99 protein-coding genes, 1 tRNA gene and 1 pseudogene are annotated in these 114,546 nt (G+C 71.3%); 51 read left to right on the top strand and 50 right to left on the bottom strand.

What is annotated here, in order from left to right:
- Positions 1-56 precede the first annotated feature (56 nt).
- Complete coding sequence (locus tag ABZ098_RS40365) at positions 57-1,640, bottom strand: FadD7 family fatty acid--CoA ligase (protein ID WP_356599205.1); 1,584 nt, start codon at positions 1,638-1,640, stop codon at positions 57-59.
- A 255-nt stretch (positions 1,641-1,895) separates the two neighbouring features.
- Between ABZ098_RS40365 and oxc the strand changes: the two genes are divergently transcribed.
- Complete coding sequence (oxc, locus tag ABZ098_RS40360; protein WP_356599203.1) at positions 1,896-3,644, top strand: oxalyl-CoA decarboxylase; 1,749 nt, start codon at positions 1,896-1,898, stop codon at positions 3,642-3,644.
- A gap of 56 nt (positions 3,645-3,700) precedes the next feature.
- Positions 3,701-4,957 carry a formyl-CoA transferase gene (gene frc, locus ABZ098_RS40355; protein WP_356599201.1) on the top strand — a complete coding sequence of 419 codons (1,257 nt, stop codon included), beginning with the start codon at positions 3,701-3,703 and terminating at the stop codon, positions 4,955-4,957.
- A gap of 60 nt (positions 4,958-5,017) precedes the next feature.
- On the opposite strand, the gene ABZ098_RS40350 is transcribed toward frc, so the two are convergent.
- Positions 5,018-5,452 carry a PAS domain S-box protein gene (locus tag ABZ098_RS40350; protein ID WP_356599200.1) on the bottom strand — a complete coding sequence of 145 codons (435 nt, stop codon included), beginning with the start codon at positions 5,450-5,452 and terminating at the stop codon, positions 5,018-5,020.
- 159 nt (positions 5,453-5,611) lie between these two features.
- Here ABZ098_RS40350 and ABZ098_RS40345 point away from each other — a divergent pair.
- Positions 5,612-5,696 (top strand) — tRNA-Leu (locus ABZ098_RS40345).
- Positions 5,697-5,761: 65 nt separating this feature from the next.
- Positions 5,762-6,595 (top strand): DUF429 domain-containing protein, encoded by an 834-nt coding sequence (locus ABZ098_RS40340; RefSeq protein ID WP_356599199.1) that lies wholly within the window; start codon positions 5,762-5,764, stop codon positions 6,593-6,595.
- Between the two features lie 27 nt (positions 6,596-6,622).
- Here the strand turns inward: ABZ098_RS40340 and ABZ098_RS40335 are convergent, their stop codons facing one another.
- Both ABZ098_RS40335 and ABZ098_RS40330 read right to left on the bottom strand, forming a co-directional pair.
- Complete coding sequence (locus ABZ098_RS40335; RefSeq protein WP_356599198.1) at positions 6,623-9,274, bottom strand: hypothetical protein; 2,652 nt, start codon at positions 9,272-9,274, stop codon at positions 6,623-6,625.
- Positions 9,271-10,722: a hypothetical protein gene (locus ABZ098_RS40330; protein WP_356599196.1), complete on the bottom strand. Its 1,452-nt coding sequence runs from the start codon at positions 10,720-10,722 to the stop codon at positions 9,271-9,273. Before ABZ098_RS40330 ends, ABZ098_RS40335 begins: the two co-directional genes overlap by 4 nt.
- A gap of 257 nt (positions 10,723-10,979) precedes the next feature.
- Between ABZ098_RS40330 and ABZ098_RS40325 the strand changes: the two genes are divergently transcribed.
- Positions 10,980-12,080, top strand: coding sequence for a serine hydrolase domain-containing protein (locus tag ABZ098_RS40325; protein WP_356599194.1), 1,101 nt, complete (start codon positions 10,980-10,982; stop codon positions 12,078-12,080).
- 338 nt (positions 12,081-12,418) lie between these two features.
- On the top strand, positions 12,419-14,458 hold the full coding sequence (fusA, locus tag ABZ098_RS40320; protein WP_356599192.1) for an elongation factor G: 2,040 nt from the start codon (positions 12,419-12,421) through the stop codon (positions 14,456-14,458).
- A gap of 55 nt (positions 14,459-14,513) precedes the next feature.
- Here fusA and ABZ098_RS40315 read toward each other — a convergent pair whose 3' ends face one another.
- Complete coding sequence (locus ABZ098_RS40315; RefSeq protein WP_356599190.1) at positions 14,514-14,906, bottom strand: SCO5389 family protein; 393 nt, start codon at positions 14,904-14,906, stop codon at positions 14,514-14,516.
- Positions 14,907-14,952: 46 nt separating this feature from the next.
- Positions 14,953-15,912, bottom strand: coding sequence for an ATP-binding protein (locus tag ABZ098_RS40310; RefSeq protein WP_356599188.1), 960 nt, complete (start codon positions 15,910-15,912; stop codon positions 14,953-14,955).
- Positions 15,913-16,029: 117 nt separating this feature from the next.
- Between ABZ098_RS40310 and ABZ098_RS40305 the strand changes: the two genes are divergently transcribed.
- From ABZ098_RS40305 to ABZ098_RS40285, 5 genes are all read left to right on the top strand, one after another.
- Complete coding sequence (locus tag ABZ098_RS40305) at positions 16,030-16,566, top strand: GNAT family N-acetyltransferase (protein WP_356599186.1); 537 nt, start codon at positions 16,030-16,032, stop codon at positions 16,564-16,566.
- Between the two features lie 5 nt (positions 16,567-16,571).
- Positions 16,572-18,056 carry an ABC transporter substrate-binding protein gene (locus tag ABZ098_RS40300; protein ID WP_356599231.1) on the top strand — a complete coding sequence of 495 codons (1,485 nt, stop codon included), beginning with the start codon at positions 16,572-16,574 and terminating at the stop codon, positions 18,054-18,056.
- Between the two features lie 3 nt (positions 18,057-18,059).
- Positions 18,060-19,877 (top strand): ABC transporter permease subunit, encoded by a 1,818-nt coding sequence (locus ABZ098_RS40295; RefSeq protein ID WP_356599184.1) that lies wholly within the window; start codon positions 18,060-18,062, stop codon positions 19,875-19,877.
- A complete protein-coding gene (locus ABZ098_RS40290; protein ID WP_356599182.1) occupies positions 19,874-21,091 on the top strand; it encodes an MFS transporter in 1,218 nt (405 codons plus the stop codon). The genes ABZ098_RS40295 and ABZ098_RS40290 overlap by 4 nt, the downstream gene beginning before the upstream one ends.
- Before the next feature lie 170 nt (positions 21,092-21,261).
- The gene (locus tag ABZ098_RS40285; protein ID WP_356599180.1) at positions 21,262-21,711 is read left to right on the top strand and encodes a GNAT family N-acetyltransferase; all 450 of its coding nucleotides are present in this window, start codon (positions 21,262-21,264) and stop codon (positions 21,709-21,711) included.
- 821 nt (positions 21,712-22,532) lie between these two features.
- Here ABZ098_RS40285 and ABZ098_RS40280 read toward each other — a convergent pair.
- A complete protein-coding gene (locus ABZ098_RS40280; protein WP_356599178.1) occupies positions 22,533-23,321 on the bottom strand; it encodes a CDP-alcohol phosphatidyltransferase family protein in 789 nt (262 codons plus the stop codon).
- 121 nt (positions 23,322-23,442) lie between these two features.
- Here ABZ098_RS40280 and ABZ098_RS40275 point away from each other — a divergent pair, with 121 nt between their 5' ends.
- The 5 genes and pseudogenes from ABZ098_RS40275 to ABZ098_RS40255 form a co-directional block, all read left to right on the top strand.
- Complete coding sequence (locus ABZ098_RS40275; RefSeq protein WP_356599176.1) at positions 23,443-24,423, top strand: zinc-binding alcohol dehydrogenase; 981 nt, start codon at positions 23,443-23,445, stop codon at positions 24,421-24,423.
- Between the two features lie 116 nt (positions 24,424-24,539).
- Positions 24,540-24,938 (top strand): 6-carboxytetrahydropterin synthase, encoded by a 399-nt coding sequence (locus tag ABZ098_RS40270; RefSeq protein ID WP_356599174.1) that lies wholly within the window; start codon positions 24,540-24,542, stop codon positions 24,936-24,938.
- Positions 24,935-26,128 carry a glycosyltransferase family 4 protein gene (locus ABZ098_RS40265; RefSeq protein ID WP_356599172.1) on the top strand — a complete coding sequence of 398 codons (1,194 nt, stop codon included), beginning with the start codon at positions 24,935-24,937 and terminating at the stop codon, positions 26,126-26,128. Before ABZ098_RS40270 ends, ABZ098_RS40265 begins: the two co-directional genes overlap by 4 nt.
- The gene (locus tag ABZ098_RS40260; protein ID WP_356599170.1) at positions 26,125-27,132 is read left to right on the top strand and encodes a class I SAM-dependent methyltransferase; all 1,008 of its coding nucleotides are present in this window, start codon (positions 26,125-26,127) and stop codon (positions 27,130-27,132) included. The genes ABZ098_RS40265 and ABZ098_RS40260 overlap by 4 nt, the downstream gene beginning before the upstream one ends.
- Positions 27,129-28,262: pseudogene (locus ABZ098_RS40255) on the top strand (lysylphosphatidylglycerol synthase transmembrane domain-containing protein); the annotation flags it as partial. The gene ABZ098_RS40260 and the pseudogene ABZ098_RS40255, both read left to right, overlap by 4 nt.
- Before the next feature lie 113 nt (positions 28,263-28,375).
- On the opposite strand, the gene ABZ098_RS40250 reads toward ABZ098_RS40255, so the two are convergent.
- Positions 28,376-29,155 (bottom strand): creatininase family protein, encoded by a 780-nt coding sequence (locus tag ABZ098_RS40250; RefSeq protein WP_356599168.1) that lies wholly within the window; start codon positions 29,153-29,155, stop codon positions 28,376-28,378.
- A 38-nt stretch (positions 29,156-29,193) separates the two neighbouring features.
- Here ABZ098_RS40250 and ribA point away from each other — a divergent pair, with 38 nt between their 5' ends.
- Genes ribA through ABZ098_RS40225 form a run of 5 tightly spaced genes read left to right on the top strand, consistent with a single transcriptional unit; the run spans position 29,194 to position 34,222 of the window.
- Positions 29,194-29,853 (top strand): GTP cyclohydrolase II, encoded by a 660-nt coding sequence (gene ribA / locus ABZ098_RS40245; RefSeq protein ID WP_356599166.1) that lies wholly within the window; start codon positions 29,194-29,196, stop codon positions 29,851-29,853.
- 44 nt (positions 29,854-29,897) lie between these two features.
- Positions 29,898-30,869 (top strand): ornithine cyclodeaminase family protein, encoded by a 972-nt coding sequence (locus tag ABZ098_RS40240; RefSeq protein WP_356599164.1) that lies wholly within the window; start codon positions 29,898-29,900, stop codon positions 30,867-30,869.
- A complete protein-coding gene (locus ABZ098_RS40235; RefSeq protein ID WP_356599162.1) occupies positions 30,866-32,014 on the top strand; it encodes an FAD-binding oxidoreductase in 1,149 nt (382 codons plus the stop codon). The genes ABZ098_RS40240 and ABZ098_RS40235 overlap by 4 nt, the downstream gene beginning before the upstream one ends.
- Entirely contained in the window at positions 32,011-33,075 is a 1,065-nt protein-coding gene (locus tag ABZ098_RS40230; RefSeq protein ID WP_356599159.1) for a saccharopine dehydrogenase, read from the top strand. The genes ABZ098_RS40235 and ABZ098_RS40230 overlap by 4 nt, the downstream gene beginning before the upstream one ends.
- On the top strand, positions 33,068-34,222 hold the full coding sequence (locus ABZ098_RS40225; protein WP_356599157.1) for a saccharopine dehydrogenase family protein: 1,155 nt from the start codon (positions 33,068-33,070) through the stop codon (positions 34,220-34,222). Before ABZ098_RS40230 ends, ABZ098_RS40225 begins: the two co-directional genes overlap by 8 nt.
- A 15-nt stretch (positions 34,223-34,237) precedes the next feature.
- Here ABZ098_RS40225 and ABZ098_RS40220 read toward each other — a convergent pair whose 3' ends face one another.
- Complete coding sequence (locus tag ABZ098_RS40220; RefSeq protein ID WP_356599155.1) at positions 34,238-35,464, bottom strand: serine hydrolase domain-containing protein; 1,227 nt, start codon at positions 35,462-35,464, stop codon at positions 34,238-34,240.
- 158 nt (positions 35,465-35,622) lie between these two features.
- On the opposite strand from ABZ098_RS40220, the gene ABZ098_RS40215 reads away from it, so the two are divergent.
- Both ABZ098_RS40215 and ABZ098_RS40210 read left to right on the top strand, forming a co-directional pair.
- Positions 35,623-36,072: a PPOX class F420-dependent oxidoreductase gene (locus ABZ098_RS40215; RefSeq protein WP_356599153.1), complete on the top strand. Its 450-nt coding sequence runs from the start codon at positions 35,623-35,625 to the stop codon at positions 36,070-36,072.
- 684 nt (positions 36,073-36,756) lie between these two features.
- Positions 36,757-37,167 carry a VOC family protein gene (locus ABZ098_RS40210; protein WP_356599151.1) on the top strand — a complete coding sequence of 137 codons (411 nt, stop codon included), beginning with the start codon at positions 36,757-36,759 and terminating at the stop codon, positions 37,165-37,167.
- A 24-nt stretch (positions 37,168-37,191) separates the two neighbouring features.
- Here the strand turns inward: ABZ098_RS40210 and ABZ098_RS40205 are convergent, their stop codons facing one another.
- Positions 37,192-38,532 carry an MFS transporter gene (locus ABZ098_RS40205; protein ID WP_356599149.1) on the bottom strand — a complete coding sequence of 447 codons (1,341 nt, stop codon included), beginning with the start codon at positions 38,530-38,532 and terminating at the stop codon, positions 37,192-37,194.
- Between the two features lie 124 nt (positions 38,533-38,656).
- Positions 38,657-39,322 carry a TetR/AcrR family transcriptional regulator gene (locus tag ABZ098_RS40200; RefSeq protein WP_356599147.1) on the bottom strand — a complete coding sequence of 222 codons (666 nt, stop codon included), beginning with the start codon at positions 39,320-39,322 and terminating at the stop codon, positions 38,657-38,659.
- Between the two features lie 129 nt (positions 39,323-39,451).
- Between ABZ098_RS40200 and ABZ098_RS40195 the strand changes: the two genes are divergently transcribed.
- Entirely contained in the window at positions 39,452-40,327 is an 876-nt protein-coding gene (locus ABZ098_RS40195) for a shikimate dehydrogenase (RefSeq protein ID WP_356599145.1), read from the top strand.
- Positions 40,328-40,334: 7 nt separating this feature from the next.
- Here the strand turns inward: ABZ098_RS40195 and ABZ098_RS40190 are convergent, their stop codons facing one another.
- The 8 genes from ABZ098_RS40190 to tkt form a co-directional block, all read right to left on the bottom strand.
- Positions 40,335-41,798 (bottom strand): membrane-associated oxidoreductase, encoded by a 1,464-nt coding sequence (locus tag ABZ098_RS40190; RefSeq protein WP_356599143.1) that lies wholly within the window; start codon positions 41,796-41,798, stop codon positions 40,335-40,337.
- A gap of 99 nt (positions 41,799-41,897) precedes the next feature.
- Positions 41,898-42,485, bottom strand: a complete 588-nt coding sequence (locus tag ABZ098_RS40185) for a histidine phosphatase family protein (RefSeq protein WP_356599141.1) — start codon at positions 42,483-42,485, stop codon at positions 41,898-41,900.
- Positions 42,486-42,492: 7 nt separating this feature from the next.
- Positions 42,493-43,371 (bottom strand): phosphogluconate dehydrogenase (NAD(+)-dependent, decarboxylating), encoded by an 879-nt coding sequence (gnd, locus tag ABZ098_RS40180; protein ID WP_356599139.1) that lies wholly within the window; start codon positions 43,369-43,371, stop codon positions 42,493-42,495.
- Position 43,372: 1 nt separating this feature from the next.
- Positions 43,373-45,025 (bottom strand): glucose-6-phosphate isomerase, encoded by a 1,653-nt coding sequence (pgi, locus tag ABZ098_RS40175; RefSeq protein ID WP_356599137.1) that lies wholly within the window; start codon positions 45,023-45,025, stop codon positions 43,373-43,375.
- On the bottom strand, positions 45,018-45,953 hold the full coding sequence (gene opcA, locus ABZ098_RS40170; RefSeq protein WP_356599135.1) for a glucose-6-phosphate dehydrogenase assembly protein OpcA: 936 nt from the start codon (positions 45,951-45,953) through the stop codon (positions 45,018-45,020). Before opcA ends, pgi begins: the two co-directional genes overlap by 8 nt.
- Positions 45,950-47,485 (bottom strand): glucose-6-phosphate dehydrogenase, encoded by a 1,536-nt coding sequence (gene zwf / locus ABZ098_RS40165; protein ID WP_356599133.1) that lies wholly within the window; start codon positions 47,483-47,485, stop codon positions 45,950-45,952. The genes opcA and zwf overlap by 4 nt, the downstream gene beginning before the upstream one ends.
- Entirely contained in the window at positions 47,482-48,627 is a 1,146-nt protein-coding gene (gene tal / locus ABZ098_RS40160; protein WP_356599131.1) for a transaldolase, read from the bottom strand. The genes zwf and tal overlap by 4 nt, the downstream gene beginning before the upstream one ends.
- Positions 48,628-48,646: 19 nt before the next feature.
- The gene (tkt, locus tag ABZ098_RS40155) at positions 48,647-50,722 is read right to left on the bottom strand and encodes a transketolase (protein ID WP_356599129.1); all 2,076 of its coding nucleotides are present in this window, start codon (positions 50,720-50,722) and stop codon (positions 48,647-48,649) included.
- A 146-nt stretch (positions 50,723-50,868) separates the two neighbouring features.
- Here tkt and ABZ098_RS40150 point away from each other — a divergent pair, with 146 nt between their 5' ends.
- Positions 50,869-51,783 carry an AraC family transcriptional regulator gene (locus tag ABZ098_RS40150; RefSeq protein WP_356599127.1) on the top strand — a complete coding sequence of 305 codons (915 nt, stop codon included), beginning with the start codon at positions 50,869-50,871 and terminating at the stop codon, positions 51,781-51,783.
- Between the two features lie 28 nt (positions 51,784-51,811).
- Complete coding sequence (locus ABZ098_RS40145; protein WP_356599125.1) at positions 51,812-52,198, top strand: VOC family protein; 387 nt, start codon at positions 51,812-51,814, stop codon at positions 52,196-52,198.
- A 48-nt stretch (positions 52,199-52,246) separates the two neighbouring features.
- Here ABZ098_RS40145 and ABZ098_RS40140 read toward each other — a convergent pair whose 3' ends face one another.
- Positions 52,247-53,638 (bottom strand): glycoside hydrolase family 16 protein, encoded by a 1,392-nt coding sequence (locus ABZ098_RS40140; protein ID WP_356599123.1) that lies wholly within the window; start codon positions 53,636-53,638, stop codon positions 52,247-52,249.
- Between the two features lie 768 nt (positions 53,639-54,406).
- A complete protein-coding gene (locus tag ABZ098_RS40135; RefSeq protein ID WP_356599121.1) occupies positions 54,407-55,216 on the bottom strand; it encodes an SDR family oxidoreductase in 810 nt (269 codons plus the stop codon).
- Between the two features lie 63 nt (positions 55,217-55,279).
- Here ABZ098_RS40135 and ABZ098_RS40130 point away from each other — a divergent pair, with 63 nt between their 5' ends.
- Positions 55,280-56,065: a helix-turn-helix transcriptional regulator gene (locus tag ABZ098_RS40130; protein ID WP_356599119.1), complete on the top strand. Its 786-nt coding sequence runs from the start codon at positions 55,280-55,282 to the stop codon at positions 56,063-56,065.
- Positions 56,066-56,236: 171 nt separating this feature from the next.
- On the opposite strand, the gene ABZ098_RS40125 is transcribed toward ABZ098_RS40130, so the two are convergent.
- A complete protein-coding gene (locus ABZ098_RS40125) occupies positions 56,237-58,339 on the bottom strand; it encodes an MMPL family transporter (protein WP_356599117.1) in 2,103 nt (700 codons plus the stop codon).
- A gap of 199 nt (positions 58,340-58,538) precedes the next feature.
- On the opposite strand from ABZ098_RS40125, the gene ABZ098_RS40120 reads away from it, so the two are divergent.
- Positions 58,539-58,946 carry a VOC family protein gene (locus tag ABZ098_RS40120; protein WP_356599115.1) on the top strand — a complete coding sequence of 136 codons (408 nt, stop codon included), beginning with the start codon at positions 58,539-58,541 and terminating at the stop codon, positions 58,944-58,946.
- A 9-nt stretch (positions 58,947-58,955) separates the two neighbouring features.
- On the opposite strand, the gene ABZ098_RS40115 is transcribed toward ABZ098_RS40120, so the two are convergent.
- From ABZ098_RS40115 to ABZ098_RS40100, 4 genes are all read right to left on the bottom strand, one after another.
- Positions 58,956-59,624: a response regulator transcription factor gene (locus ABZ098_RS40115; RefSeq protein ID WP_356599113.1), complete on the bottom strand. Its 669-nt coding sequence runs from the start codon at positions 59,622-59,624 to the stop codon at positions 58,956-58,958.
- Positions 59,621-60,817, bottom strand: a complete 1,197-nt coding sequence (locus tag ABZ098_RS40110; protein WP_356599111.1) for a histidine kinase — start codon at positions 60,815-60,817, stop codon at positions 59,621-59,623. The genes ABZ098_RS40115 and ABZ098_RS40110 overlap by 4 nt, the downstream gene beginning before the upstream one ends.
- Positions 60,818-61,020: 203 nt before the next feature.
- A complete protein-coding gene (locus ABZ098_RS40105; RefSeq protein WP_356599109.1) occupies positions 61,021-61,842 on the bottom strand; it encodes an IclR family transcriptional regulator in 822 nt (273 codons plus the stop codon).
- A complete protein-coding gene (locus ABZ098_RS40100) occupies positions 61,839-62,258 on the bottom strand; it encodes a MarR family transcriptional regulator (RefSeq protein WP_356599107.1) in 420 nt (139 codons plus the stop codon). Before ABZ098_RS40100 ends, ABZ098_RS40105 begins: the two co-directional genes overlap by 4 nt.
- A gap of 218 nt (positions 62,259-62,476) precedes the next feature.
- On the opposite strand from ABZ098_RS40100, the gene ABZ098_RS40095 reads away from it, so the two are divergent.
- From ABZ098_RS40095 to ABZ098_RS40080, 4 genes are read left to right on the top strand one after another with little or no spacing between them, the layout of a single operon-like run.
- Positions 62,477-63,394: an SDR family oxidoreductase gene (locus tag ABZ098_RS40095; protein ID WP_356599105.1), complete on the top strand. Its 918-nt coding sequence runs from the start codon at positions 62,477-62,479 to the stop codon at positions 63,392-63,394.
- Entirely contained in the window at positions 63,394-64,269 is an 876-nt protein-coding gene (locus ABZ098_RS40090; protein WP_356599103.1) for an amidohydrolase family protein, read from the top strand. The genes ABZ098_RS40095 and ABZ098_RS40090 overlap by 1 nt, the downstream gene beginning before the upstream one ends.
- A gap of 10 nt (positions 64,270-64,279) precedes the next feature.
- Positions 64,280-65,782: a long-chain fatty acid--CoA ligase gene (locus ABZ098_RS40085; RefSeq protein ID WP_356599101.1), complete on the top strand. Its 1,503-nt coding sequence runs from the start codon at positions 64,280-64,282 to the stop codon at positions 65,780-65,782.
- Positions 65,783-65,790: 8 nt separating this feature from the next.
- A complete protein-coding gene (locus ABZ098_RS40080; RefSeq protein ID WP_123764195.1) occupies positions 65,791-66,246 on the top strand; it encodes a MaoC family dehydratase in 456 nt (151 codons plus the stop codon).
- 77 nt (positions 66,247-66,323) lie between these two features.
- Here ABZ098_RS40080 and ABZ098_RS40075 read toward each other — a convergent pair whose 3' ends face one another.
- From ABZ098_RS40075 to ABZ098_RS40030, 10 genes are all read right to left on the bottom strand, one after another.
- Positions 66,324-67,994 (bottom strand): histidinol-phosphatase, encoded by a 1,671-nt coding sequence (locus ABZ098_RS40075; RefSeq protein WP_356599099.1) that lies wholly within the window; start codon positions 67,992-67,994, stop codon positions 66,324-66,326.
- An 11-nt stretch (positions 67,995-68,005) separates the two neighbouring features.
- Positions 68,006-69,829 (bottom strand): LamG-like jellyroll fold domain-containing protein, encoded by a 1,824-nt coding sequence (locus ABZ098_RS40070; protein WP_356599097.1) that lies wholly within the window; start codon positions 69,827-69,829, stop codon positions 68,006-68,008.
- Between the two features lie 37 nt (positions 69,830-69,866).
- The gene (locus tag ABZ098_RS40065; protein ID WP_356599095.1) at positions 69,867-72,815 is read right to left on the bottom strand and encodes a glycoside hydrolase family 2 TIM barrel-domain containing protein; all 2,949 of its coding nucleotides are present in this window, start codon (positions 72,813-72,815) and stop codon (positions 69,867-69,869) included.
- Positions 72,812-73,750, bottom strand: a complete 939-nt coding sequence (locus ABZ098_RS40060) for an alkaline phosphatase family protein (RefSeq protein WP_356599093.1) — start codon at positions 73,748-73,750, stop codon at positions 72,812-72,814. The genes ABZ098_RS40065 and ABZ098_RS40060 overlap by 4 nt, the downstream gene beginning before the upstream one ends.
- Positions 73,747-73,944: a hypothetical protein gene (locus ABZ098_RS40055; RefSeq protein ID WP_356599091.1), complete on the bottom strand. Its 198-nt coding sequence runs from the start codon at positions 73,942-73,944 to the stop codon at positions 73,747-73,749. The genes ABZ098_RS40060 and ABZ098_RS40055 overlap by 4 nt, the downstream gene beginning before the upstream one ends.
- On the bottom strand, positions 73,941-74,138 hold the full coding sequence (locus ABZ098_RS40050) for a hypothetical protein (RefSeq protein ID WP_356599089.1): 198 nt from the start codon (positions 74,136-74,138) through the stop codon (positions 73,941-73,943). The genes ABZ098_RS40055 and ABZ098_RS40050 overlap by 4 nt, the downstream gene beginning before the upstream one ends.
- A gap of 206 nt (positions 74,139-74,344) precedes the next feature.
- Positions 74,345-75,214 (bottom strand): carbohydrate ABC transporter permease, encoded by an 870-nt coding sequence (locus ABZ098_RS40045; protein WP_356599087.1) that lies wholly within the window; start codon positions 75,212-75,214, stop codon positions 74,345-74,347.
- A complete protein-coding gene (locus tag ABZ098_RS40040; RefSeq protein ID WP_356599229.1) occupies positions 75,211-76,185 on the bottom strand; it encodes a sugar ABC transporter permease in 975 nt (324 codons plus the stop codon). The genes ABZ098_RS40045 and ABZ098_RS40040 overlap by 4 nt, the downstream gene beginning before the upstream one ends.
- A 34-nt stretch (positions 76,186-76,219) precedes the next feature.
- Positions 76,220-77,494: an extracellular solute-binding protein gene (locus tag ABZ098_RS40035; RefSeq protein WP_356599085.1), complete on the bottom strand. Its 1,275-nt coding sequence runs from the start codon at positions 77,492-77,494 to the stop codon at positions 76,220-76,222.
- A 66-nt stretch (positions 77,495-77,560) separates the two neighbouring features.
- Positions 77,561-78,577 carry a carbohydrate kinase family protein gene (locus ABZ098_RS40030; protein WP_356599083.1) on the bottom strand — a complete coding sequence of 339 codons (1,017 nt, stop codon included), beginning with the start codon at positions 78,575-78,577 and terminating at the stop codon, positions 77,561-77,563.
- Positions 78,578-78,705: 128 nt separating this feature from the next.
- On the opposite strand from ABZ098_RS40030, the gene ABZ098_RS40025 reads away from it, so the two are divergent.
- The 4 genes from ABZ098_RS40025 (at position 78,706) to ABZ098_RS40010 (ending at position 85,182) form a co-directional block, all read left to right on the top strand.
- Positions 78,706-79,470: a DeoR/GlpR family DNA-binding transcription regulator gene (locus ABZ098_RS40025; RefSeq protein ID WP_356599081.1), complete on the top strand. Its 765-nt coding sequence runs from the start codon at positions 78,706-78,708 to the stop codon at positions 79,468-79,470.
- Positions 79,467-80,804, top strand: coding sequence for a 6-phospho-beta-glucosidase (locus ABZ098_RS40020; protein WP_356599079.1), 1,338 nt, complete (start codon positions 79,467-79,469; stop codon positions 80,802-80,804). Before ABZ098_RS40025 ends, ABZ098_RS40020 begins: the two co-directional genes overlap by 4 nt.
- A gap of 76 nt (positions 80,805-80,880) precedes the next feature.
- Positions 80,881-83,928, top strand: coding sequence for a glycoside hydrolase family 38 C-terminal domain-containing protein (locus ABZ098_RS40015; RefSeq protein ID WP_356599077.1), 3,048 nt, complete (start codon positions 80,881-80,883; stop codon positions 83,926-83,928).
- Between the two features lie 3 nt (positions 83,929-83,931).
- Positions 83,932-85,182, top strand: a complete 1,251-nt coding sequence (locus tag ABZ098_RS40010; protein WP_356599075.1) for an alpha-L-fucosidase — start codon at positions 83,932-83,934, stop codon at positions 85,180-85,182.
- A 58-nt stretch (positions 85,183-85,240) separates the two neighbouring features.
- On the opposite strand, the gene ABZ098_RS40005 is transcribed toward ABZ098_RS40010, so the two are convergent.
- Together ABZ098_RS40005 and ABZ098_RS40000 are read right to left on the bottom strand one after the other, a co-directional pair.
- Positions 85,241-86,920: a carbohydrate binding domain-containing protein gene (locus tag ABZ098_RS40005; protein WP_356599073.1), complete on the bottom strand. Its 1,680-nt coding sequence runs from the start codon at positions 86,918-86,920 to the stop codon at positions 85,241-85,243.
- Positions 86,921-87,079: 159 nt separating this feature from the next.
- Positions 87,080-88,201 carry an ATP-grasp domain-containing protein gene (locus tag ABZ098_RS40000; RefSeq protein WP_356599071.1) on the bottom strand — a complete coding sequence of 374 codons (1,122 nt, stop codon included), beginning with the start codon at positions 88,199-88,201 and terminating at the stop codon, positions 87,080-87,082.
- A gap of 274 nt (positions 88,202-88,475) precedes the next feature.
- Between ABZ098_RS40000 and ABZ098_RS39995 the strand changes: the two genes are divergently transcribed.
- Together ABZ098_RS39995 and ABZ098_RS39990 are read left to right on the top strand one after the other, a co-directional pair.
- On the top strand, positions 88,476-89,336 hold the full coding sequence (locus ABZ098_RS39995; RefSeq protein ID WP_356599069.1) for a metallophosphoesterase: 861 nt from the start codon (positions 88,476-88,478) through the stop codon (positions 89,334-89,336).
- Complete coding sequence (locus tag ABZ098_RS39990; RefSeq protein ID WP_356599067.1) at positions 89,333-90,043, top strand: 4'-phosphopantetheinyl transferase superfamily protein; 711 nt, start codon at positions 89,333-89,335, stop codon at positions 90,041-90,043. Before ABZ098_RS39995 ends, ABZ098_RS39990 begins: the two co-directional genes overlap by 4 nt.
- 40 nt (positions 90,044-90,083) lie before the next feature.
- Here the strand turns inward: ABZ098_RS39990 and ABZ098_RS39985 are convergent, their stop codons facing one another.
- From ABZ098_RS39985 to ABZ098_RS39975, 3 genes are all read right to left on the bottom strand, one after another.
- A complete protein-coding gene (locus ABZ098_RS39985) occupies positions 90,084-90,323 on the bottom strand; it encodes a hypothetical protein (protein WP_356599065.1) in 240 nt (79 codons plus the stop codon).
- A 236-nt stretch (positions 90,324-90,559) separates the two neighbouring features.
- On the bottom strand, positions 90,560-91,090 hold the full coding sequence (locus ABZ098_RS39980) for a toxin-antitoxin system, toxin component (protein WP_356599227.1): 531 nt from the start codon (positions 91,088-91,090) through the stop codon (positions 90,560-90,562).
- A 31-nt stretch (positions 91,091-91,121) separates the two neighbouring features.
- Positions 91,122-91,778: a helix-turn-helix transcriptional regulator gene (locus tag ABZ098_RS39975; RefSeq protein WP_356599063.1), complete on the bottom strand. Its 657-nt coding sequence runs from the start codon at positions 91,776-91,778 to the stop codon at positions 91,122-91,124.
- A gap of 225 nt (positions 91,779-92,003) precedes the next feature.
- Here ABZ098_RS39975 and ABZ098_RS39970 point away from each other — a divergent pair, with 225 nt between their 5' ends.
- The 7 genes from ABZ098_RS39970 to ABZ098_RS39940 all read left to right on the top strand — a co-directional run bounded on the left by ABZ098_RS39970 (position 92,004) and on the right by ABZ098_RS39940 (position 100,871).
- Entirely contained in the window at positions 92,004-92,654 is a 651-nt protein-coding gene (locus ABZ098_RS39970; protein WP_356599061.1) for a hypothetical protein, read from the top strand.
- 133 nt (positions 92,655-92,787) lie between these two features.
- Complete coding sequence (locus ABZ098_RS39965) at positions 92,788-93,783, top strand: LacI family DNA-binding transcriptional regulator (protein WP_356599059.1); 996 nt, start codon at positions 92,788-92,790, stop codon at positions 93,781-93,783.
- Between the two features lie 121 nt (positions 93,784-93,904).
- On the top strand, positions 93,905-95,251 hold the full coding sequence (locus ABZ098_RS39960; protein ID WP_356599057.1) for a sugar ABC transporter substrate-binding protein: 1,347 nt from the start codon (positions 93,905-93,907) through the stop codon (positions 95,249-95,251).
- A gap of 5 nt (positions 95,252-95,256) precedes the next feature.
- Positions 95,257-96,213 carry a sugar ABC transporter permease gene (locus ABZ098_RS39955; RefSeq protein ID WP_356599055.1) on the top strand — a complete coding sequence of 319 codons (957 nt, stop codon included), beginning with the start codon at positions 95,257-95,259 and terminating at the stop codon, positions 96,211-96,213.
- Complete coding sequence (locus tag ABZ098_RS39950; RefSeq protein WP_356599053.1) at positions 96,210-97,070, top strand: carbohydrate ABC transporter permease; 861 nt, start codon at positions 96,210-96,212, stop codon at positions 97,068-97,070. Before ABZ098_RS39955 ends, ABZ098_RS39950 begins: the two co-directional genes overlap by 4 nt.
- 27 nt (positions 97,071-97,097) lie before the next feature.
- Complete coding sequence (locus tag ABZ098_RS39945; protein ID WP_356599051.1) at positions 97,098-98,678, top strand: alpha-amylase family glycosyl hydrolase; 1,581 nt, start codon at positions 97,098-97,100, stop codon at positions 98,676-98,678.
- 33 nt (positions 98,679-98,711) lie between these two features.
- Positions 98,712-100,871, top strand: a complete 2,160-nt coding sequence (locus ABZ098_RS39940) for a discoidin domain-containing protein (protein WP_356599049.1) — start codon at positions 98,712-98,714, stop codon at positions 100,869-100,871.
- On the opposite strand, the gene ABZ098_RS39935 is transcribed toward ABZ098_RS39940, so the two are convergent.
- The 4 genes from ABZ098_RS39935 to ABZ098_RS39920 are packed head-to-tail and all read right to left on the bottom strand — an operon-like array spanning position 100,840 to position 104,208.
- Positions 100,840-101,664 carry an ABC transporter ATP-binding protein gene (locus ABZ098_RS39935; RefSeq protein WP_356599046.1) on the bottom strand — a complete coding sequence of 275 codons (825 nt, stop codon included), beginning with the start codon at positions 101,662-101,664 and terminating at the stop codon, positions 100,840-100,842. The genes ABZ098_RS39940 and ABZ098_RS39935 overlap by 32 nt on opposite strands.
- A 26-nt stretch (positions 101,665-101,690) precedes the next feature.
- Positions 101,691-102,470, bottom strand: a complete 780-nt coding sequence (locus tag ABZ098_RS39930) for an ABC transporter permease subunit (protein ID WP_356599044.1) — start codon at positions 102,468-102,470, stop codon at positions 101,691-101,693.
- Positions 102,467-103,240, bottom strand: a complete 774-nt coding sequence (locus tag ABZ098_RS39925; protein WP_356599042.1) for an ABC transporter permease — start codon at positions 103,238-103,240, stop codon at positions 102,467-102,469. Before ABZ098_RS39925 ends, ABZ098_RS39930 begins: the two co-directional genes overlap by 4 nt.
- Positions 103,237-104,208, bottom strand: coding sequence for an ABC transporter substrate-binding protein (locus tag ABZ098_RS39920; protein WP_356599040.1), 972 nt, complete (start codon positions 104,206-104,208; stop codon positions 103,237-103,239). Before ABZ098_RS39920 ends, ABZ098_RS39925 begins: the two co-directional genes overlap by 4 nt.
- Positions 104,209-104,370: 162 nt before the next feature.
- Here ABZ098_RS39920 and ABZ098_RS39915 point away from each other — a divergent pair, with 162 nt between their 5' ends.
- The gene (locus ABZ098_RS39915) at positions 104,371-105,225 is read left to right on the top strand and encodes an IclR family transcriptional regulator C-terminal domain-containing protein (RefSeq protein WP_356599038.1); all 855 of its coding nucleotides are present in this window, start codon (positions 104,371-104,373) and stop codon (positions 105,223-105,225) included.
- Here ABZ098_RS39915 and ABZ098_RS39910 read toward each other — a convergent pair.
- The 3 genes from ABZ098_RS39910 to ABZ098_RS39900 are packed head-to-tail and all read right to left on the bottom strand — an operon-like array spanning position 105,140 to position 107,348.
- Positions 105,140-106,078 (bottom strand): PDR/VanB family oxidoreductase, encoded by a 939-nt coding sequence (locus ABZ098_RS39910; protein ID WP_356599036.1) that lies wholly within the window; start codon positions 106,076-106,078, stop codon positions 105,140-105,142. The two genes, ABZ098_RS39915 and ABZ098_RS39910, sit on opposite strands and share 86 nt — an antisense overlap.
- Positions 106,075-106,278: a hypothetical protein gene (locus ABZ098_RS39905; protein ID WP_356599034.1), complete on the bottom strand. Its 204-nt coding sequence runs from the start codon at positions 106,276-106,278 to the stop codon at positions 106,075-106,077. Before ABZ098_RS39905 ends, ABZ098_RS39910 begins: the two co-directional genes overlap by 4 nt.
- Complete coding sequence (locus ABZ098_RS39900) at positions 106,275-107,348, bottom strand: aromatic ring-hydroxylating dioxygenase subunit alpha (RefSeq protein ID WP_356599032.1); 1,074 nt, start codon at positions 107,346-107,348, stop codon at positions 106,275-106,277. Before ABZ098_RS39900 ends, ABZ098_RS39905 begins: the two co-directional genes overlap by 4 nt.
- A 174-nt stretch (positions 107,349-107,522) precedes the next feature.
- Between ABZ098_RS39900 and ABZ098_RS39895 the strand changes: the two genes are divergently transcribed.
- From ABZ098_RS39895 to ABZ098_RS39880, 4 genes are all read left to right on the top strand, one after another.
- Complete coding sequence (locus ABZ098_RS39895) at positions 107,523-108,068, top strand: hypothetical protein (RefSeq protein ID WP_356599030.1); 546 nt, start codon at positions 107,523-107,525, stop codon at positions 108,066-108,068.
- Entirely contained in the window at positions 108,065-108,673 is a 609-nt protein-coding gene (locus tag ABZ098_RS39890) for a nucleoside deaminase (RefSeq protein ID WP_356599028.1), read from the top strand. Before ABZ098_RS39895 ends, ABZ098_RS39890 begins: the two co-directional genes overlap by 4 nt.
- 169 nt (positions 108,674-108,842) lie before the next feature.
- On the top strand, positions 108,843-110,897 hold the full coding sequence (locus ABZ098_RS39885; protein WP_356599026.1) for a phosphocholine-specific phospholipase C: 2,055 nt from the start codon (positions 108,843-108,845) through the stop codon (positions 110,895-110,897).
- Positions 110,898-110,959: 62 nt separating this feature from the next.
- A complete protein-coding gene (locus ABZ098_RS39880) occupies positions 110,960-111,817 on the top strand; it encodes a phospholipid scramblase-related protein (RefSeq protein ID WP_356599024.1) in 858 nt (285 codons plus the stop codon).
- 6 nt (positions 111,818-111,823) lie between these two features.
- Here the strand turns inward: ABZ098_RS39880 and ABZ098_RS39875 are convergent, their stop codons facing one another.
- A complete protein-coding gene (locus ABZ098_RS39875) occupies positions 111,824-112,771 on the bottom strand; it encodes a hypothetical protein (protein ID WP_356599022.1) in 948 nt (315 codons plus the stop codon).
- A complete protein-coding gene (locus tag ABZ098_RS39870) occupies positions 112,768-113,571 on the bottom strand; it encodes a phosphatase PAP2 family protein (RefSeq protein WP_356599020.1) in 804 nt (267 codons plus the stop codon). Before ABZ098_RS39870 ends, ABZ098_RS39875 begins: the two co-directional genes overlap by 4 nt.
- A 232-nt stretch (positions 113,572-113,803) precedes the next feature.
- Between ABZ098_RS39870 and ABZ098_RS39865 the strand changes: the two genes are divergently transcribed.
- Positions 113,804-114,418 carry a TetR/AcrR family transcriptional regulator C-terminal ligand-binding domain-containing protein gene (locus tag ABZ098_RS39865; RefSeq protein ID WP_356599018.1) on the top strand — a complete coding sequence of 205 codons (615 nt, stop codon included), beginning with the start codon at positions 113,804-113,806 and terminating at the stop codon, positions 114,416-114,418.
- Positions 114,419-114,546: the final 128 nt, after the last annotated feature.

Here is a 114,546-nt window from a genome sequence, read left to right as displayed (position 1 = left end):
ACCGGCCGACGCGAGCGGCGCGAAGTGGGCGCAGGCGACGGCCGCACCGCGCTTTGTCAGGGCGCGTACCGCGCCTGTACCGCCTTCCGGTCCAGGCCCCCCTTCGCGGTGTACGGCAGGGCGGGGACCAGTTCGAGTCGGTCCGGGATCTCGAAGGGGGCCAGGTGGTCGTGGCAGTAGCGGAGGATCTCCTCGCGGTCGACGGCGTCGCCCTCGCGGAGCACCACGGCGGCCCCGACCCGCTGCCCGTACACCGTGTCGGGGACCGCGAACACGGCCGCCTCCGCGACCCCGGGGCACCCGGCGAGGATGTCCTCGACATGTTCGGGTGAGATCTTCTCCCCGCCCCGGTTGATGAGGTTCTTGATCCGTCCGGTCAGGGTCAGGTACCCGTCCTCGTCCAGCGCGCCCAGATCACCGGTGTGCAGCCACCCGTCGACGAAGGTCCGCGCCGACTCCTCGCCGTCGGAGAGATAACCCCGGGCGACCGTGGGCCCCTGCACCCACACCTCGCCCTCCACACCCGCCGGGCAGGAACGCCCGCCCCGGTCCACGACCCGCACCTCGACGCCCGTGGGTCGGCCCACCGACCCCTGCCGGAGCGCTCCCCGCTGCGGCAGCGGTTCGCTGGTCGCCTGGTGCGAGGACTCCGTCATCCCGTACGCGGACAGCAGCGGCGCGCCGAACGTCCGCTCCAGGGCCCGCTGAGTCGCCGTGTTGAGGGGCGCGCTGCAACTGCGGACGAACTTCAACGGCGGGGCCTGCGGTCCCGGGTACTCCCGCTCCGACCGGTCCAGAAGGATCTCGTGGATGGCCGGCACCGCCGTGAACCACGTGGCGTCCACGGCCCGCATGTCGTCCCAGAACGTGCCCGCCGAGAACCGCCCCCGCTCGGGCAGCAGCACACAGCCCCCGCTGGCCAGTGAGGACAACAGAGCCGCGAACAGCCCGTGGCCGTGGAAGAACGGCATCACCGCCACCGTGGCGTCACCGGGACCCAACTCGTAGGTGGCGCAGATGTTCCGGACGGATGCGGCCACGTTGGCATGGGTCAGTGGAACCATCTTCGCCCGGGCGGTGGTGCCGGCGGTGAACAGCACGAGTGCGTCCCGCTCGGACAACTCGCCTGCGCCGCCTCGGACTTGGACCGTCTCGCAGACACCGGGTTCGAACTCCACCGCAGCCGTCCCCGCCCGCGAGACGTCCACGCGCAGCGGCCACGCGGGCACCGGGAGCGCGTCCGCACCGGAGGCCGACGCGTCTAGGAGGACCGCCCGCGCCCCCAACGCCACGAGCCGCGCGGACAGTTGTGTCCCGGGCAGCGCGGGATCCAGGGGAGCCGTGACCAGGCCGGCCCGCGCCGCACCGAGCAACCCGACGACGAACTCCGCCGTGTTGGCGCAGATGAGGCCGACCGCGTCTCCACGGTCCAGCCCCGCCGCGCGGAGCCGGACGGCCACGTCGTCGGCCAGGGCCAAGAGGACCCCGTACGACAGCGGTAGCCGCTCACCGGTCACCACCAGGGCCCGGGCGTCGGGGCGTTCACGTACCTGGCGGTCGAGGAGGTCGACGAGGCCCGAGACCTCCGCGGGCCGGTACCGGTTCGCGTCACGCACGGATGCCGCGGCCGGAACGGCCATGACCCCACCCCCTCGCACAGATCCGAACGGAACATCCTCTGCGAGCGTGCGGTGGCACCCGGGGGACGTCCAATACCCGCTGGCGAACGGCCGATAGCAAGCGTCTATCAAGGGAGTTGCCGGGCCTGTGACCAGGCCTCGATAGACGCCGTTTATCGGCTGGTCGCCGATGGGTCTTGGACGCGGGCGAGCGCGCTGCCGATGGTGAGAGGAGTAGCCGCTCCGGCAGGACCTGCCCAAGGAGGACCTCGGACCATGACCGCTCCCTCGCCCCTGGAGACCGCGGCAGCAGCCGACGTTCCGACCGAGCTCACCGACGGGTACCACCTGGTCGTCGACGCGCTCAGGATGAACGACGTCGACACCATCTACGGGGTGGTCGGCATCCCGATCACCGACCTGGCCCGTCTCGCCCAGGCGCAGGGCATCCGCTACATCGGCTTCCGCCACGAGAGCAACGCCGGACACGCGGCCGCCATCGCCGGCTACCTCAACAAGAAGCCCGGCGTGGCCCTCACGGTCTCGGCCCCCGGTTTCCTCAACGGCCTGGTCGCCCTCGCGAACGCGACCACCAACTGCTTCCCCATGGTCCAGATCTCCGGCTCCAGCGAACGTCACCTCGTCGACCTCAAGCAGGGCGACTACGAGGAGATGGACCAACTCGCCGCCGCGCAGCCCTTCGTGAAGGCCGCCTACCGGGTCAGCCGCGTGGAGGACATCGGCCGCGGCATCGCCCGGGCCCTGCGCACCGCGATCTCCGGGCGCCCCGGCGGTGTCTACCTCGACATCCCCGCCGCGGTGCTCGGCGCCATCATGCCCAAGGCGGAGGGGGACCGGACGCTGAGCCGTCTCGTCGACCCCGCGCCGCGCCAGCTCCCGGCGCCGGAGGCCGTGGACCGCGCGATCGAGCTGCTGGCCTGCGCCGAGCGCCCGCTGATCGTGCTCGGCAAGGGCGCCGCGTACGCCCAGGCGGACGACAAGGTACGGCAGTTCGTGGAGTCGACCGGCATCCCCTACGTACCGATGTCGATGGCCAAGGGCCTGCTGCCCGACAACCACCCGCAGTCGGCCGCCACCGCCCGTTCCCTGGCCCTGAAGAAGGCCGACGTCGTCATGCTGATCGGCGCGCGCCTCAACTGGCTTCTGGGCCACGGCCAGACGGGGTGGAACCCCGACGCCAAGTTCGTCCAGATCGACATCGACCCCAAGGAGATGGACAGCAACCAGCCCATCGCCGCGCCGCTAGTCGGTGACATCGAGTCGGTGCTCGACGCGCTCGCCGAACGCACCAAACCCGGCCAGATCCAGGCCCCTTCGGCCTGGCGCGAGGAACTCGGGGCGCGCTCGGCGCAGAACGTCGCCAAGATGGCCGAGCGGCTGAAGGCCGACCCGCACCCCATGCAGTTCATGGGCGCCCTGAAAGCCGTGCGCGACGTCGTGCACCAGCACCCGGAGACGTACCTCGTCAACGAGGGCGCCAACGCCCTGGACATCGCGCGCAACGTCATCGACATGCACGTCCCGCGCCACCGCCTCGACAGCGGGACCTGGGGTGTCATGGGGATCGGCATGGGCTACGCCATCGCCGCGGCCGTCGAGAGCGGCGCGCCGGTCGTGGCCGTCGAGGGCGACAGCGCCTTCGGGTTCAGCGGCATCGAGATCGAGACGATCTGCCGCTACAAGCTGCCCGTCGTCACCGTGATCATGAACAACGGCGGTGTCTACCGCGGCGACGACACCAACCCGTACGACGACGCCCCCTCGCCGACGACCCTCATGTCGGCCGCCCGTCACGACCTGCTGATCGAGGCGTTCGGCGGCAAGGGCTACCGGGCCACCACGCCCGCCGAGGTTACCGCCGCCCTCACCGAGGCCCTCGCCTCCGGCGGCCCGGCGCTCATCGACTGCGTGATCGACCCCTCGGCCGGCACCGAGAGCGGCCACATCTCGCACCTGAACCCCAAGGGCATCACCGTCGGCAACATCACGCCGGCGAAGAAGTGACCGCCCAGACCTCCTGGGCCACCTCGACCGCGCAACTTCACGAAAAGGAAGCACACATGAGTGAAAAGCCGCTCGCCGGAATCAAGGTGATCGACTTCACCGGGGTCCAGGCCGGCCCCGCCTGCACGCAGATGCTCGCCTGGTTCGGCGCCGACGTCCTGAAGGTGGAGCGCCCCAACGGCGGTGACGTGACGCGCCGTCAGCTCAGGGACATCGAGGACCTGGACGCGCTCTACTTCACCATGCTCAACAGCAACAAGCGCTCCCTCGCCATCAACACCAAGACCGCCGAGGGCAAGGAGGTCCTGGAGAAGCTCATCAAGGACGCCGACGTCCTGGTGGAGAACTTCGCGCCCGGCGCCCTGGACCGCATGGGCTTCACCTGGGAGCGCATCCAGGAGCTCAACCCGCGCCTGATCTTCGGCTCGGTCAAGGGCTTCAACGACCAGTCGTCCTGGAACGACCTCAAGGTCTACGAGAACGTCGCCCAGTGCGCGGGCGGCGCCGCCTCCACCACCGGCTTCTGGGACGGCCCGCCCACCATCTCCGGCGCGGCCATCGGCGACACCAACACCGGGATGCACCTGGCGATCGGCATCCTCACCGCGATCATCGACCGGGGGAAGACCGGCCGGGGCCAGAAGGTCTCCGTCTCCATGCAGGACGCCGTGCTCAACCTCTGCCGCGTCAAGCTGCGCGACCAGCAGCGCCTGGAGCGGGTCGGCTACCTGGAGGAGTACCCGCAGTACCCGAACGGCGAGTTCACCGACGTGGTGCCGCGCGGCGGCAACGCGGGCGGCGGCGGCCAGCCCGGCTGGGTCCTCAAGTGCAAGGGTTGGGAGACCGACCCGAACGCGTACATCTACTTCACCGTCCAGGAGCAGAACTGGAAGCGCACCGCCGAGGTGATCGGCCACCCCGAGTGGGCCGAGGACCCGGAGTACGCCACCGCGCGCGCCCGCCAGTCGCACATCTTCGAGATCTTCGAGGAGATCGAGAAGTGGCTCGCGGACAAGACGAAGTACGAGGCGGTGGACATCCTGCGGGAGTGGGAGGTGCCCTGCGCCCCGGTGATGAGCATGAAGGAGATCGCCTACGACGAGGACCTGCGCAAGAGCGGCACGGTCGTCGAGGTCGAGCAGAAGGGCCGCGGCACGTATCTGACCGTCGGCAGCCCGGTGAAGTTCTCCTCCTTCAAGCCGGAGGTCGTCGGCGCCCCGCTGCTGGGCGAGCACAGCTCCGAGGTCCTGGTCGAGCTGGGCTACGACGAGGAGACGATCGGCCGGCTGAAGGAGAGCGGGGTCATCGTCTGAGCGGAACGCTGAAGGGGCCGTGACCTCGAAGGTCACGGCCCCTTCACCATGCAGCAGCGATCAGGCCGACGCCTGGGCAGCCTCGGCCCGGCGCCGCATCAGCTCCCGCTCCCGCTCGCGCCGCGCGGTGACGTCCCGGATGACCGCGCCGCAGTAGGGGCTGCCGTCGGGGCCCGACAGCAGCACCACGCTGAACTCGATGGACAGCTTGCGTCCGTCCGCCGCCAACGCGGGCACGTTCAGCAGATCGGCGTCCCCGTATTTGCTGGACCCCCGCTCCATGGCCGCGTCGAAGCCTTCCTGGTGCCGCTTGCGGTGCCTCTCGGGAATGATGACGTCCAGGCTCCGCCCGGCCACGTCGGCCGCCGCGAACCCGAAGATGCGCTCCGCCCCCCGGTTCCAGTAGCGGATCAGCCCTTCCCTGTCGATGATCACTACGCCGTCGGGTGCCTGGTCTGCCATCCCCAGCACCACCGCGGAATCCAGATCTTCCATGTCGCCTCCGAGCAGGGGCCGTTTGGAGCCAACAGTATACAGAATACTGTCGTCACGGACTCTCCCCGAAGGGATATGCAGGTGAAGGGCGCTCCGAAAGCTTGGTATTGTTGTCCATGTCGCCGCGGGGAACAGCCCCGTCAAGGCGGCAGACACCTGGTCCGGGTGGCGGAATGGCAGACGCGCTAGCTTGAGGTGCTAGTGCCCTTTATCGGGCGTGGGGGTTCAAGTCCCCCCTCGGACACTGACGAAGACCCCCGCTGAGCGGGGGTCTTTCGCGTGTCAGGACTGCTCTGGTACCACCGGTGCATGGGAATGCGACGGTTCATCGGCGTCGACCTCGCCTGGGCGCGGACCGGCACACGGATCGGGCCCAACGAGACCGGCGTCGCGGTCATCGACGAGGCCGGCACGGTGATCGACTGCGGCTGGACCCGTGGTGTCGAGGAGACCGTCGCGTGGATGGCCGAGGCGGCCGTCGAGGGATCGACGCTGGCCTTCGTCGACGCGCCCCTCGTCGTCGACAACCCCGCGGGCCAGCGACCCTGCGAGCGGGAGGTGGGCCGCCGGTACGGCCGCTGGAAGGTCAGCGCGAACAGCACCAACCAGAACTCCCGCCACCAGGCCGGAGTCCTGCTGCGCGCACGCCTCCAGGAATCCGGCTGGGCCTACCACGACGGCCTCGACGGCCCACCGACCGACGGGCTCGTCCTGTCCGAGTGCTATCCGTACACGACTCTGGTCGGCGCCGCCGAGTTCGGCTACGACCTGGAGCGGCCCCGGTACAAGCGCCCGGGGCGCAGGCCCCCGCAGGGATGGCGGCTGACGCGGGCGCAGGTGTGCGACGCGCTGATCGCCCGCCTCGCGGGCCTGGCCGAGGCCGACCCGCCGCTGCTGCCGGCGTCACACCCGGTTTCCCGGCGACTCATGACCGAGCCTTCACCCGAGCGGGACGCCCCCTACAAACATCGCGAAGACCTCATCGACGCGCTGCTCTGCGCGTGGACCGCCGCTCTGTGGTCCCGGCACGGTCTGGCACGCTGCCAGGTTCTCGGCGAAGCGGTTCCCGGCCGGCCCGGATCGGCTCCCACGATCATCGCGCCCACCCGGCCCGAACAGCGCGGCACACCGGTGGCCCGGTGAGCGGGGCCCGGACCCGGCGGGCGCCGTTCAGCTCCCGTCCGAGTACAGGCGGCGCACCAGTTCGGGGTAGGGGATCCCCACCTCGCCGAGGATCGTCCTGAGGGCTTCGGGCGGACCGTTGCGCAGCGGGGCCGGGGCGCCGACACGACCCGGAACCGCGGAAAGATCACCAGTGGCGAACCGTGACTCCGGAGTGGCCGGGGGACGTATCTCGTAGGTGCGCCAGACGCGCGCCGGGGAGTGCAGCAGCACCAGGCAGGGCTTCGCCCACGCGACGAACGTCCAACGGTCCCGGCCCCGGGCCCGGACGAGCACCGCGTCGGAGGTGTGCCGCCCGAGCCGGTCGGCGACTCTCGCGACGACCGGTACCGGATTGCCGAAGGAGCCCTCGATCTCCCAGAGCCCGTCCTCGTACCCGGCCGACCAGCCCGCCGCGGAGAACTCCGCGGTCACCTCGGCATAGGGGTCGGCCTCCTGGGCGAGGCCGATGAGCTGCTCCACCTCGCTCCAGGACGCGACACGGGCCAGGGCCTGCCGCGGCGAGATCATCAGGTCCCGCGCCCGGTCCGGCTCGGCTCTCGCGACCACGGCCTTGCTCCGCCGCCAGGCGTGGGCGGCCCGTACGTCGTGCTCACCGCCGCCGGTGAACACGGCGTCCTGGCTGAGCAGCGTCATCACCACGGCCGTGACCGCTTCCAGCCGGCGCCGGGACTCGGGCGGCGCCTGCTCGTCCGCGACGGCCGCCGCACCCTCCGGAGTCAGGGCGGTGAGAAGGTCGCCGAGTCCGGTGCGCCAACTGTCGTCGTCCTCGTCCCAGACACCTGCGGCCAGCAGTTGGACGTACAGACTCGCCACGAGCAGCCGCACCGGCAGTGCGCACACGGCCTGGGGCCGGGGATCGGCCAGCGTTCTCAGCCAGCGCCGGACCCAGGTGCGGCAGAGGGCTCGCTGCTCCGGCGCCACGTACGGTGCGAGGTCCTCGTCCGTGGGTTCCTGGTCGTCCGTGTCGTCCTCGTACGCCTCGTCGTCATCCGTACCGGAGACCGCCGACAGGATCCACGGTGACGTGGGTGCCTGCGGAAGGTCGAACTGCGAGGTGCCGAATGCCAGGTCCGTCAGTCGGTCCCCGAGCATCCTGCGACAGTCCGCGAGGTAGGCGTCCCAGCGGTCGACCTCGCTGACGGCACCGACCGCGACAGGACCGGACGTCGTGCTGGTCGCGGCGCTCACCCGGGGCGGGGAGCTCGCGGCGGTGAGTTCCCGCAGGCGCAGCAGGTCGGCCTCGAAGCGCCGTGCGGTACGTTCGTCCGAGAAGAGGGCCTGTGCCGTGTAGTCGTACTTCAGTGTGATCCCGCTGTCGGCGTCGCCACGGCGTGCGCAGTGCACCGGGCTGTAGACGAAGACGACGGCGGATTCGGCGGTGTCACCGTCAGGCCGGACACAGGTGGCGCGCACCGCCGCACCGGGCATCTCCGGAAGCGGGAACGACCAGGTCCGCCGCCCGGTGGGGACGTCGCCGAGCTCGGTCCAGGAACCCGGCGAGCCGTCCGGTGAGCTGCTGATCGTGACGGGCGTCGGGCGCCCCCGGTCCAGGGCGACGTGCAGACCGTCGCTGTCCACCTTGGCCCCGAGCAGGACCAATGTGCGGGCGGCGGCGGTGAAGGGCCGGACGGTGCGGCCCGTCAGGCCGGCGAGGGGAGTGACGCGTCCCTCGTCGGGGAGCAGCGACGAGGGCTCGGTGGCGAGTACGGCCAGTTCGCAGTTGCCGGTGTCCCGCGTGCTGGTGCACAGGGCGGCTCGGGTGAGGTTGGGGCTGCCGGTCAGCGCGTACCGGCGATCGCCTTGCCGCCACTGGATGAACTTGCCGTGGCGCATGCGGGTTTCGTCGAGCAGTCGTATCTGCGCGGACGTGTCCTTGAGGGCCGCCTTCACCGTTTCGGCGTCGTAGCTCGACCAACGGGGCTGAAGTCCCAGGAGCGTACGGCGCGGTGCGAGGTGTTCGACCAGCAGGCGCAGGGCCTGGCCGGAGGGGTCGACGAACGGGGCGTAGGCGTGCAGCTCGTCCACGGGGCCGGGTGTCAGTTGCTCCAGCAGACCGCGGTGGAGGTTGTGCAGCAGTCGGGGCCCGGCCTCCGAGTCCCCGGGCGGGGCGTTGACATGGCGCTCCGTCAGGATGGCCGCGATCTCCCGGAGATGGGCCGCGGACCAGGGCGCGAGGTCCACGACGGCGGGCAGTTCGTCCAGCCAGTCGGCGAGATCGGCGAGGACCGGGTGGGAGGCGCCCTGCTCCGTCTCGACCACGGTCCACAGCTCGTCGTTGGCGCCCCAACCGGACAGGGTGGGATTGCCCGAGCCGACGGCGACCCGGCAGGCGTCCTCGCCGAGCAACAGCGCGACTTTGGGATGGAACGCGCCGTGACAGGTGGCGGGGCCGTGGAGGTAGCTTCGGCCGGCCATGCGTACGTCGACCGGGTCGTGGAGGCCTTGGGCTGCGTCACTGATCACCGCGGTGCGGGCGCCGAGAGCGCGCGCCACGGGGATCGCGACCTTCTCCAGGAACGGAAGATCGACGGTGAACCCCATGAAGAGCGCCTCGTGCAGGGGCCTGCCGCCGCGTTCGAGCCAGTCGTGCAGCAGTGTGACCGGGGAGGCGAAACGGGTGTGCCGGGCCACGCTCACGAGCTCAACTCCAGGATCGTCCGGCCGGCGGCGGTGACGGCGTGACAGTCGTCCCGGACGGTGAACAGGTCCAACTGGCTTCCGAAGGAGCCGAGTTGGGGGATGCGTGTACCGATGTCGGAGTCTCCTTCGTCACCGGTCTTGAAGTACCTCTCGTCCCGCAGATGCAGACGGGAGAAGATCTTCAGTCCGCCGGTCGCCGGGTCGGGGCGCAGTTTGGCGAGCGCGACCCGGCGGGACTGGGCGAGCATGTCGTCCACCAGGCGGGCGGCCAGGTCGCTCACGGGCCGGTCGAGGTGGTCGACGACGAGGCCGTCGACCCAGGTCGGGTCGAGGAACTCGGCCGCACGCCGTCGCCGCCCCAGGAAAACGGCCCGTACGTCGCCGGGCAGATGGCCCTCCCGGGACCGGAGCGCGCCGACCAGCAACAGGAGCACAGCGGTCATCGGCGTGTCACCGCCCTGCTCCAGGACCTGCCGTTCGGCCGGCAGCAGGTGACCCGCGGTGTCCTTGAGCGGCGGCAGGTCGTCCAGCGTCCGCCGCAGCGTCCGGTCGGGGGCCTGCTGTGCCAGCCAGCCGCGAAGCTCCTCGGCGGACCGGTCGGCCTCGCCGTCCTTGGACCCGATCTCCGCCACCAGTGCCGCCCACAGCCTGCGCCAGGCGCCGACGGAGTAGTGCCGCAGCAGCAGTCCCCGCCAGCCCGCGGCCTCCGGGATCGAGGCCAGCACCGGGTCGCCGGTCAGGGTCTCGCCGAACGCCACCGCTGAACGCAGCGTCTCCTGGAAGCCCTCACCGTCGTGGCCGTGGAGCTCGATCGCCCGGCCGAGGGTGCGCAGCGTCGCACGGCGGGTGAGGTCGGACGCCTCCCAGTCCTCCGGGACGTGCACGCCTGAGGCGGCGGTCGCGGTGATCAGCCGGGTCAGCCATTCCCGTTCGGCGGCGAGCGGCACTCCGAGGGCGGCCTGCCCGGCTCTTTCCAACGCGGGCGAGGGGACGACGTCCCGTTCCGCCAGTGACAGCAGCGGGGCGAAGGCCTCACCGACGGCGGGCGGGCACGGGTGGCGGCCGGGCCTGAGCGCCGCCTGCCTGAGCTCCACGGTGCCGAGGACCACGGCAGATCCGCCGTACTGGTCCCAGAAGCCCCAGCGGCGGGGCGAGTACGACTGGCTCAGGTCCTCCTCGCCCACCGCTCGCGCGAGTTCCAGGTCCTCCCCGCAGAAGCGACGTACCCGATCGACCCCGTGGGCCGACCACTCCGGTTCGGCCGACGCGTCCGCGCACTGAAGCGCGGCCAGCAGCACCTCGCAGCGGCGAACCAGCCCGCGGCACGCGGTGGTGTCGAGGTCCCGCCGCTCGGCATGGGCGGCGATCGCCGCGTACAGGGAGTGGTACCGGAGGTACCGGGTCACCGTGGACACCCCGGGCACCAGGCGGTCCACCGCTCGCATCACCGGCCCTTCGACTGCCAGCGGATACCGTCCGGATCGTACTCCCAGCCCCTGGACCGCCCATGCCGGTCCTTGAACGTCGACCGTCACTCAGCCACCTCCGCCCGCGACCCACCGCGCCCGCGCTGCAACGGGGCTCCCCCAATGATCCACTCAAGGCCCGTCCGCCGTACGGGAAACGGCGAGCGCGACGCTCATTTACCCGTAAGCCGTAATTCGGTTGACCTCGGCCCGGTGCCGCGGGCTCAATACCCGTCATGGCCGACATCCAGGGCACGTACGACGACCTGTTCTCCGCCGTCCCCAACAAGCTGGCGGCGCTGCTGGACGAGGGGGACGTCGGCGGCTCGGTGGCCGTCCTCGTGGACGGTGAACCGGTGGTGGACGTCTGGGGCGGTTTCGCCGACGCCGACCGGACGATCCCGTGGGAGCGGGACACGATCACCAACGTCTTTTCCACGACCAAGACGATGACGGCGCTGTGCGCCCTGATCCTCGCCGACCGCGGCGATCTCGACCTAGACGCCCCGGTCGCCCGGTACTGGCCGGAGTTCGCCGCCGCCGGCAAGGAGAAGGTGCTGGTACGGCACCTGTTGTCGCACACCGCGGGGCTGCCCCACTGGGAAGGCCCGGTCGACGAGCTCTACGACTGGCCGGCCGCCACCACCCGGCTCGCCGCCCAGCCGCTGCTCTGGGAACCCGGCACCGCGGCCGGCTACCACTCCCTCACCCAGGGATTCCTGGTCGGCGAGGTCCTGCGCCGGATCACCGGCCGCACGGTCGGCGAGTTCCTGGCCCAGGAGGTCACCGGACCCCTCGGCGCCGACTTCCACATCGGACTGCCCGCCGAGCACGACCACCGCGTCGCCCGCACCCTCCCGCCGCCCGGCCGGGACGAGGACTACACCGCGAGCGCCCCGGGCAACGACGCGACACCCGCCACCGGGACCGCGACGCGTGTCCGGGACGGCAACAGCGTGGCGTGGCGACGCGCCCAGATCCCCGCCGCCAGTGGCTTCGGCAACGCCCGTTCCATCGCGCTCGTCCAGTCCGCGCTCGCCTGCGGCGGCACCGTGCGGGGCGTACGGCTGCTGTCGGCGGCGGGCGCCGCGCGGGCCCGGGAGGAGCAGTTCAGCGGTGAGGACCGCGTGATCGGCATGACCCAGCGCTACGGCCTGGGCTACGGCCTCTTCGGCACCACCTTCGGCTGGGGCGGCTGGGGCGGATCCCTCGTCATGATCGACCCCGACACCCGCATGGCGGTGGCGTACGCGACCAACCAGATGCGTGAACCCGCCGAGGACACCCGGGGGTTGGACCTCGTCATGTCCGCCTACGACGGACTCCAGGGCCTCTAGACCGACTCCCGGACCCGAAGGGGCGGGGCACGGAAAAAATCCTGTGCCCCGCCCCTTCCCTTGTCCCTACACTCACCACGCAGCCCATGAAGAGGACGACGAGTGAGAGGGGTACGGCCGTGTGCGTGCGCAGCGCTGTCGCCGTTCCCCGGACGTCGTACGACGTGATCCTCGTGTCCTCGACCCTCCGGTGCCCGCTGCGCGGCCGGCACCGGACGCCCGCGACGACCGCCTGACACAGCAAACTCCGTCACGACACACCTATGTGACGTGCCGTCATGTCGTCGTACGGGTCATCGCGCAGCCCTGTCATCACACCACCCGAAAGGCCATGGGCCGTGCGCACCATCCACCACCCCGACCCGCTCGCCGTCGTCCGCAACCTCGGCATCCTCGCCCACGTCGACGCCGGCAAGACCACCGTCACCGAGCGGATCCTGTTCGCCACCGGGACCACGCACAAGCGCGGTGAGGTCCACGACGGCACCACCGTCACCGACTTCGACCCGCAGGAGCGGGACCGCGGGATCACCATCTTCGCCGCTGCCGTGAGCTGCGCGTGGGACGGACACCGCCTCAACCTGATCGACACCCCGGGACACGTCGACTTCGCCGACGAGGTGGAGCGCTCGCTGCGGGTGCTCGACGGAGCTGTCGCGGTGTTCGACGCGGTCGCGGGCGTGGAGCCGCAGAGCGAGTCGGTGTGGCGGCAGGCCGACCGGCACGGTGTGCCGAGGATCGCGTTCGTCAACAAGATGGACCGCGCGGGCGCCGACCTGGACGCGGCCGTGGAGTCGATCCGGCGACGGCTGCATCCGGCCCCGCTGGTGGTGCAGTTGCCCATCGGCAGCGAGGACGGCTTCAGCGGAGTCGTCGACCTGGTGCGGATGCGTGCGCTGACCTGGGCGGACGGTGACACGGCCGAGGAAGGCTCGGTGCCGGACGGGCTGCGCGAGGAGGCGCTCAGGCGTCGCCGCACGCTCGAGGAGGCCGTCGCCGAACGGCATCCGGCCGCTCTGGAGGAGTTCTGCGACCGGGAGACCCTCTCCGCCGGCACCCTCACCGCCGCCCTGCGCGACCTCACCCGCAGCGGCGACGGTGTGGTCGTCCTGTGCGGCTCGGCCTACCGCAACCGCGGCGTCGAACCGCTGCTGGACGCTGTCGTGGCGTACCTGCCGTCACCGCTCGACGTGCCCGCCGTATGCGGCGAGAACGGCGAGGAACGGCCCTGCGACCCGGCGGCCCCCTTCGCGGCGCTGGCGTTCAAGGTGAACGCCACTGCCACGGGACGGCTGACGTACGTACGCGTGTACTCGGGGACGATCGAGAAGGGAGCCACCGTGTGGGACGCGGGTGCGCGGCGCACCGAGCGCGTCGGACGGATCCTGCGGGTCCAGGCCGACCGGCACGCCCCGTTGGAACGGGCGGTCGCCGGTGACATCGTCGCCGTCGTCGGGCTGAAGGCGGCCCGAGCGGGCTCGACCCTGTGCGCGCCGGACGCCCCGCTCGTGCTCGAACCGCCCGGTGCCGCCGAGCCGGTCGTGTCGGTGGCGGTCGAGCCCCGACGGGCCGTCGACACCGACCGGTTGGCCACGGCGCTCGCCCGGCTGGCCGAGGAGGATCCCTCGCTCGTCGTCCGCACGGACGCCGAGACGGGGCAGACCCTGCTGTCCGGCATGGGTGAACTGCATCTGGAGGTGGCGGTGGAGAAAGTACGGCGTGAGCACGGCCTGACGCTCAACGTCGGCCGTCCGAAGGTGAGTTACCGGGAGACGGTCGGGCGCGGGGTGTCCGGGCTGGTCCACCGGCACGTCAAACAGGACGGCGGGGCAGGGCAGTTCGCGCACGTCGTCCTCGATGTCGAACCCGCCGAAGCTGGCTTCGAGTTCCGTTCCACGGTGGTCGGCGGGCGCGTCCCGCAGGAGTACGTCCGCGCGGTCGAGGCCGGCTGCCGGGACGCCCTGGCCGAGGGGCCTCTCGGCGGGCACCCGGTGACGGGATTGCGCGTCACGCTGACCGACGGGTCGACCCATGTGAAGGACTCCTCGGACACGGCGTTCCGTACAGCGGGCCGGTTCGGCCTCCGTGAGGCGCTGCGCGCCTGCGCGATGGTGCTCCTGGAACCCGTCGTCGAGGTCACGGTCACCGTGCCCGAGGACGCCGTCGGCGCGGTCCTCGGCGACCTCGCGGCCCGCCGCGGCCGGGTCTCGGGCTCGGCCACGCGGGGCGGCTCGGCCGTCGTCACGGCGACCGTGCCCCTGGCCGAACTCTTCGGCTACGCCACGAGGTTGCGCAGCCGCACCCAGGGCCGGGGCACCTTCACGGCCCGGCCTACGGGGTACGCGCCGGCTCCGGCCGAGGCGGCGGTCCGGAGGTAGCGACCGTGTGGCCCTCCCGTGTCCGGGGAGGGCCACACGGTCCACCGGGGCCGGCTCAGCAGTCCCGGAACTCCGGCGACTGGTTCAGTACCTGCGAGCGCACCGAGGTGAAGCGGGCGTACGTCTCGCCGTCGACCGACTCCGGGCGGAAGGCGGCCACGCGGTGGCAGTTCTGGAAGGCCAGGGCCACGCCGAAGTGGCGTTCCAGGCTGCCGCGGATGGCGTCGCTGGCGAGGGCGCGCAGCAGCTGACCGCGTTCCTTCTCCGACGGGGGAGGGGTCTGGTTGTCGGTGAACTCGGCCTGGCCGTCGCGCAGTTCGGTGGCGAGGGTGGCGATCAGGTCGTAGGCGTAGGGGAGGGACGTGCGGACCGTGTCCACGAAGTCCTCCTCGCGGATGTCGCCCTGTTCGGCTTCGGCGAGGAGCTTCGGGGAGACGTCGAGAGACATGTGAGGGGGGTTCCTGTCCTGTTGTCGTGAGCTGGGAGGAGGTGGGTCAGTGGAGGGAGGCCGGGCCCGGGACGAAGTCCGGGTCCACCTGGTCCGCCAGGTCGAGGCCGGTCGCCTCGTTCGCCCACGAGCGGGCGTTGCGGAGGTGGAAGTCGACCGCGTGGCGGTGGAGCGTCGGCCAGTCGCGGGGGTGGGCGTCGACCGTCTCGCGCAGGATCGACAGGGCGTGCCGGTTGTGGGGTTCCAGCGACTCCGGGCCGCCCTCGGCGCGGCCCTGTTCGGCCGCCCGCACCCAGGGTGACTGGACCAGGTGGGTCAACAGGTCGTCGCCGACGTGCTCCTTGAGGAAGAGCAGGTCGTCCTCGCCGGTCACCTTGTTGCCGATCACGGCGATCCGGATCCCGAACTCCCGTGCGTGGTCCCGGTACTGGCGGTAGACGGAGACGCCCTTGCGGGTGGGTTCGGCCACCAGGAAGGTCACGTCGAAGCGGGTGAACAGGCCCGAGGCGAACGCGTCCGCGCCGGCGGTCATGTCGACGACGACGTACTCGCCGGGACCGTCGACCAGGTGGTTGAGGTACAGCTCCACCCCGCCCAGCTTGGAGTGGTAGCAGGCCACGCCGAGATCGCTCTCGTCGAACTCGCCCGTCACCATCAGCGGGACGTCACCCACCCGCCGGACGTGTCTGGCGTGCAGTTCGTCATCGCCCAGCAGCCGCAGCAGGCGCGAGCCGCGACCCGGCGGCGTGGTCTTGATCATCGCCTCGCGGGAGGCGATCCGCGGATTGGTGCCGCGCAGGAAGTCCTTGATGTCGGCCACGTGCGCGCCCAACGGCGGGGCGCCCAGGGCTTCGTCGCCGTCGTGGCCCAGCGCCTCGGCGAGATGCTGGTTGATGTCGCCGTCCACGGCCAGCACTGGTGCGCCGGAACGGGCCAGATGGCGGGAGAAGAGCGCCGACAGGGTGGTCTTGCCGCTGCCGCCCTTGCCGACGAAGGCGATGCGCACTACCGCTCCATCTTTTTGAAAATGGATGTCATGTCGGTAGGTTCTATGGCGTGCGTTAGATCACTGTCAAATCGCCCCCGCGATCACCTCGGAATCCTTAATGCATATGATGTGCAAGTGCGTAACTACAGCATCAGGACGGCGAGCCCGGACGACCTCGAAGGTGCGCGAGCCGTGATGCTCGACACCGTCTACCGCGACTTCGGAACCGGGTACGTGCCCCGCTGGCACGCCGACATCATCGACCCGGCCGCCGCCTATCTCGTCCCGGCCCGCCACACCCTCCTCGTCGCCCTCGACCCGGACGACCAGGCCGTCGTGGCGACCGCCGCCCTCGACTCCCGCGGCCCCGCCCACCCGCCGAACCCACGCGAGCTGGCCGAGCGCTACCCCAGCGGCGAGACCGCCCAACTGCGGCGGATCTACGTCCGCCCCGAGCACCGCAGGCGCGGCCTCGCCCGCCGCATGGTCGACCGGTTGCTCGCCTTCGCGGCCGCCGACGGCGGCTACCGCTCCGTGTATCTGCACACCGACCCGGCGGTCCCGGGCGCCGAACCCTTCTGGCGCTCCATCGCCAAGGTCGTGCACGACGAGCGCGAGACCCCCGGCGGCGCGAGCAACGTCGTCCACTTCGAGATACCGATGGGACGGTGACCGTGATGCGCCGCCGGCACGCCCTCGGCTCCCTCCTGCTCGCCCCGCTGCTCACCGCCTGCTTCGCCTCCCAGGGCGGCGACTCCGCAGATGACGCGGGCGACGGCGCCCGCCTCCGTGTCGCCCTCGCCTTCCCGCCCGCCGAGAACCTCTCGCCGTACGGCGCCGACGCCACCCTCCTCAGCCGCCTCGGCGTCAGCGAGGGCCTGACAGCGCTCGACGCCAACGGCGCCGCCGCCCCCGCGCTCGCCCGGTCCTGGCGCCGCGAGAACGACCGCACCTGGCTGTTCACCCTGCGCGAGGCCACCTTCCAGGACGGCTCCGAGGTCACCCCGGCCGCGGTCGCCGCCGCCCTCACCCACGCCACAAAGGCCAGGCCCGCCCCGGCCGCCCTCGCCGGCGTCACCCTCACGGCCAAGGCGGCGGACGGCGCCGTACGCATCACCACGAGGACCGCCGACCCCGTCCTGCCGCTGCGGCTGTCCAGCCCGAGCCTCGCCGTGTTCGCCGCGAAGGCCTACGGCAAGGACGGCGGCGTCGATCCGGTCGGCACCGCCTCCGGCCCCTTCGAGCTGACCGAGGTCACCGGCTCCACCTCCGCCGCCCTCGACCGCTTCGACGACTACTGGGGCGGCCGCGCCCAGGCCTCCGGCGTCGACGCCCGCTTCATCGCCGACGGCACCGCCCGCGCCAACGTCGTGCGCACCGGCCAGGTCGACATCGCCGAGGCGATCCCCGTGGCCCAGGCCGCCACCCTGGACAAGGCCACCCTTGAGGAGGCCGCCACCACCCGCACCACCAGCCTCCAACTCAACACCAGGTCCGGGCCGTTCAAGGACCCGAAGCTGCGCGCCGCCGCCCGTGAGGCCATCGACGGCTCCGCCGTGGTCAAGGGCGTCTTCGAGGGGTACGCCGATCCCGGCGCCGGCCTCTACGGACCGGCCGTGACCTGGGCGGAGGGCAAGCGCGTACCGCCCACCGGGCGCGCGACCGCCGCCGACCCGCACGGCACCTCCGTCACCCTCGCCACCTATGACAACCGGCCCGAACTCCCCGAGGCGGCCCAGGTCCTCCAACAGCAGCTCCAGAAGGCCGGGTTCAAGGTCACGCTGGTGGTGCGCGAGTACTCGCGGCTCGAAAGCGACGCGCTCGCGGGGAAGTTCGACGCGTTCATCGGCGCCCGCAACAGCCTCGTCGACACCGGCGACCCCGTCGGCGTCCTCGCGAGCGACTACACCTGCGACGGCGGCTACAACCTCGCCCGGCTGTGCGACCGGAAGGTCGACCGGGCGGTCGCCGAGGCCGACGCCGTGGCCGACACCGGCGAACGGCAGGACGCGGCCATGCGCGCCGAAGCGGCGATCCTCGGCACCGACGCCGTCGTCCCACTGGCCCACCAGGAGATCATCGTCGGCGTCGCCACCGACGTCCGGGGCGTGCTGCTCGACCCGTACGAACGAACCCTCGTCGGCCCCGGAACGCGACGCTGATCCATGCGGCACCGAGTGGCCACCCTGCTGTGGCGTGTCCTGCTCGCGGCGGCCCTGGTCTGCGGGATCGGCCTGCTGCCGTGGCTGTCGCGCACCGACCCCGCCCTCACCGTGCTCAAGGCGCGGTCCGCCGACCGCGACCCGACACCGCGGGTACTGGCCGACATCCGGGCCCAACTGGACCTGGACCAGGGCCCCCTGCACCTGCTCGGCGAATGGCTCGGCGGGCTGCCCCGCGGGGACGCCGGGCGCTCGTGGCTGAACGGCACGCAGGTCACCCCGACCGTCGTCCAGGCACTCGGGGTGTCCCTGCTGCTGGTGACGGCGGCCCTCGTGGTCGCCGCCGCCACCGCCGCCCTGGTGTGCGCCCGCACCCTGTGGCTCGGCGCGCACCGGCGCCTGGACGGGCGACGGGCCGGCGGCGGCACCTCGGCGATGCTCGCCGCGCTGCCCGAGTTCCTCACCGCCTCCGTGCTCGCCACCGTCGTCGGCGTACAACTCGGCTGGCTGCCCGCCCTCGGCTGGTACGGGCCCCGGTGGACCGTCCTGCCCGCCCTCGCCCTCGGCCTGCCCGCCGGGGCCGTGCTCGGACGCCTCCTCGACGACCTGCTGCCCGGCGCCTTCACCGAACCCTGGGCGCTCGCCGCGGACGCCCGCGGACTGCCGGGCCGTACCGTCGCCGCCCAGGCCGTCCGCCGCTGCGTACCCGCACTGCTGCCCAACCTGGCCCTGTTCGTCGTCGGCCTCACCGCCGGATCGGTCGCCGTGGAGCAGATCTACGACATCCCGGGCCTCGGCCGCACCACCCTCCAGGCCGCCCTCGCCCAGGACCTGCCCGTACTCCAGGCCGGCACCCTCGCCCTCCTGCTCCTCGCGGTCACCGCCACCGGCCTCGCGGCACTCGCCGTCCGCCTCCTGGCCGGCCCGGCCCTGCGGGACGGCGCCCTGGACTCCCTGCACCGCCCGCGACGGTCCACCCGCAGCACCCTGCCTCTGCTGTACGGGGGTCTCCTGACCGCTGTCGTGGCGCTCGGCCTGTTCCGCGACCCGCTCACCCTGGACACCGGAGCGCGTCTCCAACCCCCGTCCTGGGCCCACCCGTTCGGCACCGACGCGCTCGGCCGGGATCTGCTCGCCCGGGTCGGCCACGGAGCCCTCGACACCCTGCTCGCCGCCCTCGCCATCAGCGTCACCGCACTGGTGGCCGGTGTCCTGCTCGGGCTGCTGCCCCGGCTGTCCGGGCCGCTCGTCGACACCGTCAACGCCGTACCGCCGGTGCTCGCCGCACTGCTCGTGACCGCCGTCGCCGGGAGCGGCCCCGCCACCCCCGCGCTCGCCGTGGCCGCCGTCTCCTGGGCGGCACTCGCCGCGCACACCTCCTCGCTGCTCCGGCAGGAACACGCCACCCCGCACCTGACGGCCACCCGCGCCCTGGGCGCGAGCCGCTGGTACCTCCTGCGCCACGAACTGCTGCCCGCGATCCTGCCGCCCGTCACCCGGCACGCCCTGCTGCGCCTGCCCGGCGTCGCGCTCGCCCTCGCCTCCCTCGGCTTCCTCGGCCTCGGCGCCCAGCCGCCCTCGCCGGAGTGGGGCCTGCTCCTCGCCGAGAACCAGCCCTACGCCGAACGCGCCCCCTGGGCCGTCCTCGCCCCCGCCGCCGCCCTCGCCCTGCTGGGCGCGCTCGCCGTGAGCGCGGCGGGCGGGGTGCGGTGGCCGCGACGGCGCCCTCGTCCTCGTCCTCGTTCTCGTCCTGGTTCGACCACGAAAGGAACCGAACAATGCGTGCCCGCCAGAGAGTTGGTGGAGGCCGAGGCCGGATGACGTCGACGCCGGTCGATGCGCCCCGGACCGCCCCCGCCCCGCTCTCGCCGCTGCTGCGGCTGCTGATCGTCACCCAACTCGCCTTCAACGTCGGCTTCTTCGCGGTACTGCCCTTCCTGTCCGAACACCTGGGGCAGACCGTCGGGATGGCGGGATGGCTGGTCGGATTCGTGCTGGGGCTCAGGACCTTCAGCCAGCAAGGGCTGTTCGTGGTGGGGGGCGCGCTCGCCGACCGGTACGGGATCCGACCGGTCGTCCTCGCCGGATGCGTGCTGCGGGTCGCCGGATTCGTCTGGCTCGGGTACGCGGGGGAGACCTGGTCGGTGATCGGGGCCGTCCTGCTGATCGGGTTCGCGGCTGCGCTGTTCTCGCCGGCGGTGGAGTCCGAGGTCGCCCGTCAGGCCGTCGTCCACGAGGAAGAGGGCGGTCAACGCACCCGCGTGCTCGCGCTGTTCACGGTCGCCGGGCAGGCCGGCGCCTTCGTGGGGCCGCTGCTCGGCGCGCTGCTGCTGTCGGTGGACTTCCGGACGGTGTGTCTGGCGGGCGCCGGGATCTTCGTGATCGTCCTCGCCGGGCACGCGTGGATGCTGCCGCAGCGCATCCCGGGACGGCAACGGGTGCGACTGGAAGGGGGATTGGGGGCGCTGGTCCGCAACCGCCGCTTCCTCGCCCTGTGCTGCGCCTACGGCGCCTACCTGCTCGCCTACAACCAGCTCTACCTCGCCCTCCCCGACGAGGTGGAGCGCGCGACCGGTTCGCAGTCGGCGCTGGCCTGGCTGTTCGCCCTGTCCTCGCTGCTGGTGGTGACCGCCCAGCTCCCCGTCACCCGCTGGGCCGGCTCCAGGCTGACGCTGCGCCGGTCGATGGCGGCCGGACTGCTGCTGATCGGCGCCGGGTTCGCGGTCGTCGCGGTGTCCCGTCCCGCCGACTGGAGCGGTACGGCGGGTCTGTTGCCCTCGGCCGGGTTCGTCGTGCTGCTCACGTTCGGGCAGATGCTCGTCGCGCCGGTGGCCCGGGCCTGGGTCCCCGACCTCGCGGAACCGGGCCGACTCGGCCTCTACACCGGGGCGCTGTCCTCGGTCTCCGGCCTGATCGTCCTGATCGGCAGCTCCGTCACCGGCTCCCTCCTGGAGGGTGGCCTGCCGGCCGCGGTGCCGTGGCTGGTGCTGGCTGCGGTGCCGGTCGCTGCGGTGGGGTTGTTGCCCCGGCGGTAGGAAACGGGCGCTTCGGACGTCGGTCCTGCGGGCAGGGGTGGCGCGTCGGAGAGTGCAGGTGCTCCGGGGTCCCCTCACCCACCCGCCCCGTGATCCGCCGAACGGCTCACGCGCCCCGGCGGATCGGATCTGCCGTAGGACTGCGACGCCGCGGCGATAGGGTCCACCCCATGGAGACTCAGGACATCCGGGTGGAGATCGCCCGGGAGGCGGACCAGGAGCTCGTCGACGCCTTCGCGCGGATGCTGCCGCAGTTGTCCTCGACTGCCGAGGCCCTCGACCTTGCCGCGCTCGACCGCATCCTGGCCTGTGACGCCAACACGATGCTGATCGCCAGGTCTGCGTCCGGTGCGGTCGTGGGCACCCTGACCCTCGTGATGTTCCCCGCGCCCGCGGGGCTGCGGGCCCGTATCGAGGACGTGATCGTCGACCACGCGGCACGCGGCCAGGGCATCGCGGGACTGCTGATCAGGGAGGCCATCCGGCTCGCCCGGGAGGCCGGAGCCCGTACCGTCGACCTGACCTCCCGCCCGGACCGGGCGGCCGCCAACCGGCTGTACGAACGGCAGGGGTTCCGACAGCGGGAGTCGACGGTGTACCGGGTACCGCTGAAGGGCTGAGCGCCTCAGGAGGTGACCTGTGGCCCAGTTCTCGGTCGGGCGACGCGGCGCCGGGCTCCGCCGCGGGAGTTCCTGGTCGTGGTCTGGTCTGCCCGCTGCCTGGCGTGTCGGTGTCAGGACCGGCTCGGGAAGTGCCCGGACGGGTGTTGAGGTGTGGCACGGGCGAAGGGCTGAGCGCCCCTCAAGAGTGATCGGCTTCGGTGTGAGTGTCGGGATCCGCTGCGGGAGTCCTTGGTCGTGGTCCGGTCCGCCGGGTGCCTGGCGTGGCGGTGTCGGGACCCGGCTCGGGAAGTGCCCGGCCGGGTGTTGAGGTGCGGCACGGGCCGGTGAAGGGCTGAGCGCCCCTCAAGAGGTGATCGGCTTCGGTGCGGGTGCCGGGATCCTCTGCGGGGGAGTTCCTGGTCGCGGCCCGGTCCGCCGGGTGCCTGGCGTGGCGGTGTCGGGACCCGGGTGGGGAAGTTCTCGGCCGGGGGTTGAGGCGCGGCGCGTCCGGTGTCTGCGGTGTCGGCGTCGGGATTCGCTGGGGGAGTTCCTGGTCGGGCCTTGATGCGCGGCGCGTCCGGTGAAGGGCTGAGCGTCTCTCAGGGGGCGATCGGCTTCGGGGGCCGGGGTGGGGGTTCCCGGTCCCGATCCTGTGCGCCTGGTGTCTGCGGTGCCGGTGTCAGGGCCAGTCCCGAGAGTCCTCGGCCGGGTGTTGAGGTGCGGCGCGCGCCGGTGAAGGGCGGCGACTCGTGGTGCCGGTGGCGGGCCGCCTTCTGGTGCTCCCCGATCGAGGTCCAGCCCGTCCCCGTGCCTGCGCGGGCGCCAGGAGCCACGTCCCGTCAGGCCCTCGACGCCACGACCTGCGGTGCGGTCGCCGGCACCAGGTCCAGCAGTTCCTCCACGGCCGCCTGGTCCGCCCGGTGGGTGCGCCACAGCCACAGGATGTCCCGGCCGAACGACCAGACCAGCGTGGCGAGGGCCAGGGCGACGACCCCGAAGGTCGCCAGGTGGGGCAGGTAGCCGGACGCGGCCACCAGCAGCAGGATCCCCTGGAGCGCGGCCACCGTCTTGCGGGCCATGCTCGGCGGCAGCGGGGCGTTGAGCCAGTTCCAGACGCGGGCCGCGGCGACGAAGCCGTAGCGCATGGCGCCGATCAGGAGGACCCACGGGCCCTGGGACATCGACACGTACACGCTCAGCACCAGGATCAGGAACGCGTCGACCTCCATGTCGAACCGCGCTCCCAGCGGCGTCGAGGTGCCCGTCGCGCGGGCCACCTTGCCGTCGACGCCGTCGAGGATCAGGGCCACCGCCGTGAGGCCGACGAAGAGGGTCACCGGCGGGGAGTCCTGGAAGGAGTCGGCGACCAGCGCCGTCACTCCGCCGACCAGGGTGGCCCGGCCGAGGGTGACCCGGTTGGCCGGGCCGAAGGACCGCGGCCGGGTGCGGTGCAGCGCCCTGGAGAGCACGGCCCAGGTGGCGACGGCGAAGGCGAGACCGGTCAGCCAGCCCGCCGGCCCCATGCCGATCGCCGTGCCGAGCAGGGCCAGCAACAGGATCTGAACGCCCGCTCCGACAGCGGTCTCCTGCTGGACCAGCCTTGCTTCGTAAGTGTTGTTCAGGGCCACCGCACATTCCTCCGGCCAGATGACAGAGTCGATCAAGGCCGCGTACTGTGCGCGGCCTGTGCACATCTCGGTACGTGAACCAGGTACGTGCACGGCTCGCCGATCGTTCAGGAGGTTCTCGATGAAGCCCGCCGCACGCGCGTTCTGGCTCCGCTCCCCGGGGGAGGGCGAGGTACGGGAGGCCCCGCTTCCGGCCCCCGGCGAGGACGAGGTGCTGGTCCGCTCGCTGTACTCGGGAGTCAGTCGGGGCACGGAGACACTCGTGTTCCGTGGTCAGGTCCCCGAGAGCCAGTACGCGGCCATGCGGGCACCGTTCCAGGAGGGCGACTTCCCGGGACCCGTGAAGTACGGCTACCTCAGCGTGGGGCTGGTGGAGGAGGGGCCCGCCGCGCTGAAGGGCAGGACCGTCTTCTGTCTGTACCCGCATCAGACGCGGTACGTAGTGCCCGCGAGCGCCGTGACGGTCGTACCGGACGACGTGCCCGCCCGACGGGCCGTCCTGGCCGGCACGGTCGAGACCGCGGTGAACGCCCTCTGGGACGCGGCCCCCCTGATCGGCGACCGGATCGCGGTGGTCGGCGGGGGCATGGTCGGCAGCTCGGTAGCCGCGCTCCTCGCCCGCTTTCCCGGTGTACGGGTCCAGTTGGTGGACGCCGACCCCGCCCGCGCCGCGACCGCCGAGGCCCTCGGCGTCGGGTTCGCGTCCCCCGCGGACGCCCTCGGCGACTGCGACCTCGTCGTCCACGCCAGCGCCACCGAACAGGGCCTGGCCCGCTCGCTGGAACTCCTCGGCGCCGAGGGCACGGTCGTCGAGCTGAGCTGGTACGGCGACCGCCGCGTCAGCCTGCCGCTCGGCGAGGCCTTCCACTCCCGTCGGCTGACGGTCCGCAGCAGCCAGGTCGGCACCGTCTCGCCGGCCCGCGCCAACCGCGGCTACGGCGACCGGCTCGCCCTCGCGCTGAAACTGCTCGCCGATCCGGCGCTCGACGCCCTCATCACCGGGGAAAGCGCGTTCGAAGATCTGCCGGAGGTGATGCCCAGGCTGGCCAGTGGGGAAATTCCGGCCCTCTGTCACCTCGTGAGGTACGGCAAGAGCGCCTGACCTGAGAAAAGAGTGAGAGACGGCTGAACACGGGGAAGCGGAGAGCCGTACTACACGGCATCCCCCGGCAGGGATCAGCCGGGGGACCAGACGCGCCGCACCTGGAGGGTCGTCCGTTGTTCAGCATCACCGTCCGCGATCACATCATGATCGCCCACAGCTTCCGCGGCGAGGTCTTCGGGCCCGCGCAGCGTCTGCACGGAGCGACGTTCCTGGTGGACGCCACGTTCCGGCGCCAAGAGCTGGACGACGACAACATCGTCGTCGACATCGGACTGGCCACCCAGGAACTCGGTGCCGTCGTCAGCGAGTTGAACTACCGCAATCTCGACAACGAACCCGACTTCGCGGGGGTCAACACCTCCACGGAGTTCCTGGCGAAGGTCATCGCGGACCGGCTCGCCGAGCGCATCGAGAAGGGCGCGCTGGGCGAGGGCGCCAAGGGCCTCGCCGGTCTGACCGTCACCCTGCACGAGTCGCATGTCGCGTGGGCGAGTTACGAGCGTGCCCTGTGACCGACATGACCACCGGGCGGGCGCCGGGGGCGGCCACACTCGACTACGTGCCCGTGCAGCACACCGCCCTGAAGAAGGCCGAGATCATCCCGATGTCCCTGCGCTCCGTGCACTTCGTGATGCCGGGCGGCGTGGACGACCCGACCGCGCCGAGCGGCGGCAACGCCTACGACCGGCGGGTCTGCCTGGACCTGCCCGGCTTCGGCTGGCAGGTCGAGCGGCACGCGGTGGCCGGCAGCTGGCCCCGCCCGGGAGCGGCGGCCCGCACCGAACTGGCCCACACCCTGCGGGACCTGCCCGACGGCACCGTCGTCCTCATCGACGGCCTGGTCGCCTGCGGAGTCCCGGAGATCGTCGTCCCGGAGGCCGAGCGGCTGAGCATCGCCGTCCTCGTCCACCTCCCGCTCGGCGACGAGACCGGCCTCGAACCCGGGCTCGCCCTCGAACTCGACGCCAAGGAGCGCGAGGTGCTGCGGGCCGTGCCCGCCGTCATCGCCACCAGCGACTGGGCCGTACGCCGTCTGGTCTCGCACCACGGCCTGGCCCCCGACCGGGTGCACGTCGCCACCCCGGGCGCCGACATCGCCCCGCTCGCCTCCGGCACCGACGGCCTCTCCCGGCTGCTGTGCGTGGCCGCGGTCACTCCCCGCAAGGGACAGCACCGGCTGATCGAGGCCCTCGCCGGCGCCCAGGACCTGCCGTGGAGCTGCGTGTGCGTCGGCGGGATCACCCAGGATCCCGAGTACGTCGCCCACCTGCGGATGCTCATCAAGAAGTACGGCCTCCAGGACCGCCTGCACCTGGTCGGCCCGAAGGCCGGGGCCGAACTCGACGCCAGCTACGCCGCCGCCGACCTGCTGGTCCTCACCTCCTACGCCGAGACCTACGGCATGGCGGTCACCGAGGCCCTCGCACGCGGCATCCCGGTGCTCGCCACCGACGTCGGCGGCGTCGCCGAGGCGGTCGGCCGCGCCCCCGACGGGGGAGTGCCCGGCATCCTCGTCCCGCCGGAGGACCCCGCCGCCCTCGCCGCCGAACTGCGCGGCTGGTTCGGCGAGGCGGACGTACGACGCAGGCTCAAGGCGGCTGCCCGGGGCCGGCGGGCCGCCCTGGACGGCTGGGCGACCACGGCCCGCAGCCTGGCCGGAGTTCTCGGCCGACTCCCGAGCGAGCCCAGGAGGGCGGCATGAGGAAGACGGCAACGAAGCAGAGCGGGAAGATCCCGGCCCAGCCGGGGCCTCGAGAGGTGACGTCGGTGCAGCCTGGTCTCCCGTCCGACACGGAATCGGTCATCCCCGGTGCCGGTCCCAGCACCCGCCCCGGCGAGCGTCCCACCGTACGGCTGCGGGACGCGGGCCCCGACGACGCTCCCCGCTACGCCCCCGAGTGGCTGGAGCTGCGGGAGGGCCCCGACGCGGCCGCGCGGGCGGCCGACCTGCTCGACCCGCTGCGGATCAGGCTGGCCAACCTGCCCGGCAAGGCCGGACTCGTCATCCACGACCTGGGCTGCGGCACCGGCTCGATGGGCCGCTGGCTGGCGTCCCGCCTGGACGGCCCCCAGCACTGGATCCTGCACGACCGGGACCCCTACCTGCTGCACTTCGCGGCCGTCGCCTCCCCGCGCTCCGCGGCCGACGGCAGCCGGGTCACCGTCGAGACGCGCCGCGGCGACGTCGGCCTGCTCACCCCGGAGGCCCTCGCCGGCGCCTCCCTGGTGACGGCCTCCGCCCTCCTGGACGTCCTGACCCGCGAGGAGATCGACACCCTCGCCGCCGCCTGCACCGGTGCCGGCTGCCCGGCCCTGCTCACGCTGTCCGTGGCCGGACGGGTCGAACTCAGCCCCCCCGACAAGCTGGACGAGGAGATCGCCGACGCGTTCAACGCCCACCAGCGGCGCGGCGGACTCCTCGGCCCGGACGCCGTCAATGTCGCCTGCGAGGCGTTCTCCGAGCGGGGCGCGACGGTACGACTGCACCCGAGCGCCTGGCGCCTGGGCGCCGCCGAGTCCGCGCTCACCGCGCAGTGGCTGCGCGGCTGGGTCGGCGCGGCCGTCGAGGAGCGCCCCGAACTCAAGGAGCGCGCCGAGCGCTACCTCCGGGACCGCCTGGAGGCCTGCCGCGCCGGTGAGTTGAAGGTCGTCGTCCACCACAGCGACCTGCTGGCACTGTCCCGCCCGACGGGCGGAGCGTCATGAGCGTGGAGACGGTGCGCCCGGAGACCGGGCGCCCCGGCCTGCCCGTACGGCGGCCCGCGGGACCGGTCGAGTCGCGCTCCGTCTCCGACCGGGCCCGCACGCTGCGGGTCGAGGTGGTCCGGACCCGGGACGAGGTGCTCACGGCGCGCACCGAGGCGCTGGTGGCCCGCGCCGAGATCCTCGACGCCGCCGGTGTGCCCGCCGCGGACCTCACCGAGGCCGCCGTCTCCCACGACCGGATCGGCGTGATCGTCACCGAGGCCCGGCCCCTCCAGGCCCCCCGGTGGCGCACCGCCCTGAACTCGGTCCTCAACTCCCGGGCCCTGCGCACCCACTTCGGCACCGTCGCCGGCGTCACCATCCTCGCCCTCCTGCTGTGGCGCCTGGGCACCGGCGTCTTCCTGGAAGGGCTGCGCCGGATCGACGGCCCCGCTCTCCTGGCGGCGCTCGCGATCGGCGTGCTGACCACCGTGTTCAGCGCCTGGCGCTGGCAGCTGGTGGCCCGCGGGCTGCGGATCCGGCTGCCGCTCGGCGAGGCCGTGGCCGACTACTACCGGGCCCTGTTCCTGAACGCGGCCCTGCCCGGCGGTGTCCTCGGCGACGTGCACCGCGCGGTGCGCCACGGGCAGAGCGCCGGCGACATGGGCCGCGGGGTGCGGGCGGTCGTCCTCGAACGGGTCGCCGGGCAAGTCGCGTTGGCGGTCGTCGGCGGTGCCGTGCTGCTCACCCTGGACTCCCCGGTGCTGGCCGAGGCCCGCCACCTCGCCCCCGTCGCCGGACTCGCGGGCCTCGGCGCGCTCGCCGTCGTGGTGGCCCTGCGGATGAACCGGACCTCCTCCTCCCGCCGGGGCCGGGTCCTGCGCGCGACCCTCGGTGAGGCACGCGAGGCACTGCTGTCCCGCCGCAACTGGCCTGGCGTCGCGCTCTCCTCGGCCGTCGTCCTCACCGGCCACCTCGGGATGTTCGTGCTCGCCGCCCGCATCGCGGGCACCGACGCCTCCGTCGCCGTACTGCTGCCGCTGGCCGTGCTCGCCCTGCTCGCCATGGGACTGCCCCTGAACGTCGGCGGGTTCGGCCCCCGCGAGGGCGTCACCGCCTGGGCGTTCGCCGCCATGGGCCTCGGCGCCGGAGCAGGCCTCGCGACGGCGATCGTGTACGGCGTGCTCAGCTTCGTGGCGAGCCTGCCGGGCGCGGCCGTCCTGGTCGCCCGCTGGTACCAGGGTCTGCGGCGCCCGGCGGCGACCTACTCGGCGCCGGCGTCGGATTCGACGTCTGCTTCGGTCAGCATCGAGAAATACGTCCCGAAGGATGCCGCGAGGCTCTCCAGCAAGGCTTTCCCTTTTTCCGCCGAGCCCAGTGAAGGGCGCCCGATGACACCGGAATCGGTGTAACCGGACATGCCGAGGGTGAGGAGATGACGACGGTCGTCCGCGACGAAATCGGAGGTCTCGTAACCGGGGCGGAGACTTTCCGGGTGCGTGTGCAGAAGAATGGAGGTCTCGATTTCTCCCGCGTGCATGTCGGTGAGCAGCGAGGTGAGTACTCCCGCCTCCGCACGGGCGGTCTCCCAGTCCTCCGCGGCCGGGAAGAGCGCCATCCGCTCGCCGCGGGCGGAGGCCTCCTGCACGACGTTGCCCAGCACGTAGTTGCCCCCGTGCCCGTTGACCACGACCAGGGCCTCGACGCCCGAGCGGCGCAGCGAGGCCGCTATGTCCCGTACCACCGAGTGAAGGGTGACGGCGGAGATGCTGACGGTCCCCGGCCAGGCCGCGTGCTCGTGCGAGCAGGAGATCGTCACCGGGGGGAGGAGGTGCACCGGGTACGCCGCGGCGATCTGCCGCGCGACGGCACAGGCGACGAGGGTGTCGGTCGCCAGGGGAAGGTACGGACCGTGCTGTTCGAAGCTCCCGACCGGAAGGACGGCGACCTGTGTTGAGACGCCCGCCCCCCGCGTCCGTACGTCTTCCGTAGTGTCCGTCGGCAACAGACCGTACGCCGCCGACCGCATTCCCGAACCGCTCATCTTTTCACGGCCTTTCGTCTCTGCTTAGGAAACAGATCATGACAGATAACGTTGGCGTCCTCGGCAAGAAGGCATCACAGCGCACCGGCGTGGAACGCGTGGTGAATGCCCCGCTGCCCACCGTGTACGGGAAATTCCAGGCGGTCGGCTACCTCGATCACGACCGCGGTGACGAACAAGTCGCCCTGGTCCACGGTGACATCGGTTCGGACGACGTCCTCGTGCGACTGCATTCCGAGTGCCTGACCGGTGACGCGTTCGGCTCCCAGCACTGCGAGTGCGGTGACCAACTGGACGCCGCGCTGCGTGCCGTGGTCAAGGCGGGCAGCGGCATCGTCGTCTACCTGCGCGGCCACGAGGGCCGCGGCATAGGCCTGCTCGCCAAGCTGCGCGCGATGGCGCTCCAGGCGGAGGGCCTCGACACCGTCGAGGCGAACCTCGCGCTCGGCCTGCCGGTGGACTCCCGCGACTACGGCGTCGCCGCCGGCATCTTCCACGACCTCGGCGTGAACTCGGTCCGCCTGATGTCCAACAACCCGCGCAAGCGCGAGGCACTGCAACGGCACGGCATCACCGTCTCCGAGACGGTGCCGCTGCTCATCACCCCGTGCGAGAGCAACATCACCTATCTGCGCACCAAGCGGGAGCGGCTGGACCACGTCCTGCCCCATCTGGACGCGGTGGCCCACCTGTCCTGAGCGCGGGCGGATTCCGGGAGGGCGGATCCGGACAGGAAGAGGGAATGACCGACGACGTCCTCTTCCTCTCCGGTGAGCAGGTCACGCGCCTGCTCGACGTGGACACGGCCATCGCCTCGCAGCGCGCGGCCTTCACCGCGCTCGGCTCCGGGGCGGCCGACCTCCCGGCGAAGATCATGCATCCGAGCCGCTTCGACGACAGCGTGGTCTTCGCGTACGTCTCCCGGCTCTCCGCCGACTCCGGGGCCGTCGCGAAGTTCGGCAGCGTCAACCCGGGCAACGCGGCGGCCGGGCTGCCCACGATCCACGCCGTCGTCTCGGTGCTCGACCCGGTGACCGGCCGCCTGGCCGCCGTGATGGACGGCACCGCGGTCACCACCCTGCGCACGGCCGCCGCGAGCGCCGTCGCCGTCGACGCGCTCGCCACGCCCGACAGCACCGACCTGGCCGTCCTGGGCTCGGGCACCCAGGCCCTGGCCCATGTGCGGGCGATCTCCCGGGTACGGGACCTGAAGTCCGTACGGCTGTGGAGCCCGACCCCGTGCCACCGCGCCCGCGCCGCCGGGACACTGGCGGACCTCGGCCTCCCCGTCGAGGCGGTCGGCAGCGCCGAGGAGGCCGTGACCGGCGCCTCCCTGGTCGCGGCCTGCACCCTGAGCACGACCCCGGTGGTGCGCGGGGAGTGGCTCGCGCCCGGGTGCACGGTGGTGAGCGTGGGCTCCTTCGAACCCGGCCGCCGGGAGGTGGACACCGAGGTCCTGCGGCGGGCGGCGCTCTCCGGGGCGGTCGTCGTGGACGACCCGGCGACCGCGGCGGAGCACGCCGGGCCGGTCGTGGACGCGCTCGGGACGGGCCTGCTGACCGAGCTCGTCGGCCTGGGCGACGTCCTGACCGGACGAGCCGTGGCCCGCACCGACCCAGGCGACATCGTCTACTACAACAGCGTCGGCCTCGGCATCCAGGACGCCGCCGCGGCCTGGGCCGTGGTGCGGGCGGCGAAGGGGGAGCGCCGGTGAGCACACGCACGGCCGAGGTCGTCGTCATCGGCGGTGGCGTCATGGGCACGAGCATCGCCCGCCACCTGGCGCGCGCGGGCGTACGGGACGTGGTGCTCGTCGAGCGGGACGAACTCGCCTCCGGCTCCACCTCGAAGGCGGCGGGCGGGGTGCGGGCGCAGTTCTCCGACGAGCTCAACATCGCGCTCGGGGCGCGCGGTCTGGAGGCGTTCGGCCGCTTCGAGGAGGAGACAGGGCAGGACATCGGGCTGCACCGGGTCGGGTACCTGTTCCTGCTGTCGACGCCCGAGGAGGTCGCCTCCTTCGAGGAGAGCGTCCGGCTCCAGAACTCCCTCGGCGTCCCGAGCCGCCTGATCGACCCGGCCGAGGCACGCGCGCTCTCCCCGCTCATCACCACCGACGGCCTGCTCGCCGCCGCCTTCTCGCCCCAGGACGGACACTGCACCCCGGAATCCGTGGTCCACGGCTACGCGGCCGACGCCCGCCGCCACGGCGTGACGATCCTCCGGCACACCGAGGTCACCGGCATCGAAGTGCGCGGCGACGACATCACCGCCGTCGAGACGACCAGGGGCCGGATCGCCACCGGCACGGTGATCTGCGCGGCCGGCGCCTGGTCGCGGGCCGTCGGCGCGATGGCCGGCGTGGACCTGCCGGTCGAGCCGCTGCGCCGCCAGATCGCGGTCACCGAACCGGTCCCCGGCCTCCCGCCCGACCTCCCGATGACCATCGACTTCACCAGCAGCCTCTACTTCCACCGCGAGGGCCCCGGCCTCCTCCTCGGTATGTCCGACCCCGACGAGACACCTGGCTTCGACACCGCCACTCACGACCGCTGGATCCCCCGACTGGCCGAGGCCATGCGGCACCGCGCCCCCGCCCTCCTCGACCTGCGCCGCACCGGCGGCTGGGCCGGCCTGTACGAGATCACCCCGGACCACAACGCCCTGATCGGCGAGGCCACTTCGGTCTCCCGCTTCCTGTACGCGACCGGCTTCTCCGGCCACGGATTCCTCCAGGGACCGGCCGTCGGCGAGGTCGTCCGCGACCTGTACCTCGGCCGCGTACCCTTCGTGGACATCAGCCCGCTCAGCGCCGGCCGGTTCGCGGCCGACGCCCCGCGCCCGGAGGCCAACCGCGTATGACCGAGCTCCACCTGTGGCTGCGCCACGAGGTCCGTTCCACCGAGCGGCGCACGCCCCTCGTGCCGTCCGACGCCCGGCGGCTCGTCGACAGCGGCGTGACGCTGACCGTCGAGGAGTCCCCCCAGCGGATCTTCCCGGTCGAGCAGTACGAGGCGGTCGGCTGCCGTGTCGCACCCGCGGGTTCCTGGGCCTCCCGGGCGCCGCGGGACGCCGTGATCCTCGGCCTGAAGGAACTCCCCGACGAGCCGGCGGCCCTGACGCACCGCCACGTCTTCTTCGGGCACGCCTACAAGGAACAGCCGGGCGCCCTGGAACTGCTGCGCCGGTTCGCCGCCGGGGGAGGGGCCCTGCTGGACCTGGAGTACCTGGTCGACGACCAGGGACGCAGGCTCGCCGCCTTCGGGTACTGGGCCGGCTACCTGGGCGCCGCCCTGGCCGTGCTCCAGCACCGCGGCAGGCTGTCCGCGCCCCTCACGCCCACCTCGCGGGAGGAACTGGAGGAGGCGCTGCGGCCGGTCGCCGGGGACGAGGAGTTCACGGCGCTGGTGATCGGGGCGCTGGGCCGCAGCGGACGGGGCGCCCGCGTGGCGCTCCAGGCTGCGGGGATCGAGCCGACCCGCTGGGACCTCGACGAGACCCGGAACCTGGACCGCCCGGCCCTGCTCGCCCACGACGTCCTGGTGAACTGCGTCCTCGCCACCAGCCCGATCCCGCCCTTCGTCCGGGAGGCGGACCTGGACGACCCGGCCCGCCGACTGCGCACCCTCTCCGACGTCACCTGCGACGTCGGCTCGCCCCTGAACGTCGTGCCCGTCTACGACCGCGTCACCGAGTGGGCCGAGCCCGTCCGCCGCCTGCACAAGGAGCCACCGCTCGACCTGATCGCCATCGACAACCTGCCGTCCCTGCTCCCCGAGGAGTCGAGCGTCGGGTTCTCGGGCTCCCTGCTGCCCCTGCTGCTGGAGTTCGGGGACGGCGGCCCATGGGGACGCTGTCTGGACCGGTTCCACCAGGCGTGCCGTGAACTCGGCGTCGACGAAGGGGAGTTCCGCCGTGACTGACCTGGTACCCGCCACCGGCACCGTCCACTGGATCGGCGCCGGCCTGTCCACCGGCAGCGGGCTGGCCGAACTGTGCGACACCGCCGACCGCGTGATGCTGTGGCACCGCACCGAGGAGCGGGCGGAGGAGGCCCTCGAAGGACTGGGCCTCAACGGACGGGCCGCGCCGCGCGCCTACACCCTGTCCGCGCTCGCGGCCGAACTGGCGCCCGGGGACGTCGTCGTGTCGATGCTGCCCGCACCCGAGCACGCCGGGATCCTCGCCGCCTGCGTCCACGGGAACGCCCACTTCGCCTGCTCCAGCTATGTCTCCGACGCCGTCCTCGAACAGGTGCCGGCGGCGCACAAGGCAGGGCTCGTCGTCCTCACGGAGGCGGGCCTCGACCCGGGCATCGACCACCTCTTCGCACACAGCCTCGTCGCCAGGGCCCGCGAGGCGATCGGCGACACCACACCGGCGTCGTACGGGCTCACCTCCTACTGCGGTGGTGTGCCCGCCGTACCCAACGACTTCAGGTACCGCTTCAGCTGGGCCCCCGCCGGAGTCCTGAACGCCCTGCGCTCGCCCGCCCGTTACATCGACCACGGCACCCCGACCACCGCCGACCGCCCCTGGGAGGCGACCCGGCGCCATGTCGTGGACGGCGAGACCTTCGAGGTCTACCCCAACCGCGACAGCCTCCCGTTCGTCGAGCAGTACGGACTGCCGGCCGCCTGGACACCGCGGACCTTCGTGCGCGGGACCCTGCGTCTGGACGGCTGGCTGCGGGCCTGGGAGCCGGTCTTCGAGGAACTGAGGACCGGCGACGACACCAGGATCGCCGCCCTGGCCCAGGAGTTGGCGGCCAGGTACCCGACGACGGACGCCGACCGGGACCGGGTCGTCCTCGCCGTCTCCCTCGACGTGCGCGCCGAGGACGGCCGCACCTGGTCCGGCGGCTACCTCCTCGACCTGGTGGGCGACGAGGAGGACAGCGCCATGGCCCGCTGTGTCTCCCGCACCCTCGCCCTGGGCGTCGGCCACATCCTGGACGGCTCCCTGCCGGCAGGCCTGAGCCGGGCGGCGGAGACAGCCGCCCGGTCCGAGCGGTGGCTGGGCGAACTCGCCCGCGACGGCGTCCACTTCACCCTCAGGGTCGATCACTAGACGACCCGGGTCGGCCTAGTCCACGACCGCCTCGTGGACCAGCCGCTTGAGGTCGGGGAACAGCTTCAGCGACTTCGGTCGCACCTGGGTGAAGAACTGCACGGTCAGATCGCGGACCGGGTCGACCCAGAAGGTCGTGGAAGCCGCCCCGCTCCAGCCGTAGGTACCGAGGGTCGAGGGTGCCGGGGTGCGGGCGGGGTCGATCACGACGGAGACGCCGAGACCGAAGCCGAGGCCGTCGTTGCCGGACTCGTCGTGGGCCGGTTTGCTGCCGAACGCGCGCAGGTCGGCGCCGCCCGGCAGGTGGTTGGAGGTCATCAGGTCCACGGTCTCGGCGGACAGCAGGCGGGTCCCGTCCAGTTCGCCCCGCCGGCGCAGCATTTCCGCGAAGCGGTGCACGTCGTACGCCGACGCCGCCAGGCCGCCGCTGCCGGACAGCAGACGGGGGCGGCCCCGCAGCGGCAGTCCGGGGACCGGCTCGATGGTGCCGTCGTCCTTCTCTCCGTACAACTCCGCGAGCCTGTCCGCCTGTTGGTCCGTCACCCAGAAACCGGCGTCGGTCATCCCGAGGGGGCCGAGGACACGCTCGGCGAAGAAGGCGTCCAGACTCTGGCCGGACGCGATCTCGATGACCCGGCCCAGGACGTTGGAGGCGACCGAGTAGTTCCACTGGGTGCCCGGCTCGAACTGGAGCGGCAGGCTCGCGTACACGTCGACCGTCCTGGCGAGGTCCGAGCCGGGCAGGACGGAGGACTCCAGGCCGGCCTCGCGGTAGAGGGCGTCGACCGGGTGGGAGTGGTAGAAGGCGAAGGTCAGGCCCGCCGTGTGGGTCATCAGATGCCGGACCCGTATCGGACCGTCCGCGGGGCGGGTGGTGACGCCGTCGCCGGAGCCGTCCACGTAGACCCGGGGGTGGGCGAACGCCGGCAGGTACTCGGCGACCGGGTCGTCCAGCGACAGCCGGCCCTCCTCCACCAGGATCAGGGCGGCCACGGCGGTGACCGGCTTGGTCATCGAGTAGATCCGCCACAGGGTGTCGGCCTCGACCGGCAGACCGGCCGCGAGGTCACGCCGGCCGTGCGCGGTGAGGTGGGCGACGCGTCCGCCGCGGGCGACGGACACCAGGAAACCGGGCAGCCGGCCCTCGTCGACGTAGTGGGCGAAGTGCCGGTCGAGGCGGTCGAGCGCCTTCGCGTCCAGTCCCACCTCACCGGGATCGACCTCTTGCCGAAGCTGTGCCATCGCTCTCCTCCGTCGCGTCCGTCGAGGTGTGGACCGACCTACCCGGCCCGGCCCGCCTCAGACATCATCGTCGCTCAGAAAACCGCGACGAGCTGCGGGTCTGCCGGGATCGGGCGGTCGCGGGAATGCCGGGCGCGGCCGGGCCGGTTGATCGTGTCATGACTCAGGACGCGACCCAGGACGCACTGCTCCGGCTGCTCTCCGAGAGCCACGGCGGGGTGCTGGTCACCCTCAAGCGCGACGGCCGGCCCCAGCTCTCGAACGTCACCCACGCCTACTACCCCGACGAGCGGACCATCCGGGTCTCCCTCACGGACGACCGGGCCAAGACCCGCAATCTGCGCCGGGATCCCCGTGCCTCGTACCACGTGACGACGGCGGACCGGTGGGCGTACACGGTCGCCGAGGGCACGGCCGACCTCACGCCCGTGGCGCAGGACCCGCACGACGACACGGTCGAGGAACTCGTCCGCCTGTACCGGGACGTCCAGGGCGAACACCCCGACTGGGACGACTACCGGGCGGCGATGGTCCGGGACCGGCGGCTGGTGCTGCGGCTGCGGGTGGAGCGGGCGTACGGGATCCCCACGGGGACGCTGCGCGGCTGACTGACTGGCCGGCCGCCCGGACCGACCTGGCGCGAGCGCACCGCCCGCACGGGATCGCACGCGACCTGCACGACGGCGCCCAACAACGCCTGGTCGCCCTGAGCAGTACCGGCGGGCGCCGCTCCCCGGGGACCGACCCTCCGGGTGGCACCCCCCCCGACCACGGTCCACGGCGCCGACCGCCACAACCACGCGCCACCGCACGCCGGACGCGGGCACCGGCACATCCGCCGGCCCCGGGGTCGAGGCGCCCCAGCAAGGCGCGCCTGGCCTCCCGCGGTTGTCCGTCTGCCTCGGGCGCTGTGGTCTGCCGGCCTTACGGTCGGAGATGCGCGAGTTCGGCGGGCGGGTGCTGGTCCGTGCGCGTCTGCTCCTCGGCGGCTGTGGTCTGCCGGTATCGCGGACCCGGGGCGTACGAGTACCGCCGGCGCGGGGAACCCGCCCACCCCGACCGCGCCGTCCCGCACCCGTCTATCCTGCCGCGCCGGCGTCCCGCACCCGTCCACCTCGCCGCGCCGGCGCCCGGCACCCCCCGCCGCACCGGCGCCCGGCGCCCGCTCGTCTCCGACCGCACCGGCCACCATGGGCCGTCGGTCCTACGACCCGGGGCGCAGGGCGGATGGCCGATGTGTCGGGGAACGGCGGTCGCCTAGGCTGACCGGCACATCCAGGAAAGAGGACACCATGACCGTCAACGGCCGCAGCCACCTTCGCATCGCCCGTCCCTCCCGGGACCTGGCCGCCGCCGAGCGGTTCTGGGTCGAGGGGCTCGGGCTGGGTGTCGTGTGGCGTGCCGAGGGCGGTCCAGAGCCCGGCGAGCACGACCTCCTGATGCTCGGCCTGCCGGACGCCGGCTGGCACCTGGAGCTCGTCCACGAGCAGGGCCGCCCCGTCGAACCCCGGCCCACCGAGGAGGACCTGTTGGTGATCTACCTCGACGGTCCGGTGCCGCAGGACCTCGTCGCCCGCCTGGAGGCCCACGGCGGCAAGCAGGTGCGGTCGCCGAACCCGTACTGGAACGAGTGGGGTGTCACGGTCGAGGACCCCGACGGGTACCGGCTGGTGCTGTGCACGCGGAGCTGGTCGAACGGGTAGCCGCTCCGAACGGAACGGGCCCGTTCAGGCCGTCACCGTCTCAGGGCGGGACGCCTCCCGTGGCGCACGTGAGCCGAGATCCTGCGTGGGGACCCGGTGGGTCTCGCGGGCCGTCACGGCGGCGATCAGCGGCGGGACGCACAGGGCCGCGGTGAACAGGGCCACCGAGAACCAGTCGCTGCCGTCCGGGCCCGCGATCCGCGCCGCGAAGGTGACCGCGAAACCGGCCACCGCGAACCCGATCTGCGTGCCGATCGCCATGCCCGACAACCGGACCCGGGTGGAGAACATCTCGCCGTAGAAGGACGGCCAGACCCCGTTCGCGGCGCTGTAGACGACACCGAAGGCGACGATGCCGAGCAGCAGCGTCAGCGGGTAGTTGCCCGTGGAGATGGCCCAGAGGTAGAGGAACATCGTCACCGCGCTGCCCGCCGCGCCTATCAGGAAGACCGGGCGCCGGCCGATGCGGTCCGACAGCGTGGCCCACAGGGGGATCGCGGCGAGCGCGACGAGGTTGGCCAGCGCGCCCACCCACAGCATCGAGGAACGGCTCGTCCCGACCGCGTCGCTCGTCGCGTACGCCAGCGCCCACACCGTGAAGATCGTGGAGACCGAGGCGATCAGCGCGCCCCCGATCACCCGCAGCACGTCCGCCCAGTGCTCCCGCAGCAGGACCGCCAGCGGCAGCTTCGGGACGCCCTCGGAGGCGGCCTGCTGCTCGAACGCCGGTGTCTCGTCCAGCTTTCGGCGGATGACGAAGCCGACCACGGCGACCGCCACGCTCAGCCAGAACGGCACGCGCCAGCCCCAGGACAGCAGTTGGTCCTCGGGCAGCGCGGCGACCGGCAGGAAGACCAGGGTGGCGAGCAGTTGCCCGCCCTGGGTGCCGCTGAGCGTGAAGCTCGTGAAGAAACCCCGCCGGTGCGCGGGCGCGTGTTCCAGACTCATGGAGTTGGCGCTGGCCTGCTCGCCGGCCGCCGAGATGCCTTGCAGCACCCGGCACAGCACCAGCAGGACCGGGGCGAGGGTGCCGACCTGGTGGCGGGTGGGCAGACAGCCGATGAGGAAGGTCGACAGGCCCATCAGGATCAGCGTGAAGACCATGATCTTCTTACGGCCGACCCGGTCGCCGAAATGGCCGAGGAAGAGCGCGCCGACCGGCCGGGCCGCGTAGGCGACACCGAACGTGGCCAGCGACAGCAGGGTCGCGGTGGCCGGGTCGGACTCGTCGAAGAACACCTTCGGGAAGATCAGGGCTGCGGCGCTGCCGTAGATGAAGAAGTCGTAGTACTCCAGGGCACTGCCGATCCAGGCGGCGGTGGCGGCCTTTTTCGGTTGCCCGACGGCTTCGGCGGGGACGGACACGGGGTGCTCCTTCGGGGGGACTCCGGGAGCTATCCAGCTAATTAACCCACTGGATAGTTAGTAGCGGTTGCCGAGGATGGTGCGCCCGCGCATACCGGGTGTCAAGGGGGTGGGGAGCGCCGGCTCAGTCGGCTGCGCGGTCCGCCGTCAGATAGGCGATCACCATGTCGCCCAGCATGGCCCGGTAGTGCTCGCGCTGTTCCGGGGCGACGAGGTCGCGGCCGAAGAGCGCGCCGAAGGTGTGCCGGTTGGCCACCCGGAAGAAGCAGAACGAGCTGATCATCGCGTGCAGGTCGACGGCGTCCACGTCGGCCGTGAACAGGCCGGACTCCTGCCCCGAGGCCAGGATGCGGCGGATCACGTCGAGCGCGGGGGAGCCGATCCTGCCGAGCTTCTCGGAGGCGGCGATGTGCTCGGCCCCGTGGATGTTCTCGATGCTGACCAGGCGGATGAAGTCGGGGTGCTGCTCGTGGTGGTCGAAGGTCAGCTCCGCCAGGCGCCGGATCGCCGCGACCGGGTCCAGGTGCTCGACGTCCAGCGTCTGCTCCGCCTCACGGATCACGGTGTACGCCCGCTCCAGCACGGCGGTGAACAACTGCTCCTTGCCGCCGAAGTAGTAGTAGATCATCCGCTTGGTGGTGCGGGTGCGGGCGGCGATCTCGTCCACGCGGGCGCCGTCGTAGCCGGCCCGCGCGAACTCCTGGGTGGCCACGTCGAGGATCTCGGCCTGGGTGCGGGCGGCGTCGCGGATCCGCCCGCCTGGTCGTGCCGGTTCGTCGACGCTGGTCATCGGGTTCCTTCGGGAGAGCGGCCGGTGCCGCAGATTCTAGAAGGCGCGGTCCGGGCCTTCCCCGGCGGCTGTCCGGCTGATATAGCTAACGTACTGGTTCGTACATTACCGCTCGTTCGGGAGGGTCGCGTGGCCAAGGACTCGTTTCTCGTCGGACTGATCGGCGCCGGGATCGGCCCCTCGCTGAGCCCGGCGTTGCACGAGCGGGAGGCGGACCGGCAGGGCCTGCGCTGTGTCTACCGGCTGATCGACATCGACGTGCTCGGGGTGCGCCCCGAGGCGGTCGGCGATCTGCTGCGGGCCGCCCGTGACCTGGGCTTCGACGGGCTGAACATCACCCATCCCTGCAAGCAGCTGGTCATCGGGCACCTGGACGCGCTCAGCCCGCAGGCCGAGGCGCTGGGCGCGGTCAACACCGTGGTCCTCGAGAACGGCCGGGCGACCGGGCACAACACGGACGTCACCGGCTTCGCCGCGTCCTTCGCGCGCGGACTGCCCGACGTGCCCCTGGAGCGGGTCGTGCAACTGGGCGCGGGCGGTGCCGGTGCGGCCGTGGCGCACGCCATGCTCACCCTGGGCGCCGGACGGGTCACCGTCGTCGACGCGCTCGCCGACCGGGCCGCCGACCTCGCCGCCTTGCTGAACCGGCACTTCGGCGAGGGGCGCGCGGCCGCGGCCGGCCCGGAGCGGCTGGCCCCGCTGCTCGCCGACGCCGACGGTCTCGTGCACGCCACTCCCACCGGCATGGCCGCCCACCCCGGCCTGCCCCTCCCGGCCGGCCTGCTCCACCCCGGGCTGTGGGTCGCCGAGGTGGTCTACCGCCCCCTGGAGACGGAACTGCTGCGCACCGCCCGCGCGCTCGGCTGCGCCACGCTCGACGGCGGCGGGATGGCCGTCTTCCAGGCCGCGGACGCGTTCCGGCTGTTCACGGGGCGGGAGCCGGACGCGGCCCGGATGCTCGCGGACATCACGGAACTGACGGGCGCGGTCGGCGCCCCCAAGTAACCCCGGATCACTGGCGGTTGATGGTCCGGGTCACACCGGCGAAGACCGTCGTCGCCAGGATCCAGCCCGCGATGACCAGGGCGTACGACAGCGACTGGTACCAGCCCCGCGGGGCGAAGGCGCCCTCCTGGCCGAAGGAGATCACCGGCAGCAGCAGGTCGAGGGTGTAGAAGACCGGGTCGAAGTGCGGAGCCTCGTCCGCCTTCAGCGGCGGCGGATGGTGCAGGCCGAACGCGATCGAGCCGACGGCCAGCAGGGAGACCAGCCACACGCCCGCGCGCAGCGGGTGGAAGCCGTAGCCGACGGCGGCGTCCTGGACATGGCCCCACAGCCGTCCGTACCAGGGGAGCGTCGCACGGCGGCGGCGCTGCTTGGCGAGCTGGACCAGCCGGGCGGCGTGGTCGTCGCCGATACGGCGGTAGGCGGCCGTCAACTGCTCGTAGGCGTGCGGGACATAGCCCTCCCGGTCGCGCTCCAGCATGGGCAGCCGGCGCTCGGCGGGCTCCTGGGGAGTGAGCGAGGTGTAGACGAGCTTGTTGAACTGCACCTCCTCCGGCACCACTTCGGGCTCCAGGAACAGGTCGTCGATCTGGGCGCGGCGCAGGCTGAGGGTGCCCTGAACGGGTGGCCCCTTGCGCAGCCACAGCTCCCCGATGGTGGAGCTGTTCGCCCGCAGCGCCGCGTCGCCCGGGTTCGACAGATGGGCGTACGAGAAGTCGAGCCGGCCCGCGATCCGGGCGCCCCGCAGGCCGATCCACCCGAAGGTGTGCGACCGGCGCAGATGGACGTCGCCCTCCACGACGAGGGTCTGCGCGTCGAGGACGATGTCGCCGGGGTGGCTGAGCCGGGCGTCGTTGAGGTTGACGGACCCGGCGACGGTGGCGCCGTTGAGACGGACCTCGCCGTGAGCGCGCAGGCCCGGCGCCCACAGGTCGTCGCCGATGCTCATGTGGTTGAGCTGGAGAGCGGGCTCCCCGGCGTCGACCGCGGTGATCTCGGCGCGGTCCATGAACAGCGCCCCGGCGATCTGCGCCCCGCCGAGCCGCACCGGGCCGTTCACCCGGCAGTCCGTCAGCCGGAGCACCGCCTCCACGTGCAGGGTGGCGGCGGTCAGTCCCGGCAGCACGGAATCGCTGAGGTTCAACTGGCGCAGCCGGCAGCCGTACAGCAGCGGTGTGTCCTCGAAGAAGCAGTGGCTGAGACGCACGGCGTGGTCGACGGTGCCGTACTGGAGGCCCAGCACACCGGTGATCCGGGCGCCCGCGAGCTTGAGCGCGGGTATCTCCCCGTCCTCCTGCGGCCCGTTGAGCATCAGGGCCCGCAACACGGAGGCCCGCACGGTGCGTTCGGCGCCCCACTCGGCGCCGCCCGACACGTCCTCGTCCTCCGCCGCCCGGAAGTCCACGGCCTCCCCCTTCGGGAAGGCACGCCACACCCGCAGTTCGGCCGGGGTCAGGTTGTCGATCTCCATCAGCGGTGACTCTCCAACGCACACGCCACGGTGTCAACAGGCCCCCGAACGGCGACGGCCCGGGAGCCTGTGCTCCCGGGCCGTGGCACAACCGCCGTGCTACACCCTGGTGTTCCACTCCGCGATCACCGGTCGGTCGTGTTCCGTCGACAGCCGGCTCACCGTGCCGGTCGCGAGCTGGAACAGCCGGCCGTCCGCCGGGGCGAGGCCCAGCCGACGGGCCGTCAGGACCCGCAGGAAGTGGGCGTGGGCCACCAGGACCACATCGCCGTCGGGGAGGGCGGTGTCGACGCGGGCGAGGACCCGGTCGGCCCGGCGGCCGATCTCCTCGGGTGACTCGCCGGGGTGTCCCTCCGCGCCGGGCGGGACCCCGTCGGTCCACAGGTCCCAGTCGGGGCGGGTGCGGTGGATGTCGACGGTGGTGACGCCCTCGTAGGCTCCGTAGTCCCACTCGTGGAGGTCGGGGTCGGTCGAGGCCCCGGTGATGCCCGCCAGTTCGGCGGTGCGTATCGCGCGGCCCAGTTCACTGGTGAGCGCGAGCGAGAAGGTCCGGTCCGAGAGGAGCGGAGCGAGGGACTTGGCCTGTTCCTCGCCGTGCTGGGTGAGGGGCAGGTCGGTCCAGCTGGTGTGCCGGCCCGACACGCTCCACTCCGTCTCGCCGTGGCGGACCAGCAGAAGATCCCCCACGGCGCGCCTACTTCTTCGACTCGACGGCGTGCCCGCCGAACTGGTTGCGCAGCGCCGCGACCATCTTCATCTGCGGGGAGTCGTCCTGCCGGGACGCGAACCGCGCGAACAGCGAGGCGGTGATCGTGGGCAGCGGCACCGCGTTGTCCACGGCCGCCTCCACCGTCCAGCGGCCCTCGCCGGAGTCCTCCGCGTAGCCCCTGAGCTTGTCCAGGTGCTCGTCCTCGTCGAGGGCGTTGACCGCGAGGTCCAGCAGCCAGGACCGGATGACGGTCCCCTCCTGCCAGGAGCGGAACACCTCCCGCACGCTGTCCACCGACTCGACCTTCTCAAGCAGCTCCCAGCCCTCGGCGTACGCCTGCATCATGGCGTACTCGATGCCGTTGTGGACCATCTTGGAGAAGTGCCCGGCGCCCACCTTGCCCGCGTGGACGTAGCCGTACGGCCCCTCGGGCTTGAGCGCGTCGAAGATCGGCTGGAGCCGGTCCACGTGCTCCTTGTCGCCGCCGACCATGAGGGCGTAGCCGTTCTTCAGGCCCCACACACCGCCGGAGACACCGGCGTCGACGAAGCCGATGCCCTTGGCGCCGAGCTCCTCGGCGTGCTTCTCGTCGTCCGTCCAGCGGGAGTTGCCGCCGTCGACCACGGTGTCACCGGGGGACAGGAGCTCGCCGAGCTCGTCCACGACGGACTGGGTGGCGGCGCCGGCCGGCACCATCACCCACACGGTGCGCGGCGCTTCGAGCTTGTCGACCAGTTCGGCGAGGCTCGCCACGTCGGAGACCTCGGGGTTGCGGTCGTAGCCGATGACGGTGTGGCCGGCGCGGCGGATGCGCTCGCGCATGTTGCCGCCCATCTTGCCCAGGCCGATGAGTCCCAACTGCATATCAGTGCACTTCCTTCAGTTCACGGTAGGCGGCCACGAGGGCGGTGGTGGAGGAGTCGAGACCGGGGACGTCGGCGCCCTCGGTCAGGGCGGGCTCGACGCGCTTGGCGAGGACCTTGCCGAGTTCGACGCCCCACTGGTCGAAGGAGTCGATGTTCCAGACCGCGCCCTGGACGAACACCTTGTGCTCGTAGAGGGCGATGAGCTGACCGAGGACCGAGGGGGTCAGCGCGCGCGCCAGGATGGTGGTGGTGGGGTGGTTGCCCTGGAAGGTGCGGTGCGCCACCTGCTCCTCGGCCACGCCCTCCGCGCGCACCTCCTCGGCGGTCTTGCCGAAGGCGAGCGCCTGCCCCTGGGCGAACAGGTTGGCCATCAACAGGTCGTGCTGCGCCTTCAGTTCGTCGCTGAGCTCGTCCACCGGACGGGCGAAGCCGATGAGGTCGGCCGGGATGAGCTTGGTGCCCTGGTGGATCAACTGGTAGTAGGCGTGCTGCCCGTTGGTGCCGGGCGTGCCCCACACCACAGGCCCGGTCTGCCACTCCACCGGACGCCCGTCGCGCTGCACCGACTTGCCGTTGGACTCCATGTCCAGCTGCTGGAGGTAGGCGGTGAACTTCGACAGGTAGTGGGAGTACGGCAGGACCGCGTGCGACTGGGCGTCGTGGAAGTTGCCGTACCAGATGCCCAACAGGCCCAGGATGAGCGGGGCGTTGGCCTCGGCGGGGGCGTTCTGGAAGTGCTCGTCGACGATCCGGAAGCCGTCGAGCATCTCCCGGAACCGGTCCGGGCCGATGGCGATCATCAGGGAGAGGCCGATGGCCGAGTCGTAGGAGTAGCGGCCGCCGACCCAGTCCCAGAACTCGAACATGTTGTCCGGGTCGATGCCGAAGTCCGTGACCTTCTCGGCGTTCGTCGACAGGGCGACGAAGTGCTTGGCGACGGCCTTGTCGTCGTGGAGTCCGGCCGGACCGTCGAGCAGCCAGGTGCGGGCCGAGGTGGCGTTCGTGATCGTCTCGATCGTGGTGAACGTCTTGGACGCGACGATGAAGAGGGTCTCCGCCGGGTCCAGGTCGCGGACCGCCTCGTGCAGGTCGGCGCCGTCCACGTTGGACACGAAACGGAAGGTCAACTCCCGTGCCGTGTAGGCCCGCAGGGCCTCGTACGCCATCGCGGGACCGAGGTCGGAGCCGCCGATGCCGATGTTGACGACGTTCCTGATGCGCTTGCCGGTGTGGCCGGTCCACTCGCCGGAGCGGACCCGGCTGGCGAAGTCGCTCATCTTGTCGAGCACGGCGTGCACGCGGGGCACCACGTTCTCGCCGTCGACCTCGACCACCGCGTCGCGCGGGGCGCGCAGGGCGGTGTGCAGCACGGCCCGGTCCTCGGTGAGGTTGATGCGCTCGCCGCGGAACATGGCGTCGCGGAGCCCGAACACGTCGGTGGCGGCGGCCAGTTCCTGGAGCAGGGCCAGGGTCTCGTCGGTGATCAGGTGCTTGGAGTAGTCGATGCGCAGATCGCCCACGCGCACGACGTACCGCTCCGCGCGCCCGGGGTCGTCGGCGAACAGCTCACGCAGATGCGCGCGCTGCTCGGCACGGTGGTCCTCCAGGGCCGTCCACTCGGGGCGACGCGTGAGCAGAGGGGAGTCAGACATGAGCAGGCGTCTCCTTGGTGCCCTCGCCCCGCAGGGCGACGGCGTACATCTCGTCGGCGTCGAGGCGGCGGAGCTCCTCGGCGATGAGTTCGGAGGTGGAGCGGACCTTCAGGGCGAGGGTGCGGGAGGGCTGGCCCGGCAGGGACAGCGTGGCCAGCGGGCCCTCGGGGCGGTCGATGACGATCTCGCCGTTCGCGGTGCCGAGGCGGACGGCCGTGACGACCGGCCCCGCGGTGACCACGCGGTCGATCTTCACCTTCAGCCGCGCCTCCAGCCAGCGGGCGAGCAGTTCGGCGGCCGGGTTGTCGGCCTCGGCCTCCACGGCCCCTGAGATGATCTCCGCGCGGGCCTGGTCCAGGGCGGCGGCCAGCATCGAGCGCCACGGGGTGAGTCGGGTCCACGCGAGGTCGGTGTCGCCCGGCGCGTAGGTGCGGACCCGGGCGGCCAGGACGTCGAGGGGGTTCTCCACCGCGTACAGGTCGGTGATCCGGCGCTGGGCCAGCGCGCCCAGCGGGTCCTTCGCGGGGTTCTCCGGCGCTTCCACCGGCCACCACACGACGACCGGGGCGTCGGGCAGCAGCAGCGGCAGCACGACGGAGTCGGCGTGGTCGGACACCTCGCCGTAGGTCCGCAGGATGACCGTCTCGCCGGTGCCGGCGTCGGCGCCCACCCGGACCTCGGCGTCGAGGTGCGAGTTGGTGCGGTCGCGCGGGGTGCGGGCGTGCCGCTTGATGACGACCAGGGTGCGCGAGGGGTGCTCGTGCGAGGCCTCCTCGGCCGCCTTGATCGCGTCGTAGGCGTTCTCCTCGTCCGTGACGATCACCATCGTCAGGACCATGCCCACCGCGGGGGTTCCGATGGCGCGGCGACCCTGCACCAGCGCCTTGTTGATCTTGCTTGCCGTGGTGTCGGTCAGGTCGATCTTCATGGCCTGCGCCAGCTCCGTCCGTCTCGTGCGAGCATCTCGTCGGCTTCCTCGGGTCCCCAGGTACCCGACGCGTACTGCGCCGGACGGCCGTGGCTCGCCCAGTGCTCCTCGATCGGGTCGAGGATCTTCCAGGACTCTTCCACTTCCTGGTGACGCGGGAACAGGTTGGCGTCCCCGAGGAGGACGTCCAGGATGAGCCGCTCGTACGCCTCCGGGCTGGACTCGGTGAACGACTCGCCGTAGGCGAAGTCCATCGTCACGTCCCGGATCTCCATCGAGGTGCCCGGCACCTTGGAGCCGAACCGGACCGTCATGCCCTCGTCCGGCTGGACGCGGATGACGATCGCGTTCTTGCCGAGCTCCTCGGTCGCGTTGTGGTCGAAGGGGGAGTGCGGGGCGGTCTGGAAGACGACCGCGATCTCGGTGACACGACGGCCGAGGCGCTTGCCGGTCCTCAGGTAGAACGGCACGCCGGCCCAGCGACGGTTGTCGACGTTCAGCTTGATGGCCGCGAACGTGTCCGTCGTGGAGGCGGGGTCGATGCCCTCCTCCTCCAGATAGCCGAGCACCTTCTCGCCGCCCTGCCAGGCGCCCGCGTACTGCCCGCGCACGGCGTGCTTGCCGATGTCCTCCGGCAGCTTCACGGCCCTGAGGACCTTCAGCTTCTCGGTGAGCAGCGACTCGGCGTCGAAGGCGGCCGGCTCCTCCATGGCGGTGAGCGCCATCAGCTGGAGCAGGTGGTTCTGGATGACGTCACGGGCGGCGCCGATGCCGTCGTAGTAGCCGGCCCGGCCGCCGATGCCGATGTCCTCGGCCATCGTGATCTGCACGTGGTCGACGAACGACCGGTTCCAGATCGGCTCGTACATCTGGTTGGCGAAGCGCAGCGCCAGGATGTTCTGGACGGTCTCCTTGCCCAGGTAGTGGTCGATCCGGAAGACCTGGTCCGGCTCGAACACGTCGTGCACGAGGGCGTTGAGCTCGCGGGCGCTCTTCAGGTCACGGCCGAACGGCTTCTCGATGACCGCCCGCCGCCAGGACCCCTCGGGGGCGTTCGCGAGGCCGTGCTTCTTGAGCTGCTGGACGACCTTCGGGAAGAACTTCGGCGGCACGGAGAGGTAGAAGGCGTAGTTGCCGCTGGTGCCGCGCGCCTTGTCCAGGTCCTCGACGGTCTGCTTCAGCTGCTTGAACGCCGTGTCGTCGTCGAAGTCGCCCGGGATGAACCGCATCCCCTCGGCGAGCTGCTGCCAGACCTCCTCACGGAACTCGGTGCGCGCGTGCTCGCGCACGGAGTCGTGCACGATCTGCGCGAAGTCCTCGTCCTCCCAGTCCCGGCGGGCGAACCCGACGAGCGAGAAGCCCGGCGGGAGCATGCCGCGGTTGGCGAGGTCGTAGACGGCCGGCATCAGCTTCTTGCGGGACAGGTCGCCGGTGACACCGAAGATGACGAGCCCGGACGGTCCGGCGATCCGGGGCAGACGCCGGTCGCGCTCGTCGCGCAGGGGGTTCTCCCAGTCGGCGGTGATGGTCATTCCGCGTCAACTCCCTTGCTGTTCAGCGACTTCGTGACGGCGTCCAGCAGCTCCTGCCAGGCCGCCTCGAACTTGGCGACGCCCTCGTCCTCCAACTGGCGCACGACCTCGTCGTAAGAGATCCCCAGCGCCTGAACGGCGGCCAGGTCGGCGCGGGCCTGCGCGTAGCCGCCGGTCACCGTGTCTCCGGTGATGTCGCCGTGGTCGGCGGTGGCGTTCAGGGTGGCCTCGGGCATGGTGTTGACCGTGCCGGGCGCGACCAGGTCGTCGACGTAGAGGGTGTCCTTGTAGGACGGGTCCTTCACACCGGTCGAGGCCCACAGCGGGCGCTGCCTGTTGGCGCGGGCGCCGCCGAGGGAGTTCCAGCGAGCCGAGGAGAAGACCTCCTCGTACGCCTCGTAGGCGAGCCGCGCGTTGGCGAGCGCCGCCCGGCCCTTGAGCGCCAGGGCCCGGTCCGTGCCGAGGACCGTGAGCCGCTTGTCGATCTCGGAGTCGACCCGGGAGACGAAGAAGGAGGCGACGGACTGGATCGTGGAGAGGTCGAGGCCCTTCTCGGCTGCCTTCTCCAGACCGGCGAGGTAGGCGTCCATGACCTCGCGGTAGCGCTCCAGGGAGAAGATCAGCGTGACGTTGACGCTGATCCCGAGGCCGATGACCTCGGTGATCGCGGGGATGCCGGCCTTCGTCGCCGGGATCTTGATCATGACGTTCGGGCGGTCCACCAGCCAGGCGAGCTGCTTGGCCTCCGCGATCGTCGCCCGGGTGTCGTGGGCCAGGCGCGGGTCGACCTCGATGGAGACCCGGCCGTCCCGGCCGCCGGTGGCGTCGTACACCGGACGCAGCACGTCCGCGGCGGCGCGGACATCCGCCGTCGTCATCATCCGTACGGCCTCGTCGACCGTCACACCGCGCGTGGCGAGGTCGGTCAGTTGCTCCTCGTAGCCCGCTCCGGAGCCGATGGCGGCCTGGAAGATGGACGGGTTGGTGGTGACGCCGACGACGTGCTTGGTGGCGACGAGTTCGGCCAGGTTCCCCGACTCGATCCGCTTGCGTGACAGGTCGTCCAGCCAGATGGAGACGCCCTCGTCGGCCAGGCGCTTGAGTGCTCCCGCGGTCGCGGTCGCTTCGGTCACAGTGATCATCTTCTTTCTGGCGGTCGGATCAACCACGCGCGGCGGCCAGGGATTCCCTGACTGCGGCGACGACGTTCTCGGGGGTGAAGCCGTACTCGGTGAACAGGGTCTTCGCGTCGGCGGAGGCGCCGAAGTGTTCGAGGGAGACGATGCGTCCTGCGTCACCTGTGAAGCGGTACCACGTGAGACCGATACCGGCCTCGATTGCGACGCGGGCTCGCACGGACGGCGGAAGGACGCTGTCCCGGTACTCCCGCGGCTGCTCCTCGAACCACTCCACGGACGGCATCGACACCACCCGGGTGCCGATCCCCTCCGCCTCCAGCTGCTCCCGCGCGGCGACGGCGAGCTGGACCTCGGAGCCGGTGGCGATGAGGACGACGTCGGGGGTCTCCTTGGAGGAGTCCCGGAGCACGTACCCGCCCTTGGCCGCGTCCGGGTTCGGGGCGTACGTCGGTACACCCTGGCGGGTGAGCGCGAGGCCGTGCGGGGCCGGGTTCGTGGCGTGCCGCTTGAGGATCTCGGCCCAGGCGATCGCGGTCTCGTTGGCGTCGGCCGGGCGCACGACGTTCAGGCCCGGGATGGCGCGCAGCGAGGCCAGGTGCTCGACCGGCTGGTGGGTCGGGCCGTCCTCGCCGAGGCCGATGGAGTCGTGCGTCCAGACGTAGGTGACCGGGAGCTGCATCAGCGCGGACAGGCGCACGGCGTTGCGCATGTAGTCGGAGAACACCAGGAAGGTGCCGCCGTAGATCCGCGTGTTGCCGTGCAGCGCGATGCCGTTCATCTCGGCGGCCATCGAGTGCTCGCGGATCCCGAAGTGGACGGTTCGGCCGTACGGGTCTGCCTCCGGCAGCGCGTTGCCCTTCGGCAGGAAGGAGCTGGTCTTGTCGATGGTGGTGTTGTTCGAGCCGGCGAGGTCGGCGGAACCGCCCCACAGCTCGGGAAGCACCGGGCCCAGCGCCTGGAGCACCTTGCCGGAGGCGGCGCGGGTGGCCACGGACGTGCCCTCCTCGAAGACCGGGATCGCGTCCTCCCAGCCCTCGGGGAGCTGACCGGCGACGACCCGGTCGAAGAGCTCGGCCCGCTCGGGCTGCTCACCGCGCCACGCGGAGATCTGCTTGTCCCAGGCGGCGTGCGCCTCGGCGCCCCGGTCCAGGGCCAGGCGGGTGTGGGCGAGTACCTCGTCGTCGACCTGGAAACTGCGCTCCGGGTCGAAACCGAGGACGCGCTTGGTGGCGGCGACCTCGTCGGCGCCGAGCGCGGAACCGTGCGCGGCCTCCGTGTTCTGCGCGTTCGGGGCCGGCCAGGCGATGATCGTGCGCATCGCGATGATCGAGGGCCGGTCGGTCTGCGCCTGCGCCGCCTTCAGGGCCGCGTACAGGGCGTGGACGTCGATGTCGCCGTCGGCGCCGGGCTCGATGCGCTGGGTGTGCCAGCCGTAGGCCTCGTAGCGCTTCAGCACGTCCTCGGAGAACGCGGTGGCGGTGTCGCCCTCGATGGAGATGTGGTTGTCGTCGTAGACGAAGACCAGGTTGCCGAGCTTCTGGTGGCCGGCGAGGGAGGAGGCCTCGGCGGAGATGCCCTCCTCCAGGTCGCCGTCGGAGACGATCGCCCAGACGGTGTGGTCGAAGGGGGACTCGCCCTCGGGGGCCTCGGGGTCGAAGAGCCCGCGCTCGTACCGGGCGGCCATCGCCATGCCGACGGCGTTGGCGACACCCTGGCCGAGCGGCCCGGTCGTGGTCTCGACGCCGGCGGTGTGCCCGTACTCGGGGTGACCGGGCGTCTTGGAGCCGTGGGTGCGGAAGGCCTTGAGGTCGTCCAGCTCCAGCTCGTAGCCGGAGAGGTAGAGCTGGGTGTAGAGCGTCAGCGAGGTGTGCCCGGGCGAGAGGACGAAGCGGTCACGGCCGGTCCACTCGGGGTCGGCCGGATCGTGACGCATCACCTTCTGAAAGATCGTGTACGCCGCGGGAGCCAGGGCCATCGCGGTGCCCGGGTGCCCGTTGCCGACCTGCTGCACGGCATCCGCCGCCAAGAGGCGGGCGGTGTCGACGGCACGCCGGTCGAGTTCGGTCCATTCGAAGCTGTCCGGTGTCTGCGTGCTCATCTTCAAGAAGTCCTCGATCGGAGCGGGAAAGCTGGCCTGACGTGTTCAAACTTAAAAGTCTGACTTTTACGGGGGAAGGTCGCGGTGTGCCAGCCTGTGGTGAAAGTGGGACACGGAACGCTCCAGGCAGGCGGCACGAGCAGGACATGGCGGACAGAACACCCCAAGGCTCCATCCAAGGTGGAGACGGTGACGGCACAGTGGACGGGATCAGAACGTTCCCCTTCCCCAGCGAGCTGAGTGTGTGCGGAGTCGGCATGCAGGTCGGCCCCATGGGAGCCGACCGCACCTGGCACGCGGATGCCCCGTTGGAGCGCGTGCACCGCATCGACTTCCATGTCGTGATGCTCTTCGACGGCGGCCCCGTGCGCCACATGATCGACTTCGCCGAGTACGAGGCCTCGGCGGGCGACCTGTTGTGGATCCGCCCGGGCCAGGTCCACCGCTTCTCACCGACGAGCGAGTACCGCGGAACCGTCCTGACCATGCAGCCGGGCTTCCTGCCGCGGGCGACGGTGGAGGCGACGGGGCTCTACCGCTACGACCTACCGCCGCTGCTGCGGCCCTCCGACGCCCAGTTGGCGGGCCTGAAGGCCTCGCTGGCCCTGCTGCGGCGGGAGTACGAGGACACCTCGACCCTGCCGCTGAGCCTGCACACCTCGGTGCTGCGGCACTCGTTGACGGCGTTCCTGCTGCGGTTGGCCCACCTCGCGGCGAGTTCGGCGGAGGCCGGGCGGCGGGCCGAGTCGACGTTCACCCTGTTCCGGGACGCGGTGGAGAAGGGCTTCGCCACGAACCACAGTGTCAGCGCCTACGCCGACGCGCTGGGCTACTCCCGCCGGACCCTGGTGCGTGCGGTGCGCGCCGCCACGGGGGAGACACCCAAGGGGTTCATCGACAAGCGGGTCGTGCTGGAGGCGAAGCGGCTGCTGGCCCACACCGACATGCCGATCGGGCGGGTGGGGGCGGCGGTGGGGTTCCCCGACGCGGCGAACTTCTCCAAGTTCTTCCATCAGCACACCGACATGACGCCGGCCGCGTTCCGCGCGGACCTTCGATAGGCGTGGACCTTCGACAGGAGGGGACCGAATGGCCCGACTGCGAGACATCGTCTTCGACTGTGCGCACCCCGCCGCCACGGCCCGGTTCTGGGCGGCCGCGCTGGACGGCTACGCCGTCGCTCCTTATGACGACGAGGAGTTGGCCCGGCTGAGGGCACTCGGGATCACGGACGTCGAGGACGACCCGACCGTGCTCGTCGAGTCCTCGATGGGCGGTCCCCGGCTGTTCTTCCAACGCGTGCCCGAGGGGAAGAGCGGCAAGAACCGGGTGCATCCGGATCTGCGCGCCGCCGACCCGGAGGCGGAGACCGAGCGGCTGACCGGGCTCGGTGCGACGGTCGTGGCCCGGTACGCGGACCATGTCCTGCTGGCCGACCCCGAGGGCAACGAGTTCTGTCTGTTCGGCGGGACGTGATGCCCCGCGAGGCGTGACGGCCCTCGCGAGGCATCCCGAACGGCCCGGTCAGCGACCGAAGGTGAACCAGTTCACGTTCACGAAGTCGGCCGGCTGGCCGCTGGTGAAGGTCAGATAGACGTTGTGGGTGCCGGTGACGCCGCTGATGTTCGCCGGGACCGTTCTCCAGGACTGCCAGCCACCGGTGTTGGCGAGGGCGAAGCTGCCGATCGGTGTGGCGGTACGACTGTCCAGGCGCACCTCGACCAGACCGCTGACCCCGCCGGCCGCGCCGCTCGCCACCCGGGCGACGAACTGGGTCGCGGGCGTGGAGCCGAAGTTGACGTTCTGGTAGAGCGCCCAGTCGCCGTTGGCCAGGGAGGCGATGTTCTGGCCGCCGCCGGTGTCGGTCGTGGTCTCGGTACCGACACCGCTCTGGCTGTTGTAGGACTCCGCCTGGACGGTGCTGTAGGCGTCGACACCACCACCCGTGGGCGGCGGCGTGGTACCGCCGCCCCCACCCGCCGACAGCACCTGGACGTAGTCGACGACCATGGGCACGCCGGACCGGGTGCCGGAGTCCAGGCCGCCGCCGAACGCGTCCGGGAACGCGCCGCCCATCGCCACGTTGAGGATGATGAAGAACCCGTGGTTGGTGGCGTTGGCCCAGGTCGTCGCGTCGACCTGGCTCGCGTTGACCGAGTGGAACTGGGTGCCGTCGACGAAGAAGCGGATCGTCTCGGGGCTCACCGAGCGGTCCCACTCCATGGTGTAGGTGTGGAACGCCGACTGGCAGGTCGCGCCCGGACAGGCGACGTTGTTGCCGATGCCCGTCGTCTCGTTGCACGGGCCACCGGGGTTGGTGCCGCAGTGCATGGTGGCCCAGACGCGGTTCATGCCCTGGACGTTCTCCATGATGTCCAGCTCGCCGACGCCCGGCCAGTTCTGGTAGTTGCCGCGGTAGGGCGCGCCCAGCATCCAGAAGGCGGGCCAGTAGCCCTCGGCCGCGGTGCCGGTGACGTTGGGCATCTGGATGCGGGCCTCGACGCGGAGCTTGCCGCCGGACGGGGGCTGGAAGTCGGTGCGGTTGGTCTCGATGCGGCCCGAGGTCCAGTTCCCTGCCGCGTCGCGCAGCGGGGTGATGCGCAGGTTGCCGTTGCCGTCCAGGGCGACGTTGCTCGTGCTGTTGGTCATCCTCTCGACCTCGCCGGTGCCCCAGTTGGCGGGGCCGCCCGGGTAGGAAGTACCGGTCGCGTACTGCCAGTTGGAGGTGTTGACGCCGGTTCCGGCAGTCCCGTTGAAGTCGTCGAGGAAGACCTGCGACCAGCCCGTGGGGGGCGTGGGGGCGGAGGCGTCGGCGGGGAGGGTGGCGGCCGTGGCGAGGGCGGCGGCCAGACCGAGCGTGCTCAGCACGGCGACGAGAGCGCGTCGCCGTCTGGGTATGCCGGAGGTTTCACTCATGGGGGGCCTCTCGGGTACGGGGTGGGGGTGCGGGTGCGGTTGCTCTTCGAGCACGCTCTGAGAGCGCTCTCAGAGTGCGCCCAATGTGCTCTCGGCCACCCCGGTCGTCAAGAGGTGAAACAGTGAAAGTCGCTGAGCCGCAGGTGAGTTCACCCCGTGAATCCGACGTACGGTGCCGCGATGCGGGTGTCCGGGCCGGTCTCCCTTCTGAGGCTGACCCGGTCGACGTCTGGGGGCGGGCCGGGGTTCAGGGTTCCGGGTGGGGCGGCGTCGCGGTCGGGTGCCCCACCCGGGGGACCCGCGTCCGCGATGTGTTGTCGAACTTCCTTGCTGAGGTGCCTTGTTCGGCGATAGGGGTCGGGTCGCTCCTGGTAGGGAGATGGCTCCGCTGGGGGCGTGCGCTGACCGGCCGAACCGGCGGGGGCGCGTGCCGCCTCCGGGGACCCGTGTGGGCGGGGTGCACCTGAACTCCCGGGCCACGGTGCTGCGTTCGGCCGTCAGGGGTTGGGTCTCCGGGCAGGGTGGCGGCACGGCTCGGGGGCCCGTGCAGGCCGGTGACCGGTGCGGATGAACCGCCGTTTCCCCGGCAGTCGTGTCGTCGATGTGCTCGCCGAACTCCCGTACTCTGACGTCCTGTTCGGCTGTCATGGGGTCGGGTCATCGGGTCCCGCGCAGACCGGTGACCGGTGCGGATGAAACCCCGTGCCCCCGCACCCGCGCCGGCGACGTGCTCGACGAACTCCCGCACAGTGCACCGGGTTCGGCCGGTCAGGCCCTCGCGGCGAGGGGGCGCCACTCGTTCCAGGTGTCGAGGCGCCGGCGGTAGGCGGCTTCCACGACGGGGTAGGGGTACGTGCCCAGGAACAGCCGTAGGGGCGGTTCGTCGGTGTCGACCAGTTCGAGGATGATCTCGGCGGTGGCGGCGGGGTCCTGGGGTGCGCGGGCCGCGGCCCCGGCCCGGCGTGCCTCGCGGATCGGCTCGTAGGCGTCGAGGGGCTCCGTGTGCACCGCGGAGGAGCCGGACCAGTCGGTGCCGTACGGGCCGGGTTCGACGATCGTGACGCGGACGCCGAGCGGGCCGACCTCCTGGGCGAGCGCCTCGCTCATGCCCTCCAGCGCCCACTTGGAGGCGTTGTAGAGGCCGAGGGAGGGGAAGGCGGCCAGGCCTCCGAGGCTGGACACCTGGAGGATGTGCCCGGCGCCCTGGGCGCGCAGGACGGGCAGAGCCGCCTGGGTCACCCACAGCGGACCGAGCACGTTCGTGTCCAACTGGGCGCGGGCCTGTTCCTCGCTGGTCTCCTCGACCATGCCGAACAGGCCGTAGCCCGCGTTGTTGACGACCACGTCGAGGCGTCCGAAGGTGTCGGCGGCCCGGCGGACGGCGGTGAAGGCGGCCGCGCGGTCGGTGACGTCGAGGGTGAGGGGCAGGACGCGGTCGCCGTAGGTGTCGGCGAGCGGCTTCAGGGACTCGACGCGGCGGGCGGTGGCGGCCACGCGGTCGCCGCGGGACAGTGCGGCCTCGGCCCAGATCCGGCCGAAGCCGCGGGACGCGCCGGTGATGAACCAGGTCTTCTTCATGCCCTCGACCCTGCGCCCCGCACCGATCGGCAGCCAGCACCCCCGCAGGGTTACCCTTCCGCCATGGCGGCCGACAACGCGCTCGGAGAGTTCCTCAAGGCCCGGCGGGGACGGGTCCCGCCCGCGCACGCGGACCTGCCCGCCCACGGCAGGCGCCGGGTCGCGGGACTGCGCCGCGACGAGCTGGCCCGGCTGGCCGGCATGAGCGAGCCCTATCTGACCCGACTGGAACAGGGCGTCGACCGGCATCCGTCGCCGCAGGTGCTGCGGGCGCTCGCCCGCGCGCTGGAGTTGGACGACGACGCCCGCGCGCACCTGTTCGCGCTCGCCGCACCCGGCCCCGTACCGCCCGGCGAGACCGAAGTCGCCCCGGACGTGCACCAGTTGCTCGACGCCTGGGCCGGCACCCCGGCGTATGTGCGCGACCGGCGGTTCGACGTGCTGGCCGCCAACAAGTGGGCCCGCGCGCTCGCCCCGATGTACGAGCCGGGGCACAACCTGGCCCGGGACGTGTTCCTCGACCCGGCAGCCCGCAGGCTGTTCCCGGACTGGCCCGAGATCGCCGCGCAGACCGCCGCGGCCCTGCGCGCCGAGGCCGACCCGCGCGATCCCCGGGTGGCGCGGCTCGTCGCCGAGCTGGAGGCGGACGAGGACTTCCGCGGCCTGTGGGCGCGGCACGACGCACGGCCCTCCCGTGACGAGCTCAAACGCTTCGCGCACCCGGTCGTGGGTGAACTCGCCCTGCGGCGGCAGGCGCTCACCGTCGGGGGCGCCGAGCAGCAGGTGATCATCGTCTACCAGGCGGCGCCCGGCAGCCCCTCCGAGACCGCTCTCGCCAGGCTTCTGTGACGGCTCAGACCGCGCTGCCCGCCTTCCAGTCCGACCAGGACGGAATCGCCGGGCCGCCGGCTGAGATTCCGATGAGGAGAGCCCGAGGGGTGCCTGGACCGCCGACGGACACGCGGCAACGGCGGTGCCCCGGCGCTGACCATGAGCGCCGGGGCACCGCCGTCCCTCGCGTCAGGCGTTCGCCGACACGGACCGCTCAGGCGTGGGCGCCTCCCGCAGCCCGAACCGGTCGTGCGCCCTGCGCAGCGGCTTCGGCGCCCACCAGGCGCGCCGGCCGAGCAGCGCCATGGTCGCCGGGACCAGCAGCATCCGTACGACCGTCGCGTCGATCAGCACCGCCAGGGTCAGGCCGAGACCGATCTGGAGGATGGGGGAGAAGCCGCCGGTCATGAAGGCGCCGAACACGACCGCGAGGAGCAGCGCGGCACAGGTGACCACCCGCCCGGACCGGCGCAGCCCGGTCACGACAGCCTCCTGGTCGTCCCCGTCGCGCTGCCGGGCCTCCCGCATCCGGGCCAGGATGAACAGTTCGTAGTCCATGGCGAGCCCGAAGGCGATCGACACGATCAGCGGCGGGGCGGTCAGGCTCAGCGCGCCCAGCCCCTCACCCCCCAGCAGTGCGGCCCCGTGCCCGTCCTGGAACACCCACACCACCACGCCGAGCGCCGCGCCCAGGCTGAGCAGGGTGGTCGCGATCGTGCGCAGCGGGATCAGCACCGAGCCGGTGAAGGCGAACAGCAGGACGAAGACGGCGGCCAGGACGGTCAGCGCCGCCCAGGGCGCCCGGTCGGCGAGCATCGCGCGGAAGTCGACCAGCCGGGCCGCGACCCCGGTCACCTCGACGGGCTCGTCGCCACGCACGTCCCGTACCCGTTCGACCAGGGCGGTGGCCGCCCCGCCGTCCACGCTGCCGGACGGCTGGAGCTCCACGACCGTGTCGCCGCCCGGCAGCCGACGGGACTCGGCGTCCGGGGTCAGGGCGCGGATCCGGTCGGCGGTCGCGGTGTCGGTGCCGGGCTTGAGGAGGACGATCACGGGGGAGACCCCGGTGCCCTTCGGGAAGTGCGCGTCCACGGTGTCGTACAGCTGCCGTGCCTCGGTGCCGGAGGGCAGTTGCCGGGCGTCACCGATGGCGATGCGCAGGCCGGTCAGGGGCAGCGCGAGGAGCAGCAGGACCGGGACGACGGTGACCAGGACGGCGATCCTGCGGTGCTGCGCGAAGCGGGCGAGGCGGGCGAAGACACGGCCCTCCTCGTGCTCGGAACGCGCCTTCGAGGGCCGGATGCGTCCGCCGAACCTGGTGAGCAGCGCGGGCAGCAGGGTGACCGCGGCCAGCATGTCGACCACCACGACGGCGGCGACGGCCAGGCCCATGCTGCGCAGGAACACGCTCGGGAAGACCAGCAGCCCGGTCAGGCTGACGGCCACGGTGAGCCCGGAGAACAGGACGGTCCGGCCCGCCGCGTCGACCGTGCGGTGCACGGCTCGCACCACATCGTCGGTGTGCCGTCGCTCCTCCCGGAAACGGACCAGCATCAACAGGGCGTAGTCGACGGCGAGTCCGAGGCCGAGCATGGTGGTGACCTGGATCGCGTACACCGAGATGTCGGTGACCTGGCTGAAGGCGAACAGTCCCAGGAAGGCGCCCGCGATCCCGCTCACCGCGATCACCAGCGGCAGCGCGGCGGCGCGCAGTCCGCCGAACACGACCAGCAGCAGGGCGAGGACGACCGGAAGGGAGATCAACTCGGCGTTCTTCACGTCCTGTTGGGCCCGCTCGCCGAGCTGCCGACCGAGCAGTTCGCCGCCGCTGACGTGGACGTCGGGCGCGTCGATCCGCTTGACGGTCTCGACGACCGTGTCCGTCGCCCTCTCCTCGGCCTCGTCGCCGAGGCCGCCCTCGAAGGTGACGGGGATGATGAGGGCCTGTCCGTCCCGGGCAGTGAGACCGGGGGTGGTGTACGGGTCCGGTACGTCGGCCACCCCGGCGATCTCGCGGACCTCGGCGACGGTCCGCTCGACCTGGGCGCGCAGGGCCGCGTCGGAGACGGCCTCGCCCGCGACGACCGCGGTGACGGACTCGCCGGACGGGTCCACGCCGGAGAGATGGTCGTCGGCCCGGTCGGACTCGGTGCCGGGCACGTCGGGCACGTCGTCGGAGAGGTCGGCGAAGACGCCCGTCCCGAGGCCGAAGCCCAGCAGCAGGAAGGCGGCCCAGAGGCCGATGACGGTCAGCGGGCGGCGGGTCGCTGCCCGGGCGAGTGTGGAGAGCACGGGGGCCTCCCGGCGGGGTCGGCGGTGGTTGCTGGCACCGTCAGACTGCTGCCGCGGGCCTGATCACCGGATCGCCGGGACGGGCGGTTTCGGGGCCTCCGCCGTACGGGTGAGACGGGGTGCTCCCTCACTCCCCGGAGGGAGGAATCTTCGGTACCGGTCCGGGAGTTGACCGGACAGACACCATCGAGGAGGCCGTATGTCCGAGGTACCACCCGCTGTCCGTGAACTCCGGCTCGTCGTCACGGCGGACGACTACGACGAGGCGTTGCGCTTCTACCGGGACGTCCTGGGGCTGCCCGAACGGGCCGCTTTCTCCTCGCCCGACGGGCGGGTCACCATCCTGGAGGCCGGACGCGCCACGCTGGAGCTCACCGATCCGAACCATGCCGCGTTCATCGACGAGGTGGAGGTCGGACGGCGGGTCGCCGGGCACATCAGGGTGGCCTTCGAGGTCGACGACTCGACCACCACCACGGCCAGGCTGGCCGAGGCGGGCGCGGACGTGGTCGCCGAGCCGACCCGCACGCCCTGGAACTCGCTCAACTCCCGCCTGGAGGCGCCCGGTTCGCTCCAGCTCACCCTCTTCACCGAACTCGGCGACTGAACTCGGCACCTAGGGAGCGCCCGGGGTCACCAGACCCGTCTCGTACGCGCAGATCACCGCCTGCACCCGGTCCCGCAGCCCCAGCTTGCTCAGCACGTTGCTGACATGGGTCTTGACCGTGTGCTCGCTCACGAAGAGCGCCGTGGCGATCTCCGCGTTGGACAGGCCCCGGGCCAGCATCCGCAGGGTCTCCACCTCGCGGGCCGTCAGGACGTCCAGGCGGTCGGGGGTGGCCCCGGTGGCGGCCTCCTCGCGGCGGCGGCGCACGATGTCCGCGACCAGGCGGCGGGTCACGGTCGGCGCGAGCAGCGAGTCGCCGGCCGCGACCACGCGGACCGCGTGCACGAGGTCGTCCCGGCGCACGTCCTTGAGGAGGAAGCCGCTGGCTCCCGCGTACAGCGCGTCGTACACGTACTCGTCGAGGTCGAACGTGGTCAGCATGACCACCTTGCAGCTCGACCGGGCGCACACCCGCCGGGCCGCCTCCAGACCGTCCATGACCGGCATCCGGATGTCGAGGAGGAGGACGTCGGGCGTGTGCCGCTGGACCCGGTCGACCGCCTCGGCGCCGTCCCCGGCCTCGGCGACCACCTCGATGTCCTGCTGCGCCTCCAGGATCATGCTGAAGCCGCTGCGGACCAGTTCCTGGTCGTCGGCGACGACCACCCGGATGCTCACCCGAGGGCCGCTTCCCGGTCCGCGGACGCGGGCAGCCGTACGACGACCCGGAAGCCCCCCTCAGGGCCCGGCCCGGCCTCCGCGCCGCCCCCGCAGGCGGCCGCCCGCTCCCTGAGGCCGATCAGTCCGTGCCCGCCCTCCGTGCGCGCGGGGCCTCGCCCGTCGTCGGTCACCGTGAGGGTCAACCCGTCCTCCGCCCAGTCGAGTTCCACCTGTGCGCAGGAAGCGTACGCGTGCTTGACCGTGTTGGTCAGGGCTTCCTGCACCGCGCGGTAGGCGGCGACCTCGGTGTCCGGGGGGAGCGGGCGCGGCCGGCCGTGGACGCTCAACTCGACCCGCAGGCCCGTCGATTCGGCCACCTGACGGACCAGATCGGGCAGCCCGGCGAGATCCGGCTGAGGGACCCGGGCGCCGCCGCTCCGGCGTTCCTCCTCCTTCAGCACGCCGAGGATCCGCCGCAGTTGGGTCATCGCGTCCCGGCCGCTGGCCGCGATCGCGTCGAACACGGCCTCGGCGCGGGCCGGATCGCTGCGCACCACGACCGGACCGGCCTCCGCCTGGACGACCATCAGGCTCACCGCGTGCGCGAGGATGTCGTGCATGTCCCGGGCGATGCGGGAGCGTTCCTGGGCGATGGCCCGCGCGGTCTCCGCGGCCCGCTCCCGTTCCAGTCGGCGGGCCCGGTCCTCGACGGCGGCGGTGTAGGCGCGCTGGAGGCGGGCCAGGCCGCCGAGGCCGTAGGCGCAGATCATGCCGGTGATGTGGAAGGCGTACTCGAAGGGCTCGGAGTGCTCCTTGTGCTGCATGGTCAGCACCGCCCCCAGCAGCCAGCCCGCCAGCATGCTGCGGCGCTGCCAGGGCAGGCCCTGGGCGGCCATGGTGTAGAGGACGACGAGCCCGCCGTAGAGCACGTCGGGGGGTGGCGCGTGGTAGTAGGCCATCGCCGTGGTGGCCACCGAGACGGCCACGGCGCAGGAGTAGGGGAAGCGGCGGCGCCAGACCAGGGGGACGGCGGTGGCGGCCCCCAGCAGCCAGCCCGCCAGGGTCAGCCGGTCGTCGCCCTCGTCGGGGAACATCCACTGCAGGGACGCGGCGAACAGCACCAGCACGGCGAGCGCGCTGTCGACGACGTACGGGTTCGTCGTCCTCAGGCGGGTCACGACGGGGGCGTACCAGGACCGGGCGGCGGACATGAGCGGCTCCTCGGGGCCGGGGCCGTTCCAGTATCACGACACCGGCGGCGCCGGGACCTCACCGATGAGAGGGATATCCGGGGCCGGAACGCGGGGCGTGTGCGCGGGCTGCCGACCAAGGCGTACCAGGGCCGGGTGGCGGAGCGGCGGCTCCTCGGCGCCGGGGCCGTTCGAATATCACCGACGCCGAGGCGGCCGGGACCTCACCGGTGCGAGGGATGCCCGGTGCCCGCCGGGGGCGTGACCGTCGGCTGCCAGCCGAGTGCCCGTGAGATCCCGAGCGCGGCGAGCCGTACCGCCGGGATCAGCGTCGGCACCTGGGCGTCGGCGTGGGGCACGACGACCGACACGGCCGCGACCACCGTCCCGTCGGGTCCGCACACGGGGGCGGCCACCGACAGGGCGTCGTCGGTGACCTGGCGGCTGCTCACCGCGACTCCGGTGCGGCGCACCTCGGCCAGGACCCGGCGCAGCTGCACCGGCTCGGCGATGGTGTGCGGCGTGAAGACGGCGAGCGGACTCGCGCAGTACTCCTCCTGCTCCCGTGGCGCGCAGTGCGCCAGCAGGACCAGGCCGACCCCGGTGGCGTGCAGCGGCCAGCGCGCCCCCACCCGGATGTGCACACCGACCGACGAACGCCCCGCGATCCACTCGATGTAGACGACGTCCGAGCCGTCCCGCACCGCCAACTGCACGTTCTCGTGGGTGGCTTCGTACAGGTCCTCCAGGTACGGCAGCGCGAGCTGCCTGAGCGCGACCCCGCGCGGCGCGAGCGCGGCGACCTCCCACAGGCGGAGCCCGACGTGGTAGACCCCGGCCTCGTCACGCTCCAGCGCGCCCCAGTCGGCCAGCGCGCCCACCAGCCGGTGCGTGGTCGTCAGGGTCAGCCCGGCCCGCCGGCTGATGTCGGTCAGGGACAGCGCCGGATGGTCGTGGTCGAACGCGGCGAGCACGGACAGCAGGCGGTCCGGGGCGGTGGCGGCGCCCCGGCCCGAGCGCGGTCGGGAGTCCGGAAGGGCGGTCATGGCTGGTCGGCGACTCTCAGCAGGAGGGCCTGGAGGGTGTCGCGCTCGGCGGGGTCCAGCGGCGCGAGCAGGTCGTTGGTGACCCGTCTGCCCGCCTCGTCGGTGCCGCGCAGGAAGGCCCGGCCCTGGTCGGTGAGGACGACGATCTTGCTGCGGCGGTCGTCGGGGGAGGGGCGGCGCTCGGTCATGCCCAGCTTCTCCAGGTCGTCGACCAGGCCGACGATCGCGCTGGGGTCGTAGCCGAGCCGGGTGCTCAGCTCGCGCTGGAGGGCGCCCTCGGACCCGGCGAGGTAGCGCAGCACCGCGTAGTGCCGCAGCCGTAGCCCCGACTCCTGGAGGAAGGTGTTGAACAGCTGACCCGAGCGCAGGCCCAGGCGGTACAGCAGGTAACCGGTGTCCGCGTGCAGCCCGCGCATCCACGGCTCCTCCGAGTCGATGGGCTTCGGGGTGACGTGCTGGCGTGTGATGGCGGGCTCCTCGTGCTCGGTGTGTCAGGGAGATTCCAGCATGACGCACCCGAAGGTCGCCAACAACTATTGACGTCACCAATTATTGCTCTTAGCTTCGATCTCGTAGCCGCACCCCGGCGACATGAAGCCGCACCCCCAGCATCCGTTCGTGAAGGGACCCGCTCGTGCCCAGCATCGATCTCACCGGCAAGGTCGCCGTCGTCACCGGCAGCGGCCGGGGCCTCGGCCTCGCCTACGCGCACGCCCTCGCCGCCCACGGCGCCTCCGTGGTCGTCAACGACGTCGACGAGGCGGTCGCCGAGCAGGCCGTGAAGTCCATCGCGGAGGCGGGCGGCACCGCCGTCGCCGAGGTCGTCCCGGTCGGCACCACCGAGGCCGCCGAGCGCCTGGTCAACAGGGCGGTGGAGGAGTTCGGACGGCTCGACGTCCTGGTCACCAACGCGGGCATCCTGCGCGACAAGGTCCTGTGGAAGATGACCGACGACGACTTCGACGCGGTGATCGCCACCCACCTCAAGGGCACCTTCACCTGCGCCCGCGCCGCCGCCGTGCGGATGCGCGAGCAGGGCGAGGGCGGCACCCTGATCCTGGTCGGGTCCCCGGCCGGACAGCGCGGCAACTTCGGGCAGACGAACTACGCCGCCGCCAAGGCCGGCATCGCCGCCTTCGCCCGCACCTGGTCCATGGAGCTGGGTCGCGCGAACATCACCGTCAACGCGATCGTGCCGGTCGCGGCCACCGCGATGACCGAGACCATCCCCGCCTTCGCCCCGTACATCGAGGCCATGAGGAACGGCGAGCCGCTGCCGGACTTCCTGCGCAAGGGCGAGGGCTTCGGCACCCCCGAGGACTGCGCGGCCCTCGTCCCCTTCCTCGCCTCCGAGGCCGCCCGCTCCATCACCGGCCAGGCCATCGGCATCGGCGGCGACAAGGTGGCACTCTGGTCCCATCCGCAGGAGATCAAGGCGGCGTACGCGGACGGCGGCTGGACCCCCGAGACCCTGGCCGACGCCTTCCCCACCTCGGTCGGTGCCGAGCTCCAGACGGTCGGCATCCCGGCGCCGAAGTTCCCGGAGGCCTGATGAACATCGAGGACCTGGTCGCCATCGACGTCCACACCCACGCGGAGGTGTCCTCCAAGGGCCACTCCTCCCTGGACGACGACCTCCACGACGCCTCCTCCGCCTACTTCAAGGTCGAGGGCAAGCGGAAGCCGACCCTGGAGGAGACGGCGGCCTACTACCGCGAGCGGAAGATGGCCGCGGTGATCTTCACGGTCGACGCCGAGTCCGCGACCGGCACGGCCCCCGTCCCCAACGAGGAGGTCGCCGAGGCGGCCGCCGCCAACTCCGACGTGCTGATCCCCTTCGCCTCCATCGACCCCTTCCGGGGCAAGGCGGGCGTGAAGCAGGCCCGCCGCCTGGTCGAGGAGTACGGGGTCAAGGGCTTCAAGTTCCACCCCAGCATCCAGGGCTTCTTCCCCAACGACCGCTCGGTGGCCTACGACCTCTTCGAGGTGATCGAGGAGACGGGCACCATCGCCCTGTTCCACACGGGTCAGACGGGCATCGGTGCCGGGGTCCCGGGTGGCGGGGGGATCAGGCTGAAGTACTCGAACCCCCTCCACGTCGACGACGTCGCCGCCGACTTCCCGCACCTGAAGATCATCCTGGCGCACCCGTCGTTCCCCTGGCAGGACGAGGCCCTCGCCGTCGCCACGCACAAGCCGGGCGTCCACATCGACCTGTCCGGCTGGTCGCCGAAGTACTTCCCGCCGCAGCTCGTGCAGTACGCGAACACCCTGCTCAAGGACAAGGTCCTCTTCGGCTCCGACTTCCCCGTCCTCACCCCCGACCGCTGGCTCGCCGACTTCGAGAAGCTGTCGATCAAGGACGAGGTGAAGCCGAGGATCCTCAAGGAGAACGCCGCCCGTCTGCTCGGGCTGACCAAGCCGTAAGGGGCCCCAGATGCGCAACGAGGGACTGGGTTCGTGGCCCGCACGCCGGGCCCGCAAGACCCCGCACCGCACCGCCCTGATCCACGGCGACACGACGGTCACGTACGCCGAGCTGCACAGCCGCGTCATCCGCCTCGCGCACGCCCTGCGCGCCCGGGGCATCCGGCGCGGCGACCGGGTCGCCTACCTGGGCCCCAACCACCCCTCCTACCTGGAGACGATGTTCGCGGCGGGCACCCTCGGCGCGGTCTTCGTCCCCCTCAACACCCGCCTCGCCGGACCGGAGATCGCCTACCAGCTCTCCGACTCCGGGGCCAGGGCGCTTGTCTACGGCCCCTCGCACGCGGGGCTCGTCGCCGGGCTCCCGGGCAGCACCGATGTGCGGACGTACGTCGAAGTCGGCGCCGAGTACGAGCAGTTGCTCGCCGACTCACCGGCCGAACCGATCGACGAGCCGGTCACGCCCGACGACACCTGCATCATCATGTACACCTCGGGCACGACCGGGCGGCCCAAGGGCGCCATGCTCACCCACGGCAACCTGACCTGGAACGCGATCAACGTCCTCGTCGACACCGACCTGATCGCCGACGAACGCGCCCTGGTCTCCGCCCCGTTGTTCCACACCGCCGGCCTGAACATGCTGACCCTCCCGGTGCTGCTCAAGGGCGGCACCTGCGTCCTGGTCGAGGCCTTCGACCCGAACGCCACCTTCGACCTGATCGAACAGCACCGGATCACCTTCATGTTCGGGGTGCCGACGATGTTCGAGCAGGTGGCGAGGCACCCCCGTTGGGCGGACGCGGACCTGTCCTCGCTGCGGATCCTGACGTGCGGCGGCTCCCCCGTGTCGACCCCTCTCATCGCCGCCTACCAGGCGCGCGGACTCACCTTCCTCCAGGGCTACGGCATGACGGAGGCGTCACCCGGGACCCTCTTCCTGGACGCCGAGCACGCCATCAGCAAGGCGGGGTCGGCGGGCGTGCCGCACTTCTTCAGCGACGTCCGGGTGGTACGGCCGGACCTCGCGCCCGTCGACGTCGACGAGACCGGCGAGGTCGTGCTCCGGGGCCCCCACGTCATGCCCGGCTACTGGGGGCTGCCCGAGGAGACCGCGGCCTCCTTCGCGGACGGCTGGTTCCGCAGCGGGGACGCGGCCCGGGTCGACGAGGACGGATACGTGTTCATCGTCGACCGCATCAAGGACATGATCATCTCCGGGGGCGAGAACATCTACCCCGCCGAGATCGAGGACCTGCTCCTCGGCCATCCGGACATCGCCGAGTGCGCGGTCATCGGCGTCCCGGACGAGAAGTGGGGCGAGGTGCCGCGGGCGGTCGTCGTCCCCCGCGAGGGCGCCACCCCCGACCCCGACGAGGTCCTGGCCTCCCTGGCCGGCCGGCTCGCCAAGTACAAGATCCCCAAGTCGGTGGTGGTCGCGGACGAACTCCCGCGCACCGCCTCCGGAAAGCTCCTCAAGTCCCGGGTGCGCAAGCGCTACGGCAACAGTTAAGGAACCCCATGAGCCTCACCGTGAACGGCCTCGACGAACTGAAGAAGCTCGCCGGCAGCGACCTCGGCACCAGCGAGTGGATCGAGGTCACCCAGGAGCGCATCGACACCTTCGCCGACGCGACGGGCGACCACCAGTGGATCCACGTGGACCCGGCGCGCGCCGCCGAGGGCCCCTTCGGCGCCCCGATCGCCCACGGCTACCTCACGTTGTCGTTGTTCATCCCCCTGTTCACCGAGCTGCTGGACGTCCAGGGCGTCACCACGAAGGTCAACTACGGCCTGAACAAGGTCCGTTTCCCCTCCCCGGTGAAGGTCGGCTCCCGCATCCGCCTGGTCGCCAAGCTCACGGAGGTCGAGGAGGTGCCGGGCGGCGTCCAGATCACCGTCGACGGGGCGATCGAGATCGAGGGCGGCGCGAAGCCGGCGGCGGTGCTGCAGAGTCTTTCCCGGTTCTACGCCTAGGAAGTGCCGGCCGTGGGGAACTGCGGGACCGCTGTGGCTGGTCGCGCAGTTCCCCACGCCCCTTTGGGGCGCTGACCTCAGCCGGTGACGTCGACGAAGACGGGGTTCGAGTAGAACCACGTGTCCGCCCACGGGTCCCCGTCGCCGGGCTCGTGGGGAATCGGGCCGTGCGGGTCGACCGAGGCACCCAGGTATCCCGTACCGTGCCGCTTGCCGTCGCTGCCGCGCAGCCGGACGTAGAAGGACTCGTCCCCGGCGGTCAGCGGGATGCGCAGGGTGTACGTGCCCTTCCGGCCCGACACGTCCTTCGTCGCCACGACCTTGGTGTCGGGCGCCCGCCAGGTGTCCCGGTCGGCCACCGGGCCGCGCACCGCGCCCCGGATGACGTCCACGTGCGCCAACTCGGGCAGGATTCCCTGCGGGTTGGGGCGGGAGGCGGACGTGACCGTCACGTACAGCGTGATCCGCTCGCCCTTGCGGACCCGCAGCCGCCCGCCCAGCGTGACACCGCGCCCGGGGTCGCAGTCCCGCTTCACGCGCACGTCGAGCCCGTCGAGCAGATGCCCGTGGTCCGCCCAGACCCGGCCCGCGCGCAGGCCCGCCATCACCGCGCGGTAGCCGTACCGGGTCACGCCGACGTGGGTGCGGCTGAACTCGCCGGGCCAGAAGTCGCTGCCGGGCTGCGGGGTGTCGGTGTTCACCGGGTCGGGCAGCTTGCCGGTGTTGTCGAAGTTCTGCCCGGTCGGCCAGTCGCCGTTCTTCCAGGTGTCGAAGACGGTGCGGTGGTTGTCGGAGTTCGTGGTGATCGAGAACAGGCTGCCTTCGGCCAGCATCGAGTCCCACAGCCCGCCGACGGTCGCCGTCGCCCAGTCGAAGCCGCCGTACGTCACATACGCGTCCGCCGGATAGCCCGGCCAGGACTGCGCCGTCGGCTTGTTCTCGTACTCGCCGCGGATCGAGGTCGCACCGCGCCAGCCGGGGATCGCCGCACCCTGGGCGCCCGGTGCGCCCTCCATGCCGATCATGATCTCGGGAGATGCGTCCCGCCAGGCCCGCATCTCGTGCGGGGAGTCGATACCGAGCCGCAGCGGGTGATTGGCGATGACGAGGACGTCGTCGACGTAGCCCGAACGGCGCTGCTCCGCGAGCCACTTGATCGCCTTGACGGCGTGGGCCTCGTTGCGCGCGGTGTCGGCGGCGCCCACGGATCCCTCGGTGTAGCCGAGCAGCTTGCCGTCGTAGGCCAGCTCGAACCGCGTGAGCAGGTCGGTCTCGTGCGGCCCGGGAGCCGCGAACACCGTGCAGTGCTCGGCGGCCGGGATGTACCACTCCAGGCCCTGGAAGATCAGCTGGCGCGGGTTCTCCGCGCGCGCCTTGACTATCTCCGCGTGCTCCAACGCGGCGCCGTAGTAGGCGTGTCCGAAGTTGGAGTGCTCGTTGAACACCATCCAGTCGAGGCCGTACCTGGCGGCGGCCTGCGCCTGCTGGGAGAAGGTGTACTTGGCGTCGTGGCTGTACACGGAGTGGACGTGGTGGTCGCCCACCAGGTAGGCCAGGCGCGGGTCCTCGCCGCCGAGGCCCGGGCGCCGTGGCGAGGCCAGCGCGGGGGTCGCCGCCGAGCCGAGCGCGAACGCGGCGCCGAACAGGCCCGCGCGGCGCAGGAGCCCGCGCCTCGACACACCCTGGGCGTCGAGGTCGGCGGGGGAGACGGAAGGGTCGGCCCAGGAGGGCAACTGCTGCTCGGTCATGGTGGCCCCAGTCAGTGCGTCATGAAGGAGGAGACGGGCAGCGCCCGTGCGACGATCCGGACGTCGCCGAGGCGGCCGTGGAAGATCTGGTCGATCTGGTCGGCGTACGTGTAGCCGCCCAGCAGCCACGGCTCGCCGACCGAGGCGATCCCGACGGCGGGCGCCTTGGGATTGCGGACCACCGGGCAGCCCTGGACGTACAGCGTGGTGTGCCGTCCGTCGTTGACGACGGCGAGGTGCCACCAGGTCTCCAGCGGAGTCTCCTGGCCCCAGTTGGTGGCGATGCCCTCCTGGTTGAGCGGGCGCATGGCCCACTGCGGTTCACGGTCGTTGGACAGCGAGAGCGTGGCGAGCGGCTCGTCGGGGTCGTCGGCGGTCTTGCCCGCGGCGCCGCCTGTGCCGCGCCGACTGACCAGTCCTGCCCAGGCGTTGTGGTCCGGGTCCCAGTCGGCGGGCATGCGGTAGAACACCTCGATGGTGTAACCGTCCTTGAACACCGCTGAGTTGAGCGGCGCCTTGTCGACCGTCTGGAGATACGCGCCCTTGAGCGGCGACTTGTAGCCCTGGAACTCCAGGCTGCCGTGGCCGGGCTGGTCCGGGTGGTGGTCCGCGGACCAGCCCAGCGAGCCGCCACCCACCGACACCACGGTGAGGTCGTTGCCGTGGCCGGAGAGGTCGCGGACCGTGCCAGAGACGGCCGACTCGAAGCGCCAGTACGCGGCCGTTCCGCGGACGAGCATCTTCGACGCCGGTCGCGCGGGCCGCGCGGGCACCGGGTCGAAGCCGGCGAAGCGCGAGGCGAAGTCGATGTCGACGGTGAACCGGTCGGCGTCGCCGCTGAGTTCGATCTCCTGCCGCTCCAGCTCGTTGAGCCCCTTGGCGGCCCGGCCGAGGATCCACGGGGAGACCGTCTCCACGTCGATCACACCGCGGTCGAGGTCGAAGCGGTACAGGCGGATCATCGCGGCGCCGCCGAAGTACCGGTTCTGGTAGTTCGTCAGGTGCAGGTGGACGTCGTGGCCCGCCGAGTTCTCGCGGACCGTCCGGCCCGCGGGCCAGTAGTGGCCGTTGAGGGTGAGGAAGATCTGGTCGTGGTCCTTGACGAGCCGGTCCCACAACTGCTGCCCGTACGCCGACAGGCTGCCGTCCTCGACGACCAGCTCGTGCGTGGTCAGGATCACCGGGGTCCTGGGGTGGGCGGCCAGGACGCTCTTCGCCCAGGCGTACCCCGCGTCGGAGAGGCGCCAGTCCAGGGCGAGCACCATCCACTCCCGGCCCCCGGCCCTGAACAGGTGGTACGTGTTGTAGCCGTCCGGGGAGGCACCGCCGAAGGTCCTCGCACCCTTGAACCGGTCCGGACCGAACACGTCCAGATACGGCGTCGCACCGCGCTGGTCCGTGCTGGACGACTTCACGTCGTGGTTGCCCGCCAGGACGCTGTAGCCGACCCCGCGCCGGTCCAGCAGCCCGAACGCCTCACCGATCGCGGCGAACTCGGCCGCGGCGCCGTTCTGTGTGAGGTCGCCGAGGTGGGACAGGAAGACGATGTTCTCGTCCTTCCCGTGCTCCAGCAGATACCGCAACGAGGCCTCGACCGGTGCCTTGTCGATGCTCGGTCCGTCGAAGAGGTACTGCGTGTCGGGCATCACGGCGAGCGTGAAACGCCGGCTCTCCGGGTCGGGACGCCGGCCGGACGTCGAGGCCTCGGCCACCGCCGGCAGGGCGAGACCCGCCGTGGCGGCCGCGCCCAGCAGTGCCGTAGCCCGCAGGAAACCGCGCCGTCCGGCACCGGCCTGCGCGGCCTCGCCCTGATTCTGGTCATGCGAAGTGCACACGTGTGCTCCGTAGCGAAGGGAAGTCGGGAAGGGAGATTCAGAGCGCCCGCAGCGTCCAGCTCCAGCGGTGGACGCCCGGCGTGACGAGGTAGGAGGCGAAGGTGTCGGGTCCGCAGGAGGCGGTGCCGAGGCCGCGGTGGGCCGCGTCGAGGTGCACGACACAGCCCGCCCGGGGGACGAGCTCGTCGTGGTGCGCCACCCCGGTGAGGTCCGCGGCCCGGTACCGGCTCACGCCGACCTGGCGCGGCTCGTCCAGGACGACCGAGAGGCCGGTGGCGTCGGGCGCGGAGAGCGTGAAGTGCCGTACGCCGTGCCGTCCGCCGCTCTCCTGGGGGCGCAGATAGGGGGTGAACAGCTCGTCCACGGGTACCGAGTGATGGCCGACCGGCGCCCCGAAGGCGCGGTCCGGATACGACTCCCAGGGGCCCTGTCCGAACCACTCCATCAGGTCGAGCCCGGCGACCGTCTCGAACACGGAGCCGACCCGCGCCACGTCGACGAGGGCGTCCGGCAGCTCGGCCGACTCCTCGACGTGCACCCCGCCCTCGACCGCCGTGAGGACCTGCACATGACGGACGACACCGGCCTCGGAGACGTACTCGGCACGCACGGTGACCCGTCCGGAGGTCTGCCGTATGTGCGCGACCTTCCGCACCAGGGAGTCGAGGCCCCAGTCACGCCAGCGCGACGCCGTCCCGCCCAGCTCGTCGTTGTCGGTGGGCGCCCGCCACAGCGAGAGCGTGGGGGCGGCGGTGAGCAGGGGGTGGACCAGGAGTCCGTCGTCGTCGACCCTGACGGAACGATTCGGCACCGCTCTCCGGGTCTGCGGTGCCGCCTCCCGCAGCCGCACCTGGGGCAGGCACACCACCGTGCCGCGCGGTGCCCAGGGTTCGTCCCCGGCGGTCGTCACCCGCAGGGTCAGCCAGGCCTCGCCGCCGTCCTCGGGCAGCTCGAACGGCAGCGGCACCGCCGCCGTCTCGCCGGGCCGCAGATCGGGCAGCTCGGCGGGCGCGGTCAGGGTGCGGCCGTCGGCCAGGGAGAGCTGCCACTCGGCGGCCAGCCAGGAGAGGCCCCGGAAGTGCTGGTGGTTGCCGAGCACGATGCCCTCGTGCCGGAAGCACTCGATGCGCACCGGCGCCGCGATCTCCCGGTACTCGTACATCACGGGCTTGGGCGTGCGGTCGGGGAAGACCACACCGTCCGCGATGAAGGCACCGTCGTGGTCGGGCTCGCCGAAGTCGCCGCCGTACGCCCAGCGATGTCCGGGCGCGGCGACACCGTTGTCACAGAGCCCGGCGCCCCCACGCCCGACCGGTCTGCCGTCGTTCACACGCTGGAGGATGCCGTGGTCCCAGAACTCCCAGATGAACCCGCCCTGAAGACCCGGCGTTGACTCGATGGCCGCCCAATGGTCCGCGAGCGTGCCGTTGCTGTTGCCCATGGCGTGGGAGTACTCGCACCAGATCAGCGGCTTGGTCTGCCGCCCGGACAGCGCGTGCTCCACGCACTCCTCCAGCGAGGCGTACATGGGGCAGGCGATGTCGGTGGCGTCGTCGCTCGCCGCCCAGTCGAGCTTCGCGGCCCCCTCGTACTGGACCGGACGCGTCGGATCGTGCCGCCGTAGCCAACCCGCGGCCGCGTCGTGGTTGGCCCCGTAGTCGGACTCGTTGCCCAGCGACCAGACGATGACCGACGGGTGGTTCTTGTCCCGCAGCACCATCCGCGAGACCCGGTCCACGAAGGCGTTCAGATAGCGCGGGTCGTCGGCGATCTCGTGGGCGTGGTCGTGCGACTCGATGTCCGCCTCGTCGACGACGTAGAACCCGAGCTCGTCGGCGAGGTCGTACAGCGTGGGGTCGTTCGGGTAGTGGGAGGTGCGGATCGCGTTGAACCCGAAGCGCTTGAGCGTGGCCAGGTCCGCGCGCATGTCGTCGTAGGACACCGTCCGCCCGGTCAGCGGGTGGAAGTCGTGCCGGTTGACGCCCCGGACGAACACCCGCTCTCCGTTGACCAGCAGGTCCCGGCCGACGATCTCGACGTCCCGGAAGCCGATCCGGTGCCGTGAGGTGTCGGCGACCGTGCCGTCGGCGCGGTGCAGCCGGACGGTCAGCGAGTACAGCTCGGGCGTCTCGGCGTTCCAGGTGCGGACGTCCTCGACGACGGTCCGCAGTCGGGCCTCGCCGAGGAAGTCGGAGACCCGCTCGTCCTCCCGGTTGAACCGCTCGAACTCCGTGTCCCGCGCCAGCGCGAGACCGTCCAGCTCCCCGCTGACGTACCAGCCCTCGGGCAGCGCGCCCCCCGCGTCCCGCACCTGGCAGTCGACCCGCAACGAGCCGTCGCGGGAGGCCCGCACGGTCACGTCCGCCAGATGCAGCGGATCCGTCGCGTACAGCAGCACCGAGCGGGTGATCCCGCCGTGCCACCACTGGTCCTGGTCCTCGATGTGCGAGGCGTCCGACCACTTGACCACCGTCAGCCGTACGACGGCCCGCTCGCCGGCGCGCACCAGGCCCGTCAGGTCGAACTCGGCCGCCAGGTGGGAGTCCTTGGAGATCCCGACGGGCCGCCCGTCCACGTGCACGAGGAGCACGCTCTCGGCGGCCCCGACCTGGAGCACGATCCGGCGCCCGGCCCAGTCGGCGGGGACGTCCACCTCACGCTCGTGGACGCCCGTCGGGTTCGCGGCGGGGGAGTACGGCGGGAACTCGGGGAACGGCATGCGGACGTTGAGGTACCGCGGGAGGTCGTCCGTGCCCTGCATCGTCCAGACGCCGGGGACGTGGGCCGACGACCAGGGACCGCCGACCGGCGCGTCCGGAGTGGGCAGCAGCTGGAAGCGCCAGTCGCCGTCCAGGGGGAGTGCTCCGGAGCGCCGGTCGACGGCGTTCATGGGAAGGCGGCCCCAGGAGGTCACCTCGGGTGCCTCCCAGGGGCGCAGGGCGATGAGGGGATCGGAGGGGCGGGGTCCGCGGGGTGCGTCGGTCATGACCGTTCCGTAGTCGGTGGTGCGGGGGCGTGGCAGGACTGTCCGTGGCCGCGCAGGACCCGGCCCTGAAGGCCCCAGGCCGGGTCGACGGGGACGCCGAGCCGGTCCAGGACGGTGGGGGCGATGTCGATGGGACGGGGTGTGTCGAGCCGGGTGCCGCCGGGCATGCCGGGCTCGGCCAGGACGACGAAGACCTCGCGCTCGGCGCGGGTGTCGCCGCCGTGGCCGCCGGTGTCGAGGTGCCCGTGGTCCGTGGTGACCAGCACGGTCCAGCGCTCCCGCGCGCGGGCGGGGTCGGAGCGCCGGGCGTCGATGGCTGCCAGCAGCCACCCGAGGTGGGTGTCCTGGGCGAGCAGGGCCCGGTCGTGGGCGGGGCTGTGCGGGCCCGTGGCGTGGGCGGCCTCGTCGGTGGCGCCGAAGTACACGAACACGGCGTCCGGGTCGTCCTGGGTGAGCCAGCGCTCGGCGGTGCGGGCGACGAGGCGGTCCGCGGTGGCGTAGCCGTCCGACTCGCCGTCGTAGCGCACCCGGCGGCCGATGGCGGGGCCGAGGGTGCCGCGCCGGATCAGCTCCGGCCAGGACACCACGGCGGCGGTGCGCAGCCGGGGCCGGGCGGTGACGGCCCGGCTCAGGAAGTCGGGGTAACGGCCGTAGTCGGCCCCGACGAAGTCGTTGCCGCGCACCCCGTGCCGGTCGGGCCACACCCCCGTCAGCACGCTCGACCAGCCGGGCCCGGAGTCGGTGTAGGCCATGCTGGTGGACGGCCCGTCCGGGGCCTGGCCGTCCACCTCGCCGTAGGGCAGCAGGCTGGTGCCGTGGGCGCCCGCCGCCATGAGCCCGTGCAGTACGGGTGCCACGGCCGGGGAGCGGGTGAGCAGGTCGTATCGCAGCCCGTCCATGCCCACCACGAGGACCTTGCCGCGGGGGTGGCTCACGGCCGGCTCCTTTCTCCCGGCGGGGGGTCAGCCGGTCTGGGCTCGTTGTGGCCCGTGCTGTCGTCCGCCAGGCCGTGGGCGCCCGCCGCCATGAGCCCGTGCAGTACGGGCGCCACGGCCGGGGAGCGGGTGAGCAGGTCGTATCGCAGCCCGTCCATGCCCACCACGAGGACCTTGCCGCGGGGGTGGCTCACGGCCGACTCCTTTCTCCCGGCGGGGGGTCAGCCGGTCTGGGCTCGTTGTGGCCCGTGCTGTCGTCCGCCAGGCCGTGGGCGCCCGCCGCCATGAGCCCGTGCAGTACGGGCGCCACGGCCGGGGAGCGGATGAGCAGGTCGTACCGCAGCCCGTCCATCCCCACCACGAGGACCTTGCCGATGGCGTGGCTCACCACCCACTCCCTTCTCCTGGCGGCGGGTCGGCCGGTCCGGATTCGGTGCGGGTTGTCCTGGCGGTCGGCGTGGCCGGGGCGGGATGGTCGGCCTTGGCGTCGGGCGGCGCACCGGTTGTGTGGGTGCGGCGCGGGCCGTTCCTTTCGACCATGAGCACGTTGCCGCTGGTGTGGCTCACCGCCCACCCCTTTCTCCCCGCACCCGGTCAGCTGCCCTGTACCGCTCCCTCGGTGGCGCCCGCGATGAACCCGCGGGCGAAGATGCTGAACACGATGACCAGCGGGAGCGCCGCCATCAGCACACCGGCCATGACCATGCTGTAGTCGGTGGTGTGGCCGACGTTGAGCTGGGCGAGCTCCACCTGGAGGGTCACGTGGCCCGGGTCGGTGAGCACGACGAGCGGCCAGATGTAGTCGTTCCAGCAGTTGACGAACACGTAGATGGCGAGGAACGACAGCGCGGGCCTGATCATCGGCAGTGCGATGTTCCAGTACTGGCGGAAGAACCCGGCGCCGTCGATGCGGGCGGCGTCGAGGAGTTCGTCGGGCACGCCGTTCTGGATGTACTGGTGCAGCCAGAAGATGCCGAAGGCGTTGGCGAGGGAGGGCAGGGCGAGCGCCTTGAGCATGCCCACCCAGCCGATCTCCGACATGAGGATGAACTGCGGCAGGATCGCCAGCTGGAGCGGCAGCATCATGAACAACAGCAGCGTGCCGAAGAGCAGCTTGCGTCCGGGGAAGTCGAACTTGGCGAAGGTGAAGGCCGCCAGGGAGTCGATGAACAGCACCAGGACGGTGGTGACGGTCGCGACCATCACCGTGTTGAGCATCGACCCGAAGAAGTCGATGGTGTTCAGCACGTGCCGGATGTTCTCCAGCAGGTGGGAGCCGAAGGTGAACTTCGGCGGGCTCTTGTAGATGTCCTGCGTGGTGTTGGTCGCCATGACGATCGTCCACGCGAACGGGAAGACCGAGACCAGGACGGCCACGACGAGGATGATGTGCGCGGTGAGGCCCCTGGGGCGGCGCAGTCGCCTGCCACCGTTGGCCGGCCGCGCGGTGTCGACGGCGGTCATGCCTTCCTCCCTCGTGTGGTGAGGCGCCAGTTGACGGCGACGAGGATGATGATCAGTACGAAGAAGGCCCACACGATGGCCGCGCCGTAGCCGTAGTCGTTGTTGAGGAAGGCCGACTGGTAGAAGTACAGCAAGGTCGTCAGACCCGCCTGGCCCGGCCCGCCGAGGTTGGCGTTGGCGGCGTTGCTGGCGAACAGGACCTGCGGTTCGCTGAAGCTCTGCAGGCCGTTGATGGTCGAGATGATGACCGTGAACAGGATGATCGGCCGCATGATCGGAATGGTGATCTGGAAGAACGTGCGGATCGGACCCGCGCCGTCCACCTTCGCCGCCTCGTAGATCGAGTTCGGGATCGCCTGGAGCCCGGCCAGATAGATGATCATGTTGTAGCCGGTCCACTGCCAGGTCATCAGCAGCGAGATGACCACCTTGATCAGCCACGGGTTGCTCAGCCACGGAACCGGCGAGATGCCGACCACGCCCAGAATCGCGTTGACCAGACCGAAGTTGTTGCTGAACACCGCGCCGAAGAAGATCGCCACCGCGACGATCGAGGTCACGTTCGGCACGTACAGCGCGATGCGGTAGAAGCCCTTGAAGCGGCGCACCGAGTGCAGCAGCGTCGCGAGCATCAGGGCACCGAAGAGGGTCGGCACGGTGGACAGCACCCAGATCACCAGGGTGTTGCGGATCGACAGCCAGAAGACCGGGTCGTCCCACAGGAACCGGAACTGCTGGAGCCCCACAAACTGCATGCTGCCCAGGCCGTCCCAGCGCTGGAAGGCCAGGTACAGGGAGTAGAAGACCGGGAAGAACGAGAACGCGGCGAAGATCAGGTAGAACGGCGAGATCGCCAGGTACTGCCGCCAGTACGCCAGCGGTCCGCGCCGCTTGGGCCGAGCGGTGCCCGCGGGTGCGGTGCGCCGCGGGCGGAACCGGGCCGGGCCCGGCCCGCCGCGGTGCTTGGACACCACGGCGGGACCGGTGACCGGAGGGGACGTCACCTCAGCTCACCCCCTGCCGCCGGGCGATCTGCTTGGCCTGGCTGACCGCGTCCTTCCAGGCGTCGTCGGGCTTCTTGCCCTTCGCCTCGATGCTGGACAGTTCCGTCATGAAGGGGGCCATGACGGCGGCGTCGGCGGGCGCCTCGTAGGCGACCTTGATGGCCTGGGCGGCCGGCCCGAAGACCTCGATGACCTTCTGTCCGCCGAAGAAGGCGTCGGGACCGGTCATGGCCGGCATGGCGTACGCGGCCGGTGCGGCCGGGAAGATGGCGGCGTCAGTGAATCCGCGGGCGTCGTTCGCGGGGCTCAGGATCCAGCTGATGATCTTGAACGCCTCTTCGGGGTTGCGGCACTGCTTGGGCAGCGCCAGGTAGGAACCACCCTGGTTGGCAGGGCCGACCGGGTTCGCGCAGACCCGCCACTTGCCCTTGGTCTGCGGGGCGGCCTGCTCGATGTCCAGCGCGTGCCAGGCGGCGCCGAGTTCGGTGAGCAGGTTCTTGCCGACGGCGGCGTTCCAGGTGTTGTCGTTGATCTTGGCGTCGATGCCGAGGGTGTACGGGCGCACCGCCGTGGTCCACGCGGCGCGGATGTGGTCCCCGTCGCCGATGAAGTGGTTGTCCTTGTCGATGAACCGCTCGGTGCCCTGGCCGACCGCGATGTTGAAGACGGAGCTGATGTTGTTGACCAGGTAGGTGCCGGGGTTCTTCTTCTGGAGCTCGACACCGAGCTGGAAGTAGTCCTCCCAGGTCTTCACCAGCTCGGCGACCTTGGCGGGGTCGGTGTCCACCCCGCCCTTGGCGAAGAGGTCCTCGCGGTAGAAGAGCGCGGTGGGGCCGATGTCGATCGGGAAGCCGATCTGCTTGCCGTCCTCGGTCTGGGCGAGCTTGGTCTTCCAGTCCAGGTACTGCGAGGAGATCTTCTTGAAGCCGAGGTCGTTCAGGTCGAGGAAGCGGTCGGCGTTGGGCAGGAAGGACGCGATGTCCTCGCCCTTGATGCCGGTGATGTCGGGCACGGAACTGCCCGCCGCGAGGGTGGTGGTGAGCTTCTGCTTGAAGTCGCCGCCGATGGAGGCCGTGGTCAGCTTGATCTCGCTGCTGAAGTGGGTCTTCGCCTCCGCGACCACCTTGTCGCTGAGCGCGCCGCCCCAGTACCACAGGGTGAGGTTCTTGCCGTTCTTGGTGCCGCCCGAGCCCGAGCCGCCGCAGGCGACGGTCAGTCCGGAGGCGGCCGCGGTCAGCGCGGCGGCCTGGAGGAAGCCTCTACGAGAAAGGTCCACGGGTCACTCCTGTTGTTCCTGTTCGTGGTGCTGAGGGGCGTTGGACTGTGGGGGAGTGGGTGAGGGTCAGTGCTGCCGGGGCGGGGTGACCGGGGCCTGGCGCATCGGCGGACCCGCGTCCGCCGGCAGACGGTCGGCCAGGAAGCCGTACGTCCTGCGCAGGTCGGGGTCGGTCAGGGAGCGCCACCAGCGGTCGACGCCGTACCAGCCGGGGGCCGCGAGGGCGCCGCCGTGGAGCTGGACGGACAGGCCGGCCGCGAGGACGGCGAACCGCAGCCGTTCCTCCAGCGGCCAGCCACCGAGGGAGGCGGTGACGAACGAGGCGCCGAACACGTCACCGGCGCCCGTCGCGTCCAGGACGTCGACCGGCAGGGCCGGGACCTCCGCGTACTCGCCGGTGATCTGGTCGACGGCCACCGCGCCGTCCCCGCCGCGGGTGACGACCGCGACCGGCACCAGCTCGGAGAGCGTGCCGAGGGCCGCCACCGCGCTGTCGGTGCGGGTGTAGGCCATCGCCTCGGTCTCGTTCGGGACGAAGGCGTGGCACAGGGCCAGCTGGTCCAGGAGGTCCTTCGACCACTCCTGGGTGGGGTCCCAGCCGACGTCCGCGTAGATCTGTGTGCCGTTGGCGGCGGCCTTGGCGAGCCAGGCGCGCGGCTCGGCCTCCAGGTGGACGAGGGCCGTACGTGCCTCGGGCGGGTCGCCCATCAGCGCGTCCTGGGAGTACGGCGGCTCCTGGCCGTGGGTGATCAGGGCCCGGTCCTGGCCGGCGGCCAGTGAGACGGTGACCGGGGTGGGCCAGCCGTCCGCGGTGCGGGAGAGCGAGAGGTCGATGTCCTCCTGGTCGCACAGCACGTCCCGGCAGTACTCGCCGTAGAAGTCGTCGCCGAAGACCGTGGCCAGGCAGGTGCTGAGGCCGAAGCGGGACGCGGCGACCGCCAGGTTGGCGATGCCACCGGGGCCGCAGCCCATGCCGGCCGTCCAGATCTCCTCGCCCGGCGTCGGCGGCTTTCCGAGGCCGGTGAGGACGAGGTCGTAGAAGAGCAGCCCGGTCAGGAGCACGTCGGGCCTGTCGTCGTCCACGCGAAGAGCCTCTCGTCAAAACTCGTCAATTTCGATGACGGGAATCGTGCGCTGATCCACGAGATTGGTCAATACCCGAGCAGAACTGAGCATGGATTTGATTGAAGATGACGAGTAGTGTTCACGCCGTGCTGGCAGAACGACGACACCAACTCATCCTGCGGGCCCTGCGCTCCGGCGGCCCCGCATCCGTGACCGATCTCTCCGAGCAGCTGGGTGTGAGCCCCGCCACGATCAGGCGCGATCTGGTCAAACTGGAGGAGGACGGGCTGCTCACGCGCGTGCACGGCGGCGCCGTCGTGGAGGAGGGCGACCAGCCCTTCGCCGAGGTCGCCGAGGTGCGCGTGTCCGAGAAGGACGCCATAGCCGAGCGCGCCGCCGCCATGGTCGCCGACGGGCAGACGGTGCTGCTGGACATCGGCACCACCGCCTACCGGCTGGCCCGGCAGCTGCACGGCCGCCGCCTCACGGTGATCACCAGCAACCTGGTGGTCTACGAGGAGCTCGCCGACGACGAGGGCATCGAACTGGTGCTGCTCGGCGGCATGCTCCGCCGTGAGTACCGCAGCCTGGTCGGCTTCCTCACCGAGGACAACCTGCGCCAGCTGCACGCCGACTGGCTCTTCCTCGGCACCAGTGGAGTGCGCCCCGGTGGGCAGGTGATGGACACGACGGTCGTCGAGGTGCCGGTCAAGCGGGCCATGATCAAGGCCGGCGACAAGGTCGTCCTGCTCGCCGACGCCGCCAAGTTCCCGGGTACGGGCATGGCGAAGGTCTGCGGTCCCGAGGAGCTGGACGTGGTGGTCACGAACGCCCCGGCCGACCCGGTGACCCGCTCCTGTCTGGAGGAGGCGGGCGTCGAAGTGGTCGAGGCAGGAAAGGTGCGAGAGTGAAGCTGACGATTCTGGGCGGCGGCGGGTTCCGTGTGCCGCTCGTGTACGGCGCCCTCCTGGGCGACCGCGGCGAGGGCAGGGTCACCGAGGTCGTGCTGCACGACCTGGACGCCGGCCGGCTGTCCGCCGTGACCCGGGTGCTCGCCGAGCAGGCCGCCCGGGTCGAGGACGCCCCACGGGTGAGCGCCACGACCGACCTGGACGAGGCCCTGCGCGGCGCCGACTTCGTCTTCTCGGCGATCCGCGTCGGCGGCCTGGAGGGCCGGGCCGACGACGAGCGGGTGGCCCTCGCGGAGGGCGTGCTCGGTCAGGAGACGGTCGGCGCGGGCGGTATCGCCTACGGCCTGCGCACGGTCCCCGTGGCCGTCGACATCGCCCGGCGGGTGGCCCGGCTCGCCCCCGACGCCTGGGTCATCAACTTCACCAACCCGGCGGGACTGGTCACCGAGGCCATGTCCCGCCACCTCGGCGACCGGGTCATCGGCATCTGCGACTCCCCGGTCGGCCTCGGCCGCCGTATCGCGCGCGTGCTCGGCGCCAACCCCAACGAGGCCTGGATCGACTACGTCGGCCTCAACCACCTCGGCTGGGTCCGCGGCCTGAAGATCGCCGGCCGCGACGAGCTCCCGCGGCTGCTCGCCGACCCCGACCTGCTCGGCTCCTTCGAGGAGGGCAAGCTCTTCGGCGTCGACTGGCTCCAGTCGCTGGGCGCGATCCCCAACGAGTACCTGCACTACTACTACTTCAACCGCGAGGCCGTCCGCGCCTACCAGCAGGCCGAGAAGACCCGCGGCGCCTTCCTCGCCGACCAGCAGGCACGGTTCTACGACGAGGTCGGCGCCCCCGGTGCGCGGGCGCTGGAGGTCTGGGACCGCACCCGCGCCGAGCGCGAGGCCACCTACATGTCCGAGAACCGGGAGACGGCCGGCGCCGGCGAACGCGACGCCGACGACCTCTCCGGCGGCTACGAGAAGGTCGCCCTCGCCCTGATGCGGGCCATCGCGCGCGACGAGCGCACGACCCTGATCCTCAACGTCCGCAATCAGGGCACGCTCTCCGTGCTCGACCACGAGGCCGTCATCGAGGTGCCCTGCCTCGTCGACGCCAACGGTGCCCACCCGGTCTCCGTCGCCCCGCTGCCCGACCACGCCACCGGTCTGGTCTGCTCGGTCAAGGCGGTCGAGCGGGAGGTGCTGGCCGCCGCCGAGTCCGCCTCGCGCGCGACCGCGGTGAAGGCCTTCGCGCTGCACCCCCTCGTCGACTCCGTCAATGTCGCCCGCAGGCTGGTCGAGGGCTACACCTCGGTCCACGAAGGGCTCGCGTACCTTAAGTAGCGTCTGTTTTCGGAAAGCGCTTTCCCCTCTCTCCCCGGCCCCACCAGCTAGCCCTCTCCCTCCCTGGAGACCCTTCATGCACGACGAACGCCGCCGCATCGAGGAACGCGTCCAGCGCGCCCACGACCAGCGCATCAAGCCCGCGATCCACGCGGCCACCGTCCCCTTCGAGGTCGAGGCCTGGCAGGCGCCGGGCGAGCCGGTCTCCTTCGAGGAGGCCGCCGCCGCCCGCTACACGCCCTTCGCGATGGACACCCCGTGGGGCCCGCCCTGGGGCACCACCTGGTTCCGGATGCGCGGCGAGGTGCCCGCGGAGTGGGCGGGCAAGCGCGTCGAGGCCGTCATCGACCTCGGCTTCGTCGGCGACTGGCCCGGCAACCAGGCCGAGGCCCTCGTCCACCTGGCCGACGGCCGCCCCCTGAAGGCCGTCAACCCGCTCAACCAGTACGTGCCCGTCGCCAACCCCGCGAACGGCGGCGAGCAGATCGACTACCTGGTCGAGGCCGCCTCCAACCCGGACATCCTCAAGGACAACTTCTCCAAGGTCACGCCGATGGGCGACAAGCTCACGGCCGGCTCCGCGCCCCTCTACACCTTCCAGCGCGCCGACCTCGCGATCCTCGACGAGGAGGTCTTCCACCTCGACCTGGACCTCCAGGTGCTGCGCGAGCTCATGGTCCACCTCCCCGACCACGAGCCCCGCCGCCACGAGATCCTGCACGCCCTGGACCGGGCCATGGACGCCCTCGACCTGGACGACGTATCCGGCAGCGCGGCCGCCGTCCGCGAGGTACTCGCGCCGGTGCTGGCCAAGCCCGCCCACGCGAGCGCCCACACCATCTCCGGTGTCGGCCACGCCCACATCGACTCCGCGTGGCTGTGGCCCATCCGCGAGACCAAGCGCAAGACGTCCCGCACCTTCTCCAACGTCACCGCGCTCGCCGACGAGTACGACGACTTCATCTTCGCCTGCTCCCAGGCCCAGCAGTACGAGTGGGTGCGCGACAACTACCCGCACGTGTGGGCCCGCATCCAGGAGTCCGTGAAGAAGGGCCAGTGGGCGCCGGTCGGCGGCATGTGGGTGGAGGCCGACGGCAACCTGCCCGGCGGCGAGGCCATCGCCCGCCAGCTCGTCCACGGCAAGCGGTTCTTCATCGAGCACTTCGGCGTCGAGACCAAGGGCGTCTGGCTGCCGGACTCCTTCGGCTACACCGCCGCCTACCCGCAGCTCGCCAAGCTCGCCGGCAACGAATGGTTCCTCACCCAGAAGATCTCCTGGAACCAGACCAACAAGTTCCCCCACCACACCTTCTGGTGGGAGGGCATCGACGGCACCCGCATCTTCACGCACTTCCCGCCCGTCGACACCTACAACGCCCGCTTCAGCGGCGAGGAGATGGACCGCGCGGTCCGCAACTACTCGGAGAAGGGCGGGGGACAACGCTCCCTGGCCCCCTTCGGCTGGGGCGACGGCGGCGGCGGCCCCACCCGCGAGATCATGGAACGCGCCCGGCGCCTGGCGAACCTGGAGGGCTCCCCGAAGGTCGTCATCGAGCACCCCGACGACTTCTTCGCCCAGGCCCGCGCCGAGTACCCGGACGCCCCCGTCTGGGTCGGCGAGCTCTACCTGGAGCTGCACCGCGCCACCTACACCTCCCAGGCCCGCACCAAGCAGGGCAACCGCCGCTCCGAGCACAAGCTGCGCGAGGCCGAGCTGTGGGCGACGACGGCCGCGCTGCACGCGCCGGGCTACTCGTACCCGTACGACAAGCTCGACCGGCTGTGGAAGACGGTCCTGCTGCACCAGTTCCACGACATCCTGCCGGGCTCCTCGATCGCCTGGGTGCACCGCGAGGCCGAGGCCGAGTACGCCCGCGTGGCCGAGGAGTTGGAGGCGCTGACCGCCGAAGCGGTGGCCGCGCTGGGCGCCGGTGGCACCCGGGTCTTCAACACCAGCCCGTTCGACCGGGCCGAGGTGGTCCGCACGTCCGAGGGGGCCCTGGCGTACGTCGAGGTGCCCGCGAACGGCAGCGCGGCCCTGGCGGACGCCGAGCCCGCCCGGACCGTGCAGACCGAGGGCCGGGTCCTCGACAACGGCCTGGTGCGCGTGGAGGTGGCGGAGGACGGCACCCTGTCGTCCGTGTACGACCTGCGGGCCGGGCGCGAAGTCCTCGGCGACAAGGGCAACCTGCTCCGCCTGCACACCGACCTCCCGAACTACTGGGACGCCTGGGACATCGACAAGCACTACAACAACCGGTACACCGATCTCCTGGAGCCCACCTCGATCGAGGTCGTCTCCGAGGACCCGCTGCTCGGCGCGATCCGCGTGACCCGCTCCTTCGGCAAGGGCTCGACGATCACCCAGACCATCACCCTGCGCGCCGACAGCCCCCGCGTCGACTTCGAGACCGACATCGACTGGCACGAGGCCGAGAAGATCCTCAAGGCCGCCTTCCCGGTGGACGTCCGGGCCGCGCACTCCTCCGCGGAGATCCAGTTCGGCCACGTCCAGCGGCCCACGCACACCAACACCAGCTGGGAGGCGGCCCGTTTCGAGGTCTCCGGCCACCGCTGGGTGCACGTGGCCGAACCCGGCTACGGCGTCGCGGTCCTCAACGACTCCACCTACGGCCACGACGTCGCCCGTACGGTCCGCGAGGACGGCGGTACGACGACCACGGTCCGGCTCAGCCTGGTCCGCGCCCCGCGCATCCCGGACCCGGAGGCCGACCAGGGCAGGCACCGCTTCACCTACTCGCTGCTGCCCGGCGCGAGCATCGAGGACACCGTCGCCGAGGGCTACTCCCTCAACCTCCCGCTCCGGGTGGCGGACGCGGCCGGCGCGCCCGAGCCGGTCGTCTCGGTCGACGGCGAGGGTGTGACCGTCGAGGCGGTCAAGCTCGCCGACGACGGCTCCGGTGACGTGGTGGTCCGTCTCTACGAGTCGGGCGGCGGCCGCGCCCAGGGCGTGCTGCGCACCGGCTTCCCGCTGGCCGGCGCCCAGGTCACCGACCTGCTGGAGCGCCCGCTGGAGGACGAGACGGCCGAGCTCGCCGACGGCGGGGTGCGGGTCTCCCTGCGGCCCTTCCAGGTCCTGACGCTCCGGCTGCAAAGGGGCTGACCCGTGCCGATGCGGTCCTGGTTCACCGACGCCAAGCTGGGGATCTTCATCCACTGGGGCATCTACGCCGTGGACGGCGTGCAGGAGTCCTGGTCGTTCTACGACGACGTCGTCCCGCACGACCGGTACATGTCCCAGCTGGAGCGCTTCACGGGCGCCCGGTACGACCCGCGTGCCTGGGCGGACCTGTTCGCCCGGGCCGGCGCGAAGTACGCCGTCCTGACGAGCCGTCACCATGACGGAGTGGCGCTGTGGGACACGGAGTTCGGCGACCTCAACCTGGGCCGGGACTACATCGGCCCCTACGCCGAGGCCCTGCGGGAGAAGGGCCTGAAGGTCGGTCTGTACTACTCGCACTCCGACTGGAACCACCCCGACTACGCCTCCACGCGCAAGCCGGGGCGCCCGCCTGAGCAGGAGGACAACCGCTACTCCGAGGTCGCCGCCGAGGACGAGGACCCGGCGGCCTGGGAGCGGTACCTCGCCTACCGGGACGGCCAGGTCCGGGAGCTCGCCTCCCGCTACCGGCCCGACCTGCTGTGGTTCGACGGCGAGTGGGAACGCAGCGAGGAGCAGTGGCGCATCCCCGAACTCGCCGCGCTCGTACGGTCCTACGTGCCGGACGTCGTCTTCAACGCGCGCATGCTCAGCGAGGGCGACTACGCCACCCCCGAACAGGGCGCTCCCATCGAACCGCCCGCCGGGCCCTGGGAACTGTGCCTGACCATCAACGACTCGTGGGGCTATCAACACCACGACCACAACCACAAGTCGCTCGCCCAGCTCGTCCGCTACTTCACCGAGACCATCGGAGGGGGCGGCAACCTGCTGCTGGACGTCGGCCCGCGGGAGGACGGGACCATCCCCGAACCCCAGGTCGAGCGGCTCGAAGGCCTGGGGGAGTGGATCCGCAAGCACGCCGAGGCCGTGTACGGGACCGTGCGCGGGCTGCCCGCCGGGCACCACTACGGGCCCAGCACGCTCTCCGCGGACGGCCGGACCCTGTATCTGGTGCTCTTCGACGCGCCGCGCGCCGAGATCGGACTGCGCGGACTGGTCACCCCGGTCCGCAAGGTGACCGTCCTCGGCACCGGGACCGAGCTCGGGCACAAGATGGTCGGCGGTCTCCACGAGGCCGTCGGGACCGTGTGGATCGACCCGCCGTCCGAGGCCGACCTCGACCCGTACGCCACGGTGCTCAAGGTCGAGTTGGAGGGCGAGGCGGAGCTGTACCGGGGGTCGGGACGGTTCTGAGCGGTGAGGCACCAGGTCACGGCGGGTTTTGGGCCCGCCGTGACCTCTTCCGTTCGGTTCAGCCGGTGAATCCGGCCGTGATCGAGGTGAACTGCCAGTTGCTCTGGCTGATGCCGGAGCAGTTGCTCGTCACCCCGCCGCCGGGGCACGGCCGGTCGCGGTTGACCGACCAGAAGGCGAGCCGGGCGATGTGACGGGAGTTCGCCCAGTCACGGATCTGCGTCCAGATCGCGGTGCTCGTCAACTCCTGCTGGTCACTGAGCCCGTTCATCCCGGAGATCCCGATGCGGGCGTAGGCCGTCGCGTCGTCCCACCCGAAGGTGGACTTCAGCTTGGCCTTCAGCCCCTCCGACGCGTTCACCGTGTTGCCGTACATGTCCGAGCCACCGCCGAAGTCGAACGGCATGATCGTGAAGACGTCGATACCGGCGTTGAGGGCCTTGGCCTGCTCGATGAGCCGGTTGCCCCAGTACGTCGGGCCGGTCGTCGAGGTGCCGAAGGTGAGGATGGTCCGCAGGCCCGGGTTGTTGGCCTTGACGATCTTCAGGGCGTTCAGGATCCGGTCCTGCACGGTCGCGTTCTCGAACTCGTCGGTGTTCTCGATGTCGACGTCGATGGCCTTGAGCCCGTAGGCGTCGATCACCTTCTGGTAGGCGCCGGCCAGCGCTTCGGGCGTCGAGCAATTCGGCCCTAGCTTGTTGCCGCTCCAGCCGCCGATCGACGGGACGATGTCACCGCCCGCGGAACGGATCGAGTTGATGACGGACTGGTCGTTGCCGCCGGTCAGCGGCCTGCTGCCGTCCCAGGCCGGGTTGCAGCCACCGGAGGAGAGGATGAACGCCATCGTGAACCACTTGACCCCGGTCGCGCTCATCACCGAGGTCGCGCTCGGCGGATCGCCCCAGCCGAGGTACAGGTAGGGCGCGGCCTGCTTGAACCCTGTCCCGCCACCGCCGCCCGCGTCGGTCGTCACGGACACCGCGTTGGAGGCGGCCGAGACGTTCCCGGCCGCGTCCCGCGCCTTCACGGTGAAGGTGTAGGAGGTACTGGCCGCGAGCCCGCTCACGGTGGCACTCGTACCGGAGACGCTGAGGACCCGGTTCGACCCGCTGTAGACGTCGTACCCCGTCACCCCGACGTTGTCGGAGGATGCGTTCCACGCCAGCGAGACACTGGAGGAGGTCTTCCCCGTGGACCGCAGACTCGCGGGCGCGCTCGGCGCCTGCGAGTCCGAACCACCGCCCCCGCCGGGCCCGTCGAGGCTGATGTCGTCGGCGTGGTAGGTGCCCTGCGCGTACCACCCGTGGACGTAGACGGTGGCGCTGGTCTGCGAGGCACCGGTGGTGAAGGTGGTGGAGAGCTGGGTGTACGCGGAGGGCGAGGACGTCCACGTGGACGAACCGCCGTCCACGCCGAGGTAGACGTAGCTGCCACGCACCCAGCCGCTCAGGCTGTAGGACGTGTTCGGCTGCACGGAGACGGTCTGGCTGCACTTGGCGATGTCACTCGAACTCACCGCGCCCTGAAGGGACTTGGAGCCGCCGTGCACGGGAGAGGACACGACCGACCCGAGATTGCCGGTACAGGACCAGGGCGAGACGGTTCCCGACTCGAAGCCGGGGTTGGTCAGGACGTTGGCCGCCTGGGCCGTACCGGGAAGCGCGACGGCACCGGCGAGCGCGAGGGCGGCGGAACCGAGGAGGGCGAGGACTCTGGAACGTCTGAGTGGGTTGCGCACGCGATCTCCCTGAAGATATGGGGGTGTTCGGGAGTGCAGAGAGGTGGTGCAGGGGGTGCGCAACCAAGTTGGTATGGACCAATCGCCGTGTCAAGAAGAACGGCGGGATTGGTCCATACCGGTTGAGGGCTGGGGCTGGAGTCTGAGCCAGAACTGGAACTAGAGCGGCAGAGCCTGGGCCGCTTCCACCGCGGGGGCGGGTGCGGGAACGGAGGCCAACAGGGGCTCGACCTCCTCGACCCGCTGGTGCGGCACCGACACCGGCCGCAGCGGCCTCGGCCCCGACACCACCGTGTAGTCCTGCCCGAGGAACGGCGGCTCGATCACCCCGGTGTCCTCCCCGAGCGCCAACTGCACGGCGGCCCACGGCACGTTGACCCCGCAGAGGGAGAGCTGGTGCAACCCGCCCGCCGGGCGCGTGTTCACATCCATCAGCACGGGCCGGTCACCGAACATCCGGAACTGGACGTTGGACAGGTAGTGCAGCCCGAACCCCTCGGCGACCAGCCGCGCGGGCTCCAGCCACTGCTCGTCCCGCGTGAACCCGCGACGGCGCCCGTTCTTCGTGCGGCCGATCGCCAGCCGCACCCGGTTGTCGGGCCCGGTGAGCGTGTCCACGGACACCTCCGGCTGCTCGAGACGGGGCATGACCAGCCAGTCCACCTGCTCTTCGGACTCCGCCAGCGCCTCGACCACCATGTCGAGCGACACGTACGGGCTCGGGAAACCGTTGAGCTGCGCGAGCGAGAAGGGCGCGCGTGTGATGATCCGGAAGCCGACCCCGCCCGCGCCGGACGCGGGCTTGAAGCAGGCCTTGTGGCCGTCGGCCTCCAGCTCCTCGACGGCCGCGACCAGCTCGTCCGCGGTCCGCACCCGCCACCACGGCGGCACCGGGACGCCGACCGCCTGGACCGCCTCGTAGGCGATCACCTTGTCGTGGAAGACGGCCACGGCCTCCGGCGGCGGCGCGAGCAGCGCCGTACCGACCGCGGCGAAGTCGGCGCGGTGGGCGACGATCGCCGCCTGGTGCAGTCGGGGCACGAAGACGTCGATGCCCCGCTTCTGGCACTGGTCGAGGGCGAACTCGGCGTAGGCGGCCGGGGACAGCCCCTCCGGCTCCAGCTCGGCGGTGTCGGCGGCGGCCAGCACGGGCGAGTCGGGGTCCGCGTGCGTCGCATGGATCTCGACGGCTCTGTCGCTGGGATTTCGGCGGAGCTGATCCATGAAGAACACGTTCTCCGCGTACGTGCGGTTGAGCCAGACGCGTACGCGAGAGTGCATTCAGGCCGCCTTTCGGGGTTTTCGGGCACGGCGAAGCGGGCCCGTGCCCGGGCAGGGTGATTGGAGGGACACCAAACCGCCCCTTGCGAAGGGAAGTTTCTGCGGTGGTGTTGGGGCGATCATACGGCTTTCAAGGGGTCACGCGTGCAACGCCCGTGTTACGGAATCCCCGATCATGAACCGCCGCTGCACCGCCGCTGCTCCGACCCACTCTTGTACCGGGAAAACAAATGTGTTTCCGTGGTCCCACTCGGGTGCTCGGAGGGGGCGAGAGGTGACGTCTACGGCCGGCGGCGCGGCACAGCTTCTGGCCGTCAGCGACCTGCACATCGGCTATCCCGAGAACCGCTCCCTCGTCGAGCGGATGCGCCCCGGCACCGACGACGACTGGCTCCTGGTGGCCGGTGACGTCGCCGAGACCGTCGACGACGTCCGCTGGGCCCTCCAGACCCTCGCCGGCCGCTTCCGTCAGGTCGTCTGGGCACCCGGCAACCACGAACTGTGGACCCTCCCCAAGGACACCGTCACCCTGCGCGGGGTCGCCCGCTACGAGCACCTCGTCGCGATGTGCCGGGACCTCGGCGTCCTCACGCCGGAGGACCCCTATCCCGTCTGGGACGGCCCCGGCGGCCCCGTCGCCGTCGCCCCGCTGTTCCTGCTGTACGACTACTCGTTCCTGCCCGCCGGCTGCACCACCAAGGAGCAGGGGCTGGAGTACGCGCACGGCACCGGCGTCGTCTGCAACGACGAGTACCTGCTGCACCCCGACCCCTACCCCTCTCGCGAGGCCTGGTGCCGGGCCCGGGTCGAGGAGACCGAGCGCAGGCTCGCCGCCCTCCCCGACGACCTGCCCACCGTGCTGGTCAACCACTACCCGCTGGACCGGCACCCCACGGACGTCCTGTGGTACCCCGAGTTCGCGATGTGGTGCGGCACCACACTGACCGCCGACTGGCACCGCAGGTTCCGCGTCGAGACCATGGTCTACGGCCACCTGCACATCCCGCGGACCACCTGGCACGAGGGCGTCCGCTTCGAGGAGGTCTCGGTGGGCTACCCGCGCGAGTGGCGCAAGCGGGCGGAGCCGCCCGGGCGGCTGCGCAGGATCGTGCCCGGGGAGGTCGGCGCGCTGTGATCGAGGAACTCCTGCCGGACTCGGTCGTGGCCGTGGAGGTCCATGGCCACGACGAGCCGGACAAGGCCACCCTGTATCCCGAGGAAGCCGCGCTCGTCGCGCTCGCCGTCCCCAAACGGCGCCGTGAGTTCGCCGTCGTGCGGGCCTGCGCACGACGGGCCATGGAGAAGCTCGGGGTGCCGCCGCAGCCGATCCTGCCCGGGGAGCGCGGCGCCCCGCGGTGGCCGGCCGGCCTCACCGGCAGCATGACCCACTGCGACGGCTACGGCGCCGCCGCCCTGGTCCGCGCCGCCGACCTGGCCTCCCTCGGCATCGACGCCGAACCCCACGGACCGCTCCCCGAGGGCGTGCTGGAGAGCGTCTCCCTGCCGGGCGAGCGGGTCAGGCTCCGGGAACTCGCCGAGGCACACCCCGCGGTCCACTGGGACCGGCTGCTGTTCAGCGCCAAGGAGTCCGTCTACAAGGCGTGGTTCCCGCTCACCGGCAAGTGGCTGGAGTTCACCGAGGCCGACATACACATCCTCGTCGACCTCGGACAGCCCGGCGGCGGCATCCTGCGCGCCGAACTCCTCGTCCCCGGTCCGCTGGTCGGCGGCGAGCGGCGCGGCGTCTTCGAGGGCCGCTGGACGGTCCGCGCCGGTCTGGTCGCCACGTCGATGACCGTGCCGCACGCCGGAACGCACGGCACGGTGTCCGGCCCCGCCTAGGGCACGCCCCGCGACGCCGGCCTGATCCACACGGCAGGCCCTAGCCCTCCGGTGGGCACCAGCTCCGCAGCAGCCTGAAGAACGCCTCCTCGTTGCCCGCGAGCCCCGCGTCCGCCAGGGCCTGCTCGGCCTCGGCGAGGACCGCCGGCGGGACGACCGGGGGCCGGGCGGTGTCGGGCGGGCCGGCCGCGGTGTCGAAGGCGGCTCGGACCGTGTGCAGCAGCCGCAGATACGCCTGGACGGCGGTGCGCTCACGGTCGGTCAGTACGGCGGTGGGCATCGGCGGCTCTCCCCAAGTCGACGTCGGTCGCGCCCCCGGACGAGGCGCGTCGGTCGCACGCCACACGGGCGTGCGTCTCCAGCTTGCCGTCCGCCACTGACAATCCGGCTTCCGCGCCCGTTCCTTCGCCCGCTCAGCGGATGCCGAACCTCACCGGTCACCGCCGCCGAGCGACCGTGACGGAGGACCGGAGCCGCCCGACCTGGGCCGACCGCCACCGCCACCTGCCCGCGCCCTCAGCTCTGGGGCCCCAGATACCCCAGCGAGACCTCGATCCGCCCCGCCAGACGGTCCCGCTGCACCGGCCCCCGCACCGGCGAACCCGCGAGCCACGTCCGGCACTTGCTGGCCAGCAGCAGGCCGAAGCTCTCCGCCTCCCGCTCCTCGTCGAGGTCGAAGCGGCTGCGGGCGGCGACCTTGCGGACCGTGGCCTGGAGATCGGCGTCGTCGTGGAGGAGCCGGGCGGCGACCGCGGCACCCTCGACGTGGTGGGAGCAGTGGCCGGCGTTCATGTGCCACAGCTCGTGACCGAGGATGACCAACTGGTGGTCGGGCGCGGTGCGTTCCTCGATCACCACCAGGTCCTGGTCGGCCATGTCGAGCCACAGTCCGCTGGCCGTGCCGGGCGGGAAGGGCGCCGTACGGAAGTGGACCGGGCGGCCCCGGCGTCTGCTCATCGCGTCGCACAGGGCGCCGTAGAGGTCCTCGGGCCGTGCCGGGGCGTCGAGTTCCAGCTCTGCCACCAACTCGCCGCTCAGGCGGCGCATGTGCTTACCGATGCCCACATTTTCTCCCGGATCAGGACTCGGGCCGCTTGACGCTCTCCAGGAGCATGTCCAGCCACTCGGCGACCTTGTCACGGTGCTGGTCGGTGGGGAGCTGCGCGGCCCGCCACGCGATGCCGCGGACCCCGTGGTCCATCAGCAGCCGTTCCAACGGGTCACGGGCGGCCGCCGCGGCCTCCCGCTCCCGGTCGGCGAGTTTGTGCAGAAGTTCCTGCTCGGTGTGCTGGAGGGCACCCGCGAGCGCCTCGGGGTCCTCGGCCGTGAGGAAACCGGCGTGGACCCGGAAGAACCGCTGGATGGCGTCGCAGTGCTCCATGGTGGGGCGCCGGTCGCCGTTGATGAGGGCGCCCGCCTGCTGACGGGACATGCCCGCGCCGTCGGCGATCTCCTGCTGGGTGTACTTGCGGCCGTTGGGCTTCAGACGGGTGCGGCGCAGCAGGTCCAGACGCTGCAGGAACCGCGCCTGGACGTCCGGTTCGCCCGCCGGGCGCCCGCTCAGCAGGACCTTGACCACGGGTTCGGGTACGCCGGAGGCGACGGACAGACGGCCGGTGTCGAAGACCTGCGCGTGCGGTACGCCGAGCCGGTCGGCGAGTGCGGTGACGCGGGCGACGACGGCCGTCAGCACGACCGTTGCCGCGTCGTCCGGGCTCTCGAAGCCATCCGACACCGACAGATCTCCTACGTCTCTCACCCGACTTCTCACAGGCGGTCCACCGTGAACTTCCCGGAGAGTAGCCCGTTGTTCGAACTCACATCCAGGTCTCGCCACAACTGTGGCCAATTTCAGCCGTCAACCGCTGTGGAATGCCACGATAGTTGACACGCCTCGCTCCGGGGAAGCAGGATCAAGGCGCCGCGTGAAGGCCGCATAGGCAAGAGGGGTGACCTCCCGATGGCGTATCAGGCAGGTGGGCAGCGGTCGGAACTGCGGCCCGTCCCCGAAGGGCTCGAAGCCCAGGCGTACCTTCAGGACTACGCCACACTCCTGGAAGCCGTCCCCTTCCCGTCCGTCGTCCTCGACCACCGCTGGGACGTCGTGCTCGCCAACACCGCTTTCGCGTCACTTTTCCGTGCCGTGGGTCCGCATCCGACGGCCATGCCCGGTGACAACTTCCTCCGGTTCGTCCTCTTCCATCCCGACGCGGGCAGCGTCCTCGGAGAGCACGAGTCGCGCTGGTGTCTGCCGATGCTCGCGCACTTCGCCGCCGCGGTGGAGCGGCACGGCCACGACCACGGCCTCCAGGCGATCCGCCGGGACATCGCCCAGGACCCGATCATGGACGCCGCCTACCGGCACGGCCTGCCGCACTGGATCCGCGCGGTCGGCGAACAGGCCGTGGAGCACGACGGCTCGGTACGCCCGCTCGTGCACCCCGACCCGCGCTGGGGCGCCACCGACTGCCGGGTCGTCGACGAGACCCCGCGCACCCTGCGCGAACTGGGCTACACCAGACTGACCCTGGTGCTCCGCCCGGCTCCCACCAGGCGCCGCCCGCGGCGCGCTGCGGCCCACCTCACGGTGGTGCCCACCCCCGAGGCCTGACGGGCACCGTCGGCGTTCAGGTCGTCGACGGCGCCTCGTCAGTACTTGTCGGTCCCCGTAGTACTTGCCGACCCCCGTGAAGCATGCTGCGACAACGCAAGCCGCTTGCATTACTTGCGCTATTCTTGCGCGCATGACGCGACGACTTGCCGAAGTTGCCAAGAAGGTCGGGGTCAGCGAGGCCACGGTCAGCCGGGTGCTCAACGGCAAGCCGGGGGTCTCCGAGGGCACCCGGCAGGCGGTGCTGTCCGCGCTGGACGTGCTCGGGTACGAGCGGCCCACGCAGTTGCGCGGTGAGCGGGCCCGGCTCGTGGGGCTGGTGCTGCCGGAGCTCCAGAACCCGATCTTCCCGGCGTTCGCCGAGGTCATCGGCGGCGCGCTGGCCCAGCTCGGGCTGACGCCGGTGCTGTGCACACAGACCAAGGGCGGGGTCTCCGAGGCCGACTACGTGGACCTCCTGTTGCAGCAGCAGGTCTCCGGTGTCGTGTTCGCCGGCGGGCTCTACGCCCAGGCGGACGCGCCGCACGACCACTACCGGCGGCTCGCCGACCGGAACATCCCGGTGGTCCTGGTCAACGCCGCCATCGACGACCTCGGTTTCCCCGGCGTCTCCTGCGACGACACGGTGGCCGTCGAGCAGGCCTGGCGGCATCTCGCCTCCCTGGGGCACGAGCGGATCGGGCTGGTGCTGGGGCCCGCCGACCACGTGCCGTCGGCGCGGAAGCTGGCCGCCGCACAGGGGCTCGGCGAACTGCCCGACGAGCGGGTCGCGCGGGCCATGTTCTCCATCGAGGGCGGTCACGCGGCGGCCGCCCGGCTCATCGACCGCGGGGTCACCGGCTTCATCTGCGCCAGCGACCCCCTCGCCCTCGGCGTCATCCGGGCCGCCCGCCGCAAGGGGCTCGACGTGCCGGGCCAGGTGTCGGTCGTCGGCTACGACGACTCCGCCCTGATGAACTGCACCGAACCCCCGCTGACCACCGTCCGCCAGCCCATCGAGGCCATGGGCCGGGCCGCCGTGGAGCTGCTGAACGCGCAGGTCGGCGGCAGTGCCGTGCCGACGGAGGAGCTGCTCTTCGAGCCCGAGCTGGTGGTCCGGGGGTCCACCGCGCAAGCCCCTCGCGGCTGAGTCCCCGCTCCCCGTCCCCACGCTGTCGAATAATTACATATTCTGCGCGACATCTTGCGGTCAGATGTCGGCGGTGCTTGAGTGTGCGGCGCCCACCGCTCCTGCCACGAGGGGTCCACCGATGAGAAGCACCGGGTACCGCCGTACCGTCGCCGCGCTCAGCGTCTGTTCCCTTGCCCTCGCCGTCTCCGCCTGTGGATCGGGCGACGACACGGCGAGCGGCAAGACCCGCATCACGGTCAACTGCATGCCGCCCAAGAGCGCCGAGGTCGACCGGCGGTTCTTCGAGGAGGACATCGCGTCCTTCGAGAAACAGCACCCGGACATCGACGTCGTCGCGCACGACGCCTTCCCCTGCCAGGATCCCAAGACCTTCGACGCCAAGCTCGCCGGCGGTCAGATGGAGGACGTCTTCTACACGTACTTCACCGACGCCAAGCACGTCGTGGACATCAACCAGGCGGCCGATCTCACCCCGTATGTCAAGGAGTTGAAGAGCTACGGCACCCTCCAGCAGCAGCTCCGCGACATCTACACGGTCGACGGGAAGATCTACGGCATCCCGCGCACCGGCTACTCGATGGGCCTGATCTACAACAAGGCGCTCTTCGCGAAAGCCGGCCTCGACCCCGAGCAACCCCCCACCACATGGGCGGAGTTGCGGGCCGACGCCAAGAAGATCGCCGCACTCGGCGACGGCACCGTCGGATACGCCGACTACAGCGCCCAGAACCAAGGGGGCTGGCACTTCACCGCCGAGCTGTACTCGCAGGGCGGCGACGTCGTCAGTGCCGACGGCAAGAAGGCCACCATCGACACCCCCGAGGGCCGCGCGGTCCTCCAGAACCTCCACGACATGCGCTGGACCGACGAGTCCATGGGCAGCAAGCAGCTCCTCGTCATCAACGACGTCCAGCAGATGATGGGTTCGGGCAAGCTCGGCATGTACCTCTCCGCCCCGGACAACATCCCGATCCTGGTCAAGGAGAAGGGCGGCAACTACAAGGACCTCGCCCTAGCGCCCATGCCCGGAGGCAAGGGCACGCTCATCGGCGGCGACGGCTACATGGTCAACAAGAAGGCGAGCCCCGACCAGATCAGGGCCGCCCTCAAGTGGCTCGACCACATGTTCCTCACCCCCGGCGACGGATTCCTCGGCGACTACGCCCGCGCCAAGAAGGCCGACGCCCCGGTCGGCCTGCCCGAACCGCGCCTGTTCACCGGCGCCGCCGACGCCAAGGACCAGCAGGTCAAGAAGGCCAACGCCAATGTGCCCGTGGAGAACTACCAGGCCTTCCTCGACGGCAACCAGAGCCTGACGATGAAGATCGAGCCGCCGAACGCCCAGCAGATCTACTCCGTCCTCGACAGCGCCGTCTCCGCCGTGCTCACCAAGGAGGACGCCGACATCGACCAGCTCCTCAGGGACGCCTCCGGCAAGATCGACGGCATCCTGGCCCGGAGCTGACCCCCATGAAGACGGTGGAAAGCCCGCCCCACGAGGCCATCACCATCCCCCCGATCCAGGCGCCGCCTCCCGCAGGGGACCGGAGGCGGCGCCGCCTCGCCGACCAGGCCCGCGCCTACGGCTTCCTCCTCGGCGGCCTCCTCTGCTTCGCGCTCTTCTCCTGGTACCCGGCGATCCGCGCCGTCGTGATCGCCTTCCAGAAGTACACGCCGGGCTCCGAGCCCGAATGGGTCGGCACCGCCAACTTCACCCGCGTCTGGCACGACCCGGAGTTCACCGCCGCCTGGCGCAACACCCTCGCCTTCACCCTGCTGGCGCTGCTCATCGGCTTCGCGATCCCCTTCGTCATGGCGCTGGTCCTCAACGAGCTGCGACACGCGAAGGCGTTCTTCCGGGTCGTGGTCTATCTGCCGGTCATGATCCCGCCGGTGGTCAGCGCCCTGCTCTGGAAGTGGTTCTACGACCCGGGGGCCGGCCTCGCCAACGAGGCGCTGCGCTTCCTGCACCTGCCCACCTCGAACTGGTCCAACGGCGCCGACACCGCGCTCGTCTCCCTGGTGATCGTCGCGACCTGGGCCAACATGGGCGGCACGGTCCTGATCTACCTGGCCGCCCTCCAGTCCATCCCCGGCGAGCTGTACGAGGCCGCCGAACTGGACGGCGCGAACCTCCTCCAGCGAGTCCGCCATGTGACGGTCCCGCAGACCAGGTTCGTGATCCTGATGCTGATGCTCCTTCAGATCATCGCCACCATGCAGGTGTTCACCGAACCGTTCGTGATCACCGGCGGCGGACCCGAGAACGCCACGGTCACCGTCCTCTACCTGATCTACAAGTACGCCTTCCTCTACAACGACTTCGGCGGCGCCTGCGCCCTGAGCGTGATGCTCCTGCTGCTCCTCGGCGCCTTCTCCGCCGTCTACCTGCGGCTGACCCGGTCCGCCGAGGGGGACCCCGCATGAGCACCCGCACCCTGATCTCCCCGGCGACGCTCGCCCGCCCGCGCGGCAGGGCCGCCTACTGGACGGTGTTCGGCACGGTCGTCGTCCTCTTCGCGCTCGCGTTCCTCTTCCCGGTCTACTGGATGGTCACCGGCGCGATGAAGTCACCGGACGAGGTGACGCGCACCCCGCCCACCCTCGTCCCCGAGCAGTGGCACCTCGACGGCTACACCGACGCCTGGGACCTCATGCAGCTCCCGCGGCACCTGTGGAACACGGTGGTCCAGGCCGCCGGTGCCTGGGCGTTCCAGCTCGTCCTGTGCACGGCCGCCGCCTACGCCCTGTCCCGGCTGCGGCCCGTCCTAGGCAAGGTGGTCCTCGCCGGCATTCTCGCCACACTGATGGTCCCGGCCCAGGCCCTGGTGGTACCGAAGTACCTGACCGTGGCGGACCTCGGACTGTTGAACGACCCCCTCGCCATCTGGCTGCCGGCCGTCGCCAACGCCTTCAACCTGTACCTGCTCAAGCGGTTCTTCGACCAGCTTCCGCGCGATGTGATGGAGGCCGCCGAGATCGACGGTGCCGGAAAGCTGCGCACCCTGTGGTCGATCGTGCTGCCCATGTCGAGGCCCGTCCTCGGCGTGGTGTCGATCTTCGCCCTGGTCGCCGTCTGGCAGGACTTCCTCTGGCCGCTGATGGTCTTCTCCGACACCGACGAGCAGCCCATCAGCGTGGCGCTCGTCCAGCTCTCGCAGAACATCCAGCTGACCGTGCTCATCGCCGCGATGGTCATCGCCAGCATCCCGATGGTCGCCCTGTTCCTCGTCTTTCAACGGCACATCGTCGCCGGGATCAGCGCGGGCAGCACGAAGGGCTGACCTCCTCTCCGCAGAAAGGCAGGCTCCGTGGCACAGCAGGACTGGTGGCGCTCCGCCGTCATCTACCAGGTCTACGTCCGCAGCTTCGCCGACGGCGACGGGGACGGCACCGGTGACCTCGCCGGAGTGCGCGCCAGGCTGCCGTACCTCGCCGAACTCGGCGTGGACGCGCTGTGGTTCAACCCCTGGTACCTCTCGCCGATGAAGGACGGCGGCTACGACGTCGCCGACTACCGCGCCATCGACCCGGCCTTCGGCACCCTCGCCGAGGCGGAGAAGCTGATCGCGGAGGCAGGCGAGCGGGGTATCCGCACGGTCGTCGACATCGTCCCCAACCACGTCTCCGACCAACACCCCTGGTTCCAGGCGGCATTGCGGGCGGGCCCGGGAAGCCCCGAGCGCGAGCTGTTCCACTTCCGGCGCGGGCGCGGGAAGCACGGCGAACTCCCGCCCAACGACTGGCCGTCGCAGTTCGTCGGTTCCACCGAGCCGGTGTGGACGCGGCTGCCCGACGGCGACTGGTACCTGCACCTGTTCACCCCGGAACAGCCCGACCTCAACTGGGCCCACCCGGCCGTCCGCCAGGAGCACGAGGACATCCTGCGCTTCTGGTTCGAACGGGGAGTGGCGGGCGTCCGCATCGACTCGGCCGCCCTGCTCGCCAAGGACCCCGCGCTGCCCGACCTCGCCGACGGAGCCGACCCGCACCCCTTCGTCGACCGCGACGAACTCCATGACATCTACCGCTCCTGGCGGGCCGTCGCCGACGAGTACGACGGGGTCTTCGTCGGCGAGGTCTGGCTCCCGGACACCGAACGCTTCGCCCGCTACCTGCGCCCCGACGAGCTGCACACCGCCTTCAACTTCTCCTTCCTCTCCTGCCCCTGGGACGCCGGGCGGCTGCGCACCTCGATCGACACGACCCTGGCCGAGCACGCCCCGGTCGGCGCCCCCGCCACCTGGGTGCTGTGCAACCACGACGTCACCCGCACGGTCACCCGCTACGGCCGTACGGACACCGGCTTCGACTTCGCGGCCAAGGCCTTCGGCACCCCGACCGACCTCGCCCTCGGCACCCGGCGCGCCCGAGCGGCGGCGCTGCTCACGCTCGCCCTGCCCGGAGCCGTCTACGTCTACCAGGGCGAGGAACTCGGCCTGCCCGAGGCGGACATCCCGCGCGACCGCATCGAGGACCCGATGCACTTCCGGTCCGGCGGCACGGATCCCGGGCGGGACGGGTGCCGGGTGCCGTTGCCATGGGTGGCGGTGGCGCCTCATGCGGGCTTCGGCGGCGAGCCCTGGCTGCCGCAGCCCGCCGACTGGGCGTCGTACGCGGTCGACCGGCAGAGCGCGGACCCGGCGTCGATGCTCACCCTCTACCGCGAGGCCATCCGGATCCGGCCGGTCTTCGGCGAGGGCCCGCTGAGCTGGCTGCCCGCACCCGAGGGCGTCCTCGCCTTCACCCGCGCCGGCGGGGCCCTGTGCGTGGTGAATCTCGCCGACACCCCGGCCGACCTCCCCGCACACACCCGACTGCTGCTCGCCAGCGGCCCCTTGGACTCGCGGGGCCGACTGCCGAAGGACACGGCGGTCTGGCTGCACGGCTGAGACCGCGACACCCCCACACGAAGGGATCAGCAGATGCATAAATCTGTCAGGGGCATGCCAATAATTGTCACGGTGGCCCTCACCACCGCCCTCCTCACCGCCACGGCACCCACCGCCCACGCGGCCGCGGGTGCCACGCTCCCCTTCACCTCGGTCGAGGCCGAGTCCGCCACCACGAGCGGCACGAGGATCGGGCCTGATCACACGCAGGGCACGCTCGCCTCGGAGGCGTCCGGACGGCAGGCGGTACGGATCGGCGCGGGCCAGCGCGTCGAGTTCACCGTGCCGCGCGCGGCCAACGCCGTGAACGTCGCCTACAGCGTCCCGGACGGCCAGTCGGGCACGCTTAACGTCTACGTCAACGGCACCAGGCTCGCGAGGACGCTCCCGGTCACCTCCAAGTACTCCTACATCGACACCAGTTGGATCCCAGGAGCGCGGACCCACCACTTCTTCGACAACGCCCGCCTCCTGCTGGGCCAGAACGTCCAGGCGGGCGACAAGGTCGCCTTCGAGTCGACCGGGACCCAGGTCACCGTCGACGTGGCCGACTTCGAGCAGGTCGCGGCGGCCGCCGGTCAGCCCGCCGGATCCGTGTCCGTCACCTCCAAGGGTGCCGACCCCACCGGCAACGGCGACTCCACCCAGGCATTCCGGGACGCGATCTCCGCCGCCCAGGGGGGAGTGGTCTGGATCCCGCCGGGCGACTACAGGCTCACCTCCGCGCTCAACGGCGTCCAGAACGTCACCCTCCAGGGCGCCGGGAGCTGGCACTCGGTCGTGCACTCCTCCCGGTTCATCGACCAGTCCAACTCCTCGGGGAACGTGCACATCAAGGACTTCGCGGTCATCGGCGAGGTCACCGAGCGCGTCGACTCCAACCCGGACAACTTCGTCAACGGCTCGCTCGGCGCGCGCTCCAGCGTGTCCGGCATGTGGCTCCAGCACCTCAAGGTCGGCCTGTGGCTGACGGGCGACAACGACAACCTCGTCGTGGAGAACAACCGCTTCCTCGACATGACGGCCGACGGCCTCAACCTCAACGGCAACGCCCGCGGCGTGCGTGTCCGGAACAACTTCCTGCGCAACCAGGGCGACGACGCCCTCGCCATGTGGTCCCTGTACGCCCCGGACACCGACAGCAGCTTCGAGAACAACACCATCACCCAGCCGAACCTCGCCAACGGCATCGCGATCTACGGCGGTACCGACATCGCGGTGAAGAACAACCTGGTCTCCGACACCAACGCCCTCGGCAGCGGCATCGCGATCTCCAACCAGAAGTTCCTCGACCCGTTCTTCCCGCTGGCCGGCACCATCACCGTCGACGGCAACACCCTCGTCCGCACCGGCGCCATGAACCCCAACTGGAACCACCCCATGGGGGCCTTGCGGGTCGACTCCTACGACAGCGCCGTCAACGCGACCGTCAGCATCACCAACACCACCATCACCGACAGCCCTTACAGCGCCTTCGAGTTCGTGTCCGGCGGGGGACAGGGCCACCCGGTCCGAAACGTCACCGTGGACGGCGCGACCGTCCGCAACACCGGTACGGTCGTCGTGCAGGCCGAGGCCCAGGGCGCCGCGACCTTCCGCAACGTCACGGCGACCGGCGTCGGCGCGGCAGGCGTCTACAACTGCCCCTACCCGGCGAGCTCCGGCACCTTCGCCCTCACCGACGGCGGCGGCAACTCGGGCTGGAACAGCACCTGGTCGGACTGCTCGACCTGGCCGCAGCCGGGGCAGGGCAACCCGGACCCGGACCCGAACCGCAACCTCGCCAAGGGCCGTCCGGCCACCGCCACCGGCTCCCAGGACGTCTACACGCCCGGCAAGGCCGTCGACGGGGACGCGAACACCTACTGGGAGTCCACCAACAACGCGTTCCCGCAGTCCTGGACAGTGGACCTGGGGTCGGCCGAGCCGGTGCGCAGGCTGGTGCTGAAGCTGCCTCCCCAGAGCGCCTGGCAGGCCCGCACCCAGACCGTCACCGTGCTGGGCAGCACCGACGGCACCACCTACACCACCGTCGTCGGCGCCCGGGGCTACCGCTTCGACCCGGCCACCGGCAACACGGCCACCGTCACCCTGCCCGGCACCGGCCTGCGGTACCTGCGGCTGTCGGTGAGCGCCAACACCGGCTGGCCCGCCGGGCAGTTCAGTGAAGTGGAGGCGTATCGGACCTCGTGACCGGAGCGTCCCGCACGACCCCGCGTTTCGCCGCCTGGATCTGCTCGTACACATGGGTGCGCAGTTCGGCGAAGCGCGGGGCCACCCGCGTGTGCAACTGGTCCCGCTCGTCCGGCAGATCGACCTTGAGCTGCTCCTGCACGACGGTGGGGGAGGCGGACAGCACGATCACGCGTTCGCCCAGGTACACGGCCTCGTCGATGTCGTGGGTGACGAAGAGGATGGTGATGCCGCGCTCCCGCCACAGCCGGCGTACGAGGTCCTCCAGATCGGCCCGGGTCTGTGCGTCCACCGCCGCGAACGGCTCGTCCATCAGCAGCACCTCGGGCTCGTACGCGAGGGCGCGGGCGATGGCGACGCGCTGCTGCATACCGCCGGACAGCTGCCAGGGATACGCCCCGGCTGCCTCCGTGAGGTCCACCGACTCCAGGGCGTCGGCGACCAGCTCACGTCGTCTCGTCTTGCTCAAGCCCTTCTGTTTCAAAGGGAGTTCGACGTTGTCCGCCACCCGCATCCAGGGGAACAGGCTGCGGCCGTACTCCTGGAAGACGAAGGCCATCCCGGGCGGGGGGCCGCTCACCGTCCGGCCCGACAGGCGGACTTCGCCGGACGTCGGCGTGAGCAGGCCGCCCATGCACTTCAGCAGGGTCGTCTTGCCGCAGCCCGAGGGGCCGACCAGACACACGAGTTCGCCCGCGTCGACGGTGAAGGTCAGATCACGCACCGCCTCCACGCGGCGCCCGGACCCCTCGTAGACCTTCCGCAGGCCGGATACGTCAAGAAGCGCGTGCATGGACCGCCCTTTCGCGATCGGGTGACTCACGGGGACCGCCGGGTCGAGGCGCGCAGGCCGTGGTACCAGGCGAGGACCCGCCGCTCGACCAGCTGGAAGACGACGGAGAGCAGGAACCCGAGCAGACCGAGGACGAGGATCCCGGTCCACATGTCGGGGACCGCGAAGCTGCGCTGGAACTGGACGATGGTGAAGCCGATGCCGTTGCTGGCCGCGAACATCTCGCTGATGACCATGAGGATGATGCCGATCGAGAGGGCCTGGCGCAGGCCCGCGAAGATCTGCGGGCTCGCCGACCGCAGCACCAGGTGGCGCAGCCGGGAGTGCCCGGAGATGCCGTAGGAGCGGGCCGTCTCCAGCATCACCGGGTCGACCGCGCGCACGCCCTCGACGGTGTTGAGCAGGATCGGCCAGACGCAGCCGCTCGCGATCACCGTGACCTTCATGGTGTCGCCGATGCCCGCGAACAGCATGATGACCGGGATCAGGACCGGCGGGGGGACCGCCCGCAGGAACTCCAGGACCGGTTCGCACACGGCCCGCACCTTCCGGTAGGAGCCGATGACCGTGCCGACGGCGACCCCGACGACGGCCGCCAGCGCGTAACCGGCCGTCAGGCGCCAGATGCTGGGCAGGACGTCGTCGCGCAGCCGCTCGGCGGTCCACACGTCCGGGAAGGTTTGCAGGATCGTGCGCAGCGGCGGCCAGAAGACGTCGGTGCTGCCGTCCGACGCCAGCCACCAGACCGCGACCAGCAGCGCGGGCAGCGCGAGCACGAGGACCGCCCGCACAAGGAGCCGCTTCACACCGCCACCTCCCCGCGCACCGACTGGTGCCAGGCCAGCGCCCGTCGCTCCACGGTACGCGCGCCGACGTTGACGAGCAGCCCCAGAAGCCCGGTCACGACGATCAGCGCGTACATCTCCGGCACCGCCTGCGAGTTCTGCGCCACCGCGATCCGGGCGCCCAACCCCGGTGCCCCGATGACCAGTTCGCCGGTGATGGCGAGGATCAGCGCGACGGCCGCGGCCAGCCTGACGCCGGTGAAGACGTACGGAAGCGCGGTCGGCCACAGCACGTGCCGGACCCGCGCCCAGGTGCCGAGACCGTACGACCGTGCCGTCTCGTCGGCGACGGGGTCGACGTCCTGGACGCCGTAAAGCGTCTGGATGAGGACCTGCCAGAAGCTGGCGTACACGACGAGCAGCAGCACCGAGCGCAGTTCGCTGCCGTACAACAGCACCGCCAGCGGGATGAGGGCGACCGAGGGGATCGGGCGCAGGAACTCGATCGTCGAGGCCGTCGCCTCGCGCAGATACGGCACCACCGAGACGACCACGCCGACGACGATCCCCGCCGAGGCGGCGATGGCAAGGCCGAGGGCCCAGCCGGTGAGGGTGTCGCCGAGCACCGTCCAGAAGGCGCCGTCGGAGAGTTCGTCGGCGAGGGCGCGCGCGATCCGGCTGGTCGGCGGGAAGTACTCCTCCTTGACCAGGCCTAGCCGCGGCACCGCCTCGCCCAGCGCGAGGAAGGCCGCGAGCCCGGCGGCGCCCAGCGCCGCGTTCTGGAACCTCACGGAAGCAGCGCGTCGACGTCGGGGGTCTTCTTGAAGAACCCGTCCCCCTCGCCCAGCTCGGCGAGTGCCTCGATGGACTGCCTGTTCGGCTCGGCCGGCCACTTCGGCAGGGTCACCTGCTCGAGGACCGACGCCGGGATCTTGGTGTACGTCGTGATGATCGCGCGGGCCTCGTCCGGGTGGGCGTCGGCGTAGGCGAGGGACTCGGCGGTGGCCGCCTGGAACTTCTTGACCACGTCGGCGTTCTGCTGCTGGTACCGCGTTGAGGTGAAGTACAGGGCGACCGTGGTGTCCTCGGCCACGTCCACCAGCGGGGAGGCGATCACCTGGCCGCCCTGGCTCTTGATGGTGGCGAGCGCGGGCTCGACCGCGCAGGCCGCGTCGACCTGGCCGCCGTCGAGAGCGGCCGGCATCTGGTCGAAGGCCAGCTCCACGAACTGCACCTTGTCCGGGTCGCCGCCGTCCTTGCGGACCGACTCGCGCACCGCGGACTCGTTGATGTTCTTCAGCGAGTTGATGGCGACCTTCCTGCCCTCCAGGTCCTTCGCGGACTTGATCGGGCTGCCCTCCTTCACCGCGATGCCCGCGAAGTCCTTGCCCTGTAAGCCCGTTGAGGCGATGCCGTTGGAGACGGCCTTGACCGGGACCCCGGAGGACTGGGCGATCAGCAGGGAGGTGACGTTGGAGAAACCGAACTGGAACTGCCCGCTGGCGACCCCCGGCACGATGGCCGCGCCGCCGGACGCGGTCGATATCTGGAGTTTGAGCCCGTGCTTGCTGTAGAAGCCCTTCTTCTGGCCCAGATAGATCGGCGCGACATCGACGATCGGAATGAGGCCCAGCTTGACGGTGGTGGTGCCGCCGGACGACGATTTCGGGTCCGAGGCGCCCGAGTCGCCGGACGAACCACAGGCCGACGCGGTGACCAGAGATGCTCCGGCCGCGAGAGCGGCGAGCAGACGACGCATGGCTCCTCCTGTGCAGACTTCGTTGTTCCGACAGGCTGTGCTTACGACAGGCTGTGCGCAGACCGCACAGTGGTGCTCAGCGCGAAAGGTATGGGGCTCGCGGGGGTGGGGTCAACACCTTTGGCTGACAATATTGTTGACACTCACTCGACGGAGGCGACGATGTCCGAAGCAGACCGCGCCCCTCACTTCGTCCGCTCCCTGGAGCGCGGCCTCGCCGTGATCCGCGCCTTCGACGCCGACCACCCGCAGCTGAGCCTGACCGAGGTGGCCCGGACCTGCGGACTGACCCGCGCGGCGGCCCGCCGCTTCCTGCTGACGCTGGCCGATCTCGGCTACGTCCGCGCGGACGGCCGCGCCTACCGGCTCACCCCGCGCGTCCTCGAACTCGGCTACTCCTACCTGTCCAGCTTCTCGCTGGCCCAGCTGGCGCAACCGCATCTGGAGCAACTCGTCGACAGGACAAGGGAGTCGTCGTCCCTGTGCGTGCTCGACGGCGACGACATCGTGTACGTGGCGAGAGTGCCCGCGCGCCGCATCATGACCGCCGCGATCACCGTGGGGACCCGCTTCCCGGCGCACGTCACCTCGGTGGGCCGGGTGATCCTCGCCGGCCTGCCGGGCGAGGAGCTGGAAGTGCGGCTGGACCGCGCGGAGTTGAGCCCGCTCACCGCCCGCACGATCGCCTCCGCCGACCTCCTGCGAGCGGAACTGGAGCGGGTGCGGCGGCAGGGGTACGCCCTCGTCGACCAGGAGTTGGAGGAGGGGCTGCGCTCGATCGCCGCCCCGGTGCGGGACCGGGGCGGCGAGGTGGTGGCGGCGGTCAACATCCCCGTGCAGGCGGGTCGCACGACACTCGCCGCGGTACGGCGGGATCTGCTGCCCGCCCTGCTGGAGACCGTGGCCGGCATCGAGGCCGACCTGCGGATGGCTACAGGTCCAGCACGAGCTTCTTCCCCCGGCACCGGGACACGCAGATCATCATCGTCTCCCCGGACTCCCGCTCCTCCTCCGTGAGCACCGAGTCCCGGTGGTCCGGGGTGCCGTCGAGGACGTCGGTCTCACAGGTGCCGCAGGTGCCCTCGGTGCAGGAGAACAGCACCTCGACACCGCAGGCGCGCACGGCGTCGAGCACCGAGACGTCCGGAGCGACGGTGACCGTCGTGCCGGTCTGCGCCAGCTCCACCTCGAACTCCGTGTTCTCGCCGACCAGTTGCTCCTTCGGCGTGAACCGCTCCAGGTGCAGCAGTCCGGCCGGGCAGCGCTCCTCCACCGCGTCGAGGAGCGGGCCGGGACCGCAGCAGTAGACGAGGGTGCCCTCGGGCACGTCGTCCAGCACCGAGGCGAGGTTCAGGAGGCCGGTCTCGTCCTGGGGAGCGACGGTGACGCGATCGCCGTAGCGGCTCAACTCCTCGGTGAACGCCATGGATTCGCGGGTGCGTCCGCCGTACAGCAGGGTCCACTCGGCGCCCTCGGCCTCCGCCGCCGCCAGCATCGGCAGGATGGGGGTGATGCCGATGCCGCCCGCGATGAACCGGTAGCGGGGCGCGGGCCGCAGGGCGAAGTGGTTGCGCGGCCCGCGCACCCGGACCTTGCCGCCCTGCTCCACCTGCTCGTGCACATGGGCGGATCCCCCGCGCCCGGCCGGCTCACGCAGCACGGCGATCCGCCAGGCGGTGCGGTCGGCGGGGTCGCCGCACAGGGAGTACTGCCGCTCGAGGCCGGGCCCGAGCACCACGTCGATGTGGGCGCCGGGCTCCCACGCCGGGAGCTGTTCGCCCAGCGGGTGGCGCAGGGTGAGGGCGAGCACGCCGTCGGCCGCCAAGTCCCTGCGGTCGACGACGAGTTCGGCTTCGTAGGCGTCAGTCATGACCTGTTTCCTCGCGGCTCGTGTCCTTGCGGCTCGTCTTGCTGCGGGGAGTGCCCGTTCGGGTGCGCGAGCATCCACTCCCACATCTCGATCGGGTCCTGCGAGGTGTGCTCGCGGCCGCAGTGACAGGTGCCGTGCAGGGTGTCGGTGCCCGGCAGCCAGTCGATGCGGTAGATCTCCCCGGTGGGCGCGGCACTCACAGGACCTTCTCCACGGGCTTGTCGCCCTCCTCGACGAGACGGGCGAGGATACGGCGGGCGGCCAGGCCGCCGGTGTCGATGTTGATGCTGAGCTCCTGGTAGCCGGAGCGCTCGGTGCCGAGCGTCTTCTGGAGCAGGTTCAGCGCGTCTACGTCCTGCATGACGACGGTGTGGTTGTTGCCCCGCAGGAACTCGGTGACCTCGGCGTCCTCGGTCGCCCAGTCGCGCGAGACCATCCAGAAGTCGTACACGTGACCGTCGCTGGACGGCGTGATGGCGTACGTGATCTCGGTGTGGAAGCCGTTCGGGTCGCTGCCGTCGGCCTCGGGCAGCACACCGACCGGCGCGATCCGGCTGTGCAGCAGGTACAGGCAGGGCGCGTGGTACTCGATGTCCTGCCAGCGGGTGATCCGTCCCTCGATGCCGGTGGACTTCGCGTAGAACGGCGGGCACGCGGCGTCGTCCATGTGCCGGCTCACCCGCACGATGCCGGCGCCCTCGTCGACCTCCGTGGTGATCGGCGTCTCGGCGACCTCGGGGGTGCCGATGTAACCGCCGTGCAGATAGGTCTCGTGGGACAGGTCGAGGAGGTTGTCCACCAGCAGGCCGTAGTCGGCGTCGATCGGCTCCATGCCGCGGACGGTGACCCACCCGGGGGAGTCGAGGTGCCGGGCGCGCGGGATCGTGTCGGCGTCGGCGAGCGCCGGGTCGCCGATCCACACCCAGATCAGGGAGTCCAGCTCGACGACGGGGTAGGAGGCGACGCGCGCGGTGCGCGGGACGCGCTTCTGTCCCGGCACGTACACACAGGTGCCCGTCGTGTCGTACGTGAAGCCGTGGTACCCGCACACGATCTTGTCGCCGTCGAGCCGGCTCGGCTTCTCGTGCAGCGGGAACCGGCGGTGCACACATCGGTCGGCGAGCGCGACGGGCGTCCCGTCCTCCTCGGTCCGGTAGAACACGAGCGGTTCACCGAGGATCGTCCGGCCGAGCAGTTCCTCGCGCCCGACCTCATGGCTGTAGGCGGCGACGTACCACTGGTTCCTGGCGAAGGCGGTCATGTGCGGCATCGTTGCGGCTCCCGTCTGTCTGCTGTGGTGGCATCGTCTTGGCGGTCGAAGGGGCACGGCAACACCGCTTCCGTCTCACGGAAGAGGAAGGGCGGCAAGGTGGTGGCCACGGCCGTCCGGACCCCTGCCCTGCGTATGCTCGTCCAGGTTGTCGACCGGGTCGAGGGAGTGCGCATGCTGAGGCTGCTCGGCTTCTTCGACGACTTCGGTCCCCCGACCGGGTGCAGCGCGGGACCGCTGGCGGCCCAGGTGCGGGCGTCCGGCGAACCGGACGAAGCGGAGATCGTCGAGTACCTGGACACGGGGCACCGTCTCACCCATGTCATGGAGGCGGGCGTCGACGTCCTCACCGGGGAGACCCACCGGCACACCTCCGGCTGCTCGTCGCTCGTCACCGACGGCGTGTGGGTGTGGCGCGCGGACTTCGCGCACTACCTGGAGACGTACCACGTCCCGTTGCCCGCGGCCTTCCTCGCCCGGGTGCGGCGCCTGCACCACCGGATGCCGGACCTCGTCGGTGCGGACTTCGCGCCGGTCTTCGACGAGATCGTCCGGGGGTTCGGCTGGACGGAGGCGGACCCGTGGGACGCGGAGACGGTCCTGCGCTCACGGCCCCGCACCGTTCTCACCCGTGCGGAGTTCGCAGCGCGGGCTCGGCGGGAACGACCTGTCGGCCCTTGGGGAAAGGCGCCACGCAAGCCGCGGAGGAACACACAGTGATCGACATCGCCAGGGAATACCGTGTCGCCCTGCCCGCCTGGGTCGACGACGAACTCGCCGACGTGCCCGCCGCCCTGCCGGCCCGCGAGGACCGCATGCGTCTGGTGCACCGCCTCGCCGACCGCAACTGGCGTGCGGGCGACGGCGGCCCGTTCGCCGCGCTCGTCGCCGAACGCGAGAGCGGCCGGATCGTCTCCGTCGGCGTCAACGTCGTCCTGGCTTCCGGCATCTCCAGCGCGCACGCCGAGGTCGTCGCGCTCGGCCTCGCCCAGACCGCGACCGGCGCCTGGGACCTCGGCGGTGAGGGCCTGGCCCCGCACGAACTGGTCGTCAACTGGCGCCCCTGCGTGCAGTGTTACGGCGCCACGATGTGGTCCGGCGTACGCGGTCTGGTGGTCGCCGGGGAGGGCCCGGAGCTGGAGGAGATCACCACGTTCGACGAGGGGCCGGTCGGCGAGGACTGGGCCGGGCAGTTCGAGAGGCGTGGCATCGAGGTGGTCACGGATGTGCTGAGGGACGAGGCGCTCGCCGTGTTCCGCGCCTACCGCGAGGCGATCGACGAGGGTGAGGTCGCCGTCTACAACGCCCGCGGGGGAGCGGAATGAGCCCTTGCTCGATGAGGAGAGCCAGGCCTCGACCCCTCCCGTACCCACGACTTTCACACCAGCGCCACCGGACCCTTCCCTGACGTTTGTTGCTCTTGGAACACTCGCTGCGCGCACCTTCCGTCATCTTCGGGCCATCGATGCGCAGGATTGAGAGGTCCCCTCACTCATGTCCGACGTCAACCGGCGCAGATTCCTCCAACTCGCGGGCGCCACCACCGCCTTCACCGCCCTGTCGAACAGCATCCAGCGCGCCGCCGCGCTCCCGGCCCACCACCGCACGGGGACGATCGAGGACGTCGAGCACGTCGTCGTCCTGATGCAGGAGAACCGGTCCTTCGACCACTACTTCGGCTCGCTCAGGGGGGTCCGCGGCTTCGGCGACCCGCGCCCGGTCACCCTGGAGAACGGCAAGTCCGTCTGGCATCAGACGGACGCCAAGGGCAAGGAGATCCTGCCGTTCCGTCCCGAGGCCGACGACCTGGGCATGCAGTTCATCCAGGACCTCCCGCACGGCTGGAACGACGGACACGCCGCCTTCAACGGGGGCAAGTACGACAAATGGGTCCCGAACAAGGGCTCCACGACGATGGCGTACCTGACCCGCGAGGACATCCCCTTCCACTACGCCCTCGCCGACTCCTTCACGGTCTGCGACGCCTACCACTGCTCGTTCATCGGCTCCACCGACCCCAACCGCTACTACATGTGGACGGGCTACACGGGCAACGACGGCCAGGGCGGCGGCCCGGTCCTCGGCAACGACGAGGTCGGCTACGGCTGGACCACCTACCCCGAGCGCCTGGAGGAGGCCGGTGTCTCCTGGAAGATCTACCAGGACGTCGGCGACGGCCTCGACGCGAACGGCTCCTGGGGCTGGATCCCGGACGCCTACCGGGGCAACTACGGCGACAACTCGCTGCTCTACTTCAACCAGTACCGCAATGCCAAGCCCGGCGACCCGCTGAACGACAAGGCCCGCACCGGCACCGACCACACCAAGGGTGAGGGCTACTTCGACCAGCTCAAGGCCGACGTGAAGACCGGAAAGCTGCCCCAGGTGTCCTGGATCGTCGCCCCCGAGGCCTTCACCGAGCATCCCAACTGGCCCGCCAACTACGGCGCCTGGTACATCGCCCAGGTCCTGGACGCGCTCACCTCCGACCCGAAGGTGTGGGCGAAGACGGCCCTGTTCATCACCTACGACGAGAACGACGGCTTCTTCGACCACGTGGTCCCCGCCTTCCCGCCCGGCTCGGCGGCCCAGGGCAAGTCCACGGTCGACCCCGCCCTCGACGTCTTCAAGGGCGACAGCAGCCACCCGGCAGGCCCCTACGGGCTCGGCCAGCGCGTGCCCATGCTGGTCGTCTCGCCCTGGAGCAAGGGCGGTTACGTCTGCTCCGAGACGCTCGACCACACCTCGATCATCCGCTTCCTGGAGCGGCGCTTCGGCGTCCACGAGCCCAACATCTCCCCCTGGCGGCGCGCGGTCTGCGGCGACCTGACCTCGGCCTTCGACTTCACCCGCAAGGACACCAAACCGGTCGCCCTGCCGGACACGGACGGCTACGAGCCGCCGGACCGCGAACGCCACCCCGACTACGTCCCCGTCCCGCCCGCCGTCGGCACCCTGCCGAAGCAGGAGCGCGGTCTGCGCCCCGCCCGCCCCCTCAAGTACGCCCCGAGCGTGGACGGTTCGGTGGACGCGAAGAAGGGCACCTTCACCCTCACCTTCGCCTCCGGCGCCAAGGCCGGTGCCGCCTTCCTGGTGACCTCCGGCAACCGCACCGACGGACCCTGGAGTTACACCACCGAGGCCGGCAAGACCGTCGCGGACACCTGGAACTCGGCGTACTCCAAGGGGTCGTACGACCTGACCGTGCACGGCCCGGCCGGCTTCCTGCGCGCCTTCAAGGGGACGAACAAGAACGCCGGTCCCGAGGTCACCGCCCGCCACCGCGGCGACGACGTCGAGTTGACCTTCACCAACAAGGGCTCCGGCACGATCCGTCTGACGGTCGCGAGCGGCTACGGCGACCCCGCGCGGACCTTCACCGTGCGGGCCGGCGCCACCGTCCGGCACACCTTCGGCCTCGGCAGGAGCCGTCGTTGGTACGACCTCACGGTCACGTCCGACGCCGAGCCGGCGTTCCTGAGGCGATTCGCCGGACATGTCGAGAACGGGCGTCCCGGGGTGAGCGACCCCGCCGTAATCACCAGGTAAAGCCGTAGGGGAGCCGTCGTCCACCTGGCCGGATCGCAATGGTCCCGGGGTAGTGTGCCCCGGTGACCACGCATTCGAACACACCTGCAGGCTGGTACCCCGACCCGCACGGAGCGGCCCAGACGCTCCGCTACTGGGACGGTGCGCAGTGGACCCAGCACACCCACCAGGACCAGCAGGGGGCGGGGCAGGCTCAGGCCGTGCAGGCCCCGCCGGTCCAGCAGGCACCGCAGATGCCTCAGCAGTCGGCCGGCCCCGACCCGCGCGTGCAGCGTCAGGTGCAGCAGCAGGCCGGGGTCGCCGGGGGCGGCGCGGGCGGTGGCACGCTGTTCACCGAGCCGGTGCTCGTGGTCAACCAGAAGGCCAAGCTGATCGAGCTGACCAACGAGTACAAGGTCATGGATCAGAACGGCAACCAGCTCGGCTCCGTCAGCCAGGTCGGGCAGAGCGCCTTCCGGAAGATCGTGCGGTTCTTCTACAGCATCGATCAGTTCATGAAGATCAAGCTGGAGATCCGGGACGCCTACGGGCAGCCGGTCATGCTGCTGACCCGGCCGGGGAAGATCTTCAAGTCCCGGGTGATCGTGGAGCGTCCGGACGGTTCGCCGGTCGGTGAGATCGTCCAGCAGAACATGATCGGGAAGATCAACTTCGCGCTGATGGTGAACGGCCAGCAGGTCGGCGCCATCAAGGCGGAGAACTGGCGGGCCTGGAACTTCGCGATCGTCGACCACACGGAGAACGAGGTCGCCCGGATCACGAAGACGTGGGAGGGGCTCGCCAAGACGATGTTCACGACCGCGGACAACTACGTGCTGCAGATCCACTACCAGCTGCCCGAGCCGCTGCTGAGCCTGGTCGTCGCCACCGCGCTGACGGTCGACACCGCGCTGAAGCAGGACGCCCGCGGGTTCGGCTGAGCCTGCCTAGAGCGGTGTGAGGTGCCCCGGCTCCGGTTGCCGGGGCACAGTCATGTCCCGCAGGGCCGGTTCGACGGACGCCGTCGACGGCTCCAGCGCCAGCACCGCCGCCACCGGGTGGTCGTCGTCCACCGGGACCTGGGGCATCCGGGTCAGCAGCACCACACCCCATGCCGCCAGGCCCGCGCCCGCCAGCGCGAGCAGCACGCCCGCCGCGCCGCCCCGCAGGCCCTCGCCCAGCAGGGAGAGGCCGATGATCGCCGCGGCCAGCGGGTTGGCCAGGGTCACCACGGCCAGCGGGGCGCCCAGGCCGTCACGGTAGGCCGTCTGGGAGAGCAGGAGCCCGCCCGCGGCGAAGGCCGCCACGAGCAGGGCCACGCCGATCACCTGGACGCTGAGCAGTGACTCGGAACGGTCCGTCGCGGCCACCGTCACGGTCTGGGTGAGCGCGGAGGCCACCCCCGACGCGACCCCGGACGCCGACGCGTGCCGTATGCCGGGCCGGGCACCGGGGCGGGCCAGCAGGCCGATCAGGGCCGCCGTCACCGCGGCCACCGCCACCGCCTCGGACGTGCTCAGCACCTTCCCGGGCTCGGAGCCCGACGCCACCACCAGGATCGCGGCGAGGCCGGCCAGCGTGTACACCGTGCCCCGCCACTCGGTCGCGCCGACCCGGCGCCCCGCGATCCGCGCGCCCAGCGGCACCGCGGCGACCAGCGTGAGGGCACCGAGCGGCTGGACCACGGTCAGGGGGCCGTACTTGAGGGCGACGACATGCAGCAGCGCGGCCGCCGCGTTGAGCCCGACGGATCCCCACCAGGCGCCCGAGCCGAGCATCCGCAGCACACCGGAACCGGGGTTGCGGGAGGCGAGGCGCTCCTGGGCGACGGCGGCGGCCGCGTAGGCGACGGAGGAGAGCAGGGAGAGGGCTACGGCGAGCAGCGTGGCGTTCATCGGCCCGCTCCGACCAGGACGTTCTCCTCGGCTTCGACGGGTGCGAGCTTCTCCTGCGCCCGGCCCGCCGTGGTCGCCGTGCGGTGCGGCAGGTCGATGACCGCGAGAGCGATGCCGAGCAGGGCGGTCGCCACGATCGCGTCCATCCAGTAGTGGTTCGCCGTCCCGACGATGACGGCGAGGGTCACCAGCGGGTGCAGCAGCCAGAGCCAGCGCCACCGCGAACGGGTGGCCACGATCAGGCCGATCGCCACCATCAGGGCCCAGCCGAAGTGCAGCGAGGGCATCGCGGCGAACTGGTTGGAGAGGGAGTCGGTCTGCGGCGGGCCGTACACCGAGGGGCCGTAGACCTTCGCGGTGTCGACCAGGCCGGCCGCCGCGAGCATCCGCGGCGGGGCCAGCGGGAAGGCGAGGTGCAGCACCAGGGCGGCGGCGGTGAGACCGGCGAGGACGCGGCGGGCCCAGACGTAGTGGGCGGGGCGCTTGAGGTACAGCCAGACCAGGAAGGCGACCGTGGCCGGGAAGTGGACGGTCGCGTAGTAGGTGTTGGCGAGGTGCGCGAGGGTGTCGCCGTGTACCAGCAGCGACTGCACCGAGCCCTCTCCCGGCAGGTGCAGGGCGCGTTCCCAGTCCCACACGCGGTCGGCGTTGCGGTAGGCCTCGGTGGTGTGGCCCGTGACCAGTTGCCGGCCGAACTTGTAGACGAGGAAGAGTCCTACGACGAGCAGGAGCTCACGGACGAGCGGCGGCCGCGCTGTCGCGCCCGGCTCCGCTTCTGAAGGCTCGGTGCGGGCATTCATTCCCCCGGCCCTTTCGCTCGCGGTGGTGCTTGTACTGAATCCGAACAAGGTGATGACTCGTCCGGATTCCGAAACTCATCGGTACGACATCGTACCGATACGCCAGTGTACCGATACGGTCGGGTACCGGTACACTCGCGTATCGATAGACATACGACACACTGGAATCCGGGAATGAAACGCGGCGCCGGTGCAGCAGGCCGGCCGCCGGAGCGAGTGAAGGGGAGAGACGATGACGTCGCAGGCCGCGGACGGACCGGAAACGGTCGCCGCCTCGCGCCGCTCCAAGATCACGCCCGAGCGTGAGCAGGAGTTCTTCGACGCCGTGCTCGAACAGGTCCGCGAATGCGGATACGAAGCCGTGACCATGGAGGGGGTCGCCGCCAGCACGCGCTGCAGCAAGTCCACCCTCTACCGGCAGTGGAAGACCAAGCCCCAGTTCGTGGTGGCCGCCCTGCGCTCCCGCCGCAGGTCGAAGTTCGACGGGATCGACACCGGATCGCTCGCCGAGGACCTGCGCGAGGCCGCCCGGGCCGCGGGCCGGTGGTCGATGCACGACACCAAACTCCTCCAGGCGCTCGGCCATGCCGTCACGCAGGACGCGGAACTCGCGCAGGCCCTGCGTGAGGCGCTGATCGACCCGGAGATCGCCGCACTGAGGCACATCCTCCAGCGTGGGGTCGACCGGGGTGAGATCGCCACCGGACACCCGGCGCTGGAATACATCCCGGCCCAGATGTTCGGGGTGATCCGCGCGCGTCCCGTGATCGAGGGGGAGTACGCCGACCCGGACTACCTGGTCCGCTTCGTGGAGGCCGCCGTACTTCCGGCACTCGGCCTGACCTGAGACCCAGGCCGCCGTCCACGGGATGACTGGACGGTGACCTGCGCGCGCCGCACCGTGGGGACGGGGCGGGCGCGCACCCCCCCGGCCGGGTGGGGTTCCTCTCGAGCGGAGAGGCGCCCCACCCGGCC

The sequence above is a fragment of the Streptomyces sp. NPDC006335 genome (genome assembly GCF_040612795.1).
In the GTDB taxonomy this organism is placed as follows: Bacteria; Actinomycetota; Actinomycetes; order Streptomycetales; family Streptomycetaceae; genus Streptomyces.
Note: the sequence above shows the minus strand (reverse complement) of the source record. Positions and strands in the feature narration are given on the sequence as shown.

Coding starts and splice junctions, on each gene's coding strand:
- ABZ098_RS40365 (WP_356599205.1), bottom strand. CDS start 1,640: ATGGCCGTTCCGGCCGCGGCATCCGTGCGTGACGCGAACCGGTACCGG.
- oxc (WP_356599203.1), top strand. CDS start 1,896: ATGACCGCTCCCTCGCCCCTGGAGACCGCGGCAGCAGCCGACGTTCCG.
- frc (WP_356599201.1), top strand. CDS start 3,701: ATGAGTGAAAAGCCGCTCGCCGGAATCAAGGTGATCGACTTCACCGGG.
- ABZ098_RS40350 (WP_356599200.1), bottom strand. CDS start 5,452: ATGGAAGATCTGGATTCCGCGGTGGTGCTGGGGATGGCAGACCAGGCA.
- ABZ098_RS40340 (WP_356599199.1), top strand. CDS start 5,762: ATGGGAATGCGACGGTTCATCGGCGTCGACCTCGCCTGGGCGCGGACC.
- ABZ098_RS40330 (WP_356599196.1), bottom strand. CDS start 10,722: ATGCGAGCGGTGGACCGCCTGGTGCCCGGGGTGTCCACGGTGACCCGG.
- ABZ098_RS40325 (WP_356599194.1), top strand. CDS start 10,980: ATGGCCGACATCCAGGGCACGTACGACGACCTGTTCTCCGCCGTCCCC.
- ABZ098_RS40315 (WP_356599190.1), bottom strand. CDS start 14,906: ATGTCTCTCGACGTCTCCCCGAAGCTCCTCGCCGAAGCCGAACAGGGC.
- ABZ098_RS40300 (WP_356599231.1), top strand. CDS start 16,572: ATGCGCCGCCGGCACGCCCTCGGCTCCCTCCTGCTCGCCCCGCTGCTC.
- ABZ098_RS40295 (WP_356599184.1), top strand. CDS start 18,060: ATGCGGCACCGAGTGGCCACCCTGCTGTGGCGTGTCCTGCTCGCGGCG.
- ABZ098_RS40290 (WP_356599182.1), top strand. CDS start 19,874: ATGACGTCGACGCCGGTCGATGCGCCCCGGACCGCCCCCGCCCCGCTC.
- ABZ098_RS40285 (WP_356599180.1), top strand. CDS start 21,262: ATGGAGACTCAGGACATCCGGGTGGAGATCGCCCGGGAGGCGGACCAG.
- ABZ098_RS40275 (WP_356599176.1), top strand. CDS start 23,443: ATGAAGCCCGCCGCACGCGCGTTCTGGCTCCGCTCCCCGGGGGAGGGC.
- ABZ098_RS40260 (WP_356599170.1), top strand. CDS start 26,125: ATGAGGAAGACGGCAACGAAGCAGAGCGGGAAGATCCCGGCCCAGCCG.
- ABZ098_RS40250 (WP_356599168.1), bottom strand. CDS start 29,155: ATGAGCGGTTCGGGAATGCGGTCGGCGGCGTACGGTCTGTTGCCGACG.
- ribA (WP_356599166.1), top strand. CDS start 29,194: ATGACAGATAACGTTGGCGTCCTCGGCAAGAAGGCATCACAGCGCACC.
- ABZ098_RS40240 (WP_356599164.1), top strand. CDS start 29,898: ATGACCGACGACGTCCTCTTCCTCTCCGGTGAGCAGGTCACGCGCCTG.
- ABZ098_RS40230 (WP_356599159.1), top strand. CDS start 32,011: ATGACCGAGCTCCACCTGTGGCTGCGCCACGAGGTCCGTTCCACCGAG.
- ABZ098_RS40220 (WP_356599155.1), bottom strand. CDS start 35,464: ATGGCACAGCTTCGGCAAGAGGTCGATCCCGGTGAGGTGGGACTGGAC.
- ABZ098_RS40215 (WP_356599153.1), top strand. CDS start 35,623: ATGACTCAGGACGCGACCCAGGACGCACTGCTCCGGCTGCTCTCCGAG.
- ABZ098_RS40210 (WP_356599151.1), top strand. CDS start 36,757: ATGACCGTCAACGGCCGCAGCCACCTTCGCATCGCCCGTCCCTCCCGG.
- ABZ098_RS40200 (WP_356599147.1), bottom strand. CDS start 39,322: ATGACCAGCGTCGACGAACCGGCACGACCAGGCGGGCGGATCCGCGAC.
- ABZ098_RS40190 (WP_356599143.1), bottom strand. CDS start 41,798: ATGGAGATCGACAACCTGACCCCGGCCGAACTGCGGGTGTGGCGTGCC.
- gnd (WP_356599139.1), bottom strand. CDS start 43,371: ATGCAGTTGGGACTCATCGGCCTGGGCAAGATGGGCGGCAACATGCGC.
- pgi (WP_356599137.1), bottom strand. CDS start 45,025: ATGTCTGACTCCCCTCTGCTCACGCGTCGCCCCGAGTGGACGGCCCTG.
- opcA (WP_356599135.1), bottom strand. CDS start 45,953: ATGAAGATCGACCTGACCGACACCACGGCAAGCAAGATCAACAAGGCG.
- zwf (WP_356599133.1), bottom strand. CDS start 47,485: ATGACCATCACCGCCGACTGGGAGAACCCCCTGCGCGACGAGCGCGAC.
- tal (WP_356599131.1), bottom strand. CDS start 48,627: ATGATCACTGTGACCGAAGCGACCGCGACCGCGGGAGCACTCAAGCGC.
- tkt (WP_356599129.1), bottom strand. CDS start 50,722: ATGAGCACGCAGACACCGGACAGCTTCGAATGGACCGAACTCGACCGG.
- ABZ098_RS40150 (WP_356599127.1), top strand. CDS start 50,869: ATGGCGGACAGAACACCCCAAGGCTCCATCCAAGGTGGAGACGGTGAC.
- ABZ098_RS40145 (WP_356599125.1), top strand. CDS start 51,812: ATGGCCCGACTGCGAGACATCGTCTTCGACTGTGCGCACCCCGCCGCC.
- ABZ098_RS40140 (WP_356599123.1), bottom strand. CDS start 53,638: ATGAGTGAAACCTCCGGCATACCCAGACGGCGACGCGCTCTCGTCGCC.
- ABZ098_RS40135 (WP_356599121.1), bottom strand. CDS start 55,216: ATGAAGAAGACCTGGTTCATCACCGGCGCGTCCCGCGGCTTCGGCCGG.
- ABZ098_RS40130 (WP_356599119.1), top strand. CDS start 55,280: ATGGCGGCCGACAACGCGCTCGGAGAGTTCCTCAAGGCCCGGCGGGGA.
- ABZ098_RS40120 (WP_356599115.1), top strand. CDS start 58,539: ATGTCCGAGGTACCACCCGCTGTCCGTGAACTCCGGCTCGTCGTCACG.
- ABZ098_RS40110 (WP_356599111.1), bottom strand. CDS start 60,817: ATGTCCGCCGCCCGGTCCTGGTACGCCCCCGTCGTGACCCGCCTGAGG.
- ABZ098_RS40105 (WP_356599109.1), bottom strand. CDS start 61,842: ATGACCGCCCTTCCGGACTCCCGACCGCGCTCGGGCCGGGGCGCCGCC.
- ABZ098_RS40100 (WP_356599107.1), bottom strand. CDS start 62,258: ATGCGCGGGCTGCACGCGGACACCGGTTACCTGCTGTACCGCCTGGGC.
- ABZ098_RS40090 (WP_356599103.1), top strand. CDS start 63,394: ATGAACATCGAGGACCTGGTCGCCATCGACGTCCACACCCACGCGGAG.
- ABZ098_RS40085 (WP_356599101.1), top strand. CDS start 64,280: ATGCGCAACGAGGGACTGGGTTCGTGGCCCGCACGCCGGGCCCGCAAG.
- ABZ098_RS40080 (WP_123764195.1), top strand. CDS start 65,791: ATGAGCCTCACCGTGAACGGCCTCGACGAACTGAAGAAGCTCGCCGGC.
- ABZ098_RS40075 (WP_356599099.1), bottom strand. CDS start 67,994: ATGACCGAGCAGCAGTTGCCCTCCTGGGCCGACCCTTCCGTCTCCCCC.
- ABZ098_RS40065 (WP_356599095.1), bottom strand. CDS start 72,815: ATGACCGACGCACCCCGCGGACCCCGCCCCTCCGATCCCCTCATCGCC.
- ABZ098_RS40045 (WP_356599087.1), bottom strand. CDS start 75,214: ATGACCGCCGTCGACACCGCGCGGCCGGCCAACGGTGGCAGGCGACTG.
- ABZ098_RS40015 (WP_356599077.1), top strand. CDS start 80,881: ATGCACGACGAACGCCGCCGCATCGAGGAACGCGTCCAGCGCGCCCAC.
- ABZ098_RS40000 (WP_356599071.1), bottom strand. CDS start 88,201: ATGCACTCTCGCGTACGCGTCTGGCTCAACCGCACGTACGCGGAGAAC.
- ABZ098_RS39985 (WP_356599065.1), bottom strand. CDS start 90,323: ATGCCCACCGCCGTACTGACCGACCGTGAGCGCACCGCCGTCCAGGCG.
- ABZ098_RS39980 (WP_356599227.1), bottom strand. CDS start 91,090: ATGCGCCGCCTGAGCGGCGAGTTGGTGGCAGAGCTGGAACTCGACGCC.
- ABZ098_RS39970 (WP_356599061.1), top strand. CDS start 92,004: ATGGCGTATCAGGCAGGTGGGCAGCGGTCGGAACTGCGGCCCGTCCCC.
- ABZ098_RS39965 (WP_356599059.1), top strand. CDS start 92,788: ATGACGCGACGACTTGCCGAAGTTGCCAAGAAGGTCGGGGTCAGCGAG.
- ABZ098_RS39960 (WP_356599057.1), top strand. CDS start 93,905: ATGAGAAGCACCGGGTACCGCCGTACCGTCGCCGCGCTCAGCGTCTGT.
- ABZ098_RS39955 (WP_356599055.1), top strand. CDS start 95,257: ATGAAGACGGTGGAAAGCCCGCCCCACGAGGCCATCACCATCCCCCCG.
- ABZ098_RS39950 (WP_356599053.1), top strand. CDS start 96,210: ATGAGCACCCGCACCCTGATCTCCCCGGCGACGCTCGCCCGCCCGCGC.
- ABZ098_RS39940 (WP_356599049.1), top strand. CDS start 98,712: ATGCATAAATCTGTCAGGGGCATGCCAATAATTGTCACGGTGGCCCTC.
- ABZ098_RS39935 (WP_356599046.1), bottom strand. CDS start 101,664: ATGCACGCGCTTCTTGACGTATCCGGCCTGCGGAAGGTCTACGAGGGG.
- ABZ098_RS39920 (WP_356599040.1), bottom strand. CDS start 104,208: ATGCGTCGTCTGCTCGCCGCTCTCGCGGCCGGAGCATCTCTGGTCACC.
- ABZ098_RS39915 (WP_356599038.1), top strand. CDS start 104,371: ATGTCCGAAGCAGACCGCGCCCCTCACTTCGTCCGCTCCCTGGAGCGC.
- ABZ098_RS39910 (WP_356599036.1), bottom strand. CDS start 106,078: ATGACTGACGCCTACGAAGCCGAACTCGTCGTCGACCGCAGGGACTTG.
- ABZ098_RS39900 (WP_356599032.1), bottom strand. CDS start 107,348: ATGCCGCACATGACCGCCTTCGCCAGGAACCAGTGGTACGTCGCCGCC.
- ABZ098_RS39895 (WP_356599030.1), top strand. CDS start 107,523: ATGCTGAGGCTGCTCGGCTTCTTCGACGACTTCGGTCCCCCGACCGGG.
- ABZ098_RS39885 (WP_356599026.1), top strand. CDS start 108,843: ATGTCCGACGTCAACCGGCGCAGATTCCTCCAACTCGCGGGCGCCACC.
- ABZ098_RS39875 (WP_356599022.1), bottom strand. CDS start 112,771: ATGAACGCCACGCTGCTCGCCGTAGCCCTCTCCCTGCTCTCCTCCGTC.
- ABZ098_RS39870 (WP_356599020.1), bottom strand. CDS start 113,571: ATGAATGCCCGCACCGAGCCTTCAGAAGCGGAGCCGGGCGCGACAGCG.
- ABZ098_RS39865 (WP_356599018.1), top strand. CDS start 113,804: ATGACGTCGCAGGCCGCGGACGGACCGGAAACGGTCGCCGCCTCGCGC.